Below are 115343 nucleotides of genomic sequence, written 5' to 3' on the forward strand. Positions count from 1 at the left end.
CTCACCGCCGGAGAAGCCCTCGTTCACATTCCGCTCGGCGAAGGACGGGTCGATGTTGAGGCGCTCCATGGCCTCCTTGACCTCCTTCACCCAGGTGCGCAGCTTGGGCGCCTCGCCGCGGATCGCGGTCGCGGAGGTGCGCAGGAAGTTGGAGACGGAGACACCGGGCACCTCGACCGGGTACTGCATGGCGAGGAAGACACCGGCGCGGGCGCGCTCGTCGACGGACATCGCGAGCACGTCCTCGCCGTCCAGCGTCACGGTGCCGCCGGTGATCGTGTACTTCGGGTGCCCGGCGAGCGAGTAGGCGAGGGTGGACTTGCCGGAGCCGTTGGGGCCCATGATGGCGTGCGTCTCGCCCTGCTTCACGGTCAGGTCGACACCGCGCAGGATCTCGCGGGGACCGCCCTCGGCGTCGACGGAAACGTGCAGGTCGTGGATCTCAAGCGTGGCCATGGGTGCCTCAGGACTCCTGGGTGACGGAGACGAGCACATCGTCCCCTTCGATCTTTACGGGGTATACGGGGACCGGCCGCGTCGCGGGGAGGCCGGACGGCTTGCCGGTGCGCAGGTCGAAGCTGGAGCCGTGCAGCCAGCACTCGATCTGGCAGTCCTCCACCTCGCCCTCGGACAGCGAGACGTTCGCATGCGAGCAGATGTCGCTGACCGCGAACACCTCGCCCTCGGTGCGCACCAGTGCCACGGGCACGCCCTCGAGCTCGACCCGCTTGGGGGTGTCGTCCTCGAGTTCGTCCAGCGCACAGGCGCGTACGAAGGTCGGGGTCATCCTACGGACGCCTCCAGTTCGGCCTCGATCTTGGCGATGAGCCGCTCCTCCAGATCGGGGATCCCGATCTGCTGGACCAGCTCGGCGAAGAAGCCGCGGACCACCAGACGGCGGGCCTCGTCGGCCGGGATGCCGCGCGCCATCAGGTAGAAGAGCTGCTCGTCCTCGAAGCGGCCGGTCGCGCTCGCGTGACCGGCGCCGACGATCTCACCGGTCTCGATCTCCAGGTTCGGCACCGAGTCGACCCGGGCGCCGTCGGTGAGGACCAGGTTCCGGTTGAGCTCGTAGGTGTCGGTGCCCTCCGCGGCGGCCCGGATCAGCACATCGCCGATCCACACCGCGTGCGCCTCGGCGCCCTGCAGCGCGCCCTTGTAGGCCACGTTGCTCCGGCAGTGCGGGGTGTCGTGGTCGATGAAGAGCCGGTGCTCCTGGTGCTGGCCGTTGTCGGTGAAGTACACGCCGTACAGCTCGGCCTCACCGCCCGGGGCGCCGTAGACGACGCGCGGGTGGAGCCGCACCAGATCGCCGCCGAAGGTGACGACCACGGACTTGAAGGTGGCGTCCCGGCCGACCAGCGCGGTGTGCTGACCGACGTGGACCGCGGTGTCGTCCCAGTCCTGGACCGAGACCACGGTGAGCTTGGCGCCGTCGCCGATCAGGTACTCCACATTGGCGGCGAGGGTGGCGTCACCGGTGTGGTCGATGACCACGACCGCCTCGGCGAACGCGCCGACCTCGACCACCTGGTGGCCGAAGGCGGTGCCGCCCTCGCCGTGCACGGCGATCCGCACCGGCTCGGTGAGCACCGTCTCCTTGGGCACCGAGACGACCGACGCCTTCTCGAAGGAGCTGTACGCCTGGGCCGCCACCCGGTCCACCGGCTTGCCGGCCTTCCCCAGGCGTGCGTCGTCACGGCCCACGGTCTCGACCGTGACGCCCTCGGGGGCGGTCACCTCGACCTTGACGCCGCCGTCGGCGACAGCCGTGCCGTCATGGAGACCGCGCAGCCGCTCCAGGGGGGTGAACCGCCAGTCCTCCTCGCGGCCATGGGGCACCGGGAAGTCGGCCACGTCGTACGACGCGGGCGCGCTCACCCGGGCATCGGTGGGCTGGCCCACCTGGATGACGCCGTCCGTGGTGGATCCGGCCGGGATGGTTTCAGCCATGGCTGTCGTACTGCTCTCTTTCTGCCTGATGGGCCTGAACGGGATGCCCGGGCGGAGGACGGCGCCCCCGCCGGGGCCGGAAGGGGGTGGCGTCAGCCGACCGCGCCCTCCATCTGCAGCTCGATCAGCCGGTTGAGCTCCAGCGCGTACTCCATGGGCAGCTCGCGCGCGATCGGCTCGACGAAGCCGCGCACGATCATCGCCATGGCCTCGTCCTCGGACAGACCGCGGCTCATCAGGTAGAAGAGCTGGTCGTCGCTGACCTTGGAGACGGTCGCCTCATGGCCCATGGACACGTCGTCCTCGCGGACGTCCACATACGGGTAGGTGTCCGAGCGGGAGATCGTGTCGACGAGCAGGGCGTCACAGAGCACATTGGACTTGGAGCCCTCGGCGCCCTCGCCGATCTCGATCAGACCGCGGTAGGAGGTGCGGCCGCCGCCGCGCGCCACCGACTTGGAGACGATGTTCGACGAGGTGCGGGGGGCCATGTGGACCATCTTGGCGCCCGCGTCCTGGTGCTGGCCCTCGCCCGCGAAGGCGATGGACAGGGTCTCGCCCTTGGCGTGCTCACCCATCAGGTAGACGGCGGGGTACTTCATGGTCACCTTGGAGCCGATGTTGCCGTCGACCCACTCCATGGTCGCGCCCTCGTAGGCCACGGCGCGCTTGGTGACCAGGTTGTAGACGTTGTTCGACCAGTTCTGGATGGTCGTGTAGCGGCAGCGGGCGCCCTTCTTGACGATGATCTCGACGACCGCGGAGTGCAGCGAGTCCGACTTGTAGATCGGCGCGGTGCAGCCCTCGACGTAGTGGACGTAGGCGTCCTCGTCGACGATGATCAGCGTCCGCTCGAACTGGCCCATGTTCTCGGTGTTGATCCGGAAGTACGCCTGCAGCGGGATCTCCACGTGCACGCCCTTCGGCACGTAGATGAACGAGCCGCCGGACCAGACCGCCGTGTTCAGCGAGGCGAACTTGTTGTCGCCCGCCGGGATCACGGTGCCGAAGTACTCCTGGAACAGCTCCGGGTGCTCCTTGAGCGCGGTGTCGGTGTCCAGGAAGATGACGCCCTGCTCCTCCAGGTCCTCACGGATCTGGTGGTAGACGACCTCGGACTCGTACTGGGCCGCGACACCCGCGACGAGGCGCTGCTTCTCGGCCTCCGGGATACCCAGCTTGTCGTACGTGTTCTTGATGTCCTCGGGCAGGTCGTCCCACGTGGCGGCCTGCTGCTCGGTGGAGCGGACGAAGTACTTGATGTTGTCGAAGTCGATGCCCGACAGGTCCGAGCCCCAGGTGGGCATGGGCTTCTTGCCGAAGAGCTTCAGGCCCTTGAGGCGGAGCTTGAGCATCCACTCCGGCTCGGACTTCTTCCCCGAGATGTCGCGTACGACCTCCTCGGAGAGGCCGCGCTTGGCCGAGGCGCCGGCCACGTCGGAGTCGGCCCAGCCGTACTCGTAGTTGCCCAGGCCTTCAAGCTCGGGGTGAGCGGTCTCCGTGGGGAGAGTCATTCGGGGTTCCTCCCGGCCGTGCTGGCAGATGCGGTGGTGGTCTTGGTGGTGCTGGTGTCGGTCTTCTCGACCTTGCCGGTCTTCGGAATGAACGTCGTGCACACTCCGTCGCCATGGGCGATGGTGGCCAGACGCTGCACATGAGTTCCGAGCAGCTGGGAGAAGACCTCGGTCTCCGCCTCACACAGCTGCGGATATCGCTCGGCTGCGTGGGCGACCGGGCAGTGGTGCTGGCAGAGCTGTTCGCCGACCGGCGCGCTGCGCGCCGTAGCAGCGTACCCGTCCGCGGAGAGCGCGTCGGCGAGGGCTTCGGCGCGGCGGCCGGGGGCGGCGGCCTCGACGGTGCCGCGGTATCCCTCCGCCTGGGCGGCGAGCCTGGCGCGGGCGAACGCGGCGACCGCGGCACGGCCCGCCTCGCCGCCTCCGGCGCTCTGCTCTATCCAGTGCAGGGCGTCGACGGCGAGCTTGTCGTAAGCCTGGTCGAAGGCGTCGCGGCCGCAGTCGGTGAGCGCGAAGACCTTGGCCGGGCGGCCGCGCCCCCGCGCCCCGTACACCCTCTTCTCGCGGGGCTCGACGACGCCGTCGGCGACGAGGGTGTCCAGGTGGCGGCGGACGGCCGCCTGGGTCAGCTCCAGCCGCAGGGCGAGCTCCGCCGCGGTGGAGGGACCATGGTCGAGGATGGAGCGCGCGACCCGGTTGCGGGTGCCGTGCTGCTCTTCCGGCGCGGATGCGGGCGCGCCGGACCGCGCGGCCAGTTCGGCCGCGCGTTCGTTCGGAGCCTCGCTCGCGTATTTCACAACGCCATTGTTGCGTAATTCCCCGGCGCGGCACAAGCGGGGAGATCCGCAGGCCCGGTGGGGTACGTCACTTAGGTGTACCTAAGTCCGAGAGGACCCCGCGCCCCGGTTTCACCTGCGGCGACGCCTTCGCGGCCGGGCGGCGGGCACCGCGGCTTCCGGCCCTGCCGCCCACAGGGGGCCCGGCGATTCGTAGACTGCCGGACATGCGAGAAGAGCCCGCGGTCGACATCGTCGGCCTGGTCAAGCGGTACGGCCCGAAGACCGCGGTCGACGGGCTCGACCTGTCCGTGGACCGGGGCGCCGTGACCGCCGTTCTCGGCCCCAACGGAGCCGGTAAGACCACCACCGTCGAGACCTGCGAGGGATACCGCCGCCCCGACGCCGGCACGGTCCGGATATTCGGGCTCGACCCGGTCGCGGACGCCCCCGCGCTGCGCCCCCGGGTCGGAGTGATGCTGCAGTCCGGAGGCGTTTATTCCGGCGCGCGCGCAGAAGAGATGCTGCGCCACACCGCCTCCCTGCACGCTCATCCGGTCGACGTCGACCTGCTGATCGACCGGCTCGGCCTCGCCTCCTGCGGCCGGACCGCCTACCGGCGGCTCTCCGGCGGCCAGCAGCAGCGGCTCGCGCTCGCCATGGCCGTCGTCGGCCGCCCCGAGCTGGTCTTCCTCGACGAGCCGACCGCCGGGCTCGACCCACAGGCCCGCCGCGCCACCTGGGACCTCATCCGCGATCTGCGGGACGACGGGGTCACCGTGATGCTGACCACCCACTACATGGACGAGGCCGAGCAGCTCGCCGACGATGTGGCGATCATCGACGGCGGCAAGGTGATCGCCCGGGGCAGCCCCGAGGAGCTGTGCCGGGGCGGCGCCGAGAACACCCTGCGCTTCGGCGGCCGCCCCGCACTCGACCTGGCCTCGCTCCTCAAGGCGCTGCCCGCCGACTCCACGGCCGCCGAGCTGACCCCCGGCTCGTACCGCGTCACCGGCAAGGTCGACCCCCAGATGCTGGCCACCGTCACCTCCTGGTGTGCGCAGAACGGTGTGCTGCCGGACCGGATCTCGGTTGAGCGGCACACCCTCGAGGACGTCTTCCTGGAGCTCACCGGTAAGGAGCTGCGAGCGTGACCGCCACGGGCACTTTTCTCCCCAAGCCGGGGGCGGCCCCGCTGATGAGGATGATCCGGGCGCAGGTCGCGCTGGAGACCCGGATGCTGCTGCGCAACGGCGAGCAGCTGCTGCTGACCGTCGTCATCCCGTCCCTGCTGCTGGTGCTCTTCAGCACCGTCGACATCGTCGACACGGGCGCCGACGGCAGCACCGTGGACTTCCTGACGCCCGGCGTGCTGGCGCTCGCCGTGCTGTCCACGGCGTTCACCGGACAGGCCATCGCCACCGGCTTCGAGCGGCGCTACGGCGTGCTCAAGCGGCTCGCCGTCTCACCGCTGCCGCGGTGGGGACTGATGACCGCCAAGACCCTCGCGGTGCTGGTCACCGAGGTCCTGCAGATCGTGCTGCTGACCGCGATCGCGCTGGCGCTGGGCTGGTCGCCGCACGGCGACCCGCTCTCCGTGGCGCTGCTGCTGATCCTCGGCACCGCGGCGTTCTCCGGCCTCGGGCTGCTGATGGCGGGCACCCTCAAGGCCGAGGCGACCCTGGCCGCCGCCAACCTGGTCTTCCTGCTGCTGCTCGTCGCCGGCGGGGTGATCGTATCGCTCGACAAGTTCCCGGGCGCGGTGCGCGGCGCGCTGGAGCTGCTGCCGATCTCGGCGCTCTCGGGCGGGCTGCGGGACGTCCTCCAGGACGGGGGCGGGATGCCGTGGCGGGATCTGGGGATCCTGGCGGTGTGGGCGGTGCTGGGGCTGGGCGCGGCGGCGCGCTTCTTCCGCTGGGAGTAGCTTCCGCCGGGAGCAGCTTCCGTCGGGAGCAGCTTCCGCCGGGAGCAGCTTCCGCTGGAGCGGCCCCCGCTGGGAGTAGCCCGAACACCTCTGCGAGCTGGGGCTTTACCGAAGCACTACCCCTCGTGAAAAGCTGCACAAGCGGCGGCCTAGGATGGGCGCGTGCCGAATTCGCTGAATCCGTTCGAGCTGATCGCCCGGCGCTGGCAGCCCTCCGCGCGCTTCGTGGAGCGGGCCGCGCTGGCCACCGTGGTGATGGCCGTGGTCATCGTCGTGACCGGCGGGGCGGTCCGGCTCACCCAGTCCGGGCTGGGCTGTGACACCTGGCCCAAGTGCACCTCCGGGAGCCTGACGCCGACCGCTGAAATGGGGATCAACGGCGTCATCGAGTTCAGCAATCGCATGCTGACGTACGTCCTCTGTGCGGTCGTGGGGCTGTTGATCATCGCCGCCCGCGCCCGTACGCCCGTGCGCACCTCGCTGACCCGGCTCGGCTGGGCCCAGTTCTGGATCGTCATGGGCAACGCCGTGGTCGGCGGCATCACGGTGCTCACCGGCCTCAACCCGTACATCGTCAGCTCGCACTTCCTGCTGTCCTCCGTGCTGCTCACGGTCGCCGTGGTGACCTGGTGGCGGGCGCGCGAGGGCGACGCCGGGCCGCGCGACCTCGTGGCCGTGCCGGTGCGCCAGCTGACCCGGTTGCTGATCGCCGCCACCGGCGCGCTCATCGTCATCGGCACCGTGGTCACCGGCGCGGGTCCGCACGCCGGTGACGCCCGTAAGGTGCACCGCATCCCGCTGAACTGGCAAGAGATCACCCAGCTCCACGTGGACTTCGTCTACATCGTGCTGGGCCTCACCGTGGCCCTGTGGTTCACGCTGCGGGCCGTGAAGGCCCCGGCCGCCCAGCGCCGTACGGTCCTGGAGCTGCTCGTCGTCCTGCTCCTGCAGGGCGTGGTCGGGTACGTGCAGTACTTCACCCATCTGCCCGAGGTCGTCGTCGGCATCCATATGCTCGGCTCCTGCCTGGTGTGGATCGCGGTGCTGCGGGTGCTGCTCGCCCAGCGCGAGCGCGCCGCGCTGCCGGCGGCCGTCCCCGCCCCCACCGGCGACCACGAGACCGTTCAGCCCGAGCCGGCCGCGTCCAGCCGGTAGACGCGGCGCGCGGTCCCGGCCGCGACCAGCCCGGCGATCCGCTGGGCCTCGGCCCGGGTGCAGATCTCCTCGCCGACCCACTCGTCCGCCAGCCGGGCCATGGCCTGGCCGAAGAGCCGGGACGCGGTCACATACAGCTCGGGCAGCCCCCGCGCGCCCGTCGAGAAGAGCAGCTTGCCGAACGGTGCCTCGCCCAGGGTCTCCCCGGGCCGCGGCCCGGCGTCCGCGTAGACATGCGGGAAGGCCGCGGCGAGCTGGGCCGCCCGCCGGTGGTGCGGCCGGTCGGGCAGCAGCACCAGATCGGTGCCGAAGCCCGCCGTGGCGCGCAGGAAGCCGACGAGCGACTGCGGATCGGCGCAGTGCAGCTGCACCGGCAGGCCGGTGGCGACGGCGCTCCACAGCAGATGCTGGGCGAGCGCGGGGTCGGGGGCGCGGTCCCGCGCCGGGCGTACGGTGAGCGCGAGCCAGCGGGCGGCGGCGCGCCGGACCTCGCGCGGGTCGGGCGGCAGCTCGTCGCAGAAGGCGATCCCCATGGCGAAGGCGGTCGCGTGCTGGGCCGCCGCGTACAGCGCCTCGGCGGTGTTGCCGATGAAGGCGTCGACCGTGCCGGAGGTGTCGGCGACCTGCTCGGCCAGCGGCTCCAGGCGGACCACCTCATGGACCGCGCCGTCGGCGGTCGCGGCCAGGTCCTCGGCGGTGCTGAGGTCGTCCCGGGCGCCGGACTCCAGCAGGAAGGTGCCGATACCGGCGCCGCGCAGCAGCAGCCGCGCGGCGCGGTAGGCGCCCAGCTCACGGCGGCGGGCGAGATAGCTGACGGGCGCGCAGTGGGGCTCCATGCCCAGCAGCGGCGGGCACCAGCGGCGCACGGCCAGACCGGTCCAGCTGTCGAAGAAGGTGGTGCCGGCCGGGGCCGCGCCCGACCCGGCGGCGGCCGCCAGATGGGTTTCGAACGAGCCGACGCCGAGCTCGCCGTCGACCGTGCCGTGGCTGTGCTGGTCGACCAGCGGGGGCAGCGTGATCGGTCCCGCCACCGGACCCGGCCCGTCCCGGGGGACCGGGCCGGTCGGCGGGCCCAGGGTGTTCGGGGAGTCCGTCGCCTCGTGCATCGCCGCCGCCTCTCGCCCTCCGGCATCGACGGGCTTAACGGACGGAAGGGGCGCGAGGTGTCGCCGGACCCGTTCTCAGGCGTTCTACGAGGCGGGTGCCGGAGGGTTGCCGGGTCCGCCGAGCTGGATGCCCGCCATGCGCGCCCACTCGTACGGACCGGTGCGGACCTTGGCGGCGAGCTCGCCGTCGAAGGCGTCCTGGAGGGTCAGCCCGGCGATCTCGGCCGCGCGCCGCGCGCTCTCCTGCGAGGGGGCGACGAGAACGCCCCATTCGCCGTCGGCGCCGACGAGGGCGATCCGGACGGAGCCGCGCCCGATGTGGGCGATCTGCCCCTCGGCGCTGCCGCCGTGACCGGTGGCGAAGGCCGTGATCTGGCGGGCGAGCCGCTCGGCCCGCTTCTCGTCCTTCGAAGGCTTCGAGGGCTTCGACGCTGTTTCCGGCGCGGAAGGCTGTGCGGCCGACTCGCCGCTCTCCGTCGGCTCCGGCTGGGTGGTGTCTGCCATACAGCCGATGCTACCCGCCGGTAATCACCGCAGGAAAGGGTCCACGGCCACGGCGACGAACAGCAGCGACACATAGGTGATCGACCAGTGGAACAGCCGCATCTCCTTGAGTTTCGCGCCGGTGATCTCGGCCTTGGCACGCCCCTGGAGCGCATGCGCCTCCATGAGCCAGAATCCGCCGAGCACCGTCGCGACGACCGGGTAGAACCAGCCGGTGTAGCCCAGCGGCCACAGCAGCAGGGAGACGCCGACCATGGCCCAGCTGTAGAGGACGATCTGCTTGGCGACCACCTTGTTGCCCGCGACGACGGGCAGCATCGGCACGCCCACCCGCTCGTAGTCGTCCTTGACCTTCATCGACAGCGGCCAGTAGTGCGGCGGCGTCCAGAAGAACATCACGAGGAAGAGGATGACGGCGGCCCAGGAGACCTCATTGGTCACCGAGGACCAGCCGATGAAGACGGGCATACAGCCCGCGATGCCGCCCCACACGATGTTCTGCGAGGTGCGCCGCTTGAGCCACATCGTGTAGACGACGACGTAGAAGACCAGCGCACCGAGCGACAGCATCGCGGACAGCGGGTTGACCAGCGCCCAGAACCAGGCCGTCGACCCCGCCGCGAGCGCGAAGGCGAAGACGAGGCATTCGCGCGGCGAGACCATGCCGGTCACGAGCGGGCGCTGCGCGGTGCGCTCCATCAGCGCGTCGATGTCCCGGTCGTAATACATGTTGAACGCGGCCGCGCCACCGGCCGACAGATAACCGCCGACACAGGTCGCGACCACCAGCCACAGATCCGGGACGCCCTGGGCGGCCAGGAACATGACCGGCACGGTCGTCATCAACAGCAATTCGATGACGCGCGGCTTGGTCAGCGCCACGAACGCCATGACACGGGCCCCGAACGGCCGGTGACCGGAGCTCGTTTCGCTCGTCTCGAGCACCCCCGCAGGACGGGATTCGACGGCCGTCACGCACACCCCTGGTGGAAGCAAGAACCAGCAAGCACCGGACATGAAGAGCCGGTAAAGACTTGCGCGTACCACGCCACTCTAGACGTAGCGGATACGCCGCCCGCCGCCGGGGTCCCTCGTGTTGAGGGGGCACCGCGAGACGCCCGCGAGGCGGCCGTAAGGCGGCCACGCCCGGTGGACGACGGGCCGGGCACGCCCCGGAGCGGCCCCTTCCGTAGGGCTCGGGACGCCATCCCGACGGGCCCCGGAGGGAATGCGGCCACCTCGGAATTCGTTCCTTATCCCGTTGAGTGGAACTCGAAAAGATGACCGTTGTTCCAGGGGTAGGCTCGACATCGCCGGTGTACATACGGTCACCGGATATCGACATTGTGGAGAGGAGCCCTGACTCAGGGTGAGCACCAAGCCGACTACCACAGACCTCGAGTGGACCGATCTGGACCGGCAGGCCGTCGACACGGCCCGGGTCCTGGCCATGGACTCCGTACAGAAGGTCGGTAACGGCCACCCTGGCACGGCCATGAGCCTCGCACCCGCCGCCTACCTGCTCTTCCAGAAGCTGATGCGGCACGACCCCTCCGACGCGGACTGGACGGGCCGCGACCGCTTCGTGCTGTCTCCGGGGCACACCAGCCTGACCCTCTACGTCCAGTTGTACCTGGCGGGCTTCGGGCTGGAGCTCGATGATCTGCGGTCGTTCCGCACCTGGGGCAGCAAGACCCCGGGCCACCCGGAGCACGGCCACACCACTGGTGTCGAGACCACCACCGGCCCCCTGGGCCAGGGCATCGCCAACGCGGTGGGCATGGCGATGGCCGCCCGCTACGAGCGTGGCCTGTTCGACCCGGAGGCGCCCGAGGGCGCCTCTCCGTTCGACCACACCATCTGGGCGATCGTCTCCGACGGCGACCTGGAGGAGGGCATCTCCGCCGAGGCGTCCTCGCTGGCCGGCCACCAGAAGCTGGGCAACATCGTCGCCCTGTACGACGACAACCACATCTCGATCGAGGGCGACACCGCGACCGCGCTCTCCGAGGACGTGCTGAAGCGCTACGAGGCGTACGGCTGGCACGTCCAGCGCATCGAGCAGGCCGAGAGCGGCGACTTCGACATCCACGCGCTGTACGCGGCGCTCAAGGCGGCGCAGGCCGAGACCGAGCGCCCCTCGATCATCGCGGCCCGCACGATCATCGCCTGGCCCGCGCCGAACGCGCAGAACACCGAGGCGTCGCACGGCTCGGCGCTCGGCGCCGACGAGGTCGCCGCCACCAAGCGCGTCCTCGGCTTCGACCCCGAGCAGCACTTCGCGGTCGAGACGGACGTCATCAACCACACCCGCGCCCTGGTCGACCGCGGCCGCGAGGCGCACGCCGCCTGGGACAAGAAGGTCCAGGAGTGGCGGAACGCCAACCCCGAGCGGGCCGCCCTCTTCGACCGGATCACCGCGGGCGAGCTGCCCGAGGGCTGGGAGTCCGTGCTGCCGGTCTTCGAGCCGGGCAAGGACGTCGCCACCCGTAAGGCGTCCGGCCAGGTGCTCAAGGCGCTCGGCGGGGTGCTGCCCGAGCTGTGGGGCGGCTCCGCCGACCTCGCGGGCTCGAACAACACCACGATCGACGCGTCCTCGTCCTTCCTCCCGAAGGGCAACCCGCTGCCGGAGGCCGACCCGTACGGCCGCACCGTGCACTTCGGCATCCGCGAGCACGCCATGGGCTCGACCATGAACGGCATCGCGCTGCACGGCAACACCCGTGTCTACGGCGGCACCTTCCTGGTCTTCTCCGACTACATGCGCCCGGCCGTCCGGCTCGCCGCGCTGATGAAGCTGCCGGTCACCTACGTGTGGACGCACGACTCCATCGGCCTCGGCGAGGACGGCCCGACCCACCAGCCGGTGGAGCACCTCTCGGTGCTGCGCGCCATCCCGGGCCTGAACGTGGTCCGCCCGGCCGACGCCAACGAGACGGCCATCGCCTGGCGCGAGATCACCCGCCGCCACAGCGAAAACCCGGCTCCGCACGGCATCGCGCTGACCCGGCAGAACGTGCCGACCTACGAGGCCAGCGAGGACGCCGCCAAGGGCGGTTACGTCCTCTTCGAGGCGGAGGGCGGCGAGCCGCAGGTCATCCTCATCGGCACCGGTTCGGAGGTGCAGCTCGCCGTGGAGGCGCGTGAGCAGCTCCAGGCCGCCGGGGTTCCGACCCGCGTCGTGTCAATGCCCTCGGTCGAGTGGTTCGAGGAGCAGGACAGGGGGTACCGGGAGACAGTGCTGCCGCCGTCCGTCAAGGCCCGCGTGGCCGTCGAGGCGGGTATCGGCCTGACCTGGCACCGCTACGTCGGCGATGCCGGCCGCATCGTCTCGCTGGAGCACTTCGGCGCCTCCGCCGATTACAAGGTGCTCTTCCGGGAGTTCGGCCTCACCGCCGAGGCCGTGGTGACCGCCGCCCGCGAATCTCTCGACGCCGCAGGGCGCTGACACCCCGCAGACGACTTAGTAGCGACGAGTAGGAGAACACACCCCATGACAGACGCACTGAAGCGGCTGGCCGACGAAGGCGTCGCGATCTGGCTCGACGACCTCTCCCGCCAGAGGATCACCTCCGGCAACCTGGCCGAGCTGATCGACCAGCAGCATGTCGTAGGCGTCACCACCAACCCGTCGATCTTCCAGAAGGCGATCTCCAGCGGTGAGGGCTACCAGCAGCAGGTGGCCGACCTCGCGGTCCGCAGGCTCACCGTCGAGGAAGCCGTCCGCATGATCACCACGGCGGACGTCCGCGACGCGGCCGACATCCTCCGGCCGGTCTACGACGCGACGGGCGGCCAGGACGGCCGGGTCTCCATCGAGGTCGACCCGCGCCTGGCCCACAACACGGCCGCCACCATCGCCGAGGCCAAGCAGCTGGCCTGGCTGGTGGACCGGCCCAACACCTTCATCAAGATCCCGGCGACCGAGGCGGGGCTGCCCGCGATCACCGAGGTGATCGGCCTGGGCATCAGCGTCAATGTCACGCTGATCTTCTCCCTGGAGCGGTACCGCGCGGTCATGGACGCCTTCCTGGCCGGTCTGGAGAAGGCCAAGGCCGCGGGCCTGGACCTGCAGAAGATCCACTCGGTGGCGTCCTTCTTCGTCTCCCGCGTGGACACCGAGATCGACAAGCGCATCGACAAGCTCGGCACCGATGAGGCCAAGGCGCTGCGCGGCAAGGCCGCCGTCGCCAACGCCCGCCTCGCGTACCAGGCGTACGAGGAGGTCTTCAGCTCCGACCGCTGGGCCGCCCTGGACCGGGCGAACGCCAACAAGCAGCGTCCGCTGTGGGCCTCGACCGGCGTCAAGGACCCGGCGTACAAGGACACCATGTACGTCGCGGACCTGGTCGCCCCCGGCACCGTCAACACCATGCCGGAGGCCACCTTGGAGGCGGTCGCCGACCACGGCGAGATCAGCGGCGACACCGTGCGCGGCACCTACGAGCAGGCCAAGGCCGACATCGACGCGCTGGCCGGGATCGGGATCTCCTACGACGACGTCGTCCAGGTCCTGGAGGACGAGGGCGTCGAGAAGTTCGAGTCCTCCTGGAACGACCTGCTGAAGTCCACCGAGGCGGAGCTCAAGCGCCTCGCACCCTCGGAGGCGTGAAACCGTGACCAGCAGCAATCCGCTGCGTGACCCACGAGACCGACGGCTCCCGCGCATCGCGGGGCCGTCCGGCCTCGTGATCTTCGGCGTCACGGGCGACCTGTCCCGTAAGAAGCTGATGCCGGCCATCTACGACCTGGCCAACCGCGGGCTGCTGCCGCCGGGCTTCTCGCTGGTCGGCTTCGCCCGCCGCGACTGGGAGGACGAGGACTTCTCCCAGGTCGTGCACGACGCGGTCAAGGAGTACGCGCGGACCCCGTTCCGCGAGGAGGTCTGGCAGCAGCTGGCCGAGGGGTTCCGCTTCGTGCCCGGCGCGTTCTCCGACGACGAGGCGTTCACGACCCTGCGGGCGACCATAGAGGAGCTCGACAAGGCGCGCGGCACCGGCGGAAACTTCGCCTTCTATCTGTCGGTCCCGCCGAAGTTCTTCCCCACCGTCGTCCAGCAGCTCAAGAAGCACGGGCTGTCGCAGGGCCAGGGCGACTCCTGGCGGCGCGCGGTCATCGAGAAGCCCTTCGGCCACGACCTGAAGAGCGCCCAGGAGCTCAACCAGGTCGTCCATGAGGTCTTCCGGCCCGGTGATGTCTTCCGCATCGACCACTACCTGGGCAAGGAAACGGTCCAGAACATCATGGCGCTGCGCTTCGCCAACACGATGTTCGAGCCGATCTGGAACCGGTCGTACGTGGACCATGTGCAGATCACCATGGCCGAGGACATCGGCATCGGCGGGCGCGCGGGCTACTACGACGGCATCGGCGCGGCCCGTGACGTCATCCAGAACCACCTGCTGCAGCTCCTCGCGCTGACCGCCATGGAGGAGCCCGCCTCCTTCGGGGCGTCCTCCCTGGTCACCGAGAAGCTGAAGGCGCTGCGGGCGGTCAAGCTGCCCAAGGAGCTGGGCAAGCACACGGTCCGCGGGCAGTACGCCCCCGGCTGGCAGGGCGGCCAGGAGGTGCACGGCTATCTCGAGGAGGAGGGCATCGACCCCCACTCGAAGACCGACACCTACGCCGCGATCAAGCTGGAGATCGACAACCGCCGCTGGGCGGGTGTCCCCTTCTACCTGCGCGCCGGCAAGCGGCTGGGGCGGCGGGTCACCGAGATCGCGGTGGTCTTCCAGCGCGCCCCGCACTCCCCCTTCGACGCCACCGACACCCAGGAGCTCGGGCAGAACGCCCTGGTCATCCGGGTGCAGCCGGACGAGGGCGTCACCATCCGGTTCGGCTCCAAGGTGCCCGGCACCTCCATGGAGATCCGGGACGTGACGATGGACTTCCAGTACGGCGAGTCCTTCACCGAGTCCAGCCCCGAGGCGTACGAGCGGCTGCTGCTCGATGTCCTGCTGGGCGAGGCGAATCTCTTCCCCCGCCATGAGGAGGTCGAGCAGTCCTGGCGGATCCTCGACCCGATCGAGGAGTACTGGGAGAAGCACGGCAGGCCCGAACAGTACACGTCGGGGACCTGGGGGCCGAAAGCCGCGGACGAGATGCTCGCACGAGACGGACGGAGCTGGCGGCGGCCATGAACATCGATCTCACGGACACCACGTCCAGCCGGATCAACTCCGCTCTGATCCAGGCGCGCCGGTCCACCGGCACGCCGGCCGTGGGCATGGTGCTGACCCTCGTCATCGTCACCGACGAGGGCAATCACTACGACGCGCTGAGGGCGGCGAGCGAGGCGTCCAAGGAACACCCCTCGCGCATCCTGGTCGTCATCAAGCGTCCGGGCCGGTCGCCGCGCGACCGCAAGATGGCCCGGATGGACGCCGAGGTGCGGGTCGGCGGCGAGACCGGTACCGGCGAGACGGTGCTGCTGCGGCTGCACGGCGAACTCGCCAACCATGCCTACTCGGTGGTCCTGCCCCTGCTGCTGCCGGACGCCCCGGTGGTGGTGTGGTGGCCGGAGGACGCCCCTGAGCACCCCAGCGAGGACCTGCTCGGACAGCTGGCCCAGCGCCGGATCACCGACGCCCAGGCCACCGAGGACCCGGTCGCGGCCCTCGGGCTGCGGGCCGCGACCTACACCCCGGGCGACACCGATCTGGCCTGGACCCGGATCACCCCGTGGCGCAGCGTCCTGGCCGCCGCGCTGGACCAGCGGCACTCCCCGATCACCTCCGCGATCGTCGAGGGCGAGGCGTACAACCCGAGCAGCGAGCTGCTCGCGCTGTGGCTCGCCGAGCGGCTGGGGGTGCCGGTGAACCGGCAGATCTCGGAGGGCCCCGGGCTCACCGCGGTGCGGCTGGAGACGGCCGACGGCGTGATCTGCCTGGACCGGGCGAACGGCTCGCTGGCCGAGCTGGCGATGCCGGGCCAGCCCGACCGGCATGTGGCGCTGCAGCGGCGTGAGGTCTCTGAGCTGATCGCCGAGGAGCTGCGCCGGCTGGACCCCGACGAGATCTACGCCTCGTCGGTGAAGTTCGGCGTGAACAAGCTGGGCAAGGGCGGTGTGGGCACGCTGGAGCGGGACGCCAAGGCCGACCCGGCGGCTCAGCTGGCACCGGGGCCGGACCGGCCGACGCTGCCGACCCGGGACCCGGAGGCGCCGCCGGAGCACGCCCCCGGCTCGCCGAAGAACCCGCCGCAGGCACCGGCACAGCCGCCGGCTCCCAAGCCTCACCCCCCGGCGAAGGCCCAGGAGCGGAAGGCGGACGGGAAGGCGGACAAGTGACCGCACCCCAGGTGGTCGTCCACCGCGACAAGGAGCTGATGGCCCAGGCCGCGGCGGCCCGGCTGATCACGAAGATCGTGGACGCCCAGGCAGCCCGTGGCTCCGCCTCGGTCGTCCTGACCGGCGGGCGCAACGGCAACGGCCTGCTGGCCGCGCTCGCCGCCTCCCCGGCGCGCGACGCGGTCGACTGGTCGCGGCTGGACCTGTGGTGGGGCGATGAGCGATTCCTGCCGGAGGGCCACGCCGACCGCAATGTCACCCAGGCCCGCGAGGCGCTGCTGGACACGGTGGAGCTGGACCCGGCGCGGGTGCACGCGATGCCCGCGTCCGACGGGGTGAACGGTGGCGACGTGGACGCGGCTGCCGAGGCGTACGCCGCCGAGCTGGCCCGGGCCGCGCGGCCGGAGAACCACGGCGCGGTGCCGTCGTTCGACGTGGCTCTGCTGGGCGTCGGCCCGGACACCCATGTGGCCTCGCTCTTCCCCGAGCTGCCCGCCGTCCGGGAGACCGAGCGGATGGTGGTCGGGGTGCGCGGCGCGCCCAAACCGCCGCCCGTACGGACCTCGCTGACCCTGCCCGCGATCCGCGCGGCACGGGAGGTGTGGCTGCTGGCGGCCGGTGAGGACAAGGCGAGGGCGGTCACGATAGCCCTGTCGGGTGCCGGGGAGCTGCAGGCGCCGGCGGCGGGTGCGTACGGCCGCAGACGCACGCTGTGGCTGCTGGACCGGGCCGCGGCGGCGGGGCTGCCGCGCGAGCTGTATCCTCCGGCGTCGCCGTAATCCCTGCTCGTATCGCACACGATCCCCCGCGCGCCTCGGGCGCCCGGGGGATCGTCGCGTTCCCCCTACTTCTTCGTACTCTCCGTGCTCTTCCGTGCCCGGGGCCTCAGCGGCCGCGCAGCGAGCGGTAGGTGGCGACCAGATGCTCGGTGGAGGTGTCCAGACCCGGCACCTCGGCGCCCTCGGTCAGAGCGGGCTCGACGCGCTTGGCGAGCACCTTGCCCAGCTCCACTCCCCACTGGTCGAAGGAGTCGATGTTCCAGACGGCGCCCTGGACGAAGACCTTGTGCTCATAGAGGGCGACCAGCTGGCCCAGTACCGACGGGGTCAGCTCGGAGGCGAGGATGGTGGTGGTGGGGCGGTTGCCGGCGAAGGTCTTGTGCGGCACCAGTTCCTCGGCCACTCCCTCGGCGGCGACCTCCTCGGAGGTCTTGCCGAAGGCCAGCGCCTGGCCCTGGGCGAAGAGGTTGGCCATCAGCAGGTCGTGGTGGGACTCCAGCCCGGGCGGCATGCCCTTCATCGGCCGGGCGAAGCCGATCAGATCGGCCGGGACCAGCTTGGTGCCCTGGTGGAGCAGCTGGTAGTAGGCGTGCTGGCCATTGGTGCCGGGGGTGCCCCAGACGATCGGGCCGGTCTGCCAGCCGACGCGTTTGCCGTCCCGGTCCACGGACTTGCCGTTGGACTCCATGTCCAGCTGCTGCAGGTAATCGGTGAACTTCGACAGATAGTGGCTGTACGGCAGGACGGCATGCGCCTGGGCGTCATGGAAATTGTCGTACCAGATGCCCAACAGGCCCATCAGCAGAGGGACGTTCTCCTCCGGCGGGGCGGTGGCGAAGTGCTCGTCGACCAGGTGGAAGCCGGCCAGCATCTCGCGGAAACAGTCCGGACCGATGGCGACCATCAGGGAGAGGCCGATGGCCGAGTCATAGGAATAGCGCCCGCCGACCCAGTCCCAGAACCCGAACATGTTGTCGGTGTCGATGCCGAACTCGGCGACCTTCTCGGCATTGGTCGAGACCGCCACGAAGTGCTTGGCGACGGCCTCCTCACCGGCCCGCAGTCCGGTCAGCAGCCAGTCGCGGGCGGAGAGGGCGTTGGTAATGGTCTCGATGGTGGTGAAGGTCTTGGAGGCGACGATGAACAGCGTCTCGGCCGGGTCCAGGTCGCGCACCGCCTCATGCATATCCGCGCCGTCCACATTGGAGACGAACCGGAATGTCATCGATCGGTCGGAATAGGCCCGCAGCACCTCGTACGCCATCTTCGGGCCCAGATCGGAGCCGCCGATGCCGACGTTGACCACGTTCTTGATCCGCTTGCCGGTGTGGCCGGTCCAGTCGCCGGACCTGACGCGGTCGGCGAAGACGGCCATCTTGGCGAGCACGGCGTGCACTTCGCCGACGACATCCTCGCCGCCCAGCTTGATCTCCGCGGAGCGCGGTGCGCGCAGCGCGATATGCAGCACCGCGCGGTCCTCGGTGGTGTTGATCCGCTGGCCGCGGAACATGGCGTCCCGCAGCTCGGCCACCTTGGTGGCCCGCGCCAGCTCGCGCAGCAGCCGCAGGGTCTCGTCGGTCACCAGGTGCTTGGAGTAGTCGACGTGGAGATCGCCGACCTGAAGGGTGAGGCGGCGCCCGCGCTCCGGGTCGCCCTCGAACAGGTCGCGCAGCTGCGCATCGCCCAGATCCTTGCGGTGTGCGGCCAGCGCGTGCCACTCTGGCAGCTGGTCCAGCCTGGTGCGGCCTTCCATGGTCATCTCGGACATCAGCCCACTTCTCGTCGGTGCCTGGCCCCCGTGGCCACCAACCTAATTGATGCCGGACCGCATTCCCGGAACGAGGGCCGCCACCCCGCAGACGAAGAGCGCCGCGGCTCCCAGCGCGGGGGTGTTGAGCCCCCACGCCTCGGCCATCACCCCGCCCAGCAGCGCGCCGAGCGGGGCGCCCGCGATCGACAGGGTGCGGAAGGCCGAACTCACCCGCCCCAGTGCCCCGTCGGGGCTGCTGTGCTGCATCATCGTCACCTCGGTCACGTTCCAGACGATCCCCGCGAAGCCGAAGAGGCCCATGGCGGCGACCGCGACCGGCAGGCTCCGTATCGCCCCCAGGACGACCAGGGCACCGATCTGCGCGGTGCCGCACACCACGAGGGCGCGGGTGCGGCCCAGCTTCTCGGTGAGCCGGGCGGCCACCAGCCCCCCGATCACACTCCCGATGCCGTACACGGTGATGACGGCCGCATAGCCGGTGTTCCCAGCGCCCAGCCAGCCGGTGATGTGCAGCACCAGGGTGGCGATGAGCGCGCCGATGCCGATATTGCACAGCGTGGTGGAGGCGCACAGCGCCCGCAGCGTCCGGTCCCGCCACAGCACGGCCAGGCCCTCGGCGATATCGCGCCGCAGCGATCCGCCCGGCGGGCGCGGGGCCCGCTGAGGGGGCGTCACCCCCAGCGAGGCGACCAGCACGGCGGCGGCGAGATAGGTGACCGCGTCCGCCGCGAACGGCATCGCGGCGCCGAGGCCCAGCAGCACCGGCACCAGCGGGGCGCCCACGAACCGGCCCATGACCTCCTGCCCGGTCATCAGCCGGGCGTTGGCCCTGCTCAGCGCCTCCTGCCCGACCACCGAGGGCAGCAGCGCCGTGGCCGCGTTGTCGAACAGGGTCTGCAGCGTGGTCAGGGCGAAGGCGAGGGCGAGCAGCAGCCCGATGGTGGCCTGGTCCAGCCAGACCGCGACGGCGAACCCCGCCATCAGCACGGCCCGCGCGCCGTCCACCGCCCACATCGCCCGCCGCTGGTCCACCCGGTCCGCGATGGCCCCGCCGATCAGCCCGAACAGCAGCCAGGGCAGAAAGCCGCAGGCGGTCACGAGCGAGACCAGCACCGGCGAATCGGTCAGCGAGACGGCCAGCAGCGGCAGCGCCGCACCCCGCAGGGCGTCCCCGAACCGGGAGACGACCGCGGCCGCCCACAGCCGCCCGAACCCCCCGCGCCACGCGGGCACCGCCGGATTTCCGGCGCCCAGCTCACCGGCGTCCACCGCGGCCATGACATCCCCCTCCGCATCCGCCCCACCCGGCGGGACGGCTCCGACGGCTCCCCCCGGTGATGGAGCACCCCATGACCGTAGCCCGCACCACTGACAACGGCCCGGCCGCGCACCCCTCACAGGAGGTGCCCGGCCGGGCCGTCGTACCGCGTGCTGTGTCTAGATCTCGCCCCGGAGCTTGGCGAGTGCCTCGGCGAGGATCGCCTCGCCGTCGGCGTCGCTGCGCCGCTCCCGTACGTACGCCAGATGCGTCTTGTACGGCTCGGTGCGCGGCGGGTCCGGCGGGTTGTCCCGGTCCTTGCCGGCCGGGAAGCCGCAGCGGGGGCAGTCCCACGTGTCAGGGATCTGCGCATCGCTGGCGAAGCTCGGCACGGTCTCATGTCCGTTCGAGCACCAGAAGGAGATGCGCAGGCGGGGCGCCGATTCGCCTCGCTCGGCCTCTCCCATCGGCCCCGCTCCGACCCGGCTTCCACGGATCGCGTTGCCACTTGCCACGGTCGTAACTCCCTGCGTGATGGTGCCGCGAAGCCTCGATTGGCAGCTTCGCCGCCCGGCGCCCCAGTCTACGTAAGGCCCAACGCGCGTCCAGTGAGAGGAGTTACACCCGCCCCCGAGAACGCCATGCCATCATAGGCCGCATATGGACCCCGCTGACGACGGTACGTCAGTTATCGGGCGTCGGCCGGGCCCTGAGCGGGCCCCGCCGGAGCCTCAGTCGAGCTTCATCAGCAGCCCGAGCACAACGATGCAGACGAACCACAGCAGCCCGACCACCACGGTGATGCGGTCCAGGTTGCGCTCGGCGACCGAGGAGCCGCCCACCGAGGACTGCATGCCGCCACCGAACATGTCGGACAGGCCGCCGCCCTTCCCCTTGTGCATGAGCACCAACATCATCAGCAGCAGGCTGAAGATGATGAGGGCGATCGAAAACCCCATGATCACAGCTGGACCAACCTTCTCGGGCTTGTACGGACGTCGGGGGCCGGACGGTGCGATTCCCACCGCCTCGACCCCCGACAGGGTACGACGACGCGCGTGCTAGGGCCTACTCACTGGTCGCGGAAACGAACGATCTTGACGAATTCGTCCGCGTCCAGCGCCGCACCACCGATCAGGGCGCCGTCCACATCCGGCTGGGCCATGATCGCGGCGACGTTCCCGGACTTCACCGAGCCGCCGTACTGGATCCGGACCTTGTCGGCGACCTCCTGGCCGTAGAGCTCGGCCAGCCGGCCGCGGATGGCCCCGCAGACCTCCTGGGCGTCCTCGGGGGTCGCGACCTCGCCGGTGCCGATCGCCCAGACCGGCTCGTAGGCGATCACGATGGTCTCGGCCTGCTCGGCGGGGATGTCCTTGAGGCCGCCGTCCACCTGCGCGAGGGTGTGGGCGACCTGGTTGCCCGCCTTACGGACCTCCAGGCCCTCGCCGACGCACAGGATCGGGGTGAGGTCATGGCGGAAGGCCGCCTTGACCTTGGCGTTGCACAGCTCGTCGGACTCGCAGTGGTACTGGCGCCGCTCCGAGTGCCCGACGACGGCGAAGGTGCACTTGAGCTTGGCCAGCATCGGGCCGGAGATCTCGCCGGTGTAGGCGCCGGAGTCCTGCGCGGAGATGTCCTGGGCGCCGTACTTGATCTTCAACTTGTCGCCGTCGACCAGGGTCTGCACCGACCGCAGATCGGTGAAGGGCGGCAGCACCGCGACCTCCACGGCCTCGTAGTCCTTGTCGGCGAGTGCGAAGGCGAGCTTCTGGACGTGGGCGATGGCCTCGAGGTGGTTGAGGTTCATCTTCCAGTTGCCCGCCATCAGCGGCGTACGGTCACTCACAGTGTTCAGTCCTCCAGTGCGGCGAGGCCGGGGAGCGTCTTGCCCTCGAGGTATTCGAGGCTTGCTCCACCGCCGGTCGAGATGTGGCCGAAAGCGTTCTCGTCGAAGCCCAGGATGCGTACGGCCGCGGCGGAGTCGCCGCCACCGACCACGGTGAAGGCCGGGCTGTCCAGGAGCGCCTGGGCCACGGCCCGGGTGCCCTCGGCGAAATCGGGGTGCTCGAAGACGCCCATCGGGCCGTTCCAGAAGACGGTGGCCGCGTCGGCCAGCTTCGAGGCGTACAGCTTGCGGGTCTCCGGGCCGATGTCCAGCCCCTGAAGATCGGCCGGAATCGCGTCCGCGGCGATGACCTGCGGGTTCGCGGGTGCCTTGGTCTTCAGGTCCGGGAATTCGGACGCGGCCGTGACATCGACCGGGAGCACGAACTCCACCCCGCGCCCCTTGGCCCGGCGCAGATAGTCCTGGACCGCCGGGACCTGGTCCTCCTGCAGCAGCGAGCCGCCGACCTCATGGCCCTGGGCCTTGAGGAAGGTGTAGGCCATGCCGCCGCCGATCAGGATGCGGTCGGCCTTCTCCAGGAGGTGGTCGATGACGCCGAGCTTGTCGGAGACCTTGGCGCCGCCGAGGACGACCGCATAGGGCCGCTTGACGTCCTCGGTGAGCTTCTTCAGCACCGAGAGTTCGGCGGCGATCAGCTCGCCCGCGGCGTGCGGCAGCCGGGCCGGGAGGTCGTACACGGAGGCGTGCTTACGGTGGACCGCGCCGAAGCCGTCGCCCACGTAGAGGTCGGCGAGGGCGGCGAGCCGGTCGGCGAAGGCGCCGCGCTCGGCGTCGTCCTTACTGGTCTCTCCGGCGTTGAAGCGCAGGTTCTCCAGCAGCGCGACCTCGCCGTCGCCGAGCGCCGCCACGGTCGCCTGAGCGCTCTCGTCCACGGTGTCGGCCGCGAAGGCGACCTGCTTGCCGAGGAGTTCACCGAGCCGCCGGGCGACGGGGGCGAGCGAGTACTGGGGGTCCGGGGCGCCCTTGGGGCGGCCCAGGTGGGAGGCGACGATCACCTTGGCGCCCCGGTCCAGGAGCTTGTTGATCGTCGGGACGGCGGCGCGGATCCGGCCGTCGTCGGTGATCGTCTCGCCGTCGAGCGGGACGTTCAGATCGACGCGGACGAAGACCCGCTGCCCGGCGACCTGAAGATCGTCAATCGTCTTCACAGGGATGACTCCTTGATCATGGATCGGGGCCCGCTACGACGCCGTCGTAGCGGGCCCCATTCCTGGCTCATCGGGACAGCGGTCAGAGCCGCTCGCCGACGAAGACGGTCAGGTCGACGAGGCGGTTGGAGTAGCCCCACTCGTTGTCGTACCAGCCGACGACCTTGACCTGCTTGCCCTGGACCATGGTCAGGGAGGAGTCGAAGGTGCAGGACGCGGGCCAGTTGACGATGTCCGAGGAGACGATCGGGTCCTCGGTGTACTCCAGGATGCCCTTGAGCTGACCCTCGGCGGCCTTCTGGAAGGCGGTGTTGATCTCGTCCTTGGTGACCTCGCGGTCGAGCTCCAGGACGAGGTCGGTGACCGAGCCGGTCGGAACCGGGACGCGCATCGCGATGCCGTCCAGCTTGCCCTTGAGCTGCGGGAGGACCAGCGCGGTGGCCTTGGCGGCACCGGTGGAGGTCGGAATGATGTTCTCCGCCGCCGCGCGGGCGCGACGCAGGTCCTTGTGCGGGAAGTCCAGGATGCGCTGGTCGTTGGTGTACGCGTGGACCGTCGTCATCATGCCCTTGACGATGCCGAAGTTCTCGTCGAGGACCTTGGCCATCGGCGCCACACAGTTGGTGGTGCAGGAGGCGTTGGAGATGACGTGCTGGTTCGCCGGGTCGTACTTGTCGTTGTTGACGCCCATCACGATCGTGATGTCCTCGTCCTTGGCGGGCGCGGAGATCAGGACCTTCTTGGCGCCGGCGGCGAGGTGCTTGGCGGCGTCCTCGCGCTTGGTGAAGATGCCGGTGGACTCCACCACGATGTCGGCGCCGAGCTCGCCCCACGGAAGGGCCGCCGGGTCGCGCTCGGCCATCGTCTTGAAGGTCTGGTTGCCCACCGTGATGGTGTCCTCAGTGTGGCTGACCTCGTGCTTCAGCCGGCCGAGGATGGTGTCGTACTTCAACAGGTGCACCAGGGTGGCGTTATCGGTCAGGTCGTTGACACCGACGATCTCGATGTCCGCGCCCTGCTCAAGGAGCGCGCGGAAGTAGTTACGACCGATGCGGCCAAAGCCGTTGATGCCTACGCGGATCGTCACGAACCGATCTCCTCGTTGGTGTGCCGGTCTGGACGCCGGCGAACGTATATGGGATGTCCCCGACCGCCTCCGACCCTACCGCTATCACGGGACGTACGTGACATTGGCATCGGCGGCCCATGACCACCGGAAAGTGGTATGGACCGCCGATTCAGTCACGATTCGTCACGCGCTGTCAACGACGCGGCGCACGTAGCGCGTCGGCCACCAGCCGGGCCCTCTGGGCGGCGTCCGGGACATGCTCCAGGCCGAAGCCCAGCAGCACGGTGTCCCGGGTGGTGACGCCCGCGACGGCGTAGGCTCCGGTGCCGCCCTGCGCCGAGCAGCCGTCGTCGCCCGGGGGTCAGATAGTGCCTCAGCCTGTCCTCGCGAGGAACCCCGGGCGTTCACGCTCGGGAGATAACGCATCCTTCGCCGTCGGGCCGCGCAGCGGTCCGGCAATCTCTTCGCATCCGTTCGCCAGCCCGCAACTCACGAACCGGCTTGCCGGGGATGCGGCTCAGACGGCGCTGACCGAACGGATGCCACTGGGCGCGCCCCCATGTGGGGCCCCGTCAACGGTCCCGCACCGCAGTCCTGCGGTGGAGGTGACTCCCGGCGCGGACGCCAGCCGCGCGGGAGAACTCGAATCGGTGTGGCCGACTGAGTCGACAAGCTCGGTCCGTTCACGGCCGAGAAGTTGACGAACGGGTGCAGATTGAGCAGGAAGCCCGCGTGGCACTCGATGGGCACCTCGGCCGAGGAGCCGCCGTTGGCGTCGGGGAGGGTGGTCCAGTCGTCCTGGCCCGCGGTGCGCGCCTCGATGATCACATGGTCGTAGCGGGCTCGGTGTCATAGGTCAACTGCTCGGCGGCAAACGACCGGAACACCAGGTCGGATTCCCCCTGGCGGTGTTCGGCAAGCTGGACACGGCAGAGACCCGGTTTGCGGCCTCGTTGACCGCGGGCAGGGTGCGCTCAAATACCGGAGCCTGCACGGCATCCGGCACCAGCTTCACCTGCGTCACGAGCTTCATAGCCTCGCACCGTAGTACGACCTCCGCACGCAAGCCCGCCGTTACCTATCGATCACCACAACTGGTGATCCGTAGGGCGGTTGTTCGCATTCTCCGGCTCCGCCAGCCGTCCGGGCGTTCCGTGCCCGGCAGACAGCAGAGAGCGGCGACGCCCCCCCAACACGAACAGGAAGCAGGCGCTCCGGCGCATGACCCCAGAGACGTCGCGCCCCCTGATCGCTCGTGTGCTCCAAGGCGCGAAGTGCTGGTGCGCGGATGCCGGGGCGGAGACGCGACATCCGTGCCGTTCCTCCTAAGACGGTCAGCCGACCACGTTCTCGGCCATCTGGTGCTTCAGCCCGCCCTCGCGGCAATAGGGGCGGAAGACGCCGTCGCCCGCGGCCTTGAGGCGGTTGTGGGTCTGTGCGGAGACCTTCTTCTCGGTGAGCCGCACGCCCTTGCCGCGCAGCGCGCCGGCCTGCTCACCGGTGAGTAGAGCTCGACCGGGCCGGTGCCCTTCTCGGGCACTTGCCGCCCCAGCTCGGTGCCGTCCGCCCCGGCACGGAGCAGCATCCGCCCCGACACGGAGCAGCAGCGGAATCTGATCCTTGGACACCTGGGCGGTCCATACGGACACCCCATCGCGGGCGGTTGCGCGGAGGCCGCGACCAGTCCCCCGCGGGCAGCGCGGCCACCGCACCGCTACGCGGTCTCGGGGTAGTCGGCCCTGGGCGCGGGGCGCCGTCAGCCGACCATGCCCTCGGCCATCTCCTCGGTGAGGCTGGACTCGGTGCCGGGGATGCCCAGGTCCTGGGCGCGCTTGTCGGCCATGGCCAGCAGCCGGCGAATGCGGCCCGCGACGGCGTCCTTGGTCAGCGGCGGGTCGGCGAGGGCGCCCAGCTCCTCCAGGGACGCCTGCTTGTGCTCCATGCGCAGCCGGCCGGCCGCGGCGAGGTGCTCGGGCACCTCGTCGGCCAGGATCTCCAGGGCGCGCTGCACCCGGGCCCCGGCGGCGACGGCGGCACGGGCCGAGCGGCGCAGATTGGCGTCGTCGAAGTTGGCGAGGCGGTTGGCGGTCGCCCGCACCTCGCGCCGCATCCGCCGCTCCTCCCAGGCGAGGACCGACTCATGTGCCCCCAGCCGCGTCAACAGCGCGCCAATGGCGTCACCGTCCCGGACGACCACCCGGTCCACCCCGCGCACCTCGCGCGCCTTGGCGGCGATCTGCAGTCGGCGGGCGGCGCCGACCAGCGCGAGCGCGGCCTCCGGGCCGGGGCAGGTCACCTCCAGGGAGGACGAGCGGCCGGGCTCGGTGAGCGAGCCATGGGCCAGGAAGGCACCGCGCCAGGCGGCCTCGGCGTCGCAGGTGGCGCCGGAGACGACCTGCGGCGGCAGTCCGCGGATCGGCCGGCCGCGGCCGTCGACCAGGCCGGTCTGCCGCGCCAGCTGGTCACCGCCCGCCACCACCCGCACCACGTACCTGCTGCCGCGGCGCAGCCCGCCGGGGGCCATCACCACCAGATCCGAGGAGTGGCCGAAGATCTCCAGGATGTCCTTGCGCACCCTGCGGGCCGCGATCCCGGTGTCCAGCTCCGCCTCGATCACGATGCGCCCGCTGACCAGGTGCAGCCCGCCCGCGAACCGCAGGATCGCCGAGACCTCCGCTTTCCGGCAGCAGGTCCGGGTGACGGGGAGCCGGGAGATTTCGTCCTTCACCGCTGCCGTCATCGCCATGGGCCGATCCTTCCATGCATCCGAAAAATACGGTCGTACGCGGCCGCCAGAAGCTCCGGGTCGTGCTTCGGGGCACCGTCGGTCGCGGCCACCGGCGCCAGCTCGACCGTGCCGCCCAGCCGCTTGGCCGCGTCGCACAGACTGCTCTGGTCGGGGACGGCGGCCTCATCGGCCAGCACCACGTCGAAGGCGAGTTTAGGGGCGTGTCGGGCCAAAACCTCCAAATGACGCTGCGGAGAGAAGCCATCGGTTTCTCCCGGCTGAGGGGCGAGGTTCAGTGACAGCACCCGCCGGGCCTTGGTCTCGGTGAGGGCCTGGAGCAGATCGGGGACCAGCAGATGCGGGATCACGGAGGAGAACCAGGAGCCGGGTCCCAGCACCACCCAGTCGGCGTCCATGACCGCTTCGACGGCCTCGGGCACGGCCGGCGGATCGTGCGGCACCAGATGGACCGACTGCACCTCGCCGCGGGTCAGCGCCACGGTGGCCTGCCCGGCGACGGTGGAGACCTCGTCCGGGCGCGCCGGGTCATGGCCCCGGACATACGCCTGGAGCTCCAGGGGGACGGCCGACATGGGCAGCACCCGGCCATGGGCGCCCAGCAGCTTGCCGACCAGGTCGAGCGCCTTCACATGGTCGCCCAGCTGCTCCCACAGGGCGACGATCAGCACATTGCCGACCGCGTGGCCGTGCAGCTCGCCCTCGCTGATGAAGCGGTGCTGGATGACCCGCGCCCAGGTCTGGCCCCAGTCGTCGTCGCCGCAGAGCGCGGCCAGGGCCTTGCGCAGATCGCCGGGCGGCAGCACGCCCAGCTCGTCGCGGAGCCGTCCGCTGGAGCCTCCGTCGTCGGCCACGGTGACGACGGCGGTGAGGTCGCCGGTGATCCGGCGCAGTGCGGCGAGCGACGCGGACAGGCCCATGCCGCCGCCGAGTGCGACGACCTTGGGCTGCGCGCTCCGGCTGGTCCGTGTTCCGACCAGCCGTCGCAGCCGCTTGGTACGAATGGTCACTCGCGCCCCATGTCCCGGTGGACGATGACGGTCTCCACTCCCTCGGCGGCCAGCCGCGGGGCGAGCCGCTCGGACATCGCCACACTGCGGTGCTTGCCGCCGGTGCAGCCGATGGCGATGGTCACATAGCGCTTGCCCTCGCGGCGGTAGCCCGCGGCGATGAGCTGGAGCAGCTCCGCGTAGCGGTCGAGGAACTCCTTGGCGCCGGGCTGGTTGAAGACGTAGCTGGAGACCTCCTCGTTGAGCCCGGTGAAGGGGCGCAGCTCGGGGACCCAGTGCGGATTGGGCAGGAAGCGGCAGTCCACCACCAGATCGGCGTCGACCGGCAGCCCGTACTTGTAGCCGAACGACATCACGGTGGCCCGCAGCTCGGGCTCCTCCTCGCCCGCGAACTGGGCGTCCATCTTGGCGCGCAGCTCATGCACGTTGAGGCTGGAGGTGTCGATCACCAGGTCGGCGTCGCCGCGCAGCTCGCGCAGCAGATCGCGCTCGGCGGCGATGCCGTCCACGATCCGGCCGTCGCCCTGGAGGGGGTGCGGGCGGCGCACCGACTCGAAGCGGCGCACCAGGGCCTCGTCGGACGCCTCCAGGAACAGCACGCGCCGCTTGACGCTCTTGGCGGCGAGATCGGCGAGGGACTCGCGGAGGTTGTCGAAGAAGCGGCGGCCGCGGACGTCCACCACCACGGCGATCCGGGCCACATTGCCCTGGGAGCGGGCGCCCAGGTCGACCATGGTGGGGATCAGCGCGGGCGGCAGGTTGTCCACGACGAACCAGCCGAGGTCCTCCAGACATTTGGCGGCGGTGCTGCGGCCCGCGCCCGACATTCCAGAGATGATCACCAGCTCGGGGATGGCCGCCGCCTCGGCGGGCTCGCCCGACGTGCCCGTATTCACCTGCGCTCCGTCTCCATGGTTCTCGTGCTCGGTCATGGTCTGGTCCCCCCGTTCGACGAGGACGCCGCACCGGCGGTCTCGTCCTCAATGATCTCTCCTGTGGCGGTGTTCACCGCGGGCGCGGCCGGGGCGGACCCGGCGAGCGCCGCGGCGACCGTCTCGGCCGTCTTACGACCGACGCCCGGGACCTCGCAGATCTGCTCGACCGTGGCGGCGCGCAGCCGCTTGACCGAGCCGAAGTGCTTCAGCAGGGCCTGCTTACGGCTGTCACCGAGGCCCGGAACGGTGTCCAGCGGCCCGGCCTTCATCGACTTGGCGCGCTTGCTGCGCTGGTAGGTGATGGCGAAGCGGTGGGCCTCGTCGCGGACCCGCTGGAGGAGGTAGAGCCCCTCGCTGCTGCGGGGCAGCACCACCGGGTCCTCCTCGTCCGGCAGCCACACCTCCTCGAGCCGCTTGGCGAGGCCGCAGACGGCGACATCGTCGACGCCCAGCTCGTCCAGGGCCCGCTGGGCTGCGGCCACCTGCGGCTTTCCACCGTCGACCACGACGAGCTGGGGCGGGTAGGCGAACCGCTTCGGCCTGCCCTCCTCGTCGATCGGGCCAGAGGGCCCCTCGGAAGGACTGTCGGAGGGACTGTCGAGGGCCTGCCCGGCGGGACCGCCGAGCGCCTGCCCCGCGGGTGCGGTGATGCCGGTGGTCGCTGTGTCCTCGGTGGCCCCGGCGGATTCCTGGGCCCCGGCGACTCCCGGAGTCACGGTGGCCTCCGGACCCCCACCGGCCCCGGTGGCCTGCTCCTCCCACTCCCCCGTCTTCTGCTTCTCCAGCAGATAGCGGCGGAAGCGGCGGCTGACGACCTCATGCATGGAGCGGACATCGTCCTGCCCGGCGAAGCTCTTGATCTGGAAACGGCGGTACTCACTCTTACGGGGGAGCCCGTCCTCGAAAACCACCATGGAGGCCACCACGTCATCTCCCTGCAGATGGGAGATGTCGAAGCACTCGACGCGCAGCGGGGCGGAGTCCAGTCCCAGGGCCTCGGCGATCTCCTCCAGCGCCCGGGAGCGCGTGGTGAGGTCGGAGGCGCGCTTGGTCTTGTGCAGCGCGAGCGCCTGCTGGGCGTTGCGCTGGACGGTCTGCATCAGGTCCTTCTTGTCGCCGCGCTGCGGGATGCGCAGATCGACCAGGGAGCCCCTGCGCTCGGTGAGCCACTGGGTGACCGGCTCGGCCGGGTCCGGCACGGCGGGCACCAGGACCTCCTTGGGGACGGCGTCGCCGCGCTCCTCCCCGTAGAGCTGCTGCAGGGCGTGCTCGACCAGCCCGGCGGTGTCGACGGCCTCGACCTTGTCGGTCACCCAGCCGCGCTGACCGCGCACCCGGCCGCCGCGCACATGGAAGATCTGGACGGCGGCCTCCAGCTCGTCCTCGGCGACCGCTATCAGATCGGCGTCGGTGGCGTCGGCGAGAACCACCGCGTTCTTCTCCATGGCGCGCTTGAGCGCCCCTATGTCGTCGCGGAGCCGGGCCGCCTTCTCGTACTCCATGTCCTCGGCGGCCTCGTGCATCCGCTGCTCCAGGCGGCGCAGATAGGTGCCGGTGCGGCCGGCCATGAAGTCGCAGAACTCCTCGGCGAGTTCGCGGTGCTCCTCGGCGGTGACACGGCCGACACAGGGGGCCGAGCATTTGCCGATATAGCCGAGCAGACAGGGGCGGCCGATCTGGGCGGAGCGCTTGAACACCCCGGCGGAGCAGGTCCGGACGGGGAACACGCGCAGCATCAGGTCGACGGTCTCGCGGATGGCCCAGGCGTGGCCGTAGGGGCCGAAGTAACGCACGCCCTTCTTCTTGGCGCCGCGCATCACCTGGACCCGGGGGAACTCCTCGTTCAGGGTCACGGCGAGGGAGGGGTAGCTCTTGTCGTCGCGGTACTTGACGTTGAACCGGGGGTCGAACTCCTTGATCCAGGAGTACTCGAGCTGCAGGGCCTCGACCTCGGTGGAGACCACGGTCCACTCCACGGCGGCGGCCGTGGTGACCATGGTCCGGGTGCGCGGGTGGAGGTTCGCCAGGTCCTGGAAGTACGACGAGAGCCGCGGGCGCAGGCTCTTCGCCTTTCCTACGTAGATCACCCGGCCGTGCTCATCACGGAACTTGTAGACCCCCGGCGACTCGGGGATCTGTCCCGGCTTGGGGCGGTAGCTGCTCGGGTCGGCCATGGTCACCACCCTACTTGCGGGGAGTGACACATCCGGGCCCTCCGGAGGTGGTCGGCTGAGGTCCAGTGGATTTGGGGATTCCGCGGCCGCTCGGACGCGCGCCGGGCGCCCGTCCAGGCGCCGGGCCCGTCCAGGCGTCCGGCTCCGCTCTGGCGTCGGAGCCCGTCCAGGCGTCCCGCTCCGCTCAGGCGTCGGGGCCCGCCACGAGCCGTCCGCCCTCGGCGGTGACCGGGACCGACGGCAGCGGCTTCTCCGCGGGGCCCTGGAGGACCTTGCCGGTCCGGGCGTCGAACTGGCTGCCGTGGCAGGGGCAGTTGATCTTGCCGTCCTCGACGCTGTCGACAACGCATCCGGCGTGGGTGCACACCGCGCTGAACGCCGTGAACTCGCCCTTGGCGGGCTGGGCGACCACCACCCGCTGCTCGCGGTAGATCTTGGCGCCGCCGACCGGGACGACACCGGCCGAGCCGAGTTCGACGGGGGCGGTGGGCGTCGAGGATGTTTTCCGGCCCGAACCGTCCGGGGAGCAGGCAGCCGCCCCGAGCCCGGCGGCTCCGGCCAGCGCGGCGCAGCACAGCACGGTTCGGCGGGACGCGGGCTGGCTGGGCATATACGGCTCCTGGAGGTGTGAAGGGCCTCCGACCATACCGGCACAGACCCCTCCGCTCGCTGCCGCCTCCCGGGGAGGACGTAAACGCTTGCGCAAACGTTTACGCCGGACCGTGGATGCGATACGTTACGTGCCCCCAGGGCCCGGTGGCCCCCATGAATCCGGTGGCCCCAGGAATCCGGTGCCCCGCCGGCCCGACGACCCTCGACGCGGAGGACCGCAGCGGATGGCAACCATGGTCGACGTCGCCCGGCGTGCCGGGGTGTCCGTGGCCACCGTCTCGCATGTGCTCAACGAGACCCGGCCGGTCCGTCCGGACACCCGTAAGGCCGTGCTGGACGCCATCGACGACCTCGAGTACATCCCCAATACGCTGGCGCGCTCCCTGGTGACCGCGCGCACCCGCTCGATCGGGCTCGCCGTCTCGGCGATCAGCAATCCGTACTTCACCGAGATCCTCCAGGGCGTCGAGTCCAGCGCCCTGGAGCAGGGGTACGGGCTGCTGATCGCCGATCCGCATGACGATCCCGAGCATGAGCGCAAGGTCGTCCGGCTGCTCCACGAACGGCGGGTGGACGGCGTGATCGTCGCCCCGTCGGCCGAGCCGGCCGGGCTGCTGGAATATCTGGCCGGCCGCAAGATCCCCGCCGTCTTCCTCGACCGGCTGGTGGGCGACGCCCATGATCAGGTGTGCGCCGAGAACACCCGCCCCGTCGAACAGCTGGTCCAGCACCTCGCCGGCCTCGGCCACACCCGCATCGGACTGGTCGCGGGGCTGCCGGGGCTGAGCACCACCACCGAGCGGATCGCGGGCTACCGGGCCGGGCTGGAGCGGCACGGGCTGCCGTTCCGCCCCGGGCTGCTGGCCGAGGGCCACTCCGAGGCACGGGGCGCGGAGGACGCCGTCCACCGGCTGCTGGCCTCCTCCGAGCCGCCCACCGCGATCATCACCGCCAACAACGCGATGACCATCGGCGCGCTGCGCGCCCTGCGCACGGCGGGCCTGAGCGTGCCGGACGATCTCGCCCTCGTCTGCTTCGACGACTTCTCCTGGGCGGATGTCTTCTCCCCCGGGCTCACCGCGATCTCCCAGCCCAGCCGGGAGGTCGGCGCCACCGCCGTCCGGCTGCTGCTCGACCGGCTGGAGAACCCGGGGCGGCCGCCGCGCACCGTCCGGCTGCCCTGCGCCTTCGTCCACCGCACCTCCTGCGGCTGTGTGGCCGAAGCCCCCGACCGATCGCTCGACCGCCCGCTCCCCGGAACCCCCGGACTCGCCGGAAAGGACCCCCTCTCGTGATCGTCGTCGCCGGAGAAGCCCTGATCGACCTCGTGCCCGAGCGCACGTCGAGCGCCGCTGCGGGCGACCGGCTGCCCGCGCTGCGTCCGGCGCGCGGCGGCGGCCCGTACAACACCGCGCTGGCGCTGGGGCGGCTCGGCTCGCCCACCGCGTTCTGCTCGCGGGTCTCCACGGACGGCTTCGGGGAGGCGCTGCTGGAGGGGTTGCGGAAGGACGGCGTGGACACCGCGCTGGTGCAGCGCGGCCAGGAGCCCACGACCCTCGCCGTCGCCTCCATCGGGTCCGATGGCTCGGCCGGATACGGCTTCTATGTGCAGGGCACCGCGGATCGGCTCTTCACCCTGCCGCCGTCCCTTCCCGAGGGGGTGAGCGCGCTGTCGCTGGGCACCTGCTCGCTGGTGCTGGAGCCGGGCGCGAGCGCGTATGAGGAACTGCTGCGGCGCGAGGCCGCGAGCGGTGTCTTCACCACGCTGGACCCCAATATCCGCACCGGGCTGATCCCCGACGCCGACGCCTACCGGGCCCGTTTCCAGGGCTGGCTGCCCCATGTCGGCCTGCTGAAGCTGTCCATAGAGGACGCGCGGTGGCTGGCCGGCTCGGAGGACGCGGACGATGTCGAGACGGCCGTGGGCGAGTGGCTGGCGGCGGGCCCGGCGGCCGTGGTGCTCACCCATGGCGGGGAGGGGCTGAGCGTACGGCGCCAGAACGGCTCCGTGCTCTCGGTGCCGGGCGAGCGGGTGGACATCGTGGACACCATCGGGGCGGGCGACACCGTGAACGCCGCGCTGCTGCACCGGCTGGCGGGGCACCAGGCGCTGTCGGCGCCCGGGCTGGCCAAGCTGGACGAGGCGGCCTGGCGGGATGTGCTGGGCTTCGCCGCCCGCGCCGCCGCGATCACCTGCTCCCGCGCGGGCGCGGAGCCGCCCTACGCGGCCGAGCTGGCCTGACCCGCTCCGCGGCACGCTACGCCACGCCGCGCCCGGTCGATCCGGGCGCGGCGTGGCGTATGGCAAGCGCGGAGGCCGGGGGCTACTTGGCGGCCGTCCGCTTGGACGCGGCCGTGGACTTGGCCGCCGCCTTCTTGGCCACGGTCTTCTTCGCCGCGGTCTTCTTGGCCGCCGTGCTCTTGGCGGCGGCCTTCTTGGCGGTCGCCTTCTTGGCGGTCGCGCCACCGTTGCGCGCGGCGGGCACCGTCGCGTCGCTCACCCAGTCGCCCAGCATGTCGCGCAGGAACTTCCCGGTGTGGCTGGCCGGGACCGAGGCCACTTCCTCCGGGGTGCCCTCGGCGATCACCAGACCGCCGCCGCTGCCACCCTCGGGGCCCATGTCCACGACCCAGTCGGCCGTCTTGATCACATCGAGGTTGTGCTCGATGACGATCACGGTGTTGCCCTTGTCGACCAGCCCGGAGAGCACGCTGATCAGCTTGCTGATGTCCTCGAAGTGCAGACCGGTGGTCGGCTCGTCCAGGACGTACACCGTGCGGCCGGTGGACCGCTTCTGCAGCTCGCTCGCCAGCTTGACGCGCTGGGCCTCACCGCCGGACAGGGTCGGCGCGGGCTGCCCGAGCCGGACATAGCCCAGCCCGACCTCGTTGAGCGTGCGCAGATGACGGGCGATGGTGGGCACCGCCTCGAAGAAGTCCAGGGCCTCCTCGATGGGCATGTCCAGCACCTCGGCGATGGACTTGCCCTTGTAGTGCACCTCCAGGGTCTCCCGGTTGTAACGCGCGCCGTGGCAGACCTCGCACGGCACATACACATCCGGCAGGAAGTTCATCTCGATCTTGATGGTGCCGTCACCGGAGCAGTTCTCGCAGCGGCCGCCCTTGACGTTGAAGGAGAACCGCCCGGGCTGGTACCCGCGGACCTTGGCCTCCATCGTCTCCGCGAACAGCTTGCGCACATGGTCGAAGACGCCGGTGTACGTCGCCGGGTTGGACCGCGGGGTGCGACCGATGGGCGACTGGTCGACATGGACCACCTTGTCGACGAGATCGTCGCCGGCGACCCGGGTGTGCCGCCCCGGCACCGCCCGCGCGCCGTTCAGCTCGCGGGCCAGATGGGTGTAGAGGATGTCGTTGACCAGCGTGGACTTACCCGATCCGGAGACACCGGTGACGGCGGTGAGCACCCCCAGCGGGAAGGACACGTCGATGTCCTGGAGGTTGTTCTCCCGGGCGCCGTGGACCGTCAGATGCCGCTTGGGGTCCACGGCCCGGCGCGCCGACGGCAGCGGGATGGCCCTCTTACCGGACAGGTAGTGACCGGTCACCGAATCCTCGTTGACCAGCAGCTCGCTCAGCGGTCCGCTGTGCACCACCTTGCCGCCGTGCTCGCCCGCGCCCGGGCCGATGTCCACCACCCAGTCCGAGGTCTTGATGGTGTCCTCGTCGTGCTCCACGACGATCAGGGTGTTGCCGAGGTCGCGCAGCCGCACCAGCGTCTCGATCAGCCGGTGGTTGTCGCGCTGGTGCAGGCCGATGGACGGCTCGTCCAGCACGTACAGCACGCCGACCAGACCGGAGCCGATCTGGGTGGCCAGCCGGATGCGCTGGGCCTCGCCGCCGGAGAGGGTGCCCGCGGCGCGGTTGAGCGAGAGGTAGTCCAGGCCGACGTCGACCAGGAACCTCAGCCGCTCGTTGACCTCCTTGAGGACCCGCTCGGCGATGGTCTTCTCGCGCGGGCTCAGCTCCATGGCGCGCAGGAACTCGGCGCATTCACTGATCGACATCGCCGAGACATCCGCGATGGACTTGTCCTGCACGGTGACCGCGAGAACGATCGGCTTGAGGCGGGTGCCCTCACACGTGGGGCAGGGCACCTCGCGCATATAGCCCTCGAACCGCTCCCGGCTGGCGTCGCTCTCCGCCTCCGAGTGGCGCCGCTTCACATAGGGCACCGCGCCCTCGAAGGCCGTGGTGTACGCCCGCTGGCGGCCGTAGCGATTGCGGTAGCGGACCTCGATCTGGGTCCGGTGGCCGTTGAGGAGCGCCTTCTTGGCACGCTGCGGCAGCCCGGCCCAGGGGATGTCCGTACGGAAGCCGAGCGCATCGGCGAGCGCGCCGACCAGCCGCCCGAAGTAGTCCTTGGTGTGGCCGTGGGACCAGGGGTGGATGGCGCCCTCGTCGAGCGACTTCTCCTCGTCCGGGATGATCAGCTCGGGGTCGACCTCCATCCGGGTGCCGATGCCGGTGCAGTCCGGGCAGGCGCCGAAGGGCGAGTTGAAGGAGAAGGTGCGCGGCTCCAGCTCCTCGAAGGACAGGTCGTCGTACGGGCAGTACAGATGCTCGGAGAACATCCGCTCCCGCTGCGGGTCGTCCTCGTCGAGGTCGACGAAGTCGAGGATCACCATGCCGCCGGAGAGGCCGAGCGCGGTCTCCACCGAGTCGGTCAGCCGGCGCTTGGCGCTGTCCTTGACGGTGAGGCGGTCGATGACCACCTCGATGGTGTGCTTCTCCTGCTTCTTCAGCTTCGGCGGGTCGGACAGCTGGATCGTGGCGCCGTCCACCCGGGCGCGGCTGTAGCCCTTGGTCTGGAGATCGGAGAAGAGGTCGACGAACTCCCCCTTGCGCTCGCGCACCAGCGGGGAGAGCACCTGGAAGCGGCTGCCCTCCGGGAGCTCCAGCACCCGGTCCACGATCGCCTGCGGCGACTGGCGGGCGATCGGACGGCCGCACTCGGGGCAGTGCGGCTTGCCGATGCGGGCGAACAACAGCCGGAGGTAGTCATAGACCTCGGTGATGGTGCCGACCGTCGAGCGCGGATTCCGCGAGGTCGATTTCTGGTCGATCGACACCGCGGGGGACAGGCCCTCGATGAAGTCCACATCGGGCTTGTCCATCTGCCCCAGGAACTGGCGGGCGTAGGAGGAGAGCGACTCGACGTAGCGGCGCTGCCCCTCGGCGAAGATCGTGTCGAACGCGAGGGACGACTTGCCCGACCCGGACAGCCCGGTGAAGACGATGAGCGAGTCGCGAGGAAGGTCGAGTGAGACGTTCTTGAGGTTGTGCTCGCGAGCGCCACGAACGATGAGACGGTCGGCCACGCCGGTCGGCACCTTTCTTGAGAGAGACGGGGTGCGCCGAGCCCGCTCGCCGGGGCGGCCCTGCCGGACGGAGCAGAGGCGGAGCGGAGCGAAACCCCCAACCCAGGGTATGGGGGCACGACGACGATGTCTTAAGGATGCAGCACACCGAGCCTATAGCACGCACATTCGATTTGCGGGCGGCGGGAGCCGACTTCACCCGATCGTGTGGTGCGGACTACGGTCGGGTCATGACCGACTACCTCATGGACGCCCTCGCCGTACAGGAGGCGACGGACCGGCTGCTGACCGCCGTCGCCGCTCTCGACGACGCGTCCCTCGTGAGCCCTTCGAAGCTCCCCGGCTGGAGCCGCGGCCACGTCCTGGCCCACCTGGCCCGCAACGCGGACGCCCTGGTGAACCTGCTCACCTGGGCCCGGACCGGCCAGGAGACTCCGATGTACGCCGACGCCCAGACGCGCGACGCCGAGATCCTGCGCGACGCCGCCCGGCCGCTCGCCGTCCACCTGGACGACCTGCGCACCAGCGCGACCCGCTTCGACGCGGCGGTCACCGCACTGCCCCCGGAACGCCTTCCGTACGAGGTGACCCTGCGCAACGGGGCCCGGGAGTCGGCAGCCAGGCTGCCACTGCGCCGCCTCGCCGAGGTCGAGCTGCATCATGTCGATCTCGGTATCGGCTACACCGTGGCGGATCTGCCCGCCACCTTCGTCGAGAGCCAGCTCTCCGGGCTCATCCATACAAGGTTCGCCGGGCGCCCGGATATTCCCCCGCTGCGGCTGGCCACCGGGCCCGGTGAAGGGGACGTCCGGCACACCGGCCGCCCCGCCGCCCCCGGGGAGTCCCCGGTCACCGTCACCGGCTCCCCCGCCGCCCTGCTGGGCTGGCTCACCGGCCGTACGGACGGCTCCGGCCTCTCCTGCCCGAACGGCCCCTTGCCCGTCCTCCCCGCACTAGGCTGAGGCCATGACCTACAGCGGAGTAGTGACGGTCGGTGGACCGGCGGACGTGCACGAACTGCCCGATCTGATGATCTCGAAGGTCGCGGTCGGCCCCATGAACAACAACGCGTATCTGCTGCGCTGCCGGGCCACCGACGAGCAACTCCTGATCGACGCCGCCGCCGAGCCGCACACCCTGCTCTCCCTGATCGGCGAGAGCGGCATCGCCTCCGTCGTCACCACCCACCGCCACCAGGACCACTGGAGCGCGCTGCGCGAGGTGGTGGAGGCCACCGGCGCCCGCACCTACGCGGGCCAGTACGACGCCGAGGGCATCCCGGTGCCGACCGATGTGCCGGTCGCGGACGGCGACACGGTGCGGGTCGGCCGGGTCGAGCTGACCGCGCGCCATCTGGTCGGCCACACGCCCGGCAGCATCGCCCTGGTGTACAACGACCCGCACGGCCATGCGCATGTGTTCACCGGCGACTGCCTCTTCCCGGGCGGCGTGGGCAACACATGGAAGGACTCCAAGGCGTTCGAGAGCCTGATCAACGACGTCGAGACCAAGCTCTTCGACCAGCTTTCGGACGAGACCTGGGTCTATCCCGGCCACGGCGACGACACCACGCTCGGCGCCGAGCGCCCGCACCTCGGGGAGTGGCGCGAGCGCGGCTGGTAGCCGCGCCGGCGGTACGCGCGGCTCGTAGCGGCGCACACACCGCCCCAGAGCGCCGCGCGCCTCCGTACGCCCCGTGACCCCCGGCGGGCCATGGCGGTTGTCGCGTCATGCACCATGACCGCTCCCCGTCCATGGCCCGCCTCGCCGCCGCGTCCCTGGCCGGCACCGCGATCGAGTTCTACGACTTCTTCGTCTACGGCACGGCCGCCGCGCTCGTCCTCGGCCCGCTGTTCTTCCCCACCTTCTCGCCGCTGGCCGGCACCCTCGCGGCCTTCGGCACCTTCGCCGTCGGCTTCGTCTCCCGGCCCCTGGGCTCGATGCTCTTCGGGCCCATCGGCGACCGCCACGGGCGCCGGCCGGTGCTCATCGCCTCCCTGCTGCTCACCGGCGTCGCGACCATCGCCGTGGGCTTCGTCCCGACCTACGACTCGATCGGCATCGCCGCCCCCGTCCTGCTGCTCGTGCTGCGCTTTCTGCAGGGGCTGGGGCTCGGCGGCGAATGGGGCGGCGCGGTGCTGCTGACCGCCGAGCACGCGCCCGCGGGGCGGCGCGGGCTGTGGTCGGGCTTTCCGCAGGTCGGCCCGGCCATCGGCTTTCTGCTGGCCAACGGCACGATGCTGGCCCTGTCGGCCACGCTGAGCGATGCCGAGTTCCGGTCCTGGGGGTGGCGGGTGCCGTTCTGGGGCGCGGGGCTGCTGGCGGGGGCCGGGCTGCTGCTGCGGGCCCAGCTCACCGAGTCCCCGCGGTTCCGGGAGCTGGCCGAGCTCGGCGACCGGGCCACCGCGCCGCTGGCCGAGGTGGTGCGCGGCCACTGGCGGCTGGTCCTGCTGACCGCGGGCGGGCTCGCGGTGGGCTATGCCGTCTTCTACGCGGTCACGACCTGGTCCCTGGCATACGGCACGGAGCGGCTCGGTGTCGCCCGCACCACCCTGCTGGGCTGCATCATGGCGGCCGTGGCGGTCATGGGCGCCCTGACGCCGCTGGCGGCCCATCTCGGTGACCGCTTCGGGCGGCGGCCGCTGTGCCTGGTGGGCTGCGTGGCGACCGTGGTGTGGATGTTCCCGCTGGTCGCGCTGTTGCGCACCGGTGAGCCGCCGTTGATGTTCCTCGGCTTCCTGGGCGCGCTGCTCGCCTTCATCACCATGTTCGCCGTGACCTCGGCGTATCTGCCCGAGCTGTTCGAGGCGCGGGTGCGCTGCACGGGAGCGGCGCTCGGCTACAACCTCGCGGGCGTCCTGGGCGGGGCGCTCACGCCGATCGTCGCGACGGCGATGTCGCACGGGGACGGCCCGCCCTGGGGCGTCGCCGCGTATCTGACCGCCGCCGCGCTGCTGAGCCTGGGCTGCTTCGCCCTGCTGCCGGAGACACGGCCGACGGCCGACCGTCCGGATGGTGGACGATCGGCCGTGCGGCCTCTGGAGGCCGGGGAGGCGGCCGTGTGAGCCGTCTCCCGGATCCGGGACGCGGACAGTCGCCGCGCGCCTTCTGACGCTGTCGGGCGTGTCAGGGCGGTGACGCCGCGGAAAGACACCGTCAGACGTCGACGCTGTCCTTGTCCCGGGCCCGGTCCTCCTCGCTTCCCGCCTCCGCCAGGGCCTGTTTCTTCGAGGCGTAGAGACTGGTGACCGTCGTGACGGCGAGCACCGCGCAGATGACGCCGAGCGAGACGGGGATGCTGATCTCCGGGACATGCACCCCGGCCTCGTGCAGGGCATGCAGCACCAGCTTGACGCCGATGAAGCCGAGGATGATCGACAGCCCGTACGAGAGGTGGACCAGCTTCTTGAGCAGGCCGCCGATCAGGAAGTACAGCTGGCGCAGACCCATCAGCGCGAAGGCGTTGGCGGTGAAGACGATGTACGGGTCCTGGGTGAGGCCGAAGATCGCGGGTATCGAGTCCAGCGCGAACAGGACGTCCGTGGTGCCGATCGCCAGCATGACGATCAGCATCGGGGTCATCAGCCGCTTACCGTTCTCCATGATGAACAGCTTGGTGCCGTGGTACTGGTCGGTGGACGGGAACCGCTTCTCGACCGCCTTGAGCAGCCGGTTCTCCTCGAACTCCTCTTCCTCCTCATCGGCCCGCGCCTCCTGGACGAGCTTCCACGCCGTCCAGATGAGGAAGGCGCCGAAGATGAAGAAGACCCAGGAGAAGGTCGAGACGATCGCGGCGCCGGCGGCGATGAAGACCGCACGCAGCACGAGGGCGATGAGCACGCCCACCATGAGCACGCGCTGCTGGTAGATCGTCGGCACGGCGAACTTCGCCATGATCAGGACGAAGACGAAGAGGTTGTCGACGCTCAGCGACTTCTCGGTGATGAAGCCCGCGAAGAACTCACCGGAGGGCCGGCCGCCCGCGAAGACCAGCAGCCCGAGCCCGAAGAGCGCGGCGAGCGCGACCCAGACGGCGGTCCAGATCCCGGCCTCCTTGATGGAGACCTCATGCGGTTTGCGGCCGCCTATGAAGAAGTCGGCGGCGATGAGGGCGCAGAGACCGACGATGGTCAGACTCCACATGGTCACGGAAACGTCCACAGTTCCTCCGGCATTCGTACGGCAATCTCAGCGTCGTCGCTGCCGGAGGTCTCTTCCGCCCGTGGACCGCGCCACGGACCGGCGCCCCGGGACTCCGTCCGGCCTCCTGGGGCCGGACGGAATCCGTGGTGACGGGAACACCGCTACAGGAGTACTCCCCTCCGCGTATACGAGGGTACAGGAATTCCCATGGAAGAGTAAAGAGATGGATAAAAGCGCAGGTCAGTTGCCATATGACGGGCGGGCCCTGGCAGCCTTCAGAGCCTTCGCGGCCCGCCCCGCCTCCCCGAGCACCTGATCCAGCACCCGGCTGCCCCGCGGCACCATCGACGGCTCGTACGTCCACGCATGGCCCACCCAGGGGTCGGCGAGGTGGTCGTCGGCGACCGGGGTGAGCCGCAGCAGCGACCGCCACAGCGGGTCCAGCACCGGGCCGTAGGCCCGCGCGTCCTCACGGTCGGCGACCATCATCAGATGCACGCCCACAGCGGGCCCCTCGTCCGCCAGATAGCGCAGCTGGGTGACGGCCCGGTCGTCGAAACCGTGCGGGAAGTCGTGGACGATCAGCAGCTGCTCGGCGGTGTCCAGATCGGGCGGCAGCGCGTCCGTGGCACCGCTGCGGACCGCCATCTGCACCAGGTCGACGCGCCGGGTCAGGGCGGCCAGCACCGAGGAGACCCCCTGGGCTCCGGCCGCCGGCGGCTCGGCCAGCGCGCCCGACCCCACCAGCGGGGCGAACGAGCCCGCGGCCGAACCCGCCGGATCGATCACATGCACCGCGATCTCCCCCGCCGGATAGACGGCCAGCAGCCGCGCGGCGATGGCGACCGCCGCGTCCGCGGCCAGCCTGCGCAGCTCACCGGAGTCGGCCGGCCCCTCGTCGAACCCGCCCGAACGCCCCGCGTCGATCCACAGCCCCCGCTCCAGCGGCAGCCGCACCAGCATGGGGATGCGCAGGTCGGTGCGTTCCGGGAGGTGCAGATCGCCCACGCGCAGGGCCATCGGGATCTCCATCGGCACCTGGTACGCCTGCCACACCGGGCTGTCCCAGCGGGCGTAGGCGGGCGGCAGCGCGGGCTCCACCACCTCGGCCTCGGCAGTGAGCTGCGCCAGATCGCGGTCGAGGGCGGCACGGGCCTGCTCGACGAGGTCGGCGTGCTTGGCGCGGGCGTCGGCGCGGGCGGAATCGGCGGCCGGGCCCACCCTGGTGCGCGGGTCGGAGAGCACCCGGTCCAGCTCCTGCTCCATCCGGGACTCGGCGAAGTCCACGGCGCTGCGGTAGGCCGCGGTCGTCCGGGCCAGGTCCTCGAACATCCCCCAGACCTGGTTGTAGAGCCGCTCGTCCATGGTCCAGCCGGAGGCGTCGCCCGCGACCGGCTGGGCGGGCTGTCCGGGTGCGGCGGGCGGCGCGGTGGGCGCGGGGGTGGGCGGCGCGGCCGTACGGCGGGCCGGGTGCTCGTAGTTGACCGGCCCTCCGGTGGCGGGCGCGCCCTGGGGCTGCTGCGGGGTCTGCGGCTGGACGGGGGCCGGGTCGGCGCCGACGCCCGTAGTGGCCGCCGGGTCGGCGCCGACGCCCGCGGCGGACGTGCGCACCCGGCCGTCGCCCTCCGAGCGGGGCGGGGGCTGGGCGACCGAGCGGGCCATGCCCCGCACCACCGCCTCGTTGATCCGCGCCGCGAGGTCGGTGGCCTCCGCCAGCCCCTGGTCGTGCAGCATGGCGGCCAGCCCGCCCGCGTATCCCTGGCCGACGGCGCGCACCTTCCAGGCGCCCTGCCTGCGGTAGAGCTCCAGGGCGGTCACCGCGGACTCCGAGTCCAGATCGGTGATGGTGTAGCCGGCGATCTCGGTGCCGTCGAGGCCGGTGACGGCGACGAACGGCGCGGCCATGACGCCGAATCGGGCCGGGCCGCCGACGCCGGCCGGCAGCGCGAGCAGCACGGTGACCCGGTGGATGTGGTCGGGCATCGCGTCGAGGTCGACGGCGAGCCGGTGGTCGGCCGCCGCCTGTTTGGGCACCTCTATCCCGGCCAGCTGGGGCGAGGCGGGGTGCGCGACCCATTCGGCGCCGTGCACCGTGCCCCGCTCATCGCCGAGTGTCGCCCCGGCCACGATCGGATTGCCCGCAGAGATCCGGATCTCCAAACGGGTCTGGGGCAGGGGGTGGTTCTGCCCTCGGACCAGCTCGGCCGTCATGGCTGCGTCCCCTCGTTGTATTCCGCTGATGCCGTATGGGTGCGGTGAGCGCGTCGGCCCGGCGAGCTGTGCTCCACCGGGCCGACGCGCTCATCCGGGCGGTTCGCCTCCGGGGCGGATCCGCTGGTCGACGTGTCCGCCGCTCGTCCGAGCGGCGGATACAGCCGTTCTACAGATGCGGCACGATGTGCGGCATCAGGTCCTGGAAGGTGCGGCCGTTGGCCGGCTCGCCGACCGCCTTCATCTGCCAGGCGCCGCCCGCGCGCTGGACCGTGGCCATGATCTGGGCGGTGTACTGCCCGCCGCCGGTGAGGGTGTAGCGGGCGAGCTCCTGCCCGTTGGTCTCGTCCACCAGCCGGCAGAACGCGTTCTGCACCTCGGCGAAGGTCTGGCCGGTGAAGGAGTTCACCGTGAAGACGATCTGGTCGATGTGGACGGGCACCCGCTGCAGATCGACCAGGATCGCCTCGTCGTCGCCGCCCTGTCCGGCACCGCCCACGAGATTGTCACCGGTGTGGCGGACCGAGCCGTCGTCGCTGACCAGATGGCGGAAGAAGACGACATCGGTCGGCTGCTTGTCGGCGAAGAGGACGGCCGACGCATCGAGGTCGATCTCCCTCGTACGGGAGCCGAACAGTCCGCGGCGGGGCGCCGCCTGCCAGCCCAGCCCCATCCGCACCGCGGTCAGGGCGCCCCCGTCGGCCTTCTGCAGGCTGATGGCCTGTCCCTTGGACATGTTGACCGTCACGCGCTGTCCCTACTCTCGTCTCTCGATTCCCCGTGGCCGCCGTGGGTGTGCGGCCATGGCCGCGCCGTATGCACGGCCCTTCGAAAACCCTATGCACTGCCGCCAAGGCTCCGGCCGGACGAGCGGGCTTTTGTGTCGGTCTTGCAACACAGCGAAGGTGCGGGCGCCCCGGCGAAGACCCGGGGCGCCCGGCCGTCAGGAGACTCCCGCCTCCCTCATCTGCCGCAGCTCCTTCTTCAACTCCGACACCTCGTCGCGCAGTCGCGCCGCCACCTCGAACTGGAGCTCCGCCGCCGCGGCCCGCATGCGGTCGGTCATCTCCTCGATCTGCTCGGCGAGCTCGGCCGCGGGCCGGTCGGTCAGCACCTCTTCCTTGGCCTTGCCCTTGGCGGCCTTGCCGCCCTTGGCCGCCCTACCGCCGGGAGCCGGGACGGGGGTCTTCGCGTCCTTGCCGTCCTTCAGCTTGCGGTAGCCGGTGCCGAGCAGCTGCTCGGTGTCCACGTCCTCGCGGGCGATCTGGGCCACGATGTCGTTGATCTTCTTGCGCAGCGGCTGCGGATCGATCTTGTTCGCCTTGTTGTACGCGATCTGCTTCTCGCGGCGGCGGTTGGTCTCGTCGATGGCCTTCTCCATCGCCGGGGTGACCTTGTCGGCGTACATATGCACCTGGCCCGACACGTTACGAGCGGCACGGCCGATGGTCTGGATCAGCGAGGTGCCCGAGCGCAGGAAGCCCTCCTTGTCGGCGTCGAGGATGGCGACCAGGGAGACCTCCGGAAGGTCGAGACCCTCGCGCAGCAGGTTGATGCCGACCAGCACGTCGAACTCACCGGCGCGCAGCTCGCGCAGCAGCTCGACCCGGCGCAGGGTGTCCACATCGCTGTGCAGATAGCGCACCTGGATGCCGAGCTCGAGCATGTAGTCGGTCAGGTCCTCGGCCATCTTCTTGGTGAGGGTGGTGACCAGGACGCGCTCGTCCTTCTCGGTGCGGGTGCGGATCTCATGGATGAGATCGTCGATCTGGCCCTCGGTCGGCTTGACGACGACCTCGGGGTCGATCAGGCCGGTCGGGCGGATGATCTGCTCCACGAAGCCATCGCCCCGGGAGAGCTCGAACGGGCCCGGGGTCGCGGAGAGATAGACCGTCTGGCCGACGCGCTTCAAGAACTCCTCCCACTTCAGCGGGCGGTTGTCGAGCGCGGAGGGAAGCCGGAAGCCGTGCTCGATCAGGGTCCGCTTACGGGAGGCGTCGCCCTCGTACATCGCGCCGATCTGCGGCACCGTGACATGCGACTCGTCGATGACCAGGAGGAAGTCCTCCGGGAAGTAGTCCAGCAGGGTGTGCGGCGGGGAGCCGGTCTCACGGCCGTCGATGTGCAGCGAGTAGTTCTCGATGCCCGAGCAGGTGCCGATCTGGCGCATCATCTCGATGTCGTAGGTGGTGCGCATCCGCAGCCGCTGGGCCTCCAGCAGCTTCCCCTGCTTCTCCAGCCGGGCCAGGGTCTCCGTGAGCTCGGCCTCGATCCCGGCGATGGCCTTCTCCATGCGCTCGGGCCCGGCCACATAGTGGCTGGCCGGGAAGACATACAGCTCCCGGTCCTCGCTGATCACCTCGCCGGTGAGCGGGTGGAGCGTGGAGAGCGCCTCGATCTCGTCGCCGAACATCTCGATGCGGACCGCGAGCTCCTCGTAGACCGGGAAGATCTCGATGGTGTCGCCGCGGACCCGGAAGGTGCCCCGGGTGAACGCCATGTCATTACGGGCGTACTGAATGTCGACAAAGCGACGCAGCAGCTGATCGCGGTCGATCTCCTCGCCGACCTTCAGCGGCACCATGCGGTCCACGTACTCCTGCGGCGTACCGAGGCCGTAGATGCAGGAGACGGATGCCACCACGACCACATCACGCCGGGTGAGCAGCGAATTCGTGGCCGAGTGGCGCAGCCGCTCCACCTCCTCGTTGATAGAGGAGTCCTTCTCGATATAGGTGTCCGACTGCGGGACGTACGCCTCGGGCTGGTAGTAGTCGTAGTACGAGACGAAGTACTCGACCGCGTTGTTCGGCAGCAGCTCGCGGAACTCATTGGCGAGCTGGGCGGCCAGCGTCTTGTTCGGAGCCATGACCAGCGTGGGGCGCTGAAGCTTCTCGATCATCCAGGCGGTGGTCGCCGACTTACCGGTGCCGGTCGCGCCGAGCAGCACGACATCCTTCTCACCAGCGCGGACGCGCCGCTCGAGGTCGGCGATGGCGGTGGGCTGGTCACCGCTGGGCTGATAGGAGCTGACGACCTCGAAGGGCGCCACCTTGCGTTCGAGCTGAGTTACGGGCCGCATGAGACCAACCGTACGACTCGCCACTGACAACGGCGGGGCGTTCCCGTGCGCGGCCCGCCCCCGGCCCTCCGGCCGGATTCAGACGATCATGCGCATGATGTCGCCCGTGGCACGAATTTTCCGCCCATCCGATATCTATCCTCCGCTACCGCGCATCTGGGACCCTCTGCCCGTCCATGAGTCAGACGAGAGTCAGACGACGCGAGGAGTCCGTATGCAGATCCGCCCGGCCGCCGCGTTAACCGGCGCGCTCATCGGGATGTCCGCGCTCTTCCTCCCCACGGCCACGGCGACCGCCCAGCCCGCCGGCCAGACGCACCACCACACGGTCACCGTGGCCCATCGCGGTGCCTCCGCCTACGCCCCCGAGAACACCCTGGCCGCCGTCGACGCCGCCGACGACCTGGGCATCGACTGGGTGGAGAACGACGTCCAGCGCACCAGGGACGGCGAGCTGATCGTGATGCACGACACCACGCTGAGCCGGACCACCGACGTCGAGCAGGTGTTCCCGGACCGGGCGCCCTGGAACATCTCCGACTTCACCCTCGACGAGATCGAGAAGCTCGACGCCGGAGGCTGGTTCGGCGCCGAGTTCAAGGGCGAGACGGTGCCGACCCTGGAGGAGTACATGGACCGGGTTTCGGACAATCATCAAAAGCTCCTGATGGAGCTCAAGGCCCCTGAGCGCTATCCCGGGATCGAACGCCAGACGCTGCGGGAGCTGCGCAGAGAGGGCTGGCTGGATCAACGGCACAAGCGCCGGCTGATCATCCAGAGCTTCAGCGCCGACTCCGTGCGGACGGTCCACGGGCTGCGGCCGGACGTCAAGACCGGCTTCCTCGGCACCCCGGCCGTCGCCGACCTGCCGGAGTACGCCGAGTTCACCGACCAGATCAACCCCAGCTACACCACCATCGACGCCGGCTATGTGGCCGCGGTGCGGTCGGTGGACGGGGCGCACGGCAAGCCGCTGGAGGTCTACACCTGGACCGTCAACAACGGCCCGTCGGCGGTCTCGGTCGCGGGCATGGGCGTGAACGGCATCATCACCAACAAGCCCGATGTGATCCGGGACGCCCTCGACGACGCCTCGTGATCCACGGCTCCTGAACGAGGCGCCCCGCCGGCCGACCGGCGGGGCGCTGTCGGTGGCGGGTTCTACGCTGAGGGCGTGACGATCGCGGAGCGGCAGACACAGCGGGACCCGCGCGAGGGGCCGGAGCGGCGGGATGCGCGCGCCTGGGCCTGGGCGGTCCCGGCCACGCCCATCGGCCCGCTGCTGCTCGCGGCCACGGACGAGGGGCTGGTCCAGGTGGTCTTCCACGCGGAGGAGAAGATGGCGGCCGAGGCCGTCGCCAGGCTCATCCGCCGCCTGGGCACCGAGCCCACGCCCACGCCCGTGCCCTCCCCGGCCTCCGGCACCGCGGCCGCCCCGGCGGCGCCTCGCTGCGCCGAGCATCTCGCCGAGGCGGTCCGGCAGGTGGAAAGCTATTTCGCCGAGGACACCAAGGCGTTCACCCTCGCCCTGGACTGGTCCCTGACCACCGGCTTCAACCGCCGGGTGCTGCGCGAGCTGGCCGCCCATGTTCCGTACGGCACGGTCGTCGGCTATCAGGACCTCGCCGACCGGGTGGGTGAGCCGGGCGCGGCCCGTGCCGTCGGCGTGGCCATGGGGAGCAATCCGCTGCCGGTCGTGGTGCCCTGCCACCGGGTGGTCGAGAGCGGCGGGGGCATCGGCGGCTTCGGCGGCGGGCTGGAGACCAAGCGCTCCCTGCTCGCACTGGAAGGCGTTCTTCCGCGACCGCTCTTCTGAATCGTTCTTCCCGGCCGGGACGGAAATATCTTGTTCCGGAATTCCTCGGCCGTCTTGTGGCGCCTGCCTATCACCCCTATCTTAGGAGCGCCCATCGCCCTGGCATTCCGTCACCTGCCGGGCATGGGGCTCTCATTGCGTTCGGCCGTACGAACCGTACCGCGCGATAACGCTCTTCCCCGCTCTTCTGCTCTTCAGCTCTTGCGCTGTTCCTCGTCCCATCGATCTTCCGCTCCACCCGCTCCTGCGGTTCCCCCTGCCCTATCCGCATGTCCTGTTCTTCCCGCTCCTTGGAAATTCACCGCTCAACTACGTCCCCACAAGTGATCGAATTGGAGAGCCATGTCCGGTGTTCTGCTCGCGGGCGGCGTGGCCGCGACGCTATTCGCCTCGGCCCTTTCCACCCACGGTGTTTCCTCGGCTCCTGACGCGCCGCCGGAAAAGATCCAGATAAGCGTCAAGACGGTGAACGGCTCGGGCTGCCCCAAGGGCACCACCGCCGTGGCCACCGCCGCCGACAACTCGGCCTTCACCGTGACCTACAGCGACTATCTCGCCCAGGTGGGCCCCGGCGCGGATCCGACCGACATCCGTAAGAACTGCCAGCTCAGCCTCGGCGTGCATGTGCCGCAGGGATTCACCTACGCCATCGCCCAGGTCGACTACCGGGGTTATGGCTACCTCGAAAAGGGCGCCAAGGGCACCGAGAAGGCGAGCTACTACTTCCAGGGCTCGGCGGACACCACGTCACGGACCCATGAATTCAGCGGTCCGTACAACGACAACTGGCAGACCACCGACAGCACGGACTACAGCGCCCTGGTGTGGGCCCCCTGCGGCCAGGACCGCAACTTCAACGTCAACACCGAGCTGCGGGTCAGCGCCGGCACCTCCTCTTCGGGCAGCACCAGCTTCATGGCCATGGACTCGACGGACGGCGGCGTCAGCACCATTTACCACCTCGCCTGGAAGGAATGCCCCTCCGCCGTCCAGTAGCACGGTAAATCCACCATCGAATGGAGAATCATGCCCGGTGTTCTGTACGCAGGCGGCGTGGTCGCGGCGTTATTCGCCTCGACGCTCACTTCCCAGGCATATGCGCAACCCCCGTTCGACACCGTGCCACCCGACAAGATCGTGATCACGGTCGCGACCGTGAATGGATCAGGCTGCCCGGCGGGCACCGCGGCGATCGCCGTCTCCCCCGACAACACCGCCTTCACCGTGACCTACAGCGAGTATCTCGCCCAGGTGGGCAAGGGAGCCAAGCCGACGGACTTCAGAAAGAACTGTCAGCTGAGTCTGGTCACGCATGTGCCACAGGGCTTCTCCTACGCCATCGCCAGTGTCGACTACCGTGGTTTCGCCCATCTGGAAAAGGGCGCGTCCGCCACGCAGAAAGCCTCGTACTACTTCCAGGGGCAGTCGCAGACCTCGTCCAACTCGCATGAGTTCGCCGGTTCCTACGACGACAACTGGCAGGTCACCGACACGGCCGATATCGCGACCGTGGTGTGGTCGCCCTGCGGTGAACTCCGCAACTTCAACATCAACACCGAGTTGCGGGCCAACGCCGGAACGTCCAACACCAAGGAAACGACCAGCTTCATCGCGATGGACTCGACCGACGGCGATGTGAGCACCACCTATCACTTCGCCTGGAAGGAATGCCCGCCGGGCAAGGAGTGACCTTCCGCGCACCACCCCGGACATGACGTCCCGCGCACCGCCCCGAGACGTACCCGGTTACGGCTCGGGGCGGTGCCAGGCCGGATGCCGGGGGTCGTCCATCCGCACCACCACGTCCGCCGCCTCACCTGGCCCCACCTCGTCCTCGTAGCGCGCGAAGGCCGGCAGGGTCCAGTGGTCGTCCTCCTGCGTGCGGCGGGCGAGGGCGGCCGGGGACAGCCGCAGATGCACCGACAGATCGAACGGGAACCAATGCCCCAGCAGCAGCGCGCCGTGCAGCAGCAGCACCCCGCCCCGCGGAAGTTCGGCGTACGGGCTGCGCGTGGCCCGGTCGGTCACCGGATCCCACAGGTCGGGCAGCACCCGCCCGGTGCCGCCCGCCCCCGGGTCCAGCGGATCGAAGACCTCCCGCCACAGGGCACCGGTGTCCAGCCAGCGGTCGTAGTACGCGTCGGGGTCCCGCTTCCCGTACTCGTAGCGCAGCGAGGCGGGCCGCCAGAACCCCGCCGCCCCCACCACCAGCACCGGACGCCCCCGGATCCGCAGCGCCTCCGACAGGTCCCGCGCCAGTTCGGCGGTGGGCGCCGCCGGAGCCCCGTCGACGGCCACTCTCAGCCAGGGGCCGCCGTCCGCCGCCGTCAGCCCGGCGATGCGGTCGGCGGTCGCGTCGGTCAGCCGTTCCCAGGTGATCGCTTCGAGCCGCACGCCCCCATCATGCCGTGGGCTTCCCTGCCCGGGCCGCGGGGGCCCGGCTCCGCGGCCCGGGAGCGGTACTCTCCGGCCATGGCATTTCAGATAGCGCTGCTGCGCGGCATCAATGTGGGCGGGAAAGGGAAGTTCCCCATGGCCCGGCAGCGTGAGCTGATGGCCGAGCTGGGCTTCAAGGACGTCACCGTCCACCTCCAGACCGGCAATATCGTCTTCGCCGACCCCGGCACCCCGCCCGAGCGGACGGCCCGCACCCTCGAGGACGGCTTCGCCGCCGACCTCGGCTTTCCCGTGCCGGTCATGGTCCGTACGCGCGATGAGCTGGCCGCGGCGATCGAGGCCAACCCCTATCCGGAGGCCGCGGCCGAGCCCAAGACCCTCCATGTGGTCTTCCTGGCGGACATGCCCACGGACACGGCCGCGCTGGACGCGGTGGATCCGGCCGCCTACGCCCCGGACGAATTCCGCCTCATCGGCCGCGAGATCTTCCTGCGCTGCCCGGACGGGATCGGCCGCTCCAAGCTGGCGGCGAAGGTCACCAACGCCCGGCTCGGCGTGCCGGCCACCGCCCGCAACTGGAACACGGTCACCAAGCTGCTGGCGCTGGCCGACGCCTGAGACGTCTCCTCGACGGTCGAGAAACGCCCCTCAACCCCGAAGCACGCTCCTCAATCCCGAGGCGACATCCCCGGTGTGAGGCTTTCTCAGCTCCAGCCGTACCGCTGCCGCAGCCGCATCACGACCAGGTCGAAGCGCGGCCGGTCCAGTGCGCACGCCTCGCGCCGCATCCCGTCCGGGTGCACCCGCAGCACCCGGTCCAGATCGACCCACGAGTCCCGCCCGGCCCGGTCCCAGGGCCCGGAGCCGATCGGCACCCACTCGCGGTCGGCGTCATGCCGCTTGCTCGAGAGCTGCACGGCGAGCAGCGTCCCGCCCCGCTCCCGCGCGACCACCAGCACCGGCCGGTCCTTGCCGCGGCCGTCGTTCTCCTCGTACGGCACCCATGTCCAGACGATCTCCCCGGGGTCCGGGTCCCCGTCCGGATCGGGTGCGTACTCCGTCCGTACCCGCCCGACCTGGCGCGGATGAGCCTCGACGGTGGCGGCGGGACCGGTGCTTCCGGGAAGCGCCGCGCCGTCCTCCGTCCCCTGCGTTCCGTTGAATGGCCTGATCACGCGCGACACGTTAACCCGTACGCGGCGGCCGATGACATGGCGGCCCCCTCCGCGTGGAAGGGGCATGTACGTGCCTGATGTTCCCGACCCGGTGGCAGAGCTCGTCAAACGGCGCCACGATCCGGTCGTCGTCCAGACAGTGCGTTCCACGGCAGCCGCGACCATCGCGTACGTCGTCGCCCTCGAGCTCAGCAAGGAACCCGCCCCGCTCACCGCGCCGCTGACCGCCCTCCTCGTCGTCCAGGTCACCCTCTACGCGACCCTCACCAGAAGCCTGCGCAGGGTCGAGGCCGTGGTCGTGGGCGTCCTGATCGCCGTCGCCTTCAGCGTGCTGGTGGGGCTGACCTGGTGGAGCCTGTGCCTGATCATCCTCGCCGCCCAGACCGCCGGCTATCTCACGCGGGTGGGCGACTGGGTCCAGGAGGTGGCGATCAGCGCCATGCTGGTCCTGGGCGTGGCGCAGGTGACCACCTACGCCTGGGACCGGGTGCTCGAGACCCTCATCGGGGCCGGTGTCGGGATGGCCTTCAACTTCTTCCTCGCGCCTCCGGTGTGGGTCGAGACGGCCGGCAAGTCCATCGAGGACCTGGCCCGCCGGATGCGCCAGCTGATGCTGCACATCGGCCAGGAGCTGGGCAGCCAGATGGCCGTCGACCGCGCCGCCGCCCGTCTCTACGAGGCCCGGCGGCTCGACCACGACATCTCCCAGGTCGACGCCGCGCTCCGGCAGGCGGAGGACAGTGTGCGGCTCAACCCCCGCGTCAAGGAGGGCCTCCTCTACCGCGTGGTGCTCCGCACCGGCCTGGACACGCTGGAGATCTGCACCGTCATCCTGCGCGTGATGTCCCGCACCCTCACCGACCTCGCCAAGGCGCGGACGGAGGAGCCGCTCTTCCCCCCGGAGGTGGCGGAGGCCCTCAAGGACCTCTTCGTCCATCTCGCCGCCGCCGTCGAGAGCTTCGCCGTCCTGGTCACCACGCAGGTCAGCGCCAACGCCGAAGAAGCCGAATCCCGCCTCTCCAGCGAGCTTGCGAAGGCGCATGCCGGCCGCGACCGCAGCGCCGATCTCCTGCTGCGCCGCGTCCAGGAGCACCCTCGCCAGTGGCAGCTCCACGGTGCCCTGCTCGCGGAGATCGACCGCATCCTCGACGAACTCGACATGGAGCAGCGCTCCAAGCGCCTCATGGAAGAGCTCGACCGCAGCACCCGCGAGAAGCGCGAGCGCTTTCTCTTCCTCCACAAGATCCAGCGCTGGATCCGGCGCGACCGTAAGGACGGCTTCACGGCTGGCTGAGCGGGGTCCGGGGCCGCACCCCGGCTCCCGGGCGCGGTCAGCTGAGCGGGTAGCGGTCGCGCGGGAAGACCACGTCGTCGTAGGGCTCGTACAGCTCTACGGAGCGGTGGAACTCGAAGGCGAAGTCGTCGGCGAGTTCGGCGATCGTGCCGCGGCCCTCGGTCAGGGCCAGCCAGGACGGGGGAAGGCGGAGGTCGCCGTGGTGGGCGCCGAGGAGGTTGCCGCAGATCGAGCCGGTCGAGTCGCTGTCGCCCGAGTGGTTGACGGAGAGCAGAAGGGCCGCCTGGACGGGGGTGCGCGGGGGCGCCGGATCGTAGCTGATCTTGCCGCCGGGGCCGTAGAGGATCTGCTGGGCGGGGGTACGGGCCAGGGCGCTGTAGACCGCGATGGCCAGCGCCTCCTCGGCGACCCAGCCGCCGCCGAGCGATTCGGCCTTCTCGGCGGTCGGATCGCCCTCGGCCGCCAGGTCGACCGCCTTACGGAGGGCGGCGGTGGTCTCCTCGTGGCGGGGGTAGCGGGCGAGGAGTTCCAGGGCGCGCAGGGTGGCGCCTTCGAGGGACTCGCCGTCGAGCAGGCACGCGATCATGGCGGCCAGGGCGCCGGCCGCGTAGGAGCCGGTCGGATGGCCATGGGTGATCGTGGCGCAGCGGGCGGCGAGTTCGAAGCAGTCGCGGGGATCGAGCCCGGTGAGGCCGAACGGCGCCGAGCGCATCACGGTGCCGCAGCCCTTGGAGCCGGGGTTCACCGGGCCGGGGGTGCCGTCCAGGGGCGCCCGCGGGGCGGGGACATGCTGCGCGGTGAGACCGGAGAGGCAGGCGTTGCCGGGGGCGCGGCGGGCGTACAGCCAGGGCTGGGTGCGCAGCCAACCGGAGCGGACCAGGTCGCCGGTGCCCTCGGCGGGCGGCGGCCCGGGGTGGTTCTGGGTGTCCAGCCAGCGCAGATAGGCATGGCGGACGACGGCGGTCTCGGACCCTTCGACGCCCTTGGACGAGGATCTGGCGTGGGCCCGTATCAGGCCCTCCGCCGTGAAGAGCGTCATCTGGGTGTCATCGGTGACCCGGCCCACGACTCCGCTGCCGTCCGGGACGAGGGTGGTGATGCCCGTGCCGCCATAGGTCTCGCGGATCGACCGCAGGGAGAGGAACTCGATCGGATTGCCGAGGGCGTCCCCGATCGCCCCGCCCAGCAGGCAACCGCGGATACGGGCCCGCTTGGCGGCCGATTCGTCCCATGACTGGCGGATCACTGGCAGCTCCTCATCGTCCTGGTCCCATGCCGTCCCCTGTGGATGCCCACGACATGATCTCAGGTATCGGAGGGCGCCCTCCGGAGGTAGATTCGAGGAGGAACGAAGAGGGAGAAAATAGAAGAAAGCTTCCGAAAACGGGAGATACGATGCCCATGCCGACACGGCTGATCCGAACGGGTGACGAACCGGTACATGCGCGCAGCCCGCTGCGGATGCGGCTGGGGCTGGCCACGTGGGGGCTGCTCTGGACGCTCGGCGGCGCGGTGGCCTTCGCGATCGTGGGCCGACCGGGATGGGCGGCCGCGTGTGGGGTGCTCGCCGTCGTCACCCTGGTCGATCTGGTCCTGGTGATCCGGCACATCCGGCAGGGGCCGCACTATCAGCCCGGCCCGGATGTGCCGCCGTACGCACCGCTCGGCGAGCGCAGGCCCGGCCACGGACGGCGCCGGGCCCCGTAAGGCGTACACGGCATGGCCGCCGTAAGGCACGGCCGCCGTAAGGCATGCACGGCACTCCGGGGGTGACGGGATATCGACGGCCGGGAGCCCCGCATTCCGGGAGATACTGGCGAGTACCTGCTGGGTACCTGCCGCGACAGGGGGCCGTCATGGGGGTGCTGGCGATCGGCATCGCGCTCTGTGCGCTCGGGCTGATGCTCTCCGGAACCGGAGAGCCGTACGAGCGGCGGGAGGCGCGGCCGGGCCGGGAGGCCGATCCGTACGACCTCGTCCGGCACCGCGGCGTGGCGCTGGGGCTCGGCGGGGTGGTGCTGCTCGGCGCGGTGGTCCTCGGCGGGTTCGCCCTCTGGCGCTGACCGGGGGCAGGCCGCCTGGCGCTGACCGGGGGCGGGCCGCCTGGCCCTGACCTGGGGCAAGTCGCCTGGCGCTGACCTGGGGCAGGTCGCCTGGCGCTGACCTGGGACGGGCCGCCCACAGCGGCCCGGCATGGGCCGCCGGGTACGCGGGCGACAGTTCGCCCGGGCCTGCCGCGGACCGAAACCGGCGGAGGGGCGGAGTCCGGGCCCGGCAATCGCCGCGGCCCAGCCCACGCCCCGCCTGTCCGGTCCTTCAGTCCCGCTGGCCGAACCGGGCCGCCTCGACGAAGTCCGGGCGCGGATCGAGCGCCGCGGCCAGCCGGAAGTGGCGGGTGGCCTCGGCCGAGCGGTTGGCCCGCTCCAGGGTGCGGGCCAGGGCGAAGTGGGCGAACGCGTTGTCCGGCTCGCGCTCGATGACGAGCTGGAACTCCAGCTCCGCCGAGCGCAGCTGCGCCGCGAGGAAGAACGCGCGCGCCCGCAGCAGCCTGGCCGCAGTGTTCTCGGGGTGGGCGCTGATGACGGAGTCGAGCAGCTTTACGGCGCCCCGTGGGTCTCGGGCGGCGAGCAGTTGCTCCGCGGCGCGGTAGTCGATGACATGGGTCTCGGGCGTGGGCTCGGGCACAGCCGTTTCCTTCCCCGGGTACGTGCTCGGTGATGAGGCGGAGGATCGGGTGAGGGGATGGGATGAACCGTCACGGATGATCGTTCGCTACGAGGGGCACAACAATCACCCCGCACGCCGCATTCCCCGCCACGGGCGCGCGCACGCTCCGCGCCGCGCCCCGGCTCAGCCCCGCACGCTCCGCGCCGCGCCCCCGCTCAGCCCTCCGCGCCGGCCGCCCGCGCCACCAGATCCGCCCAGACCTTGGTGACCTGCGGCTCCAGCGCCTCGATCGGGCCATTGTTGTCGATCACGACATCGGCGATCGCCAGCCGGTCGGCGCGGGTGGCCTGCGCCGCCATCCGGGCCCGCGCCTCGTCCTCGGCCATGCCGCGCAGCCGTACCAGCCGGTCGAGCTGGGTCTCGGGCGTGGCGTCCACGACCATCACCAGGTCGTAGAGCGGGGCCAGCTTGTTCTCGGCCAGGAGCGGGACGTCATGGACCACGACGGCATCGGGGGCGGCCGCCGCCTGAAGCTCCGCGGAGCGGTCCCGGACCAGCGGGTGGATGATCGCGTTCAGCGCGCTCAGCCGCTCCGGGTCGTTGAAGACGATCGCGCCGAGCCCGGGACGGTCCAGATGGCCGTCGGCGGTCAGCACCTCGGGGCCGAATTCGGTGACGACGGCGGTCAGCCCCGGCGTTCCCGGCTCGACCACCTCGCGAGCGATCCGATCGGAGTCGATCAGCATTGCTCCCAATGAGGTCAGGATCCGTGAGACCTCGCTCTTGCCCGCGCCGATTCCGCCCGTGAGCCCCAGCTTCAGCATGGGGCCCACGCTATATGGCGCACCTGCGGGGTCCTCGCTCAGGCTCCACCCTCGCCCTCCCGCTCGGCCAGGAACCGCTCGAACTCCGCGGCCAGTTCGTCGGCCGAGGGCAGCTCGGCCGGCTCCGCGACCAGATTGCCGCGGCTCTCGGCCCCGGCCACCGCGTCGTACTGGTGCTCAAGGCCCCGTACGAGCGCGACCAGCTCCTCGTCCCCCTCCGAGATCTGCCGCTCGATCTCCTCCTGCGTCTTGAGGGCGTCGTTGCGCAGGGCGTGCGTGGGCCCCGGCAGGACCAGGCCGGTGGCCGCGGTGATGGCCTCCAGCGCGGTGAGCGCCGCGTCCGGATAGGCCGACCGGGCCAGATAGTGCGGCACATGCGCGGCGACGCCGAGCACATCGATGCCCGCCTCGGCCAGTCGGTACTCGATCAGGGATTCCGCGCTGCCGGGCACTTGGGCCTCGTCGAAGAAGCCGCGATGACCAGGCATCAGGTCGGTGCGGTTTCCATGCGGGGTGATGCCGACCGGCCGGGTGTGCGGAACGCCCATCGGGATGCCGTGGAAGTTCACCGCGAGCCGTACGCTCAGGCGCTCGACCATCTGCCGCACGGCCGCCGCGAACCGCTCCCACTCCACGTCCGGCTCCGGCCCGGCGAGCAGCAGGAACGGGGCCGCGGTCGCGTCGCGCACCAGATACAGCTCGAGCTTCGGGGTCTCGTACGCGGTCCAGCGGTCGCGCTGGAAGGTGAGCAGGGGGCGCCGGGCCCGGTAGTCGACCAGCCGGTCATGGTCGAAGCGCGCGACGACCTTGCGTGGCAGGCCGTCGAGCAGCCGCTCGACGATCTGGTCCCCCGTCTCGCCGGCGTCGATATAGCCGTCGAAGTGGTACAGCAGCACCAGCCCGGCCGAGTCCCGCGAGGCTATCGCGTCGACCTCCGCCAGCCCGCTCGGTTCCCATGCGTACAACTCCTGCGGATCTTGCACTGTGACCGCTCCTCCTTGTGTCCGTTCCGAAGAACACCGAACAAGGGCGGGGGCATTCCCCGGGCGGTATCCGCGATGGCCCGGCGGCCGTGAACCGCGTTGCGAAGGGGCCCACTTGGGCTAACGGGAGCGGCCCGAACTCGACGTCGGCGCATTTCGCGGGGTTGACGCGCATATGAGGCACGCCTATCTTCGCCAGCCGTCAGCGGTTCATCATGTCATCCGGCGTTCACTGACCAGAACCCAGCGTGTTCACCTCTGGCCACGGCACAGGAAGGCAGCCTCCTATGCACTCCCCCGGCCGCACTCCCGCTCGATTACGCACCTTCGTCACCGCCTCCGCCGCCGGACTGATCGCCGCCGGTGGGCTGATCGCGGCCGGCACGACCGCGCGGGAGGCCCCCGCCGCCACCGCCGTCCCGATCTCCGTGAACGACGCGGACGGGCTCAGGAAGGCCCTCGCCAGGGCCCGGCCCGGCGATACGATCCGGCTCGCCGACGGCAGGTATCGCGGCAGCTTCGAGATCACCGCCTCCGGCACCTCCGGCTCGCGGATCACCCTCACCGGCTCGCCGAAGGCGGTGCTCACCGCGAGCGGCGGCTATGGGCTACGGCTGAACGGCGCCTCGTACTGGACCGTCAGGGGGATCACGGTCCGCGGCGGCCGGGAGGGCATCAGGATCGACGCCGCCCGGAACGTGACCGTGGACTCCGTTTCGGTCAGTGTGCGGCGACCCGGACATACGTAAGGCCCGCTCCCCAGGGGGAGCGGGCCTTACCCATTCAGCTGGTGCCGACTAGCGGCCGGTGATCAGCTCTGGCCGCCGGCCAGCTTCTCGCGAAGCGCGGCCAGCGCCTCGTCCGAGGCCAGGGCGCCGGAGTTGTCGGCCGACTCCGAGGAGTACGAACCGCCGCCGCCGCCGGACGTCTGCCCGCCGGGCGCCGGAGCGGCACCGCTGCCCGCCTCGGCAGCGGCCTGCTCGTCGGCCTCGCGGGACTTGATGACCTGAGCCTGGTGCTGCTCGAACCGCTGCTGCGCCTCGGCGTACTGGGTCTCCCACGCCTCCCGCTGGGTCTCGAAGCCCTCGAGCCAGTCGTTGGTCTCGGGGTCGAAGCCCTCGGGGTAGATGTAGTTGCCCTGGTCGTCGTAGGACGCGGCCATGCCGTACAGGGTCGGGTCGAACTCGACCACGGACGGGTCGGCACCGAACGCCTCGTTGGCCTGCTTCAGCGAGAGGCTGATGCGGCGGCGCTCGAGGTCGATGTCGATGACCTTGACGAAGATCTCGTCGTTGACCTGGACGACCTGCTCCGGGATCTCCACGTGGCGCTCGGCCAGCTCGGAGATGTGGACCAGACCCTCGATGCCCTCGTCCACGCGGACGAACGCACCGAACGGAACAAGCTTGGTGACCTTACCCGGGACGACCTGGCCGATCTGGTGGGTCCGGGCGAACTGCTGCCACGGGTCTTCCTGGGTCGCCTTGAGCGACAGGGAGACGCGCTCGCGGTCCATGTCGACGTCCAGGACCTCGACCGTGACCTCCTGGCCGACCTCGACAACCTCGGAGGGGTGGTCGATGTGCTTCCAGGACAGCTCCGAGACGTGGACGAGACCGTCGACGCCGCCGAGGTCCACGAACGCACCGAAGTTGACGATGGAGGAGACGACGCCGGAGCGCACCTGCCCCTTCTGGAGGGTGGTGAGGAAGGTCTGGCGGACCTCGCTCTGGGTCTGCTCCAGCCAGGCGCGGCGGGACAGGACCACGTTGTTGCGGTTCTTGTCGAGCTCGATGATCTTCGCCTCGAGCTCCTTGCCCACGTAGGGCTGGAGGTCGCGAACGCGGCGCATCTCCACCAGGGAGGCGGGAAGGAAGCCACGGAGGCCGATGTCGAGGATGAGACCACCCTTGACGACCTCGATGACGGTACCGGTGACGATCCCGTCCTCTTCCTTGATCTTCTCGATGGTGCCCCAAGCGCGCTCGTACTGCGCGCGCTTCTTCGAGAGGATCAGCCGGCCTTCCTTGTCCTCCTTCTGGAGGACCAGGGCCTCGATCTCATCGCCGACGGCGACGACCTCATTGGGGTCGACGTCGTGCTTGATCGACAGTTCGCGGGAGGGAATGACGCCTTCGGTCTTGTAACCAATGTCGAGCAGGACCTCGTCCCGGTCGACCTTCACGATGACGCCGTCGACGATGTCGCCGTCGTTGAAGTACTTGATCGTCTCGTCGATCGCGGCGAGGAAGGCTTCCTCGGAACCGATGTCGTTTACCGCCACCTGCGGGGTGGTGCGGGTTGCCTCGGTGCTGCTCGTCATGTGGAAAAGGGCTCCGGTACGGACATGAAGTCGTAGGTACTGCTACGCCGGGGGCCCTTATCGCACTGCCGAAGCCGGACAGCCTTGGAGGCACCGAATCTTTCCGATTTCGAATGATCGAAAAGCCCATGTACCTCGACAACCGAGGGGACATACAACAGATGCGAGTGCGGCCTGCTCGGTCCGAGGCGCACAGGCCCGCAACGCAACTTGTAGCATACGGGGGCAGCCGGGCATGGTCAATGCACGAAGAGCACACGTGGGGATTAACTCCCCGAACCCGGCAAATTGCATGGTCCGTACTGCGACGCGGTCTTCACCGTGCCCCGCAGCCACAGGTCGATACAGAGAGTACGACGACGCGCGCGATGCTCCAAGAACACGAGCCCGGCACCCCTGCGGAGGGGGCCGAGCCGACAGCCACCCGCCGGACCGCCGACGAGGCGGAGAGCAGCCGGGCCAGCCGGGGATGGTGGGACCGCAACGCGGACGAGTACCAGGAAGAACACGGCGCCTTCCTGGGCGACGACCGGTTCATATGGGGCCCGGAGGGGCTGGACGAGGCGGACGCCGGGCTGCTGGGCCCGGTGGAGGCGCTCAAGGGGCGCGATGTGCTGGAGGTGGGCGCGGGCGCCGCACAGTGCGCCCGCTGGCTGGCCGCCCAGGGGGCGCGGCCGGTGGCCCTGGACCTCTCCCACCGGCAGCTGCGGCACGCGCGGCGGATCGACGCGGAGGCCGCCGCCGGGGGCGGCGACGGCGCGGGCGAGCGGGCCGGGGTCGCGCTGGTGCAGGCCGACGCCACGGCCCTGCCCTTCCGGGACGGCTCGTTCGACCTGGCGTGCTCGGCGTACGGGGCGGTGCCGTTCGTGGCCGAGCCGGTACGGGTGATGCGCGAGGTGCGCCGGGTGCTGCGGCCGGGCGGGCGGTGGGTCTTCTCGGTGACGCATCCGATCCGCTGGGCGTTTCCCGACGAACCGGGTCCCGAGGGGCTGTCCGTCGCCGGCTCCTACTTCGACCGCACGCCCTATGTGGAGCAGGACGAGTCGGGCCGGGCCGTCTACGTGGAGCACCACCGGACGCTGGGCGACCGGGTGCGGGACGTGGTGGCCGGGGGCTTCCGGCTGGTCGACCTGATCGAACCGGAATGGCCCGCGTGGAACCACCAGGAGTGGGGCGGCTGGTCCCCCCTGCGGGGGAACCTCATCCCGGGCACGGCGATCTTCGTATGCGAGCGGGACTGAGCGGGATCGGGGCAGAGCCGTTGACCACTCCTGGGGACCCGCGCGCCGAGGCCCTCGACCGCCTTCCCGTGCGCGAGGCCGTGCCGGCGCTGCTGCGCGCGCTCGACGACCGCGGGGTCGCCGTGCTGTGCGCGCCCCCGGGGACCGGTAAGACGACGCTGGTGCCACTGGTCCTCGCCGGGCTGGTGGGCGGCGGACCGGTGCGGCGGGTGCTGGTCGCCGAGCCGCGGCGGATCGCGGCACGGGCCGCCGCGCGGCGGATGGCGTGGCTGCTGGGCGAGCGGCCGGGCGGGAAGGTCGGCTTCACCGTGCGCGGGGAGCGGCAGGCCGGCCGGGGGACCGTGGTCGAGGTGGTCACCACCGGCGTGCTGCTGCAACGGCTGCAACGCGACCAGGAGCTGGCCGGGGTCGACGTGGTCGTCCTCGACGAATGCCATGAGCGCCATCTGGACGCGGACACGGCCGCCGCCTTCCTGCTGGACGTCCGGGCCGCCCTGCGCCCCGACCTCCGGCTGATCGCCGCCTCGGCGACCACGGACGCGGAGGGCTGGGCGCGGCTGCTCGGCGACGGCGGGACGGACGGTGGGGAAGGGGCGACGGACGGCGGGGGCGGCTCTGAGGGGCCCGCGCCGGTCGTCTCGGCACCGGGTGTGTCCCATCCGGTGGAGGTGGTGTGGACGCCGCCCGAGCGCCCCGTAAGGCCGCCGCACGGGATGCGCGTCGACCCCGCCCTGCTGGACCATGTCGCGGCCGTGGTGCGGCGGGCGCTGCGCGAGCGGGAGGGCGATGTGCTGTGCTTCCTGCCGGGCGTGGGCGAGATCGCCCGGGTGGCCGGGAAGCTGGGCGGGCTCGCCGAGACGGAGGTCCTGCAGGTGCACGGGCGGGCGCCGGCCGCCGTACAGGAGGCGGTGCTGGCCGGTGCGGACGGCGGACGGCGGCGGGTGGTGCTGGCCACCTCGGTCGCCGAGTCGAGCCTGACCGTGCCGGGCGTGAGGGTCGTCGTGGACTGCGGGCTGGCGCGTGAGCCCCGGATGGACCACGCACGCGGGCTGAGCGCGCTGACGACCGTAAGGGCGTCACGGGCGGCAGCCCGGCAGCGCGCGGGCCGTGCGGGGCGTGAGGCGCCCGGGGTGGTCTACCGCTGCTGGCCCGAGGCGGAGGACGCCCGGCTGCCGCGTTTCCCGTCCCCGGAGATCGCCGGCGCGGACCTTACGGCCTTCGCGCTGCAGACGGCGTGCTGGGGCGATCCGGACGCCTCGGGGCTGGCCCTGCTCGATCCGCCGCCCACCGGGGCGATGACGGCCGCCCGCGAGACGCTGACCGCGATCGGCGCCGTGGACGCCGCCGGACGGGCCACCGAGCGCGGCACCCGGATGGCCCGCCTCGGCCTCCACCCCCGCCTGGCGCGGGCGCTCATCGACGGCGCGAAGGAGGTCGGCGCACGCCGGGCCGCCGAGGTGGTGGCCCTGCTGAGCGAGGAGCCCCCGAGGGAGTACGGCGACGACCTCGCCGCCGCCTGGCGCACCGCCCGCCACGGCGGCGACCCCTACGCCGCCCGCTGGCGCCAGGAGGCCCGGCGACTCGAACAGGCCCTCACCGGCACGGGCGACGCGCGACCCGATGGCGCACGTGGCGCGCAGCGGGCGGCGCGCGGCGATGACGCCGTGGCGGGGCTGCTGGCCGCGCTGGCGTTCCCGGAGCGGGTGGCCCGGCGGCGCGGCGAGCGGGCGTACCTCATGGCCGCCGGGACGGGCGCGGAACTGAGCGAGGGCTCGCGGCTGGGCGGGGCGCCGTGGCTCGCGGTGGCCGTCGCGGACCGGCCGGTGACCGCCGCGTCGGCGCGGGTGCGGCTCGCGGCCGTGACCGACGAGGACACCGCCCGGGCGGCGGCCGCGGCCCTGGCCTCGGAGGGTGCGGAGGTGCGCTGGGCCGACGGGGACGTCGTGGCGCGCCGGGTGGCCCGGCTCGGCGCGATCGAGCTGGTGTCCCGGCCGCTGGCCAAGCCCGATCCGGAGCTGGTGCGGCAGGCGCTGCTGGAGGGGCTGCGCCGCGAGGGGACGGGGCTGCTGCGCTGGTCGGCGCAGGCCACGGCGATCCGGCAGCGGATGGCGTTTCTCCACCGGGAGCTGGGCGGGGCCTGGCCGGATGTCTCCGACGGGGCGCTGCTGGACCGCGCGGACGACTGGCTCGGCGTGGAGCTGGCGCGGGCCCGCGGGCGGGCCGATCTGGGGCGGGTGGACGCGGGAGGGGCGCTGGCCCGGCTGATGCCGTGGGCCACGGGCGAGGCCGCGCGGTTCGAGGAGCTGGCTCCGGAGCGGATCGAGGTGCCGAGCGGCTCGCGGGTGCGGGTGGACTACGGCGCGGACCGGCCCGTGCTGGCGGTGAAGCTGCAGGAGCTGTTCGGCTGGCAGGAGGCGCCCCGGATCGCGGGCGGGCGGGTGCCGCTGCTGGTGCATCTGCTGTCCCCGGCGGGGCGTCCGGCCGCGGTCACCGCCGATCTGGCGTCGTTCTGGAAGGACGGCTACCGCTCGGTGCGGGCCGAGCTGCGCGGCCGGTACCCCAAGCATCCGTGGCCGGAGGATCCATCGACGGCCGAGCCGACCCGGCGGACCAACACCCGCCGCTGAGCCCCGCCGCCGCTGAGCCCGCCCAGCGCCCGCCACGGAACCCGCGGCGCTGAGCCCGCCATCGGCCCGCCCGCTCAGCCCACGGCCGGCGGGGACCGCTCAGCGGGCCGCATCAGGCATCAGCGGACCCCATCGGGCATCAACGGGCCGCGTCGGACATCAGCCGACCCCCTCGGGCATCGGGGCCGCGTCGGCCGTCAGTCGGCCCAGTCGCGCAGCCGACGCGCGGTCTCGCCGAGCCGGAATCCGCCGATCTCCCGTATCTCCCGGACGAGCTTGACCATGCCGCCCGGCGGCGGCGTGATCGGCTCTCCCGACTCCTCCATGTACATCCGCGCGCAGGCCGCGCCGATCGTGGCGTTGTAGTCGGAGAACGGCTCGAGGATCAGTGAGGTGTGCAGAAAGGTCGCGGCGCGGGCGGCGGCCTCCTCGTAATAGGGCTCGCCCGAGAATCGCTCATAGCGGTGGCGTTCGGTCATGCAGTGCAGCGCACCCCAGTCCCGGACCGGGGTGTTCACCGGGGAGACCTCGACCTGGACGTTCAGTACCCAACCGGCGTCGACATACAGGATCACCGCATGCCGTGCGGGAACTCCCGCTCGAACTCGGGCTTGTACTCCAGGGCGAACTTCACGGCGCCCTCGACGAAACGCTGCTTCTGACGCCGCCGGACCACGTCCTCGGTCAGTATGTCGTGCGCCAGGCGCTTGATCGCGACGCCCTTCTCCCTCGCCTCGGCACGCAGCTCGGCCAGCTCCTGCTCGGTGAACTCAATCGTGATGCCAGGCATGGGCGGCATGCTAGCCACGCTCTCGCCCTGATCACTACCGGCTTGGCCACCACGAGCGAATCGCGGGGACGCAGGTTGACGCGGCGACGCGACGGCCGCGCCGCTCAGCACTCCAGCCTCAGGGCGAACTGCTCCCCCGTCGGGAACGGTTCGTCCACGGGGTGTGGCCCGACCCATATGAGCGCCTGCTCGAAGGTCATATACGAGCCGTTGTCGGCACACTGGCCGACCACCACCGCATTGCCGCCGCAGCGCCACGCGGCGTAGTTCCACGGGTGGTCGCCCTTCTCGTCCCGCACGACGGTCTCCGGCTCGCCCAGCCGCTCGCCGAAGGCGTCCACGGCGGCGCGCCACCGGTCGTCGAAGACGGAGCGGCCGGCGTCGCGGTGGAAGACCCATGCGGGGTCCTCGCAGTGGTACTCGGCGAGCCAGTCGACATTGCCGCTGAGCCCGTCGGCCTGCAACTCCGCGTCGAAGTCGTCCGGCTCGTAGTAGTAGCAGAACGGGATCAGGCATTCGGTGTCCGCGTCATCGGGCCCGCCGAACCACTCCGGGCGCACATAGTGCCCGGTGTTGGTGGCATGGGAGGACATGTGGGAGCGGTCGGGCACCCAGCCGAAGCGCGCGGCGGCGGCCGCCGTGGCGCCCGGCGCCCATTCCAGGTACGCCAATTCGACGATGTGGCCGACGAGTTCGGGCCCGGGGACGCAGCTGTTCACTGGCATGGTCATACGCTATGGCCCGCCACTGACATCGGGGTCGGCGCCGCCGGGGCCGCCGGCGGGCGCGCCGCGCGCCCGCGGGCCTCCAGCAGCAGGGCGAGCGCGAGCAGGGCCAGGCCGAGGATCAGAAAGCCCCACGGCAGATAGGCCGTGAGCAGCAGGACCAGCTGGCGCTGGGACTTCACCATGTCGACCGTGTGCCGGATGTAGTCCTCGCGCATCTTCACATGGCCGGAGAAGACGGTCACCCGGTCGCGGTCGCCCAGCAGCGTGCCACCGCGCAGCTCCTCCTTGTGGATCTCCTGCCCGTTGACCGGGGCGCCGGTAGTGGGCTCGACCCAGAACATCCGCTTGGTGCTGTACCAGCGGGAGGTGCCGGCCTTCCGGACGGTCTCGGGGGTGACGCCCTCGACCGGCATGGTCTTGGGCAGCGCCACCTTGGTCCAGGGGATGGTCTGTTCGAAGTAGTAGACCTTCAGGCCGCGGAAGTTCTGGGTGCCCTTGTAGTGGATGGGGGCGGAGGTGCGGGTCTGGGCGTCGAAGTAGCGGTAGTCGCGCTTCTCGGTGAGGAACGGCCATTTGAACTCGATGCCGTCGCGGCGCACAGCGTCCCCGTCGACATGTTCCCCGGCCGCGTGCACCGGGTCCTGGGAGTGGGCGTCGAAGACATAGCGCTCGGGGATCTTGGAGACCATTTTGCCGTCGGGCCCGGCCACATAGGACAGGGCGTCCCAGACGACGACATCCCGCCCGGTCGCCTTCCCGGTCTTCTCGGCGGCGGGCACATTGCCGCGCAGGGTCTGCACGATGCTGACCTTGGAGACCTCGCGGGGCCGCATGGTGCCGTAGTCGAGCAGGGTGGCCGGACTGGCCTCCAGGACCGCCGTCTGGTACTCACTGGGCGGGATCTTGGCCAGCCGGGGATACGCGTACCAGCGCAGCAGCGGCGCGAGAGCGGCGAAGAAGACGGCGAAGGCCAGCAGCACCAGGCTTGCTCTGCGGCGCATGGCGGATGTCCCTCCCTCAGGGGTGCTTGGGGACGGTGGTGAGCAGGGGTTCCGGGGAGGTCTTACCGCTGGGCGCGCCGATGGCCGTCATCGTGAGGACGATGGCGAGGGCGGCGGCGAGTCCGATCGCGGCGGCGGCGAGGGCGCGCATACGGGCCTCCTCGTGGTCCGGTACGAGGCGCTGCCTGACGGTTCGTCAGAGGTGGGGCACCGTAGCAACGGGGGCCGCAGATGAGAACACGAAGGCGCAAAAGCGTCGCGCCGCCCCTGGCCCGGTGGGGGCTCAGGGGCGGCGCGAGGAACCGCGTGATCCGCGGCGGTGTTCGACTGCCGGGCGGCTTACGAGGCGGGGGCCTGGGCCTGGGTGACCGTCAGCTCGATGTCCAGGACGGCGCCGCCTTCGGCGGTGAGGCGGAGCAGGAAGGTGCCCGCGTGGTCATCGGTGAGGATCTTCGGCAGGGTGAGCTGCCCGAGGGCGTTGGTCTTCAGGGCGGTCAGGGTGCGCACCGGCTTGCCCTTGTCGTCCAGGAAGTAGGGCCCCTTGTCGTTGAGCTCGGGGTCCTTCGCCGAGGTGATCATGGTGGCGGTCACCGGCACATCCGCCGTGGCCTTGCCCTTGCTGGTGGCCGTGACGGCGAGCGCGTCGGCGAAGGAGGCGCCGGCCTGGGCCGTGAGCTCCTTGTCGTCGAGGCGGGCCAGCGCATCGGCCTGCGGTACGGGACGGGCCTTGACGGCCGCGGCGAACTCGACCGGCGCCGCCTCCCGCTCCACGGCGGTGGCGCGCACCGTGAAGGTGCCGGTCTTCTCGCCCGCGAGCAGCTTCGGCGCGGTGGCGGTGCCGTCGATGCCGGTCAGCATGGTGGCGGACTTGACGAGGCCGAGGAAGCGCGCGTCGGTCTCACCGAGGATCTCGTACCTCACCCGCGCACCGGCCACCGGCTTGCCCGCGGCGTCCACGGCCTTGACGCGCGGCGACTGGGCGAACTCGGTGCCCGCGATGGCGGACAGCTCCTTCGCGCCGACCGTGGTGAGCTTGCTGGTGCCGCTCGGGGTGGACGGCGGAGTGGTCGGGGGCTTGGGGGTCGGGGTCCCTGTGCCGGGGGTCCCGCCGTGCTCGCCGGCCGGAGGGGTCGGGGTGGAGGTGTCGGTCTCGTCGTCGGGCTTGGGCAGGGTGTGGGCATTCTCCGGGCCCTTCCCGGGGGCCTTGCCGTTTCCACCGCCCTTGTCCGAGTCCTTGCCCTTGTCGCCCGAGCCCGAGCCCGAGCCGCCGGAGCCGTCCCCCGAGGGCAGCACGCCGGTGCCGTCGGGGACCTCGTGGGTGCCGCGCTTGTAGTACTCGAACCACGACAGGACGGTGTTCAGATACTCCTGCGAGTGGTTGTAGCCGAGGATCGCGCGGTCCAGATCGGCCTTGACGGACAGATCGCGGCCGTTCGCGCAGAGGTAGTTGCCCGCGGCGAGGGCGGCGTCATAGACGTTGTTGGGGTCCTTCTCGCCGTCGCCATTGCCGTCCCGCCCCCAGTTGGCCCAGGTGGACGGGATGAACTGCATCGGGCCGACCGCGCGGTCATGCGTACTGTCGCCGTCGTAGGCACCGCCGTCGGTGTCCTTGATCAGGGCGAAGCCGTCGCCATTGAGGACCGGGCCGAGGATGGGGGAGACGGTGGTGCCGTCGGCCTCCACATTGCCGCCGCGGGCCTGGCCGGACTCGACCTTGCCGATCGCGGCGAGCAGCTGCCAGGGCAGATTGCAGCCGGGGTTGGACTCCCTCAGGGCCGCCTCCGCCTTCTTGTAGGCGTCCAGCACGCTGGCGGGTATGCCCGCCTCGGGCTTGGTGTTGCCACTCCCGGGGAGCCCGGGCAGATCGATCGAGGAGCCCGGCTTGTCCGGGGTGACCAGCGGTGGCAGATCGGTGTGGTACGACGAACCACCGTCGATGGGGGTGTCTTCGGGCGCCGGTGCCTCCCCCGCCCGCTGCTCCCGGTGCCGGTCGCCCTGGTCGGAGTCGGCGAAGCCGGGTGCCTGAGACGCGGTGAGGGCGGCCATCGCAGCCGCCGCCACCGCTGTCGTGGCGGCCCCCTTGCGCAGTCGTCGGCCGATTAGCGGTGCCATCCGTGTGTCCCTCCCGTCGAACACAGTGCGCTCCCCCAGCGCGTCAACTCTGGTGACACTACGACAACTTATGGTCCGCAGCTACCGGTGCAAACACCGCATCGGAGGAACCCTCAGTGAGCCGCCGATTCCCAGTCCGACCCGGATCCTACCGATACATCCAGCGGAGCGCTCAAGCTGAAGGCGCCCGTCATCTCCCGGCGGACCAGCTCCTCGACCCGCTCCCGCTCACCGGACGCGATCTCCAGCACGATTTCGTCGTGGACCTGCAACAGCATCCGCGACGAGAGTTCCGCCCTCGTCAACGCCGCGTCCACCTTGAGCATCGCGATCTTCACGATATCGGCGGCGGTGCCCTGGATCGGGGCGTTGAGCGCCATCCGCTCGGCCATCTCGCGGCGCTGGCGGTTGTCGCTGGTGAGGTCCGGGAGATAGCGGCGGCGGCCGAGCATGGTCTCCGTATAGCCGGTGGCGCGTGCCTCCTCGACGACCCGCTGCAGATAGTCGCGCACTCCGCCGAACCGCTCGAAGAAGTTCTCCATCAGCTTGCGGGCCTCATCGGGGGTGATGCCGAGCTGCTGGGAGAGGCCGAACGCCGAAAGGCCGTACGCCAGCCCATAGGACATGGCCTTGATCTTGCGGCGCATCTCCGGGTCGACCGCCGACTTGTCGACGGAGAAGACCTGGGAGGCGACCGTGGTGTGGAGGTCCTCACCGGAGGTGAACGCCTCGATCAGGCCCTCGTCCTCGGAGAGATGGGCCATCACGCGCAGCTCGATCTGGCTGTAGTCGGCGGTCATCAGCGACTCGAAGCCGTCGCCGACGACGAAGCCGCGCCGGATCGCCCGGCCCTCGTCCGTGCGCACCGGGATGTTCTGCAGATTGGGGTCGGTGGAGGAGAGCCGGCCGGTGGCCGCCACGGTCTGGTTGAAGGAGGTGTGGATGCGGCCGCCGGGGGCGATGGTCTTGATCAGGCCCTCGACGGTGGAACGCAGCCGCGCCTGCTCCCGGTGGCGCAGCATGATCACCGGGAGTTCGTGGTCGGTCTGCGCGGCCAGCCACGCCAGCGCGTCGGCGTCCGTGGTGTATCCGGTCTTGGTCTTCTTGGTCTTGGGCAGGCCCAGCTCGCCGAAGAGCACCTCCTGGAGCTGCTTGGGCGAGCCGAGGTTGAACTCATGGCCCACCGCGGCGTGCGCCTCCTGCACGGCGTGCTGCACGGCGGCCGCGAACTGCTGCTCCATGCGCTCCAGCCAGCCGCGGTCGGCGGCGATGCCCGACCGCTCCATCCGGGCCAGCAGCTCGGAGACGGGCAGCTCCATGTCGTGCAGCAGCCCGGCGGCGCCCACGTCCTTCAGCCGGCCGCCGAACGCCTCGCCCAGGTCCAGGATCGTCCGCGCCTTGATCATCAGAGCGTCCCGCTCGGCCTCGTCATCGGCACCGAAGGCCAGCTGTCCGCCGTCCGCGGCGACCGCCGGGGACAGCTCACGGCCCAGGTACTCCACCGACAGGGCGTCCAGCTCGAAGGAGCGGCGGCCGGGCTTGACCAGATAGGCCGCGAGGGCGGTGTCCATGGTGACGCCCGCGACGGACCAGCCGTGCTCGGCGAAGACCCGCATGATGCCCTTGGCGTTGTGCAGCACCTTGGGGCGGTCCGGGTCCGCGATCCACCCGGCGAACGCCCGCTCATCGGCCTCGTCCAGCTGCGAGGGGTCGAAGAACGCGGCGGGGCCGGAGCCGGTGGCCAGCGCGATCTCGCTGACACTGCCGCTGCCCAGCGCCCAGGTGTCGACCGTGGCCAGGCCCAGCGGGGCGTCGCGGTGGCTCTCCAGCCAGGGGGCGAGCTCGCCCGCGCCCAGCACCACGCCGTCGACGGCGATACCCGGCTCCGCGGCCGCGGGCTCGTCCGCCGCCGCGCCCGGGTCGACGGCCATGATCCGGTCGCGGAAGTTCTGGTGGCGGAACTCCAGCGCGTCCAGGATCACCGAGAGCGCCTCCCGGTCGTACGGAGTGCGCCCCAGCCCCTCGGGGCCGGCGGCCAGCTCCACATCCCGCACCAGCTCGGTCAGCTGGCGGTTGAGCTTGACGGACTCCAGGTGGTCGCGGAGCTTCTCGCCGACCTTCCCCTTGACCTCGTCGACCCGCTCCACCAGCTCCTTGAACGAGCCGAACTGATTGATCCACTTCGCCGCGGTCTTCTCGCCGACGCCCGGGATGCCGGGGAGGTTGTCCGACGGGTCGCCGCGCAGGGCCGCGAAGTCGGGGTACTGGGCCGGGGTGAGGCCGTACTTCTCGTGCACCTTCCCGGGGGTGAACCGGGTCAGCTCGGAGACGCCCTTGGTGGGGTAGAGCACCGTGACATGGTCGGTGACCAGCTGGAACGAATCCCGGTCGCCGGTGACGATCAGCACGTCGAAGCCCTGCTCCTCGGCCTGGGTGGCGAGGGTGGCGATCACGTCGTCGGCCTCGAAGCCGTCCACCGCGAAGCGCGTGATGTTCATGGCGTCGAGCAGCTCGCCGATCAGCTCGACCTGGCCCTTGAACTCGTCGGGGGACTTGGAGCGGTTCGCCTTGTACTCCGTGAACTGCTCGGAGCGCCAGGTCTTGCGCGAGACGTCGAACGCCACGGCGAGGTGCGTGGGCTGCTCATCACGGAGCGTGTTCGCCAGCATCGAAATGAAGCCGTAGATCGCGTTGGTGGTCTGGCCGGTGGTCGTGTTGAAGTTCTCCGCCGGCAGCGCGAAGAACGCCCGGTATGCCAGGGAATGCCCGTCCAGCAGGAGCAGGCGGGGACGGTCCTCCCCCGTGCGGTCGGGCGCGGGCGCTGCGGTCTTCTTCGATGCTTTCTCTGCCACGCCCCCGATCCTGCCACGGCCCACCGACAATGCCTCCCGCACAGCCGGACCGGGCCGCCGCCTCGGCTGTCGTGGGCCCGTGACAGGATTTGACCCACAGGTCCACGCACAGGTCCCGCAACGCTCGAGCCCAAGGGGAGCGACAATGGCAGCCAAGCCGCCCGCAGGCGATCCGATCCAGGACGCGCCCGAGGTCACACCCCCGCAACATGCCGCCGCCGGGCTGCCGGCCGTGCGGCATTCACTGCGCATCGCCCAGCAGCAGATGGGGGTGCGCCGCACCGCGCTCACCCTCCTGCGCGTCAACCAGAAGAACGGCTTCGACTGCCCCGGCTGCGCCTGGCCCGAGCCGGACAAGCGCCATGCGGCCGAGTTCTGTGAGAACGGGGCGAAGGCCGTCGCCGAGGAGGCCACCCTTCGCCGGGTCACCCCCGACTTCTTCGCCGCCCACCCGGTGGCCGACCTCGCCACCCGCAGCGGCTACTGGCTCGGTCAGCAGGGCCGGCTCACCCAGCCGATGTATCTGGACGAGGGCGCCGAGCGGTACGAGCCGGTGTCCTGGGACCGGGCCTTCGACATCATCGGCGACGAGCTGACCGCGCTCGACTCCCCCGACGAGGCGGTCTTCTACACCTCGGGCCGCACCAGCAACGAGGCGGCCTTCCTCTACCAGCTCTTCGCCCGCGAATTCGGCACCAACAACCTGCCCGACTGCTCCAACATGTGCCATGAGTCCTCCGGCTCGGCACTCACCGAGACCCTCGGCGTCGGTAAGGGCAGTGTGCTGCTCGAGGACCTCTACCAGGCCGACCTGATCATCGTGGCCGGGCAGAACCCCGGCACCAACCACCCGCGCATGCTCTCCGCCCTGGAGAAGGCCAAGGCCGGCGGTGCGAAGATCATCTCCATCAACCCGCTGCCCGAGGCCGGGCTGGAGCGGTTCAAGAACCCGCAGAACGCACGCGGCATCGCCGGCGGCGGCACCGCGCTCACCGACCTCTTCCTGCAGATCCGGCTCGGCGGCGACCAGGCCCTCTTCCGCCTCCTCAACAAGCTCATCCTGGAGACAGAGGGAGCCACCGACGAGGAGTTCATCGGCGAGCACACCCATGGCTTCGAGGAGTTCGCCAAGGCCGCCCGCGACGCCGACTGGGACGAGACGCTGCGCGCCACCGGCCTCGACCGCGCCGACATCGACAGCGCGCTGCGCATGGTCCTGGACTCCCAGCGCACCATCGTGTGCTGGGCGATGGGCCTGACCCAGCACAAGCACTCGGTGCCCACCATCCGGGAGGTCGTCAACTTCCTGCTGCTGCGCGGCAACGTCGGCCGCCCCGGCGCCGGGGTCTGCCCGGTGCGCGGCCACAGCAATGTGCAGGGCGACCGCACCATGGGCATCTTCGAGCGCCCCGCCCCGGCCTTCCTCGACGCCCTGGAGCGCGAGTTCGGCTTCGCCCCGCCCCGTGAGCACGGCTTCGACGTCGTACGGGCCATCCGCGCCCTGCGCGACGGCCAGGCGAAGGTCTTCTTCGCCATGGGCGGCAACTTCGTGGCGGCCTCCCCCGACACCGAGGTCACCGAGGGCGCGATGCGCGCCGCGCGGCTGACCGTCCATGTCTCCACCAAGCTCAACCGCTCCCATGTGGTCACCGGGGCGCGGGCGCTGATCCTGCCCACTCTCGGCCGCACCGAGGCCGATCTGCAGGGCGGCGGCCCGCAGTTCGTCACCGTCGAGGACTCCATGGGCATGGTGCACGCCTCCCGCGGGCGCCTGGAGCCCGCGAGCTCCCACCTGCTCTCCGAACCGGCCATCGTCTGCCGGCTGGCCCGCCGGGTGCTCGGCCCCGAAAGCCGCACCCCCTGGGAGGAGTTCGAGAAGGACTACGCGCGGATCCGCGACCGTATCGCCGCCGTCATCCCCGGCTTCGAGGACTTCAACGCCCGGGTGAGCGACCCCTCCGGTTTCGCCCTGCCGCATGCCCCGCGCGACAGCCGCAGCTTCCCCACCACCACCGGCAAGGCCAACTTCACCGCCGCCCCCGTCGAGTACCCCACGGCGCCCGAGGGCCGGCTGCTGCTGCAGACCCTCCGCTCCCACGACCAGTACAACACCACCATCTACGGCCTGGACGACCGCTACCGCGGCATCAAGAACGGCCGCCGGGTGGTGCTGGTGCACCCCGAGGACGCCCAGGAGCTCGGGTTTGCCGACGGGAGCTACGCCGACCTGGTCAGCGAGTGGACGGACGGCACCGAGCGGCGCGCCACCGGCTTCCGCGTGATCCACTACCCGACCGCGCGCGGCTGCGCCGCCTCGTACTACCCGGAGACCAACGTCCTGGTCCCGCTGGACGCCACCGCCGACACCAGCAACACCCCGGCGAGCAAGTCGGTGGTGGTCCGCCTGGAACAGACACCCCCAGCCTAAGCGTTTGCTCAGCCACCTGGTAAGAAGGTGGCCACCACAAGCAATCGAACGGAGCCGGTCCGATGGGCGAACAGACCAGCGTGAAGTTCCCGCAGGAGGTCATCGACGAGTACGCGGCGCTCGGCGTGGACCTTCCCGCGCTGTTCTCCGCAGGGCACCTGGGCACCCGCATGGGCGTGCAGATCCTGGAAGCCTCCGCGGACCGCGTCGTGGCCACCATGCCCGTGGAGGGCAACACCCAGCCGTACGGACTGCTGCACGGCGGGGCCTCCGCCGTACTGGCCGAGACCCTCGGTTCGGTCGGTTCGATGCTCCACGGCGGCAGCGGGCGGATCGCGGTCGGCGTCGACCTCAACTGCACCCACCACCGCGGAGTGCGCTCCGGCCTGGTCACCGGTGTCGCCACCCCCGTCCACCGGGGCCGCTCCACCGCCACCTACGAGATCGTCATCAGCGATGAGCAGAACCGGCGGGTGTGCACCGCCCGCCTCACCTGCCTGCTGCGCGAGGTCGGCGAGGCCGGCCAGGCCAAGGCGGTCGCCGAGGTCACCGAGGTCACCGAGGACAAGGAGCGCGGCGAAGCGTGACGCCCGGCGGGCCGGACGCCCCGGGGCGGCGTCCGGCGCCCCGGCGCGTCCGGCCTCGGGCGGCGTGCGGTGCCCCGCTTCCGGCCCCGGGCGGCGTCCGGCGCCCCGGCGGTCCGGCCCTCGCGTAACGGCCGGTGTCATGGCCGTTGTCCCTCCGGGAGGCCGGGGCTAGCGTGACTCCCCATGGGGGCATCGACCCGGGCGGGCCCCTGGCCCGCCACCGCCTGTGGCTGCGCTCTCGTACTCGCCGTGACACTGACCGGATGCGGCGGATCCGGTTCCGGCGGCTCCGACGACTCTCGCGGCTCGGGTGACAGCTCCCCGTCCGCGTCCGGCCCCGGCCCCAACAGCCCCACACCACAGGCGCCTTCGCCCGTACGGCTGTGCACCGATCTCATCTCCTACTGGGCCGAACAGGACCTTGCGGGCAGCCGTTGGGCCGGGCTCGACTGGGAGCAGAAGGGGCTCTCCAACCAGCAGTACGAGATCTACGACGACATCGTCCACGCCGCGCGCGCCAAGCGGCGGCGCCATGGCACCCCGGCCGCCAACGCGCTGATCAAACGTCTGGCCGAGCGCCGCTGCGCGGCCGCGAACGGCGCCACCCACAGCTCCGAGAACTGGCGCCCGCCCACCTGAGCCGCGCCCGTCCGGCACCCCGCCGGGGCACCGGACCGACACCAGCAGTCGTAACACTCCGTAACACTGACGCAATATAAGATCGCATTTTCACCACTCACCGCGCCCCTGAACTCGATCTTTCCCCGCTCGCCCGCACACGGCCGTTCGCGCATCGCTCACCAGTCCCCCGCACTCCTTAGCGGAACTGCATCTTCTCAGGATCCGGACCTAATGGTTGGATCAGATTCGCCCCATACATCCCTTACGTTCCGCTACACGGACATCCCGGGGTGACGCGCGTCATAACAAGACAGTCACATCATCGTCTGGACCTCTGCCACCGGTCGCGCCCCGCGCTTAGAGTCACAGCCAGTCACGGCCCCGTGGGGTGTACGCCGCACCCGCACGGCCATTCCAGGTTCATCCGGCGAGGACACGGCACCCCATGGACCCGGGGTGCCGGGCCAGCGAAAGGATTCCTCGTGCGACACCGTTCCTTGCTCATCATCACGACCGCGATCACCGCGGGCGCCCTCACGCTCAGCGCCTGCGGGTCGCGCGACGACAAAGACGACAGTGGCGGCAAGGACAGCAAGACGACCGTGGTTATCGGTGTCGACGCCCCGCTCACCGGCTCGCTGTCCGCCCTCGGCCAGGGCATCAAGAACTCCGTCGACCTCGCGGCCAAGGTGGCCAACAAGAACAACGAGGTCGACGGGGTCACCTTCAAGGTCAAGTCCTTCGACGACCAGGCCGTGCCCTCCTCCGGCAAGGCGAACGCGACCTCGATGGTCGACGACGAGGACATCCTCGGTGCCGTCGGGCCGCTCAACTCGGGCGTCGCCCAGTCCATGCAGGGCGTCTTCGACCGGGCCGACCTCGCCCAGGTCTCCCCCGCCAACACCAACCCGGCCCTCAGCCAGGGTGACGACTGGGCGTCGGGCAAGAAGTCGCGCCCGTTCAAGACCTACTTCCGCACCGCGACCACCGACATCATCCAGGGCCGCTTCGCCGCGCAGTACTACTACAAGGACGCGAAGAAGCGGAAGGTGTTCGTCGTCGACGACAAGCAGGCGTACGGCAACGGCCTCGCCACCATCTTCGCCGAGGAGTTCAAGCGCCTCGGCGGCAAGGTCGTCGGCCGGGACCACCTGACCGTCAAGGAGACCGACTTCTCCGGCATCTCCAGCAAGGTCAAGTCCACCGGCGCCGACTCCGTCTACTTCGGCGGTCAGTACCCCGAGGGCGGACTGCTGTCCGACCAGGTCAAGCAGGCCGGCGCGCAGGTCCCGATCATGGGCGGCGACGGCATCTACGACCCCGCCTTCATCAAGGCGTCGGGCACCAGCAACGACGGTGACCTCGCCACCTCCGTCGGCTACCCGGTCGAGCAGCTCGACTCCGCCAAGACCTTCGTGAAGAACTACGGGGAGCAGCACTACAAGGACCCGTACGCGGCCTACGGCGGCTACTCCTACGACGCCGGCTGGGCCATCATCCAGGCCGTCAAGGCCGTCGTCGAGGACAACGACGGCAAGCTCCCGGACGACGCCCGCGCCAAGGTCACCGAGGCGCTCGGCAAGGTCTCCTTCGACGGCGTCACCGGCAGGGTCTCCTTCGACCAGTACGGCGACACCACCAACAAGCAGCTGACCGTCTACAAGGTCACCAAGGGCGCCTGGAAGTCCGTGAAGAGCGAGACCTTCAAGGACTGACTCCCGGCGGCGATCCCGCACACCCACGAAACGAATCCGCGCGAGGGCGTACACCATCGCCCTCGCGCGGCGTCATATCCGACACGCTCATCGGAGGCCCTGCGGTGCACGAACTGCCGCAAACGCTGGTCAATGGCCTGACCCTTGGCGCCCTCTACGGCTTGATCGCCATCGGGTACACCATGGTCTACGGCATCGTCCAGCTCATCAACTTCGCCCACGGCGAGATCTTCATGATCGGGGGCTTCGGGGCCCTCACCATCTACATCTGGCTGCCCAGCGGCACCGCGCTCTCCCTCGCCCTGCCCCTCATGCTGATCGGCGGCGTCATCGCCTCGGTCGCCATCGCCACCGCGGCGGAACGCTTCGCCTACCGGCCCCTGCGCGGCGGACCCCGGCTCGCCCCCCTGATCACCGCGATCGGTCTGTCCATCGCGCTGCAGCAGGCCGTCTGGGCCTTCTACCCCGACGCCAAGAAGCCCCGCAGCTTCCCGCAGTTCGAAGGCTCCTCGTTCGAGATCTTCAGCAATCTCCACATCCAGCGCGGCGACGCCTTCCTCCTCATAGCCGCACCGGTGTGCATGCTCGCCCTCGGGCTGTTCGTCTCCAAGAGCCGCGCCGGCCGCGCCATGCAGGCCACCGCCCAGGACCCCGACACCGCCAAGCTCATGGGCATCAACACCGACCGCATCATCGTGATGGCCTTCGCCATCGGCGGTGCGTTCGCCGCCGTCGCCGCCCTCTCCCACGGGCTCAAGTACGGCCAGATCAACTTCGAGATGGGCTTCATCGCCGGCCTCAAGGCGTTCACCGCCGCCGTGCTCGGCGGCATCGGCAACATCTACGGCGCCATGCTCGGCGGCGTCGTCCTCGGCATCGTCGAGGCCCTGGCCATCAAGTACATCCAGGACATCCCCGGGATGGACCAACTCGGCGGCGGCGCCTGGAAGGACGTATGGGCCTTCACCCTGCTCATCGTCGTCCTGCTGGTCAGGCCACAGGGCCTGCTCGGCGAACGCGTCGCGGACCGGGCGTGAGGGAGTGAACCGATGACCACCGACAAGACCCAGCCCACCCCCGTGAACGAGGCCGAGGCCGGCGCCACCGCGTCGCGCACCACCCTGCTCCGCGCCCTCACCGCGGCCGGCGGCGCCGCCGCCGTCGTCTCCACCTTCCTCGCCTGGACCTGGACCGCCGAATTCCCCGGCGACCTGACCGTCTACGGCTACCCGGGCGGACTGCAGCTCCTCACCCTCGTCCTCGGCATCGCCACCGCCGTCTTCGCGCTGGCCGCCCTCGACCTGAAGGGCCTGCGCTGGCTCACCCCCAGCGGCTCCACCGGGGCCCTGCGGATGCTGGCCCTCGGCACCTTCGCCGTCACCTGGTTCACCGTCATCTCCATCGCCGTGGACCTGGACGGGCTGGTCAACCTCGAGCCCGGCGGCTGGATCGCCGCGGTGGTGACCGCCGTCCCCGTGGCCACCACCTTCCTGCTCCCGGACGACACCCGCCCCCTGTGCCGCCCCAAGGAGCTGCCCTCCTGGGCCGACATCCTGATCATCGCGGGTGTCTTCGCCCTCGGCCTCTACGTGGTCAACTACGGCATCCAGACCGACGCCGACCACCCCGAGCCGTTCATCGGCTACCTCATCGCCGTCGCGTTCGCCGCCGTCGCCCTCGTCAAGGCCGGGCTCGTCCACCGGATCAGCGAGCTCACCAGCGCCTACCGCTCCACCACCCTGGTCGCGGCGCTGATCACCGCGATCGTCTTCCCCTTCTTCCAGGACAAGTCCAGCTTCACCGAACTCGGCGTCAACATCGCGATCTTCGCGACCGTCGCCCTCGGCCTGAACATCGTCGTCGGCCTCGCCGGCCTCCTCGACCTCGGATACGTCGCCTTCCTCGGCGTCGGCGCCTACACGGCCGCCCTGGTCTCCGGGTCCACCGCCTCGACCATCGACGTCAGGTTCCCGTTCTGGGCCGCCGTCATCACCGGCGGTGTGGTCTCGCTGATCTTCGGCGTGGTCATCGGCGCCCCCACCCTGCGGCTGCGCGGCGACTACCTCGCCATCGTCACCCTCGGCTTCGGAGAGATCTTCCGTCTCGCCATGCTGAACCTCGACGGCACCTCAGGACCCTCCGTCACCAACGGCCCCGACGGCATCCCCAACATCCCGCCGCTGGAGATCTTCGGGTTCAACTTCAACGACGACCACAACATCGCCGGCCTCAGCCTCGACTCCAACGGCAACTACTACCTGCTGATGCTGCTGGTCACCATCCTCGTCGTGCTGATCTTCAGCCGCGCGGGCAACTCCCGCATCGGCCGCGCCTGGGTCGCCATCCGCGAGGACGAGACCGCCGCCACCGCCATGGGCATCAACGGATTCCGGGTCAAGCTGGTCGCCTTCGCGCTCGGCGCCACCCTCGCCGGAGTCGCCGGCGCCGTCTGGGCCCACTTCCAGTCCACCGTCGTCCCCGAGCAGTACGTCTTCGCCGGCCCCGTCCCGCCCAACTCCACCTTCCTGGTCGCCGCCGTCATCCTCGGCGGCATGGGCACCATCGGCGGCCCCCTGCTCGGCGCCACCCTGCTCTACCTGATCCCCAAGAAGCTGGAATTCCTCCAGGACTACCAGCTCCTCGCCTTCGGTATCGCGCTCATCCTGCTGATGCGCTTCCGCCCCGAAGGGATCGTCCCCAACCGGCGGCAGCAGCTCGAATACCACGAGACCGGCCAGCTCGACGTCCCCGGCGCGACCGGACTCAAGGACGGTGCCGTCGGCGTCACCAAGGCGGAGGCATGACACAGATGACCACCACCACGACCTCCCCCGTACTCACCGCCACCGGCGTCACCATGCGCTTCGGCGGACTCACGGCCGTACAGTCCGTCGACCTCAACGTCCACCCCGGCGAGATCGTCGGCCTCATCGGCCCCAACGGCGCGGGCAAGACCACCTTCTTCAACTGCCTCACCGGCCTCTACGTCCCCACCGAGGGCAGCGTCGCCTACCAGGGCACCGTCCTGCCGCCCAAGCCCCACCTCGTCACCCAGGCCGGCATCGCCCGCACCTTCCAGAACATCCGGCTCTTCGCCAACATGACGGTCCTCGAAAACGTCCTCGTCGGCCGCCACACCCGCACCAAGGAAGGCCTGTGGTCGGCCCTCCTGCGCGGCCCCGGCTTCAAACGCGCCGAGGCCGCCTCCAAGGCCCGCGCCATGGAACTCCTGGAGTTCACCGGCCTCGCCGACAAGGCCGACCACCTCTCCCGCAACCTCCCCTACGGCGAACAGCGCAAGCTGGAGATCGCACGCGCCCTCGCCAGCGACCCCGGACTGCTGCTCCTCGACGAGCCCACCGCCGGAATGAACCCCCAGGAGACCCGCGCCACCGAGGAACTGGTCTTCGCCATCCGGGACCTGGGCACCGCCGTACTCGTCATCGAGCACGACATGCGCTTCATCTTCAACCTCTGCGACCGGGTCGCCGTGCTCGTCCAGGGCCAGAAGCTCGTCGAGGGCACCTCCGAGATCGTCCAGAGCGATGAGCGCGTCATCGCGGCCTACCTCGGCACCCCCTTCGAAGGCGCACCCGGCGCGGAGGAGGCCGCCGAGGTCGAGGCCGCGGAGGCCGGAGCCACCACCGGCGCCACGACCGGCGCCCCGCAGGACGAGACCCAGCGGGGCACCACAGCACGTACGGAGGACGGACAGTGACCGCACTGCTCGAGGTCGAGGACCTGCGGGTCGCCTACGGCAAGATCGAGGCCGTCAAGGGCATCTCGTTCAGCGTCGAGGCCGGCCAGGTCGTCACCCTCATCGGTACCAACGGCGCGGGCAAGACCACCACCCTGCGCACCCTGTCCGGCCTGCTCGAACCCCTCGGCGGGGAGATCCGCTTCGACGGCCAACCGCTGAAGGGTGTCCCCGCGCACAAGATCGTCGCGCTGGGGCTGGCCCACTCGCCCGAGGGCCGGCATATCTTCCCGCGGCTGTCGATCGCCGAGAACCTCCAGCTCGGAGCGTTTCTCCGGAAGGACGCGGACGGCATAGCCGCCGACATCCGCCACGCGTACGAGCTCTTCCCCATCCTCGGCGAACGCCGCGCCCAGGCGGCCGGCACCCTCTCCGGCGGTGAGCAGCAGATGCTCGCGATGGGACGGGCGCTGATGTCCCGCCCCAAGCTCCTGATGCTCGACGAGCCCTCGATGGGCCTCTCGCCGATCATGATGCAGAAGATCATGCACACCATCGCCGAGCTCAAGTCCCAGGGCACGACGATCCTGCTGGTCGAACAGAACGCCCAGGCGGCCCTGTCACTGGCCGACGAGGGCCATGTGATGGAGATCGGCAAGATCGTGCTGTCGGGGACGGGGGATGCGCTGCTGCACGACGAGTCGGTGCGGAAGGCGTACCTCGGCGAGGACTGAGGGCTGAGGACTGACAGACACGGTGAGGGGCCCGTACCGCCGACGCGTTCGGCACTACGGGCCCCTTCCGCTCGTCCCCTATTGCTCCTTGGCCTTCTTCTCCGCCGCGTCCTCGATGACGGCCTCGGCGACCTGCTGCATCGACAGCCGGCGGTCCATCGAGGTCTTCTGGATCCAGCGGAAGGCGGCGGGCTCGGTCAGCCCGTACTGCGTCTGCAGAATGCTCTTGGCCCGGTCGACCAGCTTGCGGGTCTCCAGCCGCTGGGAGAGATCGGCGACCTCCTGCTCCAGGGTCTTCAGCTCGGTGAAGCGGGAGACGGCCATCTCGATGGCCGGTACCACATCGCTCTTGCTGAACGGCTTCACCAGATACGCCATCGCCCCCGCGTCCCGGGCCCGCTCGACCAGCTCGCGCTGGGAGAAGGCGGTCAGCATCAGGACGGGGGCGATACGGTCGGCCGCGATCCGCTCGGCGGCGGAGATGCCGTCGAGAACCGGCATCTTCACATCGAGGATGACGAGGTCGGGGCGGTGCTCCTGGGCAAGCGCGACAGCCGTCTCACCATCGCCCGCCTCGCCGACGACGGAGTACCCCTCCTCCTCGAGCATCTCCTTCAGGTCGAGGCGGATGAGCGCCTCGTCCTCGGCGATGACGACGCGGGTCGTCAGCGGTGGGACGTGCGACTGCGCGTCGGGGGCGTCAGCGGTGCTCACTGTGCTCCTCGTTTTCCTGGCAGGTGGGCACCACGAGCCTACCTAGCTGCGGTAAGGTGGACGCGCAGCGGGTCATTGGTGACCTTCGAAACTGCAAGCCCCGGTAGCCCAATTGGCAGCAGGCAATGGATTCAAAACCCATACAGTGTCGGTTCGAGTCCGACCCGGGGCACTTTTCCTTCGATTCCAAGGTCGCAAGGGAATGGGTCTTCTTCACTCGATGAAGTGAACAATGCTTCGAGCGCTCGCACGATGACCGCCTTACGGCCAGGCTCGCATTCGTGTACGACCTCGAAACGCGTGAGCGCACACTCGCGCTCGTCCGCCAGGGCCGAAGTCTGAATTCCGTGAGCAAGCAGACCGGGATATCACGGTCCGCCATCCGCGAATGGCAGGTCCGTCCGGAACCCGCCTCCACCGTGGCCCTCTGCTCAAGATGTGCCCCCGAGCCCCGACCGCCAGAGGACACCTGCGCCTACGCGTATCTGCTCGGGCTCTATCTCGGCGACGGCTGCGTCAGCCGCCTGCCGAACGGCTCGTACTTCCTGCGCATCGCATGCGCGGATGCCTGGCCGGGCCTCATCGACGCCTGCGCGGCAGCGATGCGCGCGGTACGCCCGTACAACCGGGTCTACCGCGTCCAGCGACAGGGGTGCGTCGCGGTGACCGGCTACAGCAAACACTGGCCCTGCCTGCTTCCCCAGCACGGTCCCGGAAAGAAGCACCACCGCACCATCGCCCTCGATGCCTGGCAGCAGCGGATCGTGGACAGCCACCCTTGGCACTTCATCTGTGGACTGTTCCACTCGGACGGCTGTCGGATCACCAACTGGACCACCCGCATCGTCGCCGGGAAGCCGAAGCGCTACGAATACCCCCGGTACCTCTTCACCAACAAGTCCGACGACATCCGCAAGCTCTGCTCCGAGACCCTCACCAAGGTCGGCGTCGAGTGGACCACGCTCGCGCGCCGGAGCGAGCCGTTCACCATCTCCGTCGCCCGCCGGGCCTCCGTCTCCCTCATGGACAAGCACGTCGGGCCGAAGTACTGAGCCCAGCACTTCGGCCCCGGGGAGCGAGGGTCGGCTACCTCAGGTCGTCCGCGCCGATGTGGTGGACGCGCACGAGGTTGGTGGAGCCGGAGACGCCGGGCGGGGAGCCGGCGGTGATGATGACGAGGTCGCCCTTGCGGCAGCGGCCCAGGCGCAGCAGTTCCTCGTCGACCTGGGCCACCATCTCGTCCGTGGAGTTGACCATCGGGCCGAGGAAGGTTTCGACGCCCCAGGTCAGGTTGAGCTGGGAGCGGGTGCCCGGTTCCGGGGTGAAGGCCAGGAGGGGGATCGGGGAGCGGTAGCGGGAGAGGCGGCGGACGGTGTCGCCGGACTGGGTGAAGGCGACGAGGAACTTCGCGCCGAGGAAGTCGCCCATCTCGGCCGCCGCGCGGGCCACCGCGCCGCCCTGGGTGCGGGGCTTGTTGCGCTCGGTGAGCGGGGGGAGGCCCTTGGCGAGGATGTCTTCCTCGGCGGCCTCGACGATGCGACCCATCGTCTTGACCGTGACGATCGGGTATTTGCCGACGCTGGTCTCGCCGGAGAGCATCACCGCGTCCGTGCCGTCGATGATCGCGTTGGCGACGTCGGACGCCTCGGCGCGGGTGGGGCGGGAGTTCTCGATCATCGAGTCGAGCATCTGGGTCGCGACGATCACCGGCTTGGCGTTCCGCTTGGCCAGCTTGATCGCGCGCTTCTGGACCATCGGCACCTGCTCCAGCGGCATCTCCACGCCGAGGTCGCCGCGGGCGACCATGATGCCGTCGAAGGCGTCGACGATGCTCTCGAGGTTCTCGACCGCCTGCGGCTTCTCGACCTTGGCGATGACGGGGAGCCGGCGGTCCTCCTCGTCCATCACCCGGTGGACGTCCACGACGTCGTTGCCGTTGCGGACGAAGGAGAGGGCGATGACGTCGGCGCCGGTGCGCAGCGCCCAGCGCAGGTCCTCGATGTCCTTCTTGGACAGCGCGGGGACGGAGACGGCCACACCGGGGAGGTTGAGCCCCTTGTGGTCGGAGATCATGCCGCCCTCGATGCAGATGGTGTGCACCCGGGGTCCGTCGATGTCGACGACCTCGAGGGTGACCCGGCCGTCGTCGACGAGGATCCGCTCACCCTTGCTGACGTCGCCGGCCAGCCCCTCGTAGGTGGTGCCGCAGCGGAACCGGTCGCCCTCGATGGGTTCGACGGTGATCGTGAACTCGTCTCCGCGTTCGAGGAGTACGGGTCCTTCATGGAAGCGGCCGAGCCGAATCTTCGGGCCTTGAAGGTCGGCGAGGATGCCAACGCTGCGGCCGGTTTCCAGCGAGGCTTTGCGCACTCGCCGATAACGCTCCTCGTGCTCGGCATAGGTGCCGTGGCTGAGGTTGAGGCGGGCCACATCCATTCCGGCTTCGATGAGTGCCTTGATCTGCTCGTACGAGTCGGTGGCGGGTCCCAAAGTACAGACGATTTTTGCTCGGCGCATGATGACGAGCCTATGACTTACCGGTGAGTAAAGAGCCCGGAACTTCACACTCCTCCATGGCCTTTGGATGGCGGGCTATTGACAACTAATGAAACGTGCAGCGGGGTGCTCCGATGAGCGTTCCGGAGGGTGGTTTCAAGACTCGGAAGGAGGGCCCTCAGAGCTCGGGAGGGGTGATCGTGAAGCGCGCGTTGACATGTGCATACACCGTCTGGCGCTGCGGTTCGAGGTCGAGCGCGACGACGGCGTCCCGGTCGGCGGGGCCGCCGAAGGCGGACCGGCCGCGCGTGGCGGCGGCCACGGGCTGGAGCGGCCCCTGCTCCGCCTCGAGGTCGGCGAGCTCGGTGAGCGCGACCAGCCGGGAGCCGAGCGCTCCGGCGTACTCGCGGGCCCGCTGCACCGCCTCCCGCACCGCCTGCTGCCGGGCCCGGCCGTGGGCGGGCGAGTCGGGGCGCAGCCCCCACCAGGGGCCGTCGACGCGGGTGAGGTCGAGGTCGGCGAGGCGGGTGGTGAGCTCGCCGAGGGCGGTGAAGTCGGTGAGGGTCGCGGTGAGGTGCACCCGGCCGTGGTAGGCCCGTACGCGCTCATGGCGGCTCTTGGGGTTGATCTCGGGGGTGACCGAGAAGGCGCCGGTCTCCAGCTTCTCGACCGCTTCGCCGTAGGGCTTCACCAGCGCGAGGACCTGGTTGTTGCGGCGGGTGAGGTCGTCGAGCGCGGTGCGCCGGTCGGCGCCGCGGGCGCTGACGGTGATGGTGAGCCGGGCGATCTCGGGGTCGACCTCCAGCGTCGCCTCACCGCGGACGGCGACGTGCGGGGTGTCGGGGGTGCCGTAGGGCACGGGGGCGGCGGGTACGGGGGCGGCGGGCTGCGGCGGCTGGGTGGGGTGGGCCGGCTGGTCCATGGCGGCTCCTGGTCGGGTGCACGAGGGGTGGTGTCCGGAGCGTACGACGCCCGGGCCCTCGGCGGGGTGGGACGACCCGGCCGGGAGAATTCTGGTCTGACCGCCCCTCAAGAGGCGCCGGGGCAACCTGATCGCAATCTGCCGGGGGTGGTGCGGAGCGGTGCGGCTGGGCCAGAATCTACGCGCGTTGTGCTCATTTCGCAGGTATCTCAGAGGAGATCAGCCATGCCGCTCGACCGTCGGAAGTTCCTGGGCCGCACCGCGGCGACCAGTGCGGGGGCCGCCCTCGCCGCCGCCGCGGCCGCCGTCCCGGCCGAGGCGCGGGGTCACGGGCGCCCCCGGCGGCGGTACGCCTTCACCGTGATGGGCACGACCGATCTGCACGGCAACGTCTTCAACTGGGACTACTTCACCGACGCCGAGTTCGACGACACGGCGCACAACGATGTGGGCCTGGCGAAGATCTCCACGCTGGTCGACCAGGTCCGTGAGGAGAAGGGGCGCCGCAATACGCTGCTGATCGACGCGGGCGACACCATCCAGGGCACCCAGCTCTCGTACTACTACGCCAGGGTGGACCCGATCACCGGGGCGGACGGCCCGGTGCATCCCATGGCGCAGGCGATGAACGCGATCGGCTACGACGCGGCGGCGCTGGGCAATCATGAGTTCAACTACGGCATCCCGGTGCTGCGGAAGTTCGAGGAGCAGTGCGACTTCCCGCTGCTGGGGGCGAACGCGCTGGACGCGAAGACGCTGCGGCCCGCCTTCGCACCGTACTGGATGACGCGGCTGCGCACCCCGTGCGGGCGGGATGTGAAGGTGGCGGTGCTGGGGCTGACCAATCCGGGCATCGCGATCTGGGACAAGGTCAATGTGCAGGGGAAGATGACCTTCCCGGGCCTGGAGGAGCAGGCCGCGAAGTGGGTGCCGCGGCTGCGGTCGATGGGCGCGGACGTGGTGATCGTTTCGGCGCATTCGGGGACCAGCGGCACCTCCAGCTACGGCGACCAGGTGCCGTATGTGGAGAACGCGGCGGCGCTGGTGGCCGAGAAGGTGGCGGGGATCGACGCGATCCTGGTGGGCCACGCGCATGTGGAGATCCCGGAGTCACGGGTGGTCAACAAGGAGACCGGGCGGGAGGTCGTGCTGTCGGAGCCGCTCAAGTGGGGTCAGCGGCTGACTCTCTTCGACTTCGAGCTGGAGTGGGAGCGGGGCCGCTGGCAGGTGGCGTCGGTGTCGGCGAAGGTGCTGGATTCCCGTACGGCCGAGGAGGACCCGCGGATCGTGGGGCTGCTCGGCGATGAGCACAAGAAGGTCGTCGGCTATGTGAACCAGACCATCGGCACCTGCTCAGCGGCGATGACGGCGACCGAGGCGCCGTACAAGGACGTGCCGATCCTCGACTTCATCAACCATGTGCAGTCGGAGACGGTGAAGGCGGCGCTGGCGGGGACGGAGTACGCGGCGCTGCCGGTGCTCTCGCAGGCGTCCTGCTTCTCCCGTACGGCGGCGATTCCGGCCGGGGACGTCACGATCCGGCAGGTGGCGGGGTTGTATCCGTTCGAGAACACCCTGGAGGCACGGGTGCTGACGGGCGCCCAGCTCAAGGAGTATCTGGAGTTCTCGGCGCGGTACTACGTACAGACTCCGGCAGGCGGCGATGTGGACCCGTCGAAGCTGACGAACGCCGACAACACGCCCGACTACAACTACGACGCGGTCGGCGGCCTGACGTACGAGATCGACATCGCGAAGGCGCCGGGCTCGCGGATCGCGAAGCTGAGCTTCGAGGGCAAGCCGATCGATGAGAAGGCGCAGTTCGTGCTGGCGGTCAACAACTACCGGGCGAGCGGAGGCGGCAACTTCCCGCATGTGGCCTCCGCGAAGCAGGTGTGGGCCAACTCGGAGGAGATCCGGAACACGATCATCGCTTGGGTGCAGGCGGAGAAGTCGATCGAGGTGTCGCGGTTCGCGTCGGTGGACTGGAAGCTGACTCGGGACGGCGTTCCGGTGTTCTAGTCCGGGCCGGTGTTCCGGGCCGGTGTTCCGGGCCGGTGTTCCGGGCCGGCACAGGTTTCGGGGCACGGGATGCGGGGCCCCTGCGCGGTCAGGTGCGCGTAGGGGCGAGGGGTGCGCGCTGGTCGGGGAGGTGCGGGCCGCCGATGACGGTGCCGCATCGCCCCGACGGCTGGAGGCCGAAGGCGGTGAACGCGGTGCGGGACGGCAGCCGATAGGCGGGTTCCGCGAGCAGCGAGTTGAGGATGACGGCGGAGCGCCAGGCGGCGAGGCCGAGGTCGGGGGTGCCGACGCCATGGGTGTGGCGCTCGGCGTTCTGCACGTACACCGAGCCCTTGATCATGGGGTCGAGGACCAGGCGGTGGTCGGCGTCGACGCGCGGGCGCTCGGAGGCGTCCCGGCGGATGTAGGGGTCGAGGGCGGCGAGCAGGGTGTCGACGCGGCGCTCGCGGTAGCCGGTGGCGAGGACGACGGCCTCGGTGGTGTGGCGGGTGCGGGTGCCCTGTTCGGTGTGTTCCAGGTGGAGTTCGAGGCGGGCGGCGGCGATACGGCCGGCGGTGCGGACGGTGACGCCGGGGGTGAGGACGGCGCCGGGCCAGTCGTCGGCGTGGAGGGCGCGGCGGTAGAGCTCGTGGTGGATGGCGTCGAGGGTCTCGTGGGCGATGCCCTTGTAGAGCTGCCACTGGCGGGGCAGCAATTGGTCGCGGACGGGCTCGGGGAGGGTGTGGAAGTAGCGGGTGTAGTCGGGGCTGAACTGCTCCAGGCCGAGTTTGCTGTATTCCATGGGCGCGAACGCGGGGGTGCGGGCCATCCAGTGGAGCCCTTCGGCGCCGAGCGGCCGGTTGCGCAGCAGGTCGAGGAAGACCTCGGCGCCGGACTGGCCGGAGCCGACGACGGTGACGTGGCCGGTGGCCAGAAGCCGTTCGCGGTGTTCGAGGTAGTCGCAGGAGTGGAGGACGGGGACGTTGGGTGCGTCGGCGAGGGGGCGCAGGGGTTCGGGGACGTACGGTTCGGTGCCGACGCCGAGGACGATGTTGCGGGCGTAGGTGCGGCCGAGGGCCCTGCCGTCCTCGTCGGCCCCGGTGGGGCGGGGCGCGGGGGCGTCGTCGGCCGGGCCGCCGAGCCGGGTGAAGTCGATTTCGAACAGCTCGTATTCGTGGTCCCAGCGGACGGCGTCGACGCGGTGGTCGAAGTGGAGTCCGGGAAGCTGTTCGCTGACCCAGCGGCAGTAGGCGTCGTATTCGGCGCGCTCGATGTGGAAGCGCTCGGCGACGTAGAAGGGGAAGAGCCGCTCATGGGCCTTGAGGTACTGGAGGAAGGTCCAGGGGCTGCCGGGGTCGGCGAGGGTGACCAGGTCGGCGAGGAAGGGGACTTGGATGGTGGCGCCGTCGATGAGCAGGCCGGGGTGCCAGTGGAAGGCGGGCCGCTGTTCGTAGCAGGCGGTGCGCAGGGCGGGGACGCCGTGGGCGAGGGCGGCGAGGGAGAGGTTGAACGGGCCGATGCCGATACCGGCCAGGTCCAGGGGCCGGTCGACGCCGGGGGCGGTCCCGGCGGCTGTGGCGGGATCGGCGGCGGGGGCGGGGGGTTGTTCGGTGCTCATGGGGTGGTGTGGCCTTCCACGAGTTCGAGCAGCCCGCGCAGATCGTCGGGCTGGGTGTGCGGGTTGAGAACGGTGACCTTGAGCCACAGCCCCTCGGGGGTGGCGGCGCGGCCGAGGACGGCCGTGCCGTGGTGGAGGAGGCGGCGGCGCAGCGCGGCGACGGCGGCGGGCGGTGCCCCGGTGGGGCGGAAGAGGACGGTGCTGATGGTGGGGCGGGCGTAGAGCTCGAGGCCGGGGCGGGCCTCGATGAGGTCGGCGAGGTGCTGGGCGGCCGTGCAGACGTGGTCGACGAGGTCGCCGAGGCCGCGCCGGCCGAGTGCCCGCAGGGTGACGGCGATCTTGAAGATGTCGGGGCGGCGGGTGGTGCGGAAGGAGCGGCCGAGCAGGTCGGGCAGCCCCGCTTCGGTGTCGTCGTCGGCGTTGAGGTACTCGGCCTGGTGGGCCAGCGGGGCGAGGGCGGCGCTGTCGGGGACGGCGAGGAGGCCGGCGGCGACCGGCTGCCAGCCGAGTTTGTGCAGGTCGAGGGCGACGGTAGGGGCCCGGTCGAGTCCGTGGAGCTGTTTGTGGAGGGTGTCGCTGAAGAGGAGGGGCGCGCCGTAGGCGGCGTCGATGTGGAGGGTGGCGGTGTGGTGGTCGCAGACGTCGGCGATATCGGGGAGCGGGTCGATGGCTCCGGTGTCGGTGGTGCCCGCGGTGGCGACGACGAGGGTGGGGGCGTCGGTGTCGGGCAGCCGGTCGAGGGCGGTGTGGAGGGCGGCCGGGTCGAGGACGCCGGTGGGGGTGGGGAGGGTGTGGGGCGCGGGCAGCCCGAGGAACCAGGCGGCGCGGTGGATGCTGTGGTGGGCGTTGCCGCCGCAGATGATCCGCAGGGGGCTGCCGATGCCGCCCGCGGCTTCGCGGGCGAGGAGCAGCGCGAGCTGGTTGGACTCGGTGCCGCCGGTGGTCACGAGCGCGTCGGGGGCGGGGCCGTGGGGGTGGACGAGCTCGGCCAGGGCGCGGCAGGTCAGCGCCTCCAGCGCGCAGGCGGCGGGCGCCTGGTCCCAGGAGTCGAGGGAGGGGTTGAGCGCGGACACCGCGAGGTCGGCGGCGGTGGCCACGGCGAGCGGCGGGCAGTGCAGATGGGCGGTGCAGCGCGGGTCCGCGGGGTCGGCCGCGCCGTGGGTGAGGGCGCGGACGAGGGTGCGCAGCGCGTGGTGGGGCCCCTCCCCCTCGTCGGGGATGAGCGGTCGGGCCGCACCGCGTATCCGCCGGTCCACCGCGGCCGGACCCCCGGCCGGGAGTGGCCCGCCGCGGTCGGCGGCCCCGTGGGCGAGGGCGTCGAGGACGGTGTCGACCATCGGGCGGAGCACGCCCGGTCCGCCATGGCCCCCGGCGAGGAGGCGGGCGGTTCCGGATGCGGGCACGGGCATGGGTGTGCCCCTAGGGGGTGTCTGGGAGTCGGGCAGGTGGCAGCGGTCGGGCGGCGGTCAGGGTTGCCCAAACTACTTCGCGCACCCGCGGTCCGGTCCGGGGTCGGCGGGAAGTGCACCCGTACGTGGTACGGCCCGGTCACACGGATTGATCCGCCCGCCCGGCTACTCGATATACCCGGTGTCGGGGTCCACCTGGCCGAGGAAGTCCCGTGCGGAGTCCTCCAGTTGCCGTGTGCTGAGGGAGTCGGCTCCATGGACCCGGGTGGTGAAGCCGTAGTCCGGGTTCGGCCCGGTCAGCCAGGTGACGTCGTAGGTTCCGGGTTCGTCGGGACGCTCGGCGACGTCGAACCTCTCCCCGTCGACGGTCAGGGTCTGCTCAAGAGTTTCTCGATCCATACCCGCCAGTGTGCCCCCTGCCCGAACGGGCGCTGATACCTGCCCGATCCAGGCGGTGCGCGGTTCGGCGGGCGTCGTTCAAGAGCTCGGAACTGTCGACGACAGGCCGACCGGAATGGACGCGTTCCCGCCCGGCGACCATGACCGTCTCGACGTGCGAGCGGTCCGAAGGAACTCGCGCACGCGGCGGGCTGCTCACTCTCCACCGCGCAGCGGCGCGTCGCCGTCTCAGGGCCGCGGCCTCCTCCGCCGACGGGGAGCCGGCTCACCGGCGCCGGTGAGCGCGGGGTGCGGGTGGGGGCGGGCGGGGGTGCGGGAGCGGTAGACGACGTAGGGCCTGGTGAGGTAGCCGAGGGGGGCGGTGAAGGCGTGGACGAGGCGGCTGAAGGGCCACAGGGCGAACAGGGCCATCGCCAGCAGGGCGTGGAGCCGGTAGGCCAAGGGGGCGTCGGCCACGGCGGGCACGTCGGGGTCGAGGGCGAACAGGCTGCGGAACCAGACCGAGACGCCCTGCCGGTAGTCGTAGGAGTGGGGGCCGGCGCCGGTGGCGGTGGCGGTGAGTCCGGCGAGGAGAACGGCGGCGAGCAGCGGGTAGACGGCTTTGTCGGTACGGCTGGTGGCCGCCCGTACGGCCGGTACGCGCAGCCGCCGGTGGAGGAGGACGCCGAGGCCGGCGACGGCGGCGAGGCCGGCGGTACCGCCGAGGATCAGGGCGTTGGCGTGATACAGCGATTCGCTGACGCGCAGCCGTTCGGTGAGCGTTTCGGGGATGAGCAGGCCCGCGACATGACCGGCGATCACGAAGAACAGTCCGTAGTGGAAGAGGGGGCCGCCGATGGCGAGCAGGCGGTGTTCGTGGAGCTGGCTGGAGCGGGTGGTGAAGCCGAAGCGATCGTAGTGGTAGCGCCAGACGGTGCCGGCGATGAGGAGGACGAGCACGAGGTAGGGGAGGACGCCCCACAGGGCGGTGTCCAGGTGGTTCATCGGCCGGTTCCTTCCACCGGGGAGGGGGCGGCGGGGGTGGTCGCGGCGAAGGGGGCCAGGCCCACTGTTTCGGTGGGGGCCCGCCGCGGGCGAGCGCGAGGGCCGCCGCGCGGTCGGCGGGTGCGGGTCCGGGCAGGGTGTCGCAGACGGCGCACAGGATGTCGGCATACGGGCTGCCGTGGTCGGTAAGGGCCATCCGCAGCAGTTCCAGGGCGGCGCGGTGGTCGCGCAGGAGCCGGCTGCCCGGGGCCGGGCAGCGGGCGGCGAACTCCAGCAGCAGCGGCAGGTGATCGGGGAGTTCGTCCTCGGGGGGTGCCCATCCGTGGGCCCGGTAGTGGGCCTTGAGGGCGGCGAGGGTGCCGCCGCGGCGGCGGGTGTCGCCGTCGGTGTAGTAGGTGAGGTGCAGGGTGCGGCGGCGGCTGCGGTCGAAGGTGCGGACGTAGGCCGAGGCCAGGTCGAGCACCGGGACGCCGTCGACGGCGGCGCAGAACCGCAGCAGGGGAGCTGCGGCGGGGGTGCCGAGTTCGATGAGGCAGTCCCGTACCAGCGTGCGGCGGGCGGGCCAGTCCGGTCCGGGGTAGCCGAGGAGGAGTGCGGCGGCCTGGTGCACCGCGGGGGCTGCCGCGTTCACCGCGTGTCCCCGTTCCGCCTCGGGAACAGTCCGGTGGGGCGGCCGCGGCCGTTCCAGTTGAGCAGGTTGATCCGGCCGGCGAGGCCGGACGCGGTGCCGGCGGGTTCGGGGGCCGGGGGTGTGTGGAAGGCGTCGGCGTGGGAGGGGTCGTAGGGCATCATGCCGGGCAGCCCGTCGCCGTCGAGGCTGCAGGAATCCATCGGGGTGTCGCCGCCGGACCCGGTGGTGTAGCTGGTGGGGATGACGTAGCGCTCTTCGTATTTGGCGAGGGCGAGCAGCCGGTACATCGCCTCGATGCCGTCCTGGTCCATGCCCACGGCCGCCACGATGGCGGGGTCGCGTTCCTCGCCGAGGTTGATCCGGCGCATATGGCTGCGCATCGCGGCCAGCCGGCACAGGGCGGCCTCGACCGGTGCGGGGTCGCCCGCGGTGAAGAGTTCGGCGAGGTAGCCCAGGGGGATGCGCAGGCTGTCGATGGCGCCGAAGAGGTTGGCGGGGTCCTCGCCGTCGTGGCCGGTGGCGGTGAGCGCGTCCACCACCGGGGACAGCGGCGGGACGTACCAGACCATGGGCATGGTGCGGTATTCGGGGTGCAGCGGCAGCGCCACCCGGTACCGGGTGATGAGTGCGTGCACCGGGGAGCGCCGGGCGGCTTCGATCCAGTCGTTCGGGATGCCGGAGTCGGCGGCGGCGCGGGCCACGGCGGGGTCCTCGGGGTCGAGGAAGCAGCCGAGCTGTGCCTCGTAGAGGTCCTTCTCGTCGGTGGTGGCGGCGGCCTCGCCGACCTTGTCGGGGTCGTAGAGCATGACGCCGAGGTAGCGCAGCCGTCCCACGCAGGTCTCGGAGCACACGGTGGGTTCCCCGGCCTCGATGCGCGGATAGCACAGGGTGCACTTCTCGGCCTTGCCGCTGCGGTGGTTGAAGTAGACCTTCTTGTACGGGCAGCCGCTGACGCACATGCGCCAGCCGCGGCAGCGGTCCTGGTCGACCAGGACGATGCCGTCCTCGATCCGCTTGTACATCGCGCCGGAGGGGCAGACGGCGACGCAGGAGGGGTTGAGGCAGTGCTCGCAGATGCGCGGCAGGTAGAACATGAAGGCTTGTTCGTACTCCAGCCTGACCTTTTCGCTCATCTTCGCCAGGACGGGGTCGCCGGCGATGTGCTCCGGCCCCCCGCCGAGGTCGTCGTCCCAGTTGGGGCCCCAGGTGACGGAGGTGGGCCGGCCGTCGATGAGGGAGCGGGGCGGGGCGGTGGGCACGTCGTCGCCGAGCGGGGCGGTGGTGAGGGTGTCGTAGTCGTACGTCCAGGGCTGGTAGTAGTCGTCCAGCCGGGGCAGTTCGGGGTTGGCGAACAGCCGGGCGAGGCGGCGGGCCCGGCCGCCTGTGCGGGGCACCAGCTTGCCGCCCTTGAGGTGCCAGCCGCCCTTCCAGGTGTCCTGGTCCTCGTAGCCGCGGGGGTAGCCCTGGCCGGGGCGGGTCTCGACGTTGTTGAACCAGACGTATTCGGTGCCGGAGCGGTTGGTCCAGGTCTGTTTGCAGGTGACCGAGCAGGTGTGGCAGCCGATGCACTTGTCGAGGTTCATGACCATGGCGACCTGGGCCATCACCCGGGGGCTGCCGGGTCGGTGACGCGGCATGTCAGTACTCCACGTTCTGGGAGCGGCGCCGGATGACGGTGACCGCGTCCCGCTGGTTGCCGGTGGGTCCGTAGTAGTTGGGGGCGAAGGAGAGCTGGGCGTAGCCGCCGATGAGGTGGGTGGGCTTGATGAGCAGTTTGGTGAGGGCGTTGTGCACTCCGCCCCGGCGGCCGGTGGCCTCGGATTTGGGCACGTTCACCAGACGTTCCTGCACGTGGTACATGAACACGGTGCCGGTGGGCATGCGGTGGGAGACCACGGCCCGGGCGACCACGACGCCGTTGGCGTTGACGGCCTCGATCCAGTCGTTGTCGGACACGCCGACGGCCTGGGCGTCGGGGACGCTGAGCCAGATGACCGGGCCGCCGCGGGCCAGGGTCTGCATGATCAGGTTTTCCTGGTACTCGGAGTGGATGGACCATTTCGAGTGCGGGGTGATGTAGCGGACGGTGACCGTGCGGCCGGTGTCGCCGTCCGCTCCCCGCGGGGCCTCGCCGAGGGCGGCCAGGTCCAGCGGCGGCCGGTAGACGGGGAGTTGTTCGCCCAGCTCGGCGATCCAGGAGTGATCGAGGTAGAAGTGCTGGCGGCCGGTGAGGGTGTGCCAGGGCTTGCGGTGTTCGGTGTTGATGGTGAACGGCGCGTAGCGGCGGTCGGGAGCCTCCTTGCCGGACCATTCGAAGCTGGCGCCGACCTGGACGGGTCGGGCCTGGGTGTCGGAGAACACCACGCGTCGCTCGGCCACCGAGGCGCCCAGTGCGGTGAGGTCCGAGCCGGGGCCGCAGCGCTCGGCGAGCCGGGCGAACCCTTCGGCGGCGATGCGCCCGTTGGTGGTGCCCGACAGGGCCAGGATGGCTTCGCACAGCTTGGCGTCGGTGTCCAGCAGGGGCCTGCCCTCGGCGGCCCCGCGGGTGGCGGTGCCGCAGCGCTCGGCCAGCCAGGTGGCTTCCGGGTCCGGGTGCACGGTGATGCCCTTGACCTGCATGCCCGCCTGTTGGGCGAGGGGGCCGAAGGCGGCGAGCCGGTCGGCGACGGCGGTGTAGTCGCGGGTCACCAGGGTGACGTTCGGCAGGTTGACGCCCGGTACGGCGGGGGTACGGCCGTCCCGCCAGTCCGGGACGGTCCCGCCGGGCTGGGCCGTCTCTCCGGGGGTGTCGTGCATCAGTGCGGTGGCGACCAGGTCGTGGGCGGTCTCCAGGCGTCCGGCGGCCAGTTCGCTGAGCTTGCGGGCGAGGCCGTGGAAGATGTCGAAGTCGGTGCGGGCCTGCCAGGGCGGGATGATGGCCGGGGAGAAGGCGTGCACGTACGGGTGCATGTCGGTGCTGGACAGGTCGTGTTTCTCGTACCAGGTCGCGGCGGGGAGCACGAGGTCGGCGAAGAGGGTGGTGGAGGTCATCCGGAAGTCCAGCGCGAGCAGCAGGTCGAGCTTTCCGCGGGGCGCCCGGTCCTGCCAGGTGAGGTCGGCCGGCCGGCGGTCCGGCGGGATCTCCTCGGCGGTGGCGTTGTCCTGAGCCCCCAGCAGATGGCGCAGGAAGTACTCGTTGCCCTTGGCCGAGGAGCCGATGAGGTTGGCCCGCCAGACGGTGAGCACACGGGGCCAGTTCTCCGGCGCGTCGGGGTTCTCGCAGGCGAACTTCAGCCCACCGGAGGCGAGTTGCTCGGCGACCCACTCCCCCGCCGGGCGCCCGCTCTCCTGCACCCGGCGGCCCAGCTCCAGGGAGTTGGCGGAGAAGGTGGGGTAGGAGGGCATCCAGCCCAGCCGCATGGACTGGGCGACCAGGTCCGCGGTGTGGCGGCCGGTGAACAGCCCCTGGCCGGTGGGGGAGGCGAGCGCGTCGGCACCGTAGCGTTCATAGCGCCACTGATCCGTGTGGAGGTACCAGTACGGGGTGCCGGCCATCTGCCGGGACGGGCGGGTCCAGTCGGCGGCGGTGGCGAGTTGCTGCCAGCCGGTGTACGGGCGCACCTTCTCCTGGCCCACGTAGTGCGCCCAGCCGCCGCCGTTGACGCCCTGGCAGCCGGTGAGCAGCAACAGGGTGAGGAAGGAGCGGTAGATGGTGTCGGAGTGGAACCAGTGGTTGGTGCCCGCACCCATGACGATCATGCAGCGGCCGCGGGTCTTCTCCGCGGTGCCCGCGAACTCCCGGGCGGCGCGGATCACGGCGGCGGCCGGGACCGAGGTGATGGCCTCCTGCCAGGCCGGGGTGGACGGTGCCGCGGCGTCGTCGTAACCGGTGGGCCACTGCCCGGTGAGGCCGGGGCGGCCCACCGCGTACTGGGCCAGGAGCAGGTCGAAGACCGTGGTGACCAGCCGCCCGCCGATCCACCGGGCCGGGACGGCGCGCCGGACGGTGGCGCCGGGTTCGTCGAAGCGGGGCAGTTCGACCTCGGCGGTCTCGGCACCGGTGGTCCGGTGGAAGGTGAGCCGGGGGGTGATGCCTCGCAGGTCGAGGTTCCAGCGGCCTTCGCCGCCCTTGCTCCACCGGTCGCCCAGGGTGCCGTTCGGTACCACGGGGCGGTCGGTCTCCGCGTCGCAGAGCACCGGCATCCAGCGCCGGGCCGCGTCGTCGGCGTGGGCGGCCAGGCCCGGATCGGCGGCCTCCAGGGCTGCGGCGGTGAGGAAGGCGCCCGGGGTGCGGCGCCCGTTCCGCTCGGTCAGTTCCACCAGGAAGGGCAGGTCGGTGAAGCGCCGTACATAGTCGGTGAAGTAGGGGACCTCGCGCTCGACGAAGAACTCCTTGAGGATGACGTGGCCCATGGCCATGGCGATCGCCCCGTCGGTTCCGGGGTGGGGGTGCAGCCATTCGTCGGCGAACTTGGTGGCGTCCGCGTAGTCCGGGGAGACCACGACCACCTTCTGTCCCCGGTAGCGGGCCTCGGCCATCCAGTGGGCGTCGGGGGTGCGGGTGACCGGCACGTTCGAGCCCCACAGCATCAAATAGGCCGCGTCCCACCAGTCCCCTGATTCGGGTACGTCGGTCTGGTCGCCGAAGACCTGCGGGGAGGCGATCGGCAGATCCGCGTACCAGTCGTAGAAGGAGATCATCGGGGCGCCGAGCAGCGCCATGAAGCGGGCGCCGACGGCGTGGGAGGCCATCGACATGGCCGGGATGGGGGAGAAACCGGCGATCCGGTCCGGGCCGTGGGCGCGCAGGGTGTGGACATGGGCGGCGGCCACGATCTCCAGGGCCTCCTCCCAGCCGATGCGCACCAGCCCGCCCTTGCCGCGGGCCGACTGGTAGCGGCGCCGCTTGACCGGATCCGACGTGATCTCGGCCCAGGCGGCCACCGGGTCGCTGAGCCGCTTCCGGGCCTCCCGGTAGAGCTCGACCAGCACACCGCGGGCGAGGGGGTGGCGCACCCGGGTCGGCGAGTAGGTGTACCAGGAGAAGGAGGCGCCGCGCGGGCAGCCCCGTGGTTCGTACTCGGGGCGGTCGGGGCCGACCGAGGGGTAGTCGGTCTGCTGGGTCTCCCAGGTGATCAGGCCGTCCTTGACATAGACCTTCCAGGAGCAGGAGCCGGTGCAGTTGACGCCGTGGGTGGAGCGCACCACCCGGTCGTGCGCCCAGCGTTCGCGGTAGGGGGAGTCCTCCACGGTCTGGTCGGTCCGGTAGACGGCCCGTAGATCCGGGGTGGTCGGGAGTCGGCGGAGCGACGCCCCGGCGGCGAGCAGTCTCTCCGTCACCGCCGAGGCGGTGGTGACGGCCCTTCGTGCTGTGCGGCGCACCACGGTCCAGCTCCTTCGGCTGTGGCTCCGTGCCGAACGGCCGGCCGGGGCCCTGAATCGCATGTCGCGACAGCATCGCTCGCGCATCAGCCGTGTCGTATGACCCGTTTAAGTCGTTTAGTATCACCTGGACCTGTTTTTCCTTGCGGTTTGCCATTGGCATGACGGACACGCGTACCGACGGATGTGCTGCGGTGAACGGAACTTGACGAAGTGTCAACATTGCCTGGCAGACAAGTGGGGGGCGGTCGCCACTTCGAGGAAGAGCGTCCGCCGACCGGGCTTTCACATCTCTTGACCCGACGTCTGGCTTGAATTCGCCCTCGGTGACCGGTACCGCCATCGCGCCCGCACCAGCCCGGCCGCGACCAGCAACCACGCACCCAGCGCCACCCAGACCGTGAGATGTCCGAGGAGCACCAGGCGGTGGACCCCCTCGGTCTCGCCGAGAGCGGCGGTGGACACGGCGTACATGCCCGTGGGGAAGACGATGGTCCACCAGGACGGCTCGTACCCCAGGGGCACCCGATGCAGCAGATGCCGCCAGATCCCGGCGGCCAGCAGCGGTGGCAGCAGGCAGGTGGCCCAGCCCCACAGCGCGATCAGGACGACGCGGATCACCGCCCGGAGCTGGGGGGTGTCGAGCCCCTGGTGCACCAGCCGGGCACCGGCGAGGAGGCTGATCGCGCAGGCTCCCATCGTGATCCAGTAGGGCGGCGACAGCTCCCGTGGCCGTATCCCGAACCGCACCAGCCGGCAGGCGACCACCGTGGCCACCGCCGTGTACAGCAGCACCCCGGCCACCCAGCCGAGCGCTTCGGCGGGCCGGGCTCGTCCTGGTGCCAGCGCGGCCGTAGCCAGGACGGCGGACTGGATCCCCACCACGCACAGGAACCAGGTCCCGTCCGCGCGCCGCACCATCCCGCCCGCGCCGAGCCGGCGCGCCATGAGCGCCCCGCACCCCAGCAGGAGGACGGCGACGGGTACGGCCAGCGCCGGCAGGGCCGACGCGGCCGCTCGCTCAGGCCCCGGGGCCAGCCGGACGGCGAGCACATCGGAGCCGGCGACGAAGGTGAAGAAGCCGAAGAGCCGTCCGGGATTCCGCAGGTCGGCGGCCACCTCGCCCGGGTACCGCAGCACCCGCCACACCAGCCCCGCCAGCAGCCCGCTGTAGAGCACCACGGCCACCGTCAGCAGGGCGTCCGAGAGCCGCCGGGCGCCCACCACCGCCAGCCCCTGGGACACGATTCCGGTCGCCATCACCGGGGCGAAGGCACTGGGCGGCAGGTTACGCGCCGTCACCCCGTTCATCGTTCGCAGCACGTCAGCAGGCTGCCATCACACTGGAGTCCGGGTGCCATGACCGGGACGGGCGGAATGGCGGCGGGAAGATCTTTGGCCACCGGTTCCCAAGAAACGCCCTGGTCCTCTTGGTACGGGCTTGAACCAACGCAGACCGTTCCGATAGCCGAGGGGTCTCGGGCCGACCGTGGAAAAGGGGCCACCGTGGCGTGAAGACCCGCCCCGAACACCTGTCCCCGGCCGCCGGGACGGGCCGGCGGCGGTTACTCCCCCTGCTTCTCTCGTACGCGCAGGGCACGGCGCAGGTCGTCGAGCTGGTCGGCGAGGCGGCGGCTCAGGGCGGGGAGGGCCTCGGGGTTGGCGAGGCATTCCTCGCCCCGCCGCAGGGTTTCGGCGTCCACGGTGCTCGGGAAGCCGAAGCGGGCGACGGTGTCGGCGATGGCGGGGCCGCGGCGGGTGCCCAGGGTGACGGCGGCCGGGAAGTAGCGCGGCACGTAGTCGGCCAGGACGTCGTGGTGCTCGGGCTGCCAGAAGCCGGCGAGGGTCGCGGTGACCAGGTAGTTGGAGAGTTCGGTTCCCTGGTCGTCCCGTTCAGGGTCGAAGAGGGTCTGCCACGCGGCCTCCTTGGCGGCGGCGTCCGGCAGGGCGGCCCGGCAGCGGGCCGCGCCCTCCTGGCCGGTGGCGCTGGAGTCGCGGGCGAGTTCGGCGTCGATGTGGGCGGGACCGACGGCGCCGAGGACGGCGAGCCGGCCGAGGGTCTGCCAGCGCAGCTCGGGGTCGAGGGCGGGGCCGCCGGGGACGCTGTCGCCGTCGAGCCAGTCGGTGAGCTCGGCCGGGTCGGTGGCGCTGCCGATGAACGTGCGCACGGCGGCGAGCCGCAGCCCGGCGCCGGTGCCGTCCTCGGTGCGGCGCAGCAGATCGCGGCAGGTGGCGCGGATGGCCGCCAGGGCGGCGGGGCGCCCGTCGGCGGGGAGGTAGCGGTCGGCGATCTGGGTGCGGGCGAAGGCGAGGACGCCCTGGACGATCGCTATGTCGGTCTCGTGCGGCAGATGGGCGCGGGCGGCCTCGAGGAAGTCGGCGGGCGGGAGGTCGCCGTCGCGCACCATGTCGCGGGCGGCGTTCCAGACCACGGCGCGGCTGACGGCGTCGGGGAGGCCGGACAGGGCGCGGTGGACGGCCTTCCAGGAGCCGGGGTCGAGCCGGATCTTGGTGTAGGTGAGGTCGCCGTCGTTGAGGAGCAGCAGATCGGGGCGGGGCCCGGTGAAGGAGAGGCTGAGGGCGGGCTCGGCGCCGTCGAGCTCGGCCTCGACGCGTCCGCGCAGGACCAGCTGGTGCGGGGCGGCGGGCGCGTGATCGTAGAGGCCGATGGCGATGCGGTGCGGGCGCCTGGTGGGGGCGTCGCCGTCCGGGCCGCCGCCCTGGTGGTGGATCTCGGCGCTCCACCGGCCGCGGTCCGCGGTGACGACGGGGGCGAGGGTGTCGACACCGGTGGTGCGCAGCCAGCGGTCGGCCCAGGCGTGGACGTCGCGGCCGGAGGAGCGGGCGAGGGAGTCGATGAAGTCGGCGAGGGTGGCGTTGCCGAAGCGGTGCCGGGTGAAGTGGTCGTTGATGCCGTCGAGGAACGTCTTCTCACCCAGCCAGGTGACGAGCTGGCGCAGCGCGGAGGCGCCCTTGGCGTAGGAGATGCCGTCGAAGTTGAGGCGGGCGGCGGCGGTGTCGGGGACCAGCTCGGGCGCGGGGGCGACCGGGTGGGTGGAGGGGCGCTGGTCGGCGTCGTAGCCCCAGTTCTTGCGGCGGACGCCGAAGTCGGCCCAGGTGTCGGTGTAGCGGGTGGTCTCGGTGAGGATCTGGTAGCCCATGTACTCCGCGAAGGACTCGTTCAGCCAGATGTCGTCCCACCACTTCATGGTGACGAGGTCGCCGAACCACATATGGGCCATCTCATGGGCGATGACCATGGCGCGGGTCTGGCGCTCGGCGTCGGTGACGGCGGAGCGGAAGACGAATTCGTCACGGAAGGTGACCAGGCCCGGGTTCTCCATGGCGCCGGAGTTGAATTCGGGGACGAACGCCTGGTCGTAGGAGTCGAAGGGGTACGGCTCCTCGAAGATCTCGTGGTAGCGGTCGAAGCAGCGCCGGGTGATGTCGAAGAGCTCGTCGGCGTCGGCCTCGAGGTGGGGCGCCAGCGAGCGGCGGACGTGCAGCCCGAAGGGCAGCCCGGCGTGCTCGGTGCGCACCGAGTGGTACGGGCCGGCGGCCAGGGCCATCAGATAGGTGCTGATGGGCGGGGTGGGCGCGAGCTGCCAACGGCCCTCCTCGGGGGCGCCGACGCGGGTGGCGATGCCGTTGCCGAGCACGGTCCACTGGGGCGGGGCGGTGACGCGGACGTCGAAGACCGCCTTGAGGTCGGGCTGGTCGAACGCGGCGAAGACGTCGTTCGCGTCCGCCATGCAGCACATGGTGTAGAGGTACGTCTCGCCGTCGGCGGGGTCGGTGAAGCGGTGCATGCCCTCGCCGGTGTGGGAGTAGCGCATGTCCGTCTCGACGCGCAGCTCGTGCTCGCCCTCGGTGAGGCCGGTGAGCGGAAGCCGGCCGTCCGCGAGCGCCTCGGCGGTGTCGCCGGTGAGGTCGAGCTCGCGGCCGTCGAGTACGGCACGGTGAACCGCGGCCGGCGCGAGCTCGGCGAAGGTGTCCGCGCCCGCCTGGCGCGCGCTGAAGCGGATGGTCGTGGTGGAGCCGAATAGCTCCTCCCCGCGGGTGAGGTCGAGGTCGATGGTGTAGCGGTGGACCTCGATCAGGCGGGCTCGGATCTGCGCTTCCTCGCGCGTCAGTACGGACATGGGGACATGCTGCCCTACGTGCGGCGGGCCGCACACAGGTGGGAAGTGGTTGCCCGGGGCGGACGGCCGTACGGGCGCACCACCGGAGTGCGCCCTCGGGGCCGGTGTCAGGAGCGGGCGATGGTCTCGTGGTGCCGGATGACCTCGGCGATGATGAAGTTGAGCAGCTTCTCGGCGAAGCCGGGGTCGAGCTTGGCGCTCTCGGCGAGCTGCCGCAGCCGGATGATCTGGCGCGCCTCACGGGCCGGGTCGGCCGGAGGGAGCCGGTGGGCGGCCTTGAGGTGGCCGACCTGCTGGGTGCATTTGAAGCGCTCGGCGAGCATATGGACCACGGCCGCGTCGATGTTGTCGATGCTGTCACGCAACCTGGTCAGCTCGTCGAGGACGGACGGGTCGATCCCCTCGGGGTCTCCCGGCGTCGCCGGCCGCCCGGCGGTGTGGTCGCTCATGCTGTGCGTCATGCCTCCCGAGACTACTTTTTCTCGGGGCTCGGTTCCTCTCCGGGGCGTCCACGGCCTGCGCTCCGAGGCGCTTCGGTTTGCGCTCCGAGGCGCTACGGCCTGCGCTCCGAAGCGCTACGGCCTGCGCTCCGAGCCGCTTCGGCCTGCGCCTGCCGCCGCCGGGAGGTGGCCCAAGCCCCCGCGGCGCCCTGTGCCCGGGCCGGTCGCGGCCCTGGGCCCCGGACCGCCCCGACCCCTGTGGGGGGTTTCGGAACCGGCCCTCGAGGGGCCGGAAGGGGGCGGGGCGGTCATGGTGGAGGGCCGCTCCCGAGGCGGTGTCTCCACCGTGGAGGAGCCGCCTGGGCGGGGGGAGGTTCCACTTCCGGGCCGACTTTCCCGCGGCTGGTACCGGGCAAAGCCGCTCCGGTCCGAGCAATTCCGGGCAGGGCCGTTCCGGGCTAGGGTCCGCAGCATGATCGCGACGCTTCAGTGCACCGTCATCGACTGTCCCGACCCCGCCGCGCTGGCCGCCTTCTACGGCCGGATCCTGGGCTGGCGGGTGGACGACAGCGATCCCGAGTGGGCGAACCTGACGGCCGAGGACGGCCGGCGGCTGGCCTTCCAGCTCGCGCCGGATCATCAGCCGCCGCGCTGGCCGGACCCGGCGTATCCGCAGCAGATCCATCTGGACTTCGACGTGGACACGATCGAGGACGCGGAGCGGGCGCAGCAGGAGCTGATCGAGCTCGGGGCGACGTTCCTGCACGACAGCGGCGGGGAGCGGTCCGGGTTCCGGGTCTTCAACGATCCGGCCGGGCACCCGTTCTGCATCTGCTACGGGCAGAGCGGACAGAGCTGAGGGCACAGCCGCGGCTCGGAGAACCGACAGAGCCGTCCGGGGCCCGGCCCGATGGCCGGACCCCGGTCAGCTCTTGGCGGAGGCGAGGCTGAGGAGGCGTCAGCCGCCGAGCTCGCTCGCGGCCGCCTTGATGTCCTTGGCGAAGGTGCTCACCTCGGTGTAGACGCCGGGCTTGCCGGGCCGCGCGCAGCCCTCGCCCCAGCTGACGATGCCGACCTGGATCCACTGGCCGCTGTCGTCCTTGCGGAACATCGGGCCGCCGGAGTCGCCCTGGCAGGTGTCCACGCCGCCCTGGGCCATCCGGCCGGCGCAGATCTCCTCGCCGGGCACGAGCTCGTCGTACGCGGAGTTGCAGGTGGCGTCGTCGACGAACGGCACGGTGGCCTTGAGCAGGTAGCGCTGCTGGCCGCCGCCCTCGACGGCCGCGCCCCAGCCGGCGACCGTGAAGTCGCCCTTGTTGTACGCCGTGGTGTCGGCGATCTTCAGGGTGGGCTGGTTGATCGGCTTGGCGAGCTTGATGAGCGCCCAGTCCTTGCCGGTGCCGTTGTAGCCGGGGGCCTGGAGCACCTCGGTGGACTTGACCTTGACGGCGCTCGAGCTCTGGAGGTCGACGACGCCCGCGGTCGCGGTGATGGAGGTGTTGGCGCCGCTGCCGTCCACACAGTGGGCGGCGGTGAGCACGATGTCCTGGGTGTAGAGGGCGCCGCCACAGCCCATGGACAGCCGGACCATGAAGGGGAATTCGCCCTGGGCGGCGCGGGTGCCGCCGACGACGGAGGGGCTCGGCTCGGGGCCGGTGGGCGCCGCGGTGGCACTGCCGGGGGTGAGGCTGAAGGCGGCGAGGGCGACTGCGCCGGCGGCCGAGGCTCTCTTGAGGTGCTTCAGGGTCTTCCGCAACGGACTGTCCTTTCGTGGGGGGTTCGGCGCGCATGTCAGGCTCATGCCAAACAAAAATCCGGAAACCTCTCCGAAAGCCCGTGGATGAGCCGGTAAACGCCCTGTGATTATGTGGAGCCGGTAAACGGGGTGACAAGGGTCGGTTTTCAGCCAGCGCGGCCTACCCGCTGCCCCGCCGAACGACCGTAAGGTTGAGATGAGACAGGGCGCACGGCTGGCGACGGGCACGGGGTGACGGCGTGGCGGCACCGGGCAGCGACATCGAGCACGGCTATCCCCACCTGGACACCGTCCGGGCCTCGATCACCGCGCTCTACCACAGGCTGTCCCGCGACACGGTGGACACCTTCGGGCTCAGCGTGCTCCCCGGCGATGTGGCCTTCTCCGACCAGGACGACCTCTACCTGGGCGTTCAGCGGGTGGCCGGGGTGATGGTGCGGCATCTGCGGCTGCCCGACGCCCGGATGATCGTGAGCTTCCGGGAGATGCGGCATGCGGGAAACGTGGAGCTCGCCGCGGGCCCGGAGTACTTCATCGAGCTCAACTCCCGCTTCAAGAACCACCGTCGGGACATCGGCGCGGCCCTCGCCCATGAGGTCACGTATGTGTATCTGCACCGCCTCGACTTGTCGTTCCCCGGCACACGCGACAACGAAATCCTCACCGACACCACCGCCGCCTATCTCGGCACGGGCTGGTTGCTGCTCGACGCCTACCGCCAGGACTCGCTTTCCAGCCAGAAGCTGGGCTATCTGACGCCGGAGGAGTTCGGCTACGTACTGGCCAAGCGGGCGCTGCTCCTCGATGAGGACCCCTCCCCCTGGTTCACCTCTCCACAGGCGTACGAGGCATACGCGAAGGGGCTGGAGCTGGCGCGCCACGACCAGGCCCGGCCGCCGCTCGCCGCCGCCGGCTGGACCGGCCGCCGCCGCTACGCCAAGGACCGCCGGTCGGCCCAGTCCGGCGATCCCTCCCCCACCGGAGGCGACTACGCCTTCGACAGCGGCCCTCCGCTCAGCGTCTCCTTCCCCTGCCCGACCTGCCGTCAGCGCATCCGGGTCCCGGTGCGCGGCCGGGTGCGGGCCCGCTGCGGGCTGTGCCGCACGGTGCTGGAGTGCGACACCTGACGGGACACCTGACGGGACACGTGACGCGGCGCGGCACGCGGCACGGCACGCGGCACGGCACGCGGCACGGCACCTCACGCCACATCCGACGCGGCGCCGGTCCGGTCCGTGGCCGTGCGGGCTTGGAGTGCGCTCGACGTCGTACGCTCGCCTGCATGAGCCCCTCCATCGCCACCAACACCCGTGTCGGCCTCGACGAACTGCTGGAGTTCGTACGCCCGCGCCACCGTGCGCTGCTGATGACCCGCCGGGCGGACGGCTCGCCCCAGGCGTCCCCGCTGACCTGCGGAGTCGACGACTCCGGCCGTATCGTCATGTCCACCTACCCCGAGCGCGCCAAGGTGCGCAACGTCAAGCGCGAAGCGGCCGTGAGCCTCGTCGTGCTGTCCGACGAATGGAACGGCCCCTGGGTGCAGATCGACGGCACCGCCGAGGTGGTCGACACCCCGGAGTCCGTCGAGCCGCTGGTCGAGTACTACCGCAATATCGCGGGCGAGCACCCGGACTGGGACGAGTACCGCGAGGCCATGCGCAAGCAGGGCAAGTCGCTGATCCGGGTCACCCCCGAGCGCTGGGGCCCGATCGCCACGGGCGGCTTCCCGGCCCGGCTGGTCGAGAACGAGGCGTGAGCACGCCCCACGAGGCATGAGCACGCCCCACGAGGCGTGAGCACTCACCCCGCCCTACGAGCCCCGAGCGCTCAGCACCGCCCCGCGCGCCCGTAGAGCACGATCCGCATCCCGGTGACGTCCCTGACCGCGCATCGGTGGAAGTGCTCCGCGAGCACCTCCCGCTTCACCCGTTCCTGAGGGGTGTCGTCCAGCGGCTGGCCGGGCGGGTCGTTCACGGTGACGATCCGCCCGGCCGTCAGCATCCGGGCCCGGATCCGCGGTGCGGGCAGCTCGATGCCGTGCAGGGTGCCCGAGGGGATCGCGTGCCGGGCCAGCGCCAGCTCCCGCAGGCCCCGGAAGTCCTCCGGGCTGGACATGATCGGCTCCCGGCGCCGCGCGGGCAGGAAGAGCACCCCGTCGCCGGGCCGCCCCAGTTCCCGTACGGCGCGCGCGGCCGCCAGGGTGTCGTCGAGCCGGCTCTGCGGGGTCCGCAGCTGGAGCGAGTACGGCAGCAGGGCCGCCACGGCGGCCACCGCCCGTCCCCCGGCCAGCGCCCGTGGGACGGCGACGGTGCGCGACAGCGCGTCCAGCCGGGCGCCGATCAGCAGCGCGAGACCGACGTAGGCATAGAGCACATAGCGGTCGACGTAGAGCGGATGGAGATACGACACCGCCATCAGCGCGGCCGGGGGCAGGATCAGCAGCGCCAGAGCGAGGTCGCGCAGCGGGACGGGGCCCCGGGCGGGCAGCGGCCCCCGGGCGCAGACGAGGCCGGTCAGGGCGAGCGCGCCGAAGCCGAGCAGTTCGGGCGGGCCCGGTGCGGCGATCCAGCCGACCAGCGCCGCCTGCTGCTGACTGACGATCACCAGCGGTGCCAGCACCACGGCCACCACGGAGGCCGCCTGCGCCCATGCCCAGCCGGGCCGCGCCCCCACCCGGGCCCGGTACAGCGCGACGCCGTGCGCGGCGACGGCCAGGATCGCGAACTCGTGCAGCAGACAGGCCAGCGAGGCGACGGCGGCGTATCCGGCCCAGGTGCGCTTGCGGGGCCGGACCAACCCGCTGAGCAGCAGATGGGTGGCGACGACGACGGCGGCACAGACCAGGGCGTACGACCGCCCCTCCGGTGCGTACCGCTGCACCGCCGGGAACAGCGGGAAGACCAGCCCGGCGGCGAGTCCGGCGCGGGGCCCCGCGATCCGGTGGCCGAGCAGGCCGACCCCGGCCGCGGTGGCGGCCATGGCCAGCACCGAGGGGAGCCGCAGGGCGAGCAGTCCGCCGTCCCAGAGGGCGAAGACGGCATGCATCAGCAGGTAGTAGAGGCCGTGCGCCACGTCCGCGTTGCCGAGGAGATGGCCGATCTCGCCGACGCTACGGTGCGCGATCTGGTACGTCGTCGACTCGTCCCGCCACATGCTGTTCTCCCGGCGGATCCCCCACAGCCCGAGCGCCAGCGCCACCCCGGCCGGGGCGAGCCCGGCGGCGGCCCGCTCGGTACGCCCGGCGGGTCGGGGGCAGCCGGTCCCCGGGCTCCAGCAGCCCGAGGCGGAGCGCCTGTTTGGTCTGCTGGACGATCTGCAGATAGGTGGCGATGCCGCTGCGCCGGTCGATGCGGTACTCGACCATCCGTCCATCACCACCACTTCACTAATCAGTTAGTGGAATGATGGTTGAGTGCGCCCGAGGGAGTGTCAACCGACCTGGTCAGTGACCCGGGGGAACGTCAGCCGAAACGCCACGCGGCGCCTGCCCCCTGGTCGGGTAGGGGGAAGGCGCCGCGCGGCCGGTCCGTACGCCGTTGTACGGGCGGAGATCCGGGAAGACCGGAGCCCGGGTCAGACCATGAGGGCCCGGTCGGTGGGGCGGATCGGGGCGGGCAGTTCGCTGGCCCCGGCCAGGTAGCGGTCCACCCCGCGCGCCGCGGAGCGGCCCTCGGCGATGGCCCAGACGATCAGCGACTGGCCGCGGCCCGCGTCACCGGCCACGAAGACGCCCGGCACATTGGTGGCGAAGTCGGCGTCGCGGGCGATGTTGCCGCGCTCGTCCAGTTCCAGGCCGAACTGCTCGACCAGGCCGTTCTTCTGGTCGGTACCGGTGAAGCCCATGGCGAGGGTGACCAACTGGGCCGGGATCTTCCGCTCGGTGCCCGGCTTCTGCTCCAGCTTGCCGTCCTTGAACTCCACCTCGATCAGGTGCAGCCACTGGACGTTGCCGTCCTCGTCGCCCTCGAAGTGGGTGGTGGAGACCGAGTAGATCCGCTCACCGCCCTCCTCGTGCGCCGAGGTGACCTTGTAGAGCATCGGGAAGGTCGGCCAGGGCTGGTTGGCGTTCCGGTCGTCGCCGGGCTTGGGCATGATCTCCAGCTGGGTGACGGAGGCGGCGCCCTGGCGGTGGGCGGTGCCGACGCAGTCCGCGCCGGTGTCGCCGCCGCCGATGACCACGACATGCTTGCCCTCGGCCGTGATGGGGGCGGTGGTGAGGTCGCCCTCCTGCACCTTGTTGGCGAGCGGCAGGTACTCCATCGCGAAGTGGATGCCGTTCAGCTCCCGGCCGGGGGCCGGCAGGTCGCGCGAGGTGGTGGCGCCGGCCGCGATGACCACGGCGTCGTACCGCTTGCGCAGCTTGGCGGCGTCGATGTCGCGGCCGATCTCGGTCTCGGTGCGGAACTTGGTGCCCTCCGCGCGCATCTGCTCGATACGGCGGTTGATGTGCCGCTTCTCCATCTTGAACTCGGGGATGCCGTAGCGCAGCAGCCCGCCGATGCGGTCGGCCCGCTCATAGACGGCGACCGTGTGGCCGGCCCGGGTGAGCTGCTGGGCGGCGGCCAGGCCCGCGGGGCCCGAGCCGATGACGGCGACGGTCTTGCCGCTGAGCCGCTCGGGCGGCTGCGGGGTGACATCGCCCGCGTCCCACGCCTTGTCGATGATGGTGACCTCGACGTTCTTGATGGTCACCGCGGGCTGGTTGATGCCGAGCACACAGGCCGACTCGCACGGGGCCGGGCACAGCCGCCCGGTGAACTCCGGGAAGTTGTTGGTCGCGTGCAGCCGCTCGCTGGCCTCGCGCCAGTCCTGCCGGTAGGCGTAGTCGTTCCACTCGGGGATGAGGTTTCCCAGCGGACAGCCGTTGTGACAGAACGGGATGCCGCAGTCCATGCACCGTCCGGCCTGCTTGCTGATGATCGGCAGCAGCGAACCGGGGACGTAGACCTCGTTCCAGTCCTTGACGCGCTCGTCCACCGGGCGGGTCTGGGCGACCTCGCGGCCAGTGGTCAGGAAGCCCTTGGGGTCAGCCATTGATCGCCGCCTCCATCATCTTCTCGGTGGTCTCGGACTCGGAGAGTCCGGCACGCTCGGCGGCGTCCTTGGCGGCGAGCACGGCCTGGTACGTAGCGGGGATGATCTTGCTGAAGCGGGTGAGGGCGGTCTCCCAGTCGTCGAGCAGCGCACTCGCGACGGTGGAGCCGGTCTCCTCGTGGTGGCGGCGCACCGCGTCGTGCAGCCACTGCTTGTCGGTGTCGTCCAGCGCGCCGAGGGCGCCCCGCAGATCGACGTTGACGTTGTCCGGGTCGAGGTCGATGACATACGCGATACCGCCGGACATACCGGCCGCGAAGTTACGGCCGGTGGGCCCGAGGACGAGCGCGTGGCCGCCGGTCATGTACTCACAGCCGTGGTCGCCCACGCCCTCGGAGACGACGGTGGCGCCGGAATTACGGACGCAGAACCGCTCGCCGACCCGGCCGCGCAGGAACATCTCACCGCCGGTCGCGCCGTACGCGAGGGTGTTGCCCGCGATGGTGGAGTACTCGGCGAGGTGGTCCGCGCCCCGGTCCGGGCGGACGACGATCCGGCCGCCGGAGAGGCCCTTGCCCACGTAGTCGTTGGCATCGCCTTCGAGCCGCAGGGTGACGCCCCTGGGCACGAACGCGCCGAAGGACTGGCCGGCCGAACCGGTGAAGGTGATGTCGATGGTGTCGTCGGGCAGGCCCGCGCCACCGAACGTCCGGGTCACCTCATGGCCGAGCATGGTGCCGACGGTCCGGTTGATGTTGCGGATCGCGACCTGGGCGCGGACCGGCTGGGCGGCCTCGGCGCTCTCGGCGTTCAGCGCGTCGGCGGCCAGCTTGATCAGCTGGTTGTCGAGCGCCTTGGCCAGTCCGTGGTCCTGCGCGATCACTTGGTGGCGGACGGCGCCCTCGGGCAGCTCGGGCACGTACAGCAGCGGGGCGAGGTCCAGGCCGCGGGCCTTCCAGTGCTGGACGGCGCGGGCGGTGTCCAGCAGCTCGGCGTGGCCGATGGCCTCTTCCAGGGTGCGGAAGCCCAGCTCGGCGAGGAGCTCGCGGACCTCCTCGGCGATGAACTCGAAGAAGTTCACCACGAACTCGGCCTTGCCGCTGTAGCGCTCGCGCAGCACCGGGTTCTGGGTGGCGATGCCGACCGGGCAGGTGTCCAGGTGGCAGACGCGCATCATGACGCAGCCGGAGACCACCAGCGGCGCGGTGGCGAAGCCGAACTCCTCGGCACCGAGCAGCGCGGCGATGACCACGTCACGGCCGGTCTTGAGCTGGCCGTCGGTCTGCACCACGATGCGGTCGCGCAACCCGTTGAGCAGCAGCGTCTGCTGGGTCTCGGCGAGGCCGAGCTCCCAGGGGCCGCCCGCGTGCTTGAGCGAGGTGAGCGGCGAGGCGCCGGTGCCGCCGTCGTGGCCGGAGATCAGCACCACATCGGCGTGGGCCTTGGAGACGCCCGCGGCCACCGTGCCGACGCCGACCTCGGAGACCAGCTTGACGTGGATCCGGGCCTGCGGGTTGGCGTTCTTCAGGTCGTGGATCAGCTGGGCGAGATCCTCGATCGAGTAGATGTCGTGGTGCGGCGGCGGGGAGATCAGGCCGACGCCCGGGGTGGAGTGCCGGGTCTTGGCGACCCAGGGGTAGACCTTGTGGCCGGGCAGCTGACCGCCCTCGCCGGGCTTGGCACCCTGCGCCATCTTGATCTGGATGTCATCGGAGTTGACCAGGTATTCGCTGGTCACGCCGAAACGGCCGGAGGCCACCTGCTTGATCGACGAGCGCCGGGCGGGGTCGTGCAGCCGGTCGGAGTCCTCGCCGCCCTCACCGGTGTTGGACTTGCCGCCCAGCTGGTTCATGGCGATGGCGAGGGTCTCGTGCGCCTCCTGGGAGATGGAGCCGTACGACATGGCGCCGGTGGAGAACCGCTTGACGATCTCGCTGACCGACTCGACCTCGTCGATCGGGATCGAGGGGCGCTCGCCCTTGAAGGAGAACAGACCGCGCAGCGTCATCAGCCGCTCGGACTGCTCGTTCACCCGCTCGGTGTACTTCTTGAAGATGTCGTAGCGGCGCGACCGGGTCGAGTGCTGCAGCCGGAAGACCGTCTCGGGGTCGAAGAGGTGCGGCTCGCCCTCACGGCGCCACTGGTATTCGCCGCCGATCTCCAGCGTGCGGTGGGCGGAGGGGACGCCGGAGGCGGGGTACGCCTTGGCGTGGCGGGCTGCGACCTCCTTGGCGACGACGTCCAGGCCCACGCCGCCGATCTTGGTGGTGGTGCCGTGGAAGTAGGTGTCCACGAAGGACTCGTCCAGGCCGACGGCCTCGAAGACCTGCGCGCCCCGGTAGGAGGCCACGGTGGAGATGCCCATCTTGGACATGACCTTCAGGACGCCCTTGCCGAGCGCCTTGATGAGGTTCTTGATCGCGGTCACGGCGTCGACGCCGGGCAGGAAGGTGCCGGCCCGGACCAGGTCCTCGACCGACTCCATCGCCAGGTACGGGTTGACGGCCGCGGCGCCGTAGCCGATCAGCAGCGCGACATGGTGCACCTCGCGGACGTCGCCCGCCTCGACCAGCAGCCCCACCTGGGAGCGCTGCTTGGTGCCGATGAGGTGGTGGTGGACCGCGGAGGTGAGCAGCAGCGAGGGGATCGGGGCGTGCTCGGCGTCCGAGTGGCGGTCGGAGAGCACGATCAGCCGGGCGCCGTCCTCGATGGCGCGGTCGGCCTCGGCGCAGATCTCGTCCAGCCGGGCGGCGAGCGCCTGACCGCCGCCACCGACCCGGTACAGGCCGGAGAGGTTCGCCGCCTTGAGGCCCGGCATGTCCCCGTCGGCGTTGATGTGGATGAGCTTGGCCAGCTCATCGTTGTCGATCACCGGGAAGGGCAGGGTGACGTTGCGGCAGGAGGCCGCGGTCGGCTCCAGCAGATTGCCCTGCGGGCCCAGCGAGGAGATCAGCGAGGTGACCAGCTCCTCGCGGATCGCGTCCAGCGGCGGGTTGGTGACCTGCGCGAAGAGCTGGGTGAAGTAGTCGAACAGCAGCCGCGGCCGCTCGGAGAGGGCGGCGATCGGCGAGTCGGTGCCCATCGAGCCGATCGGCTCGGCGCCGGCCTTGGCCATCGGCGCGAGCAGGACGCGCAGCTCCTCCTCGGTGTAGCCGAAGGTCTGCTGGCGGCGGGTGACCGAGGCGTGGGTGTGCACGATGTGCTCGCGCTCGGGAAGGTCGGCCAGGTCGATCAGACCGGCCTCGAGCCACTCGCCGTACGGCTGCTCGGCGGCCAGCTCGGCCTTGATCTCGTCGTCCTCGATGATGCGGTGCTCGGCGGTGTCGACCAGGAACATCCGGCCCGGCTGCAGCCGGCCCTTGCGGACCACCTTGGCCGGGTCGATGTCCAGGACGCCGACCTCGGAGGAGAGCACGACCAGGCCCTCGTCGGTGACCCAGTAGCGCCCGGGGCGCAGACCGTTACGGTCCAGCACGGCGCCGACCTGGACGCCGTCGGTGAAGGTGACACAGGCCGGGCCGTCCCAGGGCTCCATCATCGTGGAGTGGTACTGGTAGAAGGCGCGCCGGGCCGGGTCCATGGAGGGGTGGTTCTCCCACGCCTCGGGGACCATCATCAGCACCGAGTGCGGCAGCGAGCGGCCGCCGAGGTGGAGCAGCTCCAGGACCTCGTCGAAGGTCGCCGAGTCGGAGGCGTCGGGGGTGCAGAGGGGGAAGATCCGCTCCAGCCCCTTCTCCCCGAACAGGTCGCTGACCAGCTGGGACTCCCGGGCGCGCATCCAGTTGCGGTTGCCCTGGACGGTGTTGATCTCACCGTTGTGGGCGACGAAGCGGTACGGGTGGGCCAGCGGCCAGCTCGGGAAGGTGTTGGTGGAGAACCGGGAGTGGACCAGCGCGACGGCGGTGGCGAAGCGGCGGTCGGAGAGGTCCGGGAAGAACGGCTCCAGCTGGCCGGTGGTCAGCATGCCCTTGTAGACCAGGGTGCGGGCGGACAGCGAGGGGAAGTAGACCCCCGCCTCGCGCTCGGCGCGCTTGCGCAGCACGAACGCCGTGCGGTCCAGGGCCACGCCGGTGCTGGTGCCGTCGGCGACGAAGAGCTGGCGGAAGGCGGGCATGGTGGCACGGGCCCCGTTGCCCAGCAGCTCGGGGGCGACGGGCACCTCGCGCCAGCCGAGGACGGTCAGGCCCTCCTCGGCGGCGAGCCGCTCGATGTGCTCGGCGGCGGCGGCGCTCTCGGTCTCGCCCTCCGGGAGGAACGCGATACCCACCGCGTAGGCACCGGCCTCGGGCAGCTCGAAGCCGGTCACACTGGCCCGCAGGAAGGCGTCCGGAACCTGGACCAGGATGCCCGCGCCATCGCCCGAGTCGGGCTCGGAACCGGTGGCGCCGCGGTGCTCGAGGTTCCTCAGCACGGTGAGAGCCTGTTCCACGAGCTCATGGCTGGCCTCGCCGGTGAGGGTCGCCACGAAGCCGACGCCACAGGCGTCGTGCTCATTGCGCGGGTCGTACATCCCCTGGCGGGCGGGGTGGGATGCGGAACGCATCGGCTCTCCCGTCGTCGTCATGGCATTGTGCGTGTGCCGAGGGACGACGTTGGCCCTCCGCGAGAATTTCGTGCAGGTTACATGATGGGGCGAATCTCGGGAAGCGGAAATTCCGTTTCATCATGCGGACACCCCAGAGGTGGGGTGATATCAGGCAATACGGGCAGTAGTGGATGAGGCGACCAACGTCGCCATAGCGCGGACCGGGCGACTCTGCCCAAGCGCTTTCGGCTTATGCCCGTCTGCAAAAGGATCGAAACCGAGGAGTAACGGCGTAGTTATGCGGCTCGCCGTATGCCTGTCATCCTACGGCCGTTCCGAACAAAGCGCCCAGGGCATAGGTCACACCCGCCGCCGCGCCGCCCAGCGCCAGCTGCCGCAGCCCGCTGTACCACCAGGAACGGGCGGTCACCCGCGCCACCGCCGCACCACAGCCGAACAGCCCGATCAGCGCCAGCACCACGGCCGGCCACAGCGCCGTGGCGCCCAGCAGATACGGCAGCACCGGCAGCAGCGCGCCCAGCGCGAAGGAGCCGAACGAGGACACCGCCGCGACCAGCGGTGAGGGCAGATCGTCCGGGTCCACGCCCAGCTCCTCGCGGGCATGTATCCCCAGCGCCTGCTCGGGGTCGCGGGAGAGCTGCTCGGCCACCTCACGGGCCAGCGCCGGCTCCACACCGCGCGACACATAGAGCGCCGCCAGCTCCTCCAGCTCGTCCTCCGGGTGCTTGCGCAGCTCGCGCCGCTCCACCTCCAGCTCGGCCTGGACCAGCTCGCGCTGGGAGGCGACGGAAGTGTACTCACCGGCGGCCATGGAGAAGGCACCGGCCGCGAGGCCCGCCAGACCGGTGATCACGATGGTCTGCCGGTCCACCGCGCCACCGGCCACACCAGTCATCAGCGCGAGGTTGGAGACCAGTCCGTCCATGGCTCCGAAGACGGCGGGGCGCAGCCAGCCGCCGGTCACATCACGGTGGGTGTGGTTGTCGCGGTGGGCGATGTGCGGGGGCTCGGCGGTATCGATGACGGACATATGAAGATGTACTCCCTTCGAGAAGGGTGTGGCGATGCGGCCTCACCCCAACGGTTCGAAGGTACGCACGAATTACCCCGCTCCGCCAGCAAGGAAGGCCGAACTTACCTCGCTGACCTGCGGAAACGTAAAGAGGCCGCCGAACCCCGAGGGGTCCGGCGGCCTGTTGGACGCGACGCGACGCGCGTCAGGGTTTCTTGGAGGACTCCGCCTCGGCGGCCACCGCACCGGTCTCGTCCGCGCCACCGCTCCCGGCCGGAGCGCCCTCGCCCACCTCGGTGGCGGCAGCCGGGGCCGGTCCGCCGCTCGCGTCCGCGCCGTCCTCGACCGCGGCGGGCTCGACGACCTCCTCGCGGCCGGGGGACTTCTTCGCGGAGATCACCAGATAGGCCACCGCGGCCAGGAAGACCACGACGGACGTCCAGTTGTTGAGCCGCAGCCCGAGCACATGGTGGGCGTCGTCCACCCGGAGGTACTCGATCCAGAAGCGGCCCACGGTGTACGACGCGACGTAGAGGGCAAACGCACGGCCATGCCCCAGCTTGAAGCGGCGGTCCGCCCAGATCACCAGGAGAGCCACGCCGACGCACCACAGCGACTCGTACAGGAAGGTCGGGTGGTAGGTGCCGGCCACCCGGCCCGCGTCGGCATCGCCGTCGATCTTCAGCGCCCACGGCAGGGTGGTCTCCTTGCCGTACAGCTCCTGGTTGAACCAGTTGCCCCAGCGGCCGATCGCCTGGGCGAAGGCGATGCCGGGCGCGATGGCATCCGCGTAGGCCGGGAGCGGGATGCCCCGGCGGCGGCAGCCGATCCAGGCGCCCAGCGCGCCCAGCGCGATG

The 115343-nt window shown here is 70.8% G+C and carries 96 protein-coding genes, 1 tRNA gene and 2 pseudogenes (2 of these 99 running past the window's edge); 38 read left to right on the top strand and 61 right to left on the bottom strand.

Annotation, left to right across the window (positions count from 1 at the left end; translation table 11 throughout):
• The 5 genes from sufC to AS97_RS13575 form a co-directional block, all read right to left on the bottom strand.
• Positions 1-456, bottom strand: the 5' portion of a protein-coding gene (gene sufC / locus AS97_RS13555) for a Fe-S cluster assembly ATPase SufC (RefSeq protein ID WP_059144911.1). 309 nt of this gene lie to the left of the window's left edge; only the first 456 of its 765 coding nucleotides appear in the window; it begins with the start codon at positions 454-456; its stop codon lies beyond the left edge, outside the window.
• A gap of 7 nt (positions 457-463) precedes the next feature.
• Positions 464-787: a non-heme iron oxygenase ferredoxin subunit gene (locus tag AS97_RS13560; RefSeq protein ID WP_059144912.1), complete on the bottom strand. Its 324-nt coding sequence runs from the start codon at positions 785-787 to the stop codon at positions 464-466.
• Positions 784-1953, bottom strand: a complete 1170-nt coding sequence (gene sufD, locus AS97_RS13565) for a Fe-S cluster assembly protein SufD (RefSeq protein WP_059144913.1) — start codon at positions 1951-1953, stop codon at positions 784-786. Before sufD ends, AS97_RS13560 begins: the two co-directional genes overlap by 4 nt.
• Before the next feature lie 92 nt (positions 1954-2045).
• On the bottom strand, positions 2046-3467 hold the full coding sequence (gene sufB, locus AS97_RS13570) for a Fe-S cluster assembly protein SufB (protein WP_059144914.1): 1422 nt from the start codon (positions 3465-3467) through the stop codon (positions 2046-2048).
• Positions 3464-4264, bottom strand: coding sequence for an ArsR family transcriptional regulator (locus AS97_RS13575; RefSeq protein ID WP_059144915.1), 801 nt, complete (start codon positions 4262-4264; stop codon positions 3464-3466). The genes sufB and AS97_RS13575 overlap by 4 nt, the downstream gene beginning before the upstream one ends.
• A gap of 206 nt (positions 4265-4470) precedes the next feature.
• Between AS97_RS13575 and AS97_RS13580 the strand changes: the two genes are divergently transcribed.
• From AS97_RS13580 to AS97_RS13590, 3 genes are all read left to right on the top strand, one after another.
• Complete coding sequence (locus AS97_RS13580; RefSeq protein ID WP_059144916.1) at positions 4471-5397, top strand: ABC transporter ATP-binding protein; 927 nt, start codon at positions 4471-4473, stop codon at positions 5395-5397.
• On the top strand, positions 5394-6167 hold the full coding sequence (locus AS97_RS13585; protein ID WP_210564958.1) for an ABC transporter permease: 774 nt from the start codon (positions 5394-5396) through the stop codon (positions 6165-6167). Before AS97_RS13580 ends, AS97_RS13585 begins: the two co-directional genes overlap by 4 nt.
• A gap of 162 nt (positions 6168-6329) precedes the next feature.
• The gene (locus tag AS97_RS13590) at positions 6330-7322 is read left to right on the top strand and encodes a COX15/CtaA family protein (protein WP_210564960.1); all 993 of its coding nucleotides are present in this window, start codon (positions 6330-6332) and stop codon (positions 7320-7322) included.
• Here AS97_RS13590 and AS97_RS13595 read toward each other — a convergent pair.
• The 3 genes from AS97_RS13595 to AS97_RS13605 all read right to left on the bottom strand — a co-directional run bounded on the left by AS97_RS13595 (position 7292) and on the right by AS97_RS13605 (position 9907).
• Positions 7292-8428, bottom strand: a complete 1137-nt coding sequence (locus AS97_RS13595; protein ID WP_236669739.1) for an amidohydrolase — start codon at positions 8426-8428, stop codon at positions 7292-7294. The two genes, AS97_RS13590 and AS97_RS13595, sit on opposite strands and share 31 nt — an antisense overlap.
• A gap of 84 nt (positions 8429-8512) precedes the next feature.
• A complete protein-coding gene (locus AS97_RS13600) occupies positions 8513-8932 on the bottom strand; it encodes a hypothetical protein (RefSeq protein WP_059144919.1) in 420 nt (139 codons plus the stop codon).
• 24 nt (positions 8933-8956) lie between these two features.
• The gene (locus AS97_RS13605) at positions 8957-9907 is read right to left on the bottom strand and encodes a heme o synthase (RefSeq protein ID WP_059144920.1); all 951 of its coding nucleotides are present in this window, start codon (positions 9905-9907) and stop codon (positions 8957-8959) included.
• Positions 9908-10301: 394 nt separating this feature from the next.
• On the opposite strand from AS97_RS13605, the gene tkt reads away from it, so the two are divergent.
• Genes tkt through pgl form a run of 5 tightly spaced genes read left to right on the top strand, consistent with a single transcriptional unit; the run spans position 10302 to position 16999 of the window.
• Entirely contained in the window at positions 10302-12380 is a 2079-nt protein-coding gene (gene tkt, locus AS97_RS13610; protein WP_059144921.1) for a transketolase, read from the top strand.
• 45 nt (positions 12381-12425) lie between these two features.
• Positions 12426-13544 carry a transaldolase gene (gene tal / locus AS97_RS13615; RefSeq protein WP_059144922.1) on the top strand — a complete coding sequence of 373 codons (1119 nt, stop codon included), beginning with the start codon at positions 12426-12428 and terminating at the stop codon, positions 13542-13544.
• A 4-nt stretch (positions 13545-13548) separates the two neighbouring features.
• A complete protein-coding gene (zwf, locus tag AS97_RS13620) occupies positions 13549-15072 on the top strand; it encodes a glucose-6-phosphate dehydrogenase (protein WP_078640811.1) in 1524 nt (507 codons plus the stop codon).
• The gene (gene opcA, locus AS97_RS13625) at positions 15069-16220 is read left to right on the top strand and encodes a glucose-6-phosphate dehydrogenase assembly protein OpcA (protein ID WP_063804893.1); all 1152 of its coding nucleotides are present in this window, start codon (positions 15069-15071) and stop codon (positions 16218-16220) included. Before zwf ends, opcA begins: the two co-directional genes overlap by 4 nt.
• Entirely contained in the window at positions 16217-16999 is a 783-nt protein-coding gene (pgl, locus tag AS97_RS13630) for a 6-phosphogluconolactonase (protein ID WP_210564962.1), read from the top strand. The genes opcA and pgl overlap by 4 nt, the downstream gene beginning before the upstream one ends.
• A gap of 106 nt (positions 17000-17105) precedes the next feature.
• Here pgl and pgi read toward each other — a convergent pair whose 3' ends face one another.
• From pgi to AS97_RS13700, 14 genes are all read right to left on the bottom strand, one after another.
• Positions 17106-18758 (bottom strand): glucose-6-phosphate isomerase, encoded by a 1653-nt coding sequence (gene pgi, locus AS97_RS13635; protein WP_210567210.1) that lies wholly within the window; start codon positions 18756-18758, stop codon positions 17106-17108.
• A gap of 51 nt (positions 18759-18809) precedes the next feature.
• Positions 18810-20048 (bottom strand): MFS transporter, encoded by a 1239-nt coding sequence (locus AS97_RS13640; RefSeq protein ID WP_125756972.1) that lies wholly within the window; start codon positions 20046-20048, stop codon positions 18810-18812.
• Positions 20049-20207: 159 nt separating this feature from the next.
• A complete protein-coding gene (locus AS97_RS13645) occupies positions 20208-20543 on the bottom strand; it encodes an RNA polymerase-binding protein RbpA (protein ID WP_009718803.1) in 336 nt (111 codons plus the stop codon).
• A 216-nt stretch (positions 20544-20759) separates the two neighbouring features.
• On the bottom strand, positions 20760-20987 hold the full coding sequence (gene secG, locus AS97_RS13650) for a preprotein translocase subunit SecG (RefSeq protein ID WP_014059875.1): 228 nt from the start codon (positions 20985-20987) through the stop codon (positions 20760-20762).
• A 113-nt stretch (positions 20988-21100) separates the two neighbouring features.
• A complete protein-coding gene (gene tpiA / locus AS97_RS13655) occupies positions 21101-21877 on the bottom strand; it encodes a triose-phosphate isomerase (protein WP_059144926.1) in 777 nt (258 codons plus the stop codon).
• A gap of 5 nt (positions 21878-21882) precedes the next feature.
• Positions 21883-23085 carry a phosphoglycerate kinase gene (locus AS97_RS13660; protein ID WP_125756970.1) on the bottom strand — a complete coding sequence of 401 codons (1203 nt, stop codon included), beginning with the start codon at positions 23083-23085 and terminating at the stop codon, positions 21883-21885.
• An 82-nt stretch (positions 23086-23167) separates the two neighbouring features.
• The gene (gap, locus tag AS97_RS13665) at positions 23168-24172 is read right to left on the bottom strand and encodes a type I glyceraldehyde-3-phosphate dehydrogenase (protein WP_059144928.1); all 1005 of its coding nucleotides are present in this window, start codon (positions 24170-24172) and stop codon (positions 23168-23170) included.
• 838 nt (positions 24173-25010) lie between these two features.
• The gene (locus AS97_RS13670; protein ID WP_185929774.1) at positions 25011-25187 is read right to left on the bottom strand and encodes a hypothetical protein; all 177 of its coding nucleotides are present in this window, start codon (positions 25185-25187) and stop codon (positions 25011-25013) included.
• Positions 25188-25488: 301 nt separating this feature from the next.
• Positions 25489-25782, bottom strand: coding sequence for a hypothetical protein (locus tag AS97_RS13675; protein WP_156107531.1), 294 nt, complete (start codon positions 25780-25782; stop codon positions 25489-25491).
• 128 nt (positions 25783-25910) lie between these two features.
• Positions 25911-26900, bottom strand: a complete 990-nt coding sequence (whiA, locus tag AS97_RS13680; protein ID WP_059144929.1) for a DNA-binding protein WhiA — start codon at positions 26898-26900, stop codon at positions 25911-25913.
• The gene (gene yvcK, locus AS97_RS13685; RefSeq protein WP_059144930.1) at positions 26891-27910 is read right to left on the bottom strand and encodes a uridine diphosphate-N-acetylglucosamine-binding protein YvcK; all 1020 of its coding nucleotides are present in this window, start codon (positions 27908-27910) and stop codon (positions 26891-26893) included. Before yvcK ends, whiA begins: the two co-directional genes overlap by 10 nt.
• Positions 27907-28842, bottom strand: coding sequence for an RNase adapter RapZ (gene rapZ, locus AS97_RS13690; protein ID WP_059144931.1), 936 nt, complete (start codon positions 28840-28842; stop codon positions 27907-27909). Before rapZ ends, yvcK begins: the two co-directional genes overlap by 4 nt.
• Positions 28839-31019, bottom strand: coding sequence for an excinuclease ABC subunit UvrC (uvrC, locus tag AS97_RS13695; RefSeq protein ID WP_125756966.1), 2181 nt, complete (start codon positions 31017-31019; stop codon positions 28839-28841). Before uvrC ends, rapZ begins: the two co-directional genes overlap by 4 nt.
• A gap of 184 nt (positions 31020-31203) precedes the next feature.
• Positions 31204-31629: a Rieske (2Fe-2S) protein gene (locus AS97_RS13700; RefSeq protein ID WP_086707374.1), complete on the bottom strand. Its 426-nt coding sequence runs from the start codon at positions 31627-31629 to the stop codon at positions 31204-31206.
• A gap of 226 nt (positions 31630-31855) precedes the next feature.
• Between AS97_RS13700 and AS97_RS13705 the strand changes: the two genes are divergently transcribed.
• Complete coding sequence (locus tag AS97_RS13705) at positions 31856-32926, top strand: LacI family DNA-binding transcriptional regulator (RefSeq protein ID WP_125756964.1); 1071 nt, start codon at positions 31856-31858, stop codon at positions 32924-32926.
• Positions 32923-33873 (top strand): carbohydrate kinase, encoded by a 951-nt coding sequence (locus AS97_RS13710; protein ID WP_086707379.1) that lies wholly within the window; start codon positions 32923-32925, stop codon positions 33871-33873. Before AS97_RS13705 ends, AS97_RS13710 begins: the two co-directional genes overlap by 4 nt.
• An 82-nt stretch (positions 33874-33955) precedes the next feature.
• Here the strand turns inward: AS97_RS13710 and uvrA are convergent, their stop codons facing one another.
• Positions 33956-36973: an excinuclease ABC subunit UvrA gene (gene uvrA / locus AS97_RS13715; RefSeq protein WP_086707381.1), complete on the bottom strand. Its 3018-nt coding sequence runs from the start codon at positions 36971-36973 to the stop codon at positions 33956-33958.
• Between the two features lie 230 nt (positions 36974-37203).
• On the opposite strand from uvrA, the gene AS97_RS13720 reads away from it, so the two are divergent.
• The 3 genes from AS97_RS13720 (at position 37204) to AS97_RS13730 (ending at position 40038) form a co-directional block, all read left to right on the top strand.
• Positions 37204-37935, top strand: coding sequence for a maleylpyruvate isomerase family mycothiol-dependent enzyme (locus AS97_RS13720; RefSeq protein ID WP_059144936.1), 732 nt, complete (start codon positions 37204-37206; stop codon positions 37933-37935).
• 4 nt (positions 37936-37939) lie between these two features.
• Positions 37940-38596, top strand: coding sequence for an MBL fold metallo-hydrolase (locus AS97_RS13725; protein ID WP_059144937.1), 657 nt, complete (start codon positions 37940-37942; stop codon positions 38594-38596).
• A 131-nt stretch (positions 38597-38727) separates the two neighbouring features.
• Positions 38728-40038, top strand: a complete 1311-nt coding sequence (locus tag AS97_RS13730) for an MFS transporter (protein ID WP_210567211.1) — start codon at positions 38728-38730, stop codon at positions 40036-40038.
• Between the two features lie 91 nt (positions 40039-40129).
• Here AS97_RS13730 and AS97_RS13735 read toward each other — a convergent pair whose 3' ends face one another.
• From AS97_RS13735 to uvrB, 4 genes are all read right to left on the bottom strand, one after another.
• Positions 40130-41134 (bottom strand): TerC family protein, encoded by a 1005-nt coding sequence (locus AS97_RS13735; RefSeq protein WP_210564964.1) that lies wholly within the window; start codon positions 41132-41134, stop codon positions 40130-40132.
• A 222-nt stretch (positions 41135-41356) separates the two neighbouring features.
• A complete protein-coding gene (locus AS97_RS13740) occupies positions 41357-43327 on the bottom strand; it encodes a TerD family protein (RefSeq protein WP_210564965.1) in 1971 nt (656 codons plus the stop codon).
• Positions 43328-43496: 169 nt separating this feature from the next.
• Positions 43497-44075: a TerD family protein gene (locus AS97_RS13745; protein WP_014059893.1), complete on the bottom strand. Its 579-nt coding sequence runs from the start codon at positions 44073-44075 to the stop codon at positions 43497-43499.
• A 195-nt stretch (positions 44076-44270) separates the two neighbouring features.
• Positions 44271-46409, bottom strand: a complete 2139-nt coding sequence (gene uvrB, locus AS97_RS13750) for an excinuclease ABC subunit UvrB (RefSeq protein ID WP_125759771.1) — start codon at positions 46407-46409, stop codon at positions 44271-44273.
• Between the two features lie 214 nt (positions 46410-46623).
• Between uvrB and AS97_RS13755 the strand changes: the two genes are divergently transcribed.
• The 4 genes from AS97_RS13755 (at position 46624) to AS97_RS13770 (ending at position 49914) form a co-directional block, all read left to right on the top strand.
• Positions 46624-47508 carry a glycerophosphodiester phosphodiesterase family protein gene (locus AS97_RS13755; RefSeq protein WP_210564967.1) on the top strand — a complete coding sequence of 295 codons (885 nt, stop codon included), beginning with the start codon at positions 46624-46626 and terminating at the stop codon, positions 47506-47508.
• A gap of 75 nt (positions 47509-47583) precedes the next feature.
• The gene (locus tag AS97_RS13760; RefSeq protein WP_185930021.1) at positions 47584-48225 is read left to right on the top strand and encodes a methylated-DNA--[protein]-cysteine S-methyltransferase; all 642 of its coding nucleotides are present in this window, start codon (positions 47584-47586) and stop codon (positions 48223-48225) included.
• 342 nt (positions 48226-48567) lie between these two features.
• Entirely contained in the window at positions 48568-49221 is a 654-nt protein-coding gene (locus tag AS97_RS13765; protein ID WP_059144943.1) for a DUF4360 domain-containing protein, read from the top strand.
• Positions 49222-49251: 30 nt separating this feature from the next.
• Complete coding sequence (locus AS97_RS13770; RefSeq protein ID WP_059144944.1) at positions 49252-49914, top strand: DUF4360 domain-containing protein; 663 nt, start codon at positions 49252-49254, stop codon at positions 49912-49914.
• 57 nt (positions 49915-49971) lie between these two features.
• Here AS97_RS13770 and AS97_RS13775 read toward each other — a convergent pair whose 3' ends face one another.
• Positions 49972-50619, bottom strand: a complete 648-nt coding sequence (locus AS97_RS13775) for a hypothetical protein (RefSeq protein WP_059144945.1) — start codon at positions 50617-50619, stop codon at positions 49972-49974.
• Positions 50620-50697: 78 nt separating this feature from the next.
• Between AS97_RS13775 and AS97_RS13780 the strand changes: the two genes are divergently transcribed.
• Positions 50698-51240, top strand: coding sequence for a DUF1697 domain-containing protein (locus AS97_RS13780; protein ID WP_125759769.1), 543 nt, complete (start codon positions 50698-50700; stop codon positions 51238-51240).
• 86 nt (positions 51241-51326) lie between these two features.
• Here the strand turns inward: AS97_RS13780 and AS97_RS13785 are convergent, their stop codons facing one another.
• Positions 51327-51797, bottom strand: a complete 471-nt coding sequence (locus AS97_RS13785; protein ID WP_059144947.1) for a type II toxin-antitoxin system PemK/MazF family toxin — start codon at positions 51795-51797, stop codon at positions 51327-51329.
• 70 nt (positions 51798-51867) lie between these two features.
• Between AS97_RS13785 and AS97_RS13790 the strand changes: the two genes are divergently transcribed.
• Positions 51868-53091 carry an FUSC family protein gene (locus AS97_RS13790; RefSeq protein ID WP_079059447.1) on the top strand — a complete coding sequence of 408 codons (1224 nt, stop codon included), beginning with the start codon at positions 51868-51870 and terminating at the stop codon, positions 53089-53091.
• A gap of 37 nt (positions 53092-53128) precedes the next feature.
• On the opposite strand, the gene AS97_RS13795 is transcribed toward AS97_RS13790, so the two are convergent.
• Positions 53129-54337, bottom strand: a complete 1209-nt coding sequence (locus AS97_RS13795) for an ADP-ribosylglycohydrolase family protein (protein ID WP_059144949.1) — start codon at positions 54335-54337, stop codon at positions 53129-53131.
• A gap of 155 nt (positions 54338-54492) precedes the next feature.
• Between AS97_RS13795 and AS97_RS13800 the strand changes: the two genes are divergently transcribed.
• Both AS97_RS13800 and AS97_RS13805 read left to right on the top strand, forming a co-directional pair.
• On the top strand, positions 54493-54798 hold the full coding sequence (locus AS97_RS13800; protein WP_185930022.1) for a DUF6343 family protein: 306 nt from the start codon (positions 54493-54495) through the stop codon (positions 54796-54798).
• A gap of 149 nt (positions 54799-54947) precedes the next feature.
• Complete coding sequence (locus AS97_RS13805; RefSeq protein ID WP_059144951.1) at positions 54948-55154, top strand: hypothetical protein; 207 nt, start codon at positions 54948-54950, stop codon at positions 55152-55154.
• A gap of 253 nt (positions 55155-55407) precedes the next feature.
• Here AS97_RS13805 and AS97_RS13810 read toward each other — a convergent pair whose 3' ends face one another.
• From AS97_RS13810 to AS97_RS13820, 3 genes are all read right to left on the bottom strand, one after another.
• A complete protein-coding gene (locus AS97_RS13810; protein WP_210564969.1) occupies positions 55408-55776 on the bottom strand; it encodes a tetratricopeptide repeat protein in 369 nt (122 codons plus the stop codon).
• Between the two features lie 197 nt (positions 55777-55973).
• Positions 55974-56582, bottom strand: coding sequence for a dephospho-CoA kinase (gene coaE / locus AS97_RS13815; protein ID WP_210564970.1), 609 nt, complete (start codon positions 56580-56582; stop codon positions 55974-55976).
• Positions 56583-56620: 38 nt separating this feature from the next.
• Positions 56621-57565 carry a PAC2 family protein gene (locus AS97_RS13820; protein ID WP_059144954.1) on the bottom strand — a complete coding sequence of 315 codons (945 nt, stop codon included), beginning with the start codon at positions 57563-57565 and terminating at the stop codon, positions 56621-56623.
• Between the two features lie 287 nt (positions 57566-57852).
• On the opposite strand from AS97_RS13820, the gene AS97_RS13825 reads away from it, so the two are divergent.
• Positions 57853-58314: a hypothetical protein gene (locus AS97_RS13825; RefSeq protein WP_125759766.1), complete on the top strand. Its 462-nt coding sequence runs from the start codon at positions 57853-57855 to the stop codon at positions 58312-58314.
• Between the two features lie 62 nt (positions 58315-58376).
• Here the strand turns inward: AS97_RS13825 and rpsA are convergent, their stop codons facing one another.
• Positions 58377-59888: a 30S ribosomal protein S1 gene (gene rpsA / locus AS97_RS13830; RefSeq protein WP_086711141.1), complete on the bottom strand. Its 1512-nt coding sequence runs from the start codon at positions 59886-59888 to the stop codon at positions 58377-58379.
• 368 nt (positions 59889-60256) lie between these two features.
• On the opposite strand from rpsA, the gene AS97_RS13835 reads away from it, so the two are divergent.
• Together AS97_RS13835 and hrpB are read left to right on the top strand one after the other, a co-directional pair.
• Positions 60257-61129, top strand: a complete 873-nt coding sequence (locus AS97_RS13835; RefSeq protein WP_125759765.1) for a class I SAM-dependent methyltransferase — start codon at positions 60257-60259, stop codon at positions 61127-61129.
• Positions 61114-63756 carry an ATP-dependent helicase HrpB gene (gene hrpB, locus AS97_RS13840; protein WP_247204361.1) on the top strand — a complete coding sequence of 881 codons (2643 nt, stop codon included), beginning with the start codon at positions 61114-61116 and terminating at the stop codon, positions 63754-63756. The genes AS97_RS13835 and hrpB overlap by 16 nt, the downstream gene beginning before the upstream one ends.
• 197 nt (positions 63757-63953) lie before the next feature.
• Here the strand turns inward: hrpB and AS97_RS13845 are convergent, their stop codons facing one another.
• The 7 genes from AS97_RS13845 to polA all read right to left on the bottom strand — a co-directional run bounded on the left by AS97_RS13845 (position 63954) and on the right by polA (position 71239).
• Positions 63954-64331, bottom strand: a complete 378-nt coding sequence (locus AS97_RS13845; RefSeq protein WP_086710240.1) for a hypothetical protein — start codon at positions 64329-64331, stop codon at positions 63954-63956.
• Positions 64328-64546: a hypothetical protein gene (locus tag AS97_RS13850; RefSeq protein ID WP_043240610.1), complete on the bottom strand. Its 219-nt coding sequence runs from the start codon at positions 64544-64546 to the stop codon at positions 64328-64330. Before AS97_RS13850 ends, AS97_RS13845 begins: the two co-directional genes overlap by 4 nt.
• Before the next feature lie 104 nt (positions 64547-64650).
• On the bottom strand, positions 64651-65271 hold the full coding sequence (locus AS97_RS13855) for a hypothetical protein (protein ID WP_247204362.1): 621 nt from the start codon (positions 65269-65271) through the stop codon (positions 64651-64653).
• 2 nt (positions 65272-65273) lie between these two features.
• Positions 65274-66275 carry a DUF3068 domain-containing protein gene (locus tag AS97_RS13860; protein ID WP_059144961.1) on the bottom strand — a complete coding sequence of 334 codons (1002 nt, stop codon included), beginning with the start codon at positions 66273-66275 and terminating at the stop codon, positions 65274-65276.
• 16 nt (positions 66276-66291) lie between these two features.
• A complete protein-coding gene (locus AS97_RS13865; RefSeq protein ID WP_107119256.1) occupies positions 66292-66426 on the bottom strand; it encodes an SPW_0924 family protein in 135 nt (44 codons plus the stop codon).
• A gap of 188 nt (positions 66427-66614) precedes the next feature.
• Positions 66615-68387, bottom strand: a complete 1773-nt coding sequence (locus AS97_RS13870) for a lytic transglycosylase domain-containing protein (RefSeq protein ID WP_210564974.1) — start codon at positions 68385-68387, stop codon at positions 66615-66617.
• Positions 68388-68500: 113 nt separating this feature from the next.
• Positions 68501-71239 (bottom strand): DNA polymerase I, encoded by a 2739-nt coding sequence (gene polA / locus AS97_RS13875; protein WP_059144963.1) that lies wholly within the window; start codon positions 71237-71239, stop codon positions 68501-68503.
• 145 nt (positions 71240-71384) lie between these two features.
• Here polA and AS97_RS13880 point away from each other — a divergent pair, with 145 nt between their 5' ends.
• The 8 genes from AS97_RS13880 (at position 71385) to AS97_RS13915 (ending at position 81021) form a co-directional block, all read left to right on the top strand.
• The gene (locus tag AS97_RS13880) at positions 71385-73667 is read left to right on the top strand and encodes an FdhF/YdeP family oxidoreductase (RefSeq protein WP_059144964.1); all 2283 of its coding nucleotides are present in this window, start codon (positions 71385-71387) and stop codon (positions 73665-73667) included.
• A 62-nt stretch (positions 73668-73729) separates the two neighbouring features.
• Positions 73730-74254, top strand: coding sequence for a hotdog fold thioesterase (locus AS97_RS13885; RefSeq protein WP_125759870.1), 525 nt, complete (start codon positions 73730-73732; stop codon positions 74252-74254).
• A gap of 183 nt (positions 74255-74437) precedes the next feature.
• Entirely contained in the window at positions 74438-74893 is a 456-nt protein-coding gene (locus AS97_RS13890; protein WP_210564976.1) for a hypothetical protein, read from the top strand.
• A gap of 464 nt (positions 74894-75357) precedes the next feature.
• Positions 75358-76590: a branched-chain amino acid ABC transporter substrate-binding protein gene (locus tag AS97_RS13895; protein WP_059144967.1), complete on the top strand. Its 1233-nt coding sequence runs from the start codon at positions 75358-75360 to the stop codon at positions 76588-76590.
• 104 nt (positions 76591-76694) lie between these two features.
• Positions 76695-77627: a branched-chain amino acid ABC transporter permease gene (locus AS97_RS13900; RefSeq protein ID WP_059144968.1), complete on the top strand. Its 933-nt coding sequence runs from the start codon at positions 76695-76697 to the stop codon at positions 77625-77627.
• Positions 77628-77639: 12 nt separating this feature from the next.
• Complete coding sequence (locus AS97_RS13905) at positions 77640-79394, top strand: branched-chain amino acid ABC transporter permease (protein ID WP_059144969.1); 1755 nt, start codon at positions 77640-77642, stop codon at positions 79392-79394.
• Positions 79391-80308 (top strand): ABC transporter ATP-binding protein, encoded by a 918-nt coding sequence (locus AS97_RS13910; RefSeq protein ID WP_086709927.1) that lies wholly within the window; start codon positions 79391-79393, stop codon positions 80306-80308. The genes AS97_RS13905 and AS97_RS13910 overlap by 4 nt, the downstream gene beginning before the upstream one ends.
• Positions 80305-81021, top strand: coding sequence for an ABC transporter ATP-binding protein (locus AS97_RS13915; RefSeq protein ID WP_059144971.1), 717 nt, complete (start codon positions 80305-80307; stop codon positions 81019-81021). The genes AS97_RS13910 and AS97_RS13915 overlap by 4 nt, the downstream gene beginning before the upstream one ends.
• Positions 81022-81099: 78 nt before the next feature.
• On the opposite strand, the gene AS97_RS13920 is transcribed toward AS97_RS13915, so the two are convergent.
• On the bottom strand, positions 81100-81735 hold the full coding sequence (locus AS97_RS13920; protein WP_059144972.1) for a response regulator: 636 nt from the start codon (positions 81733-81735) through the stop codon (positions 81100-81102).
• A 97-nt stretch (positions 81736-81832) separates the two neighbouring features.
• On the opposite strand from AS97_RS13920, the gene AS97_RS13925 reads away from it, so the two are divergent.
• Together AS97_RS13925 and AS97_RS13930 are read left to right on the top strand one after the other, a co-directional pair.
• Positions 81833-81907: transfer RNA gene (locus AS97_RS13925), tRNA-Leu, on the top strand.
• Positions 81908-82016: 109 nt separating this feature from the next.
• Entirely contained in the window at positions 82017-82787 is a 771-nt protein-coding gene (locus AS97_RS13930; protein ID WP_210564978.1) for a transcriptional regulator, read from the top strand.
• 34 nt (positions 82788-82821) lie between these two features.
• Here the strand turns inward: AS97_RS13930 and pyk are convergent, their stop codons facing one another.
• Positions 82822-84252 carry a pyruvate kinase gene (pyk, locus tag AS97_RS13935; protein ID WP_059144974.1) on the bottom strand — a complete coding sequence of 477 codons (1431 nt, stop codon included), beginning with the start codon at positions 84250-84252 and terminating at the stop codon, positions 82822-82824.
• A gap of 157 nt (positions 84253-84409) precedes the next feature.
• Positions 84410-85153 carry an SIMPL domain-containing protein gene (locus AS97_RS13940; protein WP_059144975.1) on the bottom strand — a complete coding sequence of 248 codons (744 nt, stop codon included), beginning with the start codon at positions 85151-85153 and terminating at the stop codon, positions 84410-84412.
• A 225-nt stretch (positions 85154-85378) separates the two neighbouring features.
• Between AS97_RS13940 and AS97_RS13945 the strand changes: the two genes are divergently transcribed.
• A complete protein-coding gene (locus AS97_RS13945; RefSeq protein WP_125761996.1) occupies positions 85379-87175 on the top strand; it encodes a 5'-nucleotidase C-terminal domain-containing protein in 1797 nt (598 codons plus the stop codon).
• 88 nt (positions 87176-87263) lie between these two features.
• On the opposite strand, the gene AS97_RS13950 is transcribed toward AS97_RS13945, so the two are convergent.
• The 10 genes and pseudogenes from AS97_RS13950 to AS97_RS13995 form a co-directional block, all read right to left on the bottom strand.
• On the bottom strand, positions 87264-88772 hold the full coding sequence (locus AS97_RS13950; protein ID WP_210564979.1) for a SidA/IucD/PvdA family monooxygenase: 1509 nt from the start codon (positions 88770-88772) through the stop codon (positions 87264-87266).
• A complete protein-coding gene (locus tag AS97_RS13955; RefSeq protein ID WP_059144978.1) occupies positions 88769-90181 on the bottom strand; it encodes an aminotransferase class V-fold PLP-dependent enzyme in 1413 nt (470 codons plus the stop codon). Before AS97_RS13955 ends, AS97_RS13950 begins: the two co-directional genes overlap by 4 nt.
• Positions 90182-90346: 165 nt before the next feature.
• Entirely contained in the window at positions 90347-90580 is a 234-nt protein-coding gene (locus tag AS97_RS13960; RefSeq protein ID WP_086711765.1) for a hypothetical protein, read from the bottom strand.
• 228 nt (positions 90581-90808) lie between these two features.
• Positions 90809-91564 (bottom strand): respiratory nitrate reductase subunit gamma, encoded by a 756-nt coding sequence (gene narI / locus AS97_RS13965; protein ID WP_210564981.1) that lies wholly within the window; start codon positions 91562-91564, stop codon positions 90809-90811.
• A 211-nt stretch (positions 91565-91775) separates the two neighbouring features.
• Positions 91776-92195 (bottom strand): annotated as a pseudogene (narJ, locus tag AS97_RS13970) (nitrate reductase molybdenum cofactor assembly chaperone); the annotation flags it as partial.
• Positions 92192-93832, bottom strand: a complete 1641-nt coding sequence (gene narH, locus AS97_RS13975) for a nitrate reductase subunit beta (protein ID WP_210564984.1) — start codon at positions 93830-93832, stop codon at positions 92192-92194. The pseudogene narJ and the gene narH, both read right to left, overlap by 4 nt.
• Position 93833: 1 nt before the next feature.
• The gene (locus AS97_RS13980) at positions 93834-97559 is read right to left on the bottom strand and encodes a nitrate reductase subunit alpha (RefSeq protein WP_247204363.1); all 3726 of its coding nucleotides are present in this window, start codon (positions 97557-97559) and stop codon (positions 93834-93836) included.
• Positions 97560-97841: 282 nt separating this feature from the next.
• Positions 97842-98879, bottom strand: coding sequence for a tellurite resistance/C4-dicarboxylate transporter family protein (locus AS97_RS13985; protein WP_247204364.1), 1038 nt, complete (start codon positions 98877-98879; stop codon positions 97842-97844).
• A gap of 242 nt (positions 98880-99121) precedes the next feature.
• Positions 99122-101698 (bottom strand): aminopeptidase N, encoded by a 2577-nt coding sequence (pepN, locus tag AS97_RS13990; protein WP_210564987.1) that lies wholly within the window; start codon positions 101696-101698, stop codon positions 99122-99124.
• 107 nt (positions 101699-101805) lie between these two features.
• On the bottom strand, positions 101806-102147 hold the full coding sequence (locus AS97_RS13995; RefSeq protein WP_059145033.1) for a chorismate mutase: 342 nt from the start codon (positions 102145-102147) through the stop codon (positions 101806-101808).
• Between the two features lie 463 nt (positions 102148-102610).
• Here AS97_RS13995 and AS97_RS14000 point away from each other — a divergent pair, with 463 nt between their 5' ends.
• Positions 102611-102997 (top strand): VOC family protein, encoded by a 387-nt coding sequence (locus AS97_RS14000; protein WP_014059937.1) that lies wholly within the window; start codon positions 102611-102613, stop codon positions 102995-102997.
• Between the two features lie 99 nt (positions 102998-103096).
• Here AS97_RS14000 and AS97_RS14005 read toward each other — a convergent pair whose 3' ends face one another.
• Positions 103097-103894 (bottom strand): serine protease, encoded by a 798-nt coding sequence (locus tag AS97_RS14005; RefSeq protein WP_059144987.1) that lies wholly within the window; start codon positions 103892-103894, stop codon positions 103097-103099.
• A 239-nt stretch (positions 103895-104133) separates the two neighbouring features.
• Between AS97_RS14005 and AS97_RS14010 the strand changes: the two genes are divergently transcribed.
• Together AS97_RS14010 and AS97_RS14015 are read left to right on the top strand one after the other, a co-directional pair.
• Positions 104134-105021, top strand: coding sequence for a hypothetical protein (locus AS97_RS14010; RefSeq protein WP_210564989.1), 888 nt, complete (start codon positions 104134-104136; stop codon positions 105019-105021).
• A gap of 155 nt (positions 105022-105176) precedes the next feature.
• Positions 105177-105650, top strand: coding sequence for a PPOX class F420-dependent oxidoreductase (locus AS97_RS14015; RefSeq protein WP_086708541.1), 474 nt, complete (start codon positions 105177-105179; stop codon positions 105648-105650).
• Positions 105651-105721: 71 nt separating this feature from the next.
• Here AS97_RS14015 and AS97_RS14020 read toward each other — a convergent pair whose 3' ends face one another.
• The 6 genes and pseudogenes from AS97_RS14020 to lgt all read right to left on the bottom strand — a co-directional run.
• The gene (locus tag AS97_RS14020; RefSeq protein ID WP_247204365.1) at positions 105722-107047 is read right to left on the bottom strand and encodes a glycosyltransferase family 39 protein; all 1326 of its coding nucleotides are present in this window, start codon (positions 107045-107047) and stop codon (positions 105722-105724) included.
• Between the two features lie 97 nt (positions 107048-107144).
• Positions 107145-107258 (bottom strand): annotated as a pseudogene (locus AS97_RS14025) (GntR family transcriptional regulator); the annotation flags it as partial.
• Between the two features lie 209 nt (positions 107259-107467).
• The gene (locus AS97_RS14030; protein WP_059144991.1) at positions 107468-108928 is read right to left on the bottom strand and encodes a glutamate synthase subunit beta; all 1461 of its coding nucleotides are present in this window, start codon (positions 108926-108928) and stop codon (positions 107468-107470) included.
• Complete coding sequence (gene gltB, locus AS97_RS14035; protein ID WP_210564992.1) at positions 108921-113471, bottom strand: glutamate synthase large subunit; 4551 nt, start codon at positions 113469-113471, stop codon at positions 108921-108923. The genes AS97_RS14030 and gltB overlap by 8 nt, the downstream gene beginning before the upstream one ends.
• Positions 113472-113772: 301 nt before the next feature.
• Positions 113773-114504 carry a VIT1/CCC1 transporter family protein gene (locus AS97_RS14040; RefSeq protein ID WP_059144993.1) on the bottom strand — a complete coding sequence of 244 codons (732 nt, stop codon included), beginning with the start codon at positions 114502-114504 and terminating at the stop codon, positions 113773-113775.
• A 187-nt stretch (positions 114505-114691) separates the two neighbouring features.
• Positions 114692-115343, bottom strand: the 3' portion of a protein-coding gene (gene lgt / locus AS97_RS14045; RefSeq protein WP_059144994.1) for a prolipoprotein diacylglyceryl transferase. 311 nt of this gene lie beyond the right edge of the window; 652 of the gene's 963 nt are visible here — the last part of the coding sequence; its start codon lies beyond the right edge, outside the window; its stop codon occupies positions 114692-114694.

This window comes from Streptomyces sp. AgN23, assembly GCF_001598115.1.
Lineage (GTDB): Bacteria > Actinomycetota > Actinomycetes > Streptomycetales > Streptomycetaceae > Streptomyces > Streptomyces antimycoticus.

Coding starts and splice junctions, on each gene's coding strand:
- AS97_RS13880 (WP_059144964.1), top strand. CDS start 71,385: ATGGCAGCCAAGCCGCCCGCAGGCGATCCGATCCAGGACGCGCCCGAG.
- AS97_RS13960 (WP_086711765.1), bottom strand. CDS start 90,580: ATGGATCGAGAAACTCTTGAGCAGACCCTGACCGTCGACGGGGAGAGG.
- AS97_RS13670 (WP_185929774.1), bottom strand. CDS start 25,187: ATGAAGCTCGTGACGCAGGTGAAGCTGGTGCCGGATGCCGTGCAGGCT.
- AS97_RS13905 (WP_059144969.1), top strand. CDS start 77,640: ATGACCACCGACAAGACCCAGCCCACCCCCGTGAACGAGGCCGAGGCC.
- AS97_RS13720 (WP_059144936.1), top strand. CDS start 37,204: ATGACCGACTACCTCATGGACGCCCTCGCCGTACAGGAGGCGACGGAC.
- whiA (WP_059144929.1), bottom strand. CDS start 26,900: ATGGCGATGACGGCAGCGGTGAAGGACGAAATCTCCCGGCTCCCCGTC.
- AS97_RS13765 (WP_059144943.1), top strand. CDS start 48,568: ATGTCCGGTGTTCTGCTCGCGGGCGGCGTGGCCGCGACGCTATTCGCC.
- hrpB (WP_247204361.1), top strand. CDS start 61,114: ATGCGAGCGGGACTGAGCGGGATCGGGGCAGAGCCGTTGACCACTCCT.
- AS97_RS13700 (WP_086707374.1), bottom strand. CDS start 31,629: ATGCCCAGCCAGCCCGCGTCCCGCCGAACCGTGCTGTGCTGCGCCGCG.
- AS97_RS13945 (WP_125761996.1), top strand. CDS start 85,379: ATGCCGCTCGACCGTCGGAAGTTCCTGGGCCGCACCGCGGCGACCAGT.
- AS97_RS13800 (WP_185930022.1), top strand. CDS start 54,493: ATGCCGACACGGCTGATCCGAACGGGTGACGAACCGGTACATGCGCGC.
- AS97_RS13640 (WP_125756972.1), bottom strand. CDS start 20,048: ATGGCCGCGGTGGACGCCGGTGAGCTGGGCGCCGGAAATCCGGCGGTG.
- AS97_RS13865 (WP_107119256.1), bottom strand. CDS start 66,426: ATGCGCGCCCTCGCCGCCGCCGCGATCGGACTCGCCGCCGCCCTCGCC.
- pyk (WP_059144974.1), bottom strand. CDS start 84,252: ATGCGCCGAGCAAAAATCGTCTGTACTTTGGGACCCGCCACCGACTCG.
- AS97_RS14020 (WP_247204365.1), bottom strand. CDS start 107,047: ATGTGGCGGGACGAGTCGACGACGTACCAGATCGCGCACCGTAGCGTC.
- AS97_RS13890 (WP_210564976.1), top strand. CDS start 74,438: ATGGGGGCATCGACCCGGGCGGGCCCCTGGCCCGCCACCGCCTGTGGC.
- AS97_RS13940 (WP_059144975.1), bottom strand. CDS start 85,153: ATGGACCAGCCGGCCCACCCCACCCAGCCGCCGCAGCCCGCCGCCCCC.
- gltB (WP_210564992.1), bottom strand. CDS start 113,471: ATGCGTTCCGCATCCCACCCCGCCCGCCAGGGGATGTACGACCCGCGC.
- AS97_RS13835 (WP_125759765.1), top strand. CDS start 60,257: ATGCTCCAAGAACACGAGCCCGGCACCCCTGCGGAGGGGGCCGAGCCG.
- AS97_RS13910 (WP_086709927.1), top strand. CDS start 79,391: ATGACACAGATGACCACCACCACGACCTCCCCCGTACTCACCGCCACC.
- sufB (WP_059144914.1), bottom strand. CDS start 3,467: ATGACTCTCCCCACGGAGACCGCTCACCCCGAGCTTGAAGGCCTGGGC.
- AS97_RS13805 (WP_059144951.1), top strand. CDS start 54,948: ATGGGGGTGCTGGCGATCGGCATCGCGCTCTGTGCGCTCGGGCTGATG.
- AS97_RS13995 (WP_059145033.1), bottom strand. CDS start 102,147: ATGAGCGACCACACCGCCGGGCGGCCGGCGACGCCGGGAGACCCCGAG.
- AS97_RS13850 (WP_043240610.1), bottom strand. CDS start 64,546: ATGCCTGGCATCACGATTGAGTTCACCGAGCAGGAGCTGGCCGAGCTG.
- tal (WP_059144922.1), top strand. CDS start 12,426: ATGACAGACGCACTGAAGCGGCTGGCCGACGAAGGCGTCGCGATCTGG.
- AS97_RS13870 (WP_210564974.1), bottom strand. CDS start 68,387: ATGGCACCGCTAATCGGCCGACGACTGCGCAAGGGGGCCGCCACGACA.
- AS97_RS13855 (WP_247204362.1), bottom strand. CDS start 65,271: ATGCCAGTGAACAGCTGCGTCCCCGGGCCCGAACTCGTCGGCCACATC.
- coaE (WP_210564970.1), bottom strand. CDS start 56,582: ATGCTGAAGCTGGGGCTCACGGGCGGAATCGGCGCGGGCAAGAGCGAG.
- sufD (WP_059144913.1), bottom strand. CDS start 1,953: ATGGCTGAAACCATCCCGGCCGGATCCACCACGGACGGCGTCATCCAG.
- AS97_RS13950 (WP_210564979.1), bottom strand. CDS start 88,772: ATGAGCACCGAACAACCCCCCGCCCCCGCCGCCGATCCCGCCACAGCC.
- narH (WP_210564984.1), bottom strand. CDS start 93,832: ATGCCGCGTCACCGACCCGGCAGCCCCCGGGTGATGGCCCAGGTCGCC.
- AS97_RS13885 (WP_125759870.1), top strand. CDS start 73,730: ATGGGCGAACAGACCAGCGTGAAGTTCCCGCAGGAGGTCATCGACGAG.
- AS97_RS14015 (WP_086708541.1), top strand. CDS start 105,177: ATGAGCCCCTCCATCGCCACCAACACCCGTGTCGGCCTCGACGAACTG.
- narI (WP_210564981.1), bottom strand. CDS start 91,564: ATGAACCACCTGGACACCGCCCTGTGGGGCGTCCTCCCCTACCTCGTG.
- rpsA (WP_086711141.1), bottom strand. CDS start 59,888: ATGACGAGCAGCACCGAGGCAACCCGCACCACCCCGCAGGTGGCGGTA.
- AS97_RS13705 (WP_125756964.1), top strand. CDS start 31,856: ATGGCAACCATGGTCGACGTCGCCCGGCGTGCCGGGGTGTCCGTGGCC.
- pepN (WP_210564987.1), bottom strand. CDS start 101,698: ATGTCCGTACTGACGCGCGAGGAAGCGCAGATCCGAGCCCGCCTGATC.
- uvrB (WP_125759771.1), bottom strand. CDS start 46,409: ATGCGGCCCGTAACTCAGCTCGAACGCAAGGTGGCGCCCTTCGAGGTC.
- AS97_RS13955 (WP_059144978.1), bottom strand. CDS start 90,181: ATGCCCGTGCCCGCATCCGGAACCGCCCGCCTCCTCGCCGGGGGCCAT.
- AS97_RS13560 (WP_059144912.1), bottom strand. CDS start 787: ATGACCCCGACCTTCGTACGCGCCTGTGCGCTGGACGAACTCGAGGAC.
- AS97_RS13725 (WP_059144937.1), top strand. CDS start 37,940: ATGACCTACAGCGGAGTAGTGACGGTCGGTGGACCGGCGGACGTGCAC.
- AS97_RS13860 (WP_059144961.1), bottom strand. CDS start 66,275: ATGCGCCGCAGAGCAAGCCTGGTGCTGCTGGCCTTCGCCGTCTTCTTC.
- rapZ (WP_059144931.1), bottom strand. CDS start 28,842: ATGACCGAGCACGAGAACCATGGAGACGGAGCGCAGGTGAATACGGGC.
- AS97_RS13730 (WP_210567211.1), top strand. CDS start 38,728: ATGGCCCGCCTCGCCGCCGCGTCCCTGGCCGGCACCGCGATCGAGTTC.
- AS97_RS14000 (WP_014059937.1), top strand. CDS start 102,611: ATGATCGCGACGCTTCAGTGCACCGTCATCGACTGTCCCGACCCCGCC.
- opcA (WP_063804893.1), top strand. CDS start 15,069: ATGAACATCGATCTCACGGACACCACGTCCAGCCGGATCAACTCCGCT.
- AS97_RS14040 (WP_059144993.1), bottom strand. CDS start 114,504: ATGTCCGTCATCGATACCGCCGAGCCCCCGCACATCGCCCACCGCGAC.
- AS97_RS13755 (WP_210564967.1), top strand. CDS start 46,624: ATGCAGATCCGCCCGGCCGCCGCGTTAACCGGCGCGCTCATCGGGATG.
- uvrC (WP_125756966.1), bottom strand. CDS start 31,019: ATGGCCGACCCGAGCAGCTACCGCCCCAAGCCGGGACAGATCCCCGAG.
- AS97_RS13740 (WP_210564965.1), bottom strand. CDS start 43,327: ATGACGGCCGAGCTGGTCCGAGGGCAGAACCACCCCCTGCCCCAGACC.
- AS97_RS13600 (WP_059144919.1), bottom strand. CDS start 8,932: ATGGCAGACACCACCCAGCCGGAGCCGACGGAGAGCGGCGAGTCGGCC.
- pgi (WP_210567210.1), bottom strand. CDS start 18,758: ATGACCATGGAAGGCCGCACCAGGCTGGACCAGCTGCCAGAGTGGCAC.
- AS97_RS13580 (WP_059144916.1), top strand. CDS start 4,471: ATGCGAGAAGAGCCCGCGGTCGACATCGTCGGCCTGGTCAAGCGGTAC.
- AS97_RS13780 (WP_125759769.1), top strand. CDS start 50,698: ATGGCATTTCAGATAGCGCTGCTGCGCGGCATCAATGTGGGCGGGAAA.
- AS97_RS13770 (WP_059144944.1), top strand. CDS start 49,252: ATGCCCGGTGTTCTGTACGCAGGCGGCGTGGTCGCGGCGTTATTCGCC.
- secG (WP_014059875.1), bottom strand. CDS start 20,987: ATGGGGTTTTCGATCGCCCTCATCATCTTCAGCCTGCTGCTGATGATG.
- AS97_RS14030 (WP_059144991.1), bottom strand. CDS start 108,928: ATGGCTGACCCCAAGGGCTTCCTGACCACTGGCCGCGAGGTCGCCCAG.
- AS97_RS13825 (WP_125759766.1), top strand. CDS start 57,853: ATGCACTCCCCCGGCCGCACTCCCGCTCGATTACGCACCTTCGTCACC.
- AS97_RS13595 (WP_236669739.1), bottom strand. CDS start 8,428: ATGCACGAGGCGACGGACTCCCCGAACACCCTGGGCCCGCCGACCGGC.